The organism is Paracoccus sp. pheM1, from assembly GCF_018499825.1.
GTDB classification, from domain to species: Bacteria; Pseudomonadota; Alphaproteobacteria; order Rhodobacterales; family Rhodobacteraceae; genus Paracoccus; species Paracoccus versutus.
This window is the reverse complement of the sequence record NZ_JAGXCX010000001.1, coordinates 2436040-2537500: the sequence shown is the minus strand read 5'-3', so window position 1 is coordinate 2537500 and position 101461 is coordinate 2436040. Positions and strand designations below refer to the sequence as shown.

Genomic DNA, 101461 nt, shown 5'->3' with positions numbered 1-101461 from the left:
CGCCGTTCTGGTTGGGCAGCACGCGCCCGTAAAGCCCGGTCGCCAGGATAGTCAGCGGGTGCATGGCCTCGTCCAGCCGCAGCCCCTCGCGATAGGGCCAGTCAAGGATACGGGCACGCTGGCCGGGCATCTGCTCGGGGTCGTGGAGGGTGCGGAAGGCGACGAATTTCGCGCCGGGCTGCACGCCCACCTTGTCCAGCACCGCCGCCAGCGGCACGCCCAGCCAGGGGATGACCATGGACCAGGCCTCGACGCAGCGCAGGCGATAGATGCGCTCTTCCAGCGCCGATTCCGGGGCCAGATCCTCGACGCCGTAGCTGCCGGGCCGGTCCACCATGCCGTCGACCGCCACCGACCAGGGCGAGGTCTTCAGGCTGCCGGAATATTGCGCCGGATCGCTCTTGCCGGTGCCGAATTCGTAGAAGTTGTTGTAATGCGCGATATCCTCCAGGCTGTTCGGCGTCTCGTCGGTCGAGAAGGCCGAAGGCCGCCCCTGCAGCCCCAGGGCGGGCGTCGCCAGCGCCGCGATGCCCGCGGCCAGAAAGGCGCGGCGGTTCAGGTAATCCGCCTCGGGCGTCACATCGGACCATTTCAGCTTCATGGCGCTTCTCTCCCTGTCGCCCGCATATCATGCCACCCGGCGCGCAGGATGCCGATGAAACTCGGCGTGATTTCCGCGCGAGCGCCGGGCAGGAAAAAAGGGCGGATGCCGCGCATCCGCCCCTTTCGCGTCTCAGTGCAGCGGCACCCGCGGCCCGCTTTCATCCGCCGAGCCCAGATGGGCCGAGGAGACGCGGTTGCCGACGACCAGCCCCTCGGGCCCGGCGGTGACATGGACGGTATGGCCGTCCAGAACCTCGCCGGCCAGGATCATCTCGGCCAGGGGGTTCTGCAGGCTGCGCTGCATCACCCGCTTCAGCGGCCGGGCGCCGAAGACCGGGTCATAGCCTTCGTCGGCCAGCCATTTCAGCGCCGCCTCGTCCAGGTCCAGCCCGATCTTGTGCTGGGCCAGCCGACCCTCCAGCTGCGCAAGCTGGATGCGGACGATGGCGTCCATGTTCTCGCGCGTCAGCCGGTGGAAGATGACGATCTCGTCCAGCCGGTTCAGGAACTCGGGCCGGAAATGCGCCCGGACCGCGTCCATCACCTGCGTCCGCGCCTGGCCCGAATCGGCCCCTTCCGGCAGGGCCGACAGCGCCTGCGCCCCGAGGTTCGAGGTCAGCACGATCAGCGTCTGCTTGAAGTCCACCGTCCGGCCCTGGCCGTCGGTCAGCTGGCCGTCGTCCAGAACCTGCAGCAGCACGTTGAACACGTCCGGGTGCGCCTTTTCGACCTCGTCGAACAGGATCACCTGATAGGGGCGGCGCCGCACCGCCTCGGTCAGCACGCCGCCCTCGTCATAGCCGACATAGCCGGGGGGCGCGCCGATCAGCCGCGCGACCGAATGCTTCTCCATGAACTCGGACATGTCGATGCGGACCATGGCCGAGTCGTCGTCGAACAGGTATTCGGCGATGGCCTTGGTCAGCTCGGTCTTGCCGACGCCGGTCGGGCCGAGGAAGAGGAAGCTGCCCAGGGGCCGCTTGGGGTCGTTCAGCCCCGCCCGCGCCCGCCGCACGGCGTTCGACACGGCCGTCACCGCCTCGGACTGGCCGATGACGCGGCGGCCCAGCACGTCCTCCATCTTCAACAGCTTCTCGCGCTCGCCCTCCAGCATCTTGCTGGTGGGGATGCCGGTCCAGCGTTCCACCACCTCGGCGATCTGCTCGGGGCGGACGGTCTCCTCGACCAGCAGGCCGTCGTTATGGCCCTCTGCCTCGGCCAGCTGCCGCTCGAGTCCGGGGATGATGCCATAGCTCAGCTCGCCGGCGCGGGCCAGGTTGCCCTCGCGCTTGGCCTGGTCCAGTTCGGCGCGGGCGCGGTCAAGCTGCTCCTTCAGCGTGCGCGAGCCTTCCAGCTTGTCGCGTTCGGCCTGCCAGCGGGCGGTCAGCGAGGCGGATTTCTCCTGCAATTCCGACAGCTGCTTTTCCAGCTTCTCCAGCCGGTCCTTGGAGGCGGCGTCGTCTTCCTTCTTCAGCGCCTCGGCCTCGATCTGCATCTGCAGGATCTGCCGGTCCAGCTGGTCCAGCTCTTCGGGCTTGCTGTCCACCTCCATGCGCAGCCGGCTCGCGGCCTCGTCCACCAGGTCGATGGCCTTGTCGGGCAGGAAGCGGTCGGTGATGTAGCGATGCGACAGCGTCGCGGCAGCCACCAGCGCAGCGTCCGAGATACGGACGCCGTGGTGCAGCTCATATTTCTCCTTGATGCCGCGCAGGATGCTGATGGTGTCCTCGACCGTCGGCTCCTCGATCATGACCGGCTGGAAGCGCCGGGCCAGGGCCGCATCCTTTTCGATATACTTGCGGTATTCGTCCAGCGTGGTCGCGCCGACGCAATGCAACTCGCCCCGCGCCAGCGCCGGCTTGATCAGGTTCGCGGCATCCATGGCGCCGTCGGTCTTGCCGGCGCCGACCAGAACGTGCAGCTCGTCGATGAACAGCACGACCTCGCCGGCGGCGTTCTCGATCTCCTTCAGGACGGATTTCAGCCGCTCCTCGAACTCGCCGCGGTATTTCGCGCCGGCGATCAGCGCGCCCATGTCCAGCGCCCAAAGCTGCTTGTTGCGCAGCGATTCGGGCACGTCGCCATCGACGATGCGCAGCGCCAGCCCCTCGGCGATGGCGGTCTTGCCGACGCCGGGCTCGCCGATCAGCACCGGGTTGTTCTTGGTGCGCCGCGACAGCACCTGCATGGCGCGGCGGATTTCCTCGTCCCGGCCGATGATCGGGTCGATCTTGCCCTCGGCCGCGGCCTCGGTCAGGTTGCGGGCGTATTTCGACAGCGCCTCGTAGCTGTCCTCGGCGCTGGCGGTGTCGGCCGTGCGCCCCTTGCGGATGTCGTTGATCGCCGAATTCAGCCCCTGGGCCGTCACCTTGCCGGCTGCCAGCGCGTCGCGCGCATTGGTGTTGACGACGGCCAGCGCGGTCAGCACCCGCTCGGCCGGGACGAAACTGTCGCCGGCCTTCTTGGCCAGCTTCTCGGCCTCGTCCAGCACGCGCACCAGCGAGGGGTCGACATAGACCTGCCCCTGCCCGCCGCTGACCTTGGGCTGTTTCGCCACCGCCTGGTCGACGGCCTGGCGCACGGCCTGGGCATCGCCCCCGGCCCGCGCGATCAGGTTGCTGGCAAAGCCCTGTTCGTCGTCCATCAGCGCCTTGAGCAGATGCTCGGGCATCACGCGCTGGTTTTCCTCGCGGATGGCGATGGTCTGCGCCGCTTGCAGGAAGCCCCGCGACCGTTCCGTGAACTTTTCCATATCCATATGAAAATCCTTTCCTCAGCCCCCGCTTTGGATCGCCCGCATTGGCACGATCAGGCTCGGGTCTTGCCAGTCACATGGGCAGGAACAAACGGGGTTTCAAGACAGAGGGTTCCCGCCTATAAGCGGCCCGTTTGTCGCAGGGGCCGAGGGAAAACATGGACGACCGTCTGATCGTGGCGCTGGACGTGCCGAACGCGCTGGCCGGGCTGGAACTGGCCGAAAGGATCGGCGATGCCGCCAGCTTCTACAAGATCGGCCTGGGCATGCTGACCGGCGGCGGCCTCGCGCTCGCCAACGAGCTGAAGCAGGAACACGGCAAGCGCATCTTCCTGGACATGAAGTTCTTCGACATCGGCGCCACGGTCGAGGCGGCGGTGAAAGGCATCGCGCAATACGACCTGGATTTCCTGACCGTGCATGGCGACCCGCATGTGGTCAGGGCGGCGAAACAGGGGGCAAGCGGCTCGGGGCTGAAGATCCTGGCCGTGACCATCCTGACCTCGCTGGACCGCGCCGACCTGGATGCCGGGCTGATCGTGCCGGGCGACGTGGCCGAGATCGTGGCGACCCGCGCCGCCCGCGCCTTCGAGGCCGGGGCGGACGGCGTCATCGCCAGCCCGCGCGAGGCAGCGCTGATCCGCGCCCTGCCAGAGGCGGCGGGCCGGCTGATCGTCACCCCCGGCGTGCGCCCGGCCGGCAGCGATGCCGGCGACCAGAAGCGGATCGAGACGCCGGCCACCGCCATCGCCCAAGGCGCGGACCATATCGTCGTCGGCCGGCCGATCTGGCAGGCGGCCGACCCGCGCGCCGCGGCGCAGGCGATCCAGGCGGAACTGGCCGGGGCGTAATCAGCCGAAATTGCGCTGCATGACCGGCGCCAGATCCTCCCGCGCCGCCGTGGCGCGGGCGATGGACCAGACCTTGGGCGCATGGCGCTCGAACCATTCCGGGCCGGGCTTCCAGTTGGTCATCACCGCCAGGTAGATGTCCAGCGCCGAGAACCGGTCGCCCAGAAACCAGGGCGCGCCCACCACGCCCTCCACCGCGGTCCAAAGCTCCTGCAACCGCGCCGTGGTGGCCTCGCCCAGCTCCTTCTGCGCCGCCGGGTCGGTCAGGAACCGCGCCGGATCGTCGCCAAAGGTGAAGCAGGGATAGACCTGCGCCACCAGGAAGATCAGCCAGCGCAGGAAGCGCGGCCGCTCGGCGGCCCCGGCCTCGGGCACCAGGTCGTCCCGTTCGGTCATGTCGGCCAGGTGCAGCGTGATCGCCGCGCTTTCCGACATGACACGGCCGTCGGGCAGGATCAGCACCGGGATCTGCCCTGCCGGGCTGATCCGCATCAGTTCGCGCCTGGCGGCCGGGTCCAGGAACAGGTCCGCGACCTCGATCCCCTCGGCCTTCAGCCCGTAATGCGCCAGCTGGGCCTCGACGATGGCCGAACCCCAGCCGTTGCGACGATAAAGCTGCATGCGGGACATGGATGCCTCCTTGCTGCGATGGGCCGATCATGCACGCCGCGGGGCGATTCTCAAATCCCGCAGCCCGCGCCGGCAAGGACCAGCCGCACGCGGTCGCGAAAATGCGGCACGGCGCGCGGATGGGCGACGAATTCGGCAACCGGCATCATGCGCCATTCCTGCCCCTCGTCGCCAAAGCGGATCGCCGCGATCTCGGCCGCGGTGATGGTGCCGCGAAACAGCCAGGACAGGCGGCCAGGGTCCAGGACCGAGGGAAAGGCCTGCCCCGCCAGCCGCCCTGCCGGCAGACGCAGCCCGAATTCCTCGTCCAGTTCGCGCAGGGCGCATTCGACCGGCGTCTCGCCCGGCTCGGCCCCGCCGCCGGGCAGGTCCCAATGCGCCGGAAAGGGGATCCAGTCGTAATCGTCGCGCAGGCAGGTCAAAAGGCCCGCGCCATGGGTCAGCACCAGCTTGGCGCCGGCAAAGCCTAGTTGTCGTTGATGTCGCGGGTCCAGCGCCGCACCTCGCCCCGCTTGGCGCCGAAGATGCGCCGCAACGCCAGCCAGATCACGCCGGTCAGCACCGCCGCGACCACCAGCGCCATCGGCAACCCGCCCGGCCACAGGCCCAGAAGCAGCGCCAGCCCCATCAGCAGCACCGCGCCGGCCAGGCCCAGGAAGAACCAGCCCGGCAGCGCCAGCTCCACCGCCGCCAGGATCAGCGCCGCGATGATCCAGATCCAGCCGTTCGCCCAGCTCATTTGCCACCCCGCAGCATGCGGAAGGCATCGCCAAGCGCCTCGACGGCCGAGGCCGGGACGATCACCGTCTGCTTGCCCTGGCCCTTGCCGACCTCGGCCAGCACCTCGACCTGGCGCATGGCGACCTGGTATTGCGCCGCCTCGATCCCGCCCTCGCGGATCGCGGTGGCGATGGCCGCGGTGGCATAGGCCTCGGCATCGGCCAGCATGCGCTTGGCCTTGGCCTGCTGCTCGGCGGCGTAAAGGTCGCCGTCGGCCGCCAGTTCCACCGCACGGCGGCGGCCCTCGGCCTCGGTCACCTGGGCGCGGCGGGCGCGTTCGGCGTTCAGCTGTTGCAGCATGGCGGCCCGCGTCGCCTCGTCCAGGTTGACGTCCAGGATCTCGGCCCGCGTCACCTCGATACCCCAGTCGTCGACGATATTGGCCAGCGATTCGCGGATGCGCTCGATCAGGGGGGCGCGGTTCGACTGCACCTGGTCCAGTTCCATCGTGCCGATTTCCGAGCGCACGATCCCCGCCACCGTGGTGGTGATCGCCGCATCCACGTCGCGGATGCGATAGACGGTCTTTTCCGGCTCGATGATGCGATAGAAGACGCTGGTTTCCACCTGCACCAGCACGTTGTCCGCCGTGATCGCATCCTGGCGCGAGGTCGGCAGCTGGCGCTCCAGGACGGAGATCCGATGCGCCACCCGGTCAAGGAAGGGGACGATGAAATTGATCCCCGGCCCCAGCACCGCATGCAGCCGGCCGAAGCGCTCGACGACGTATTTCTCGGATTGGGGAACGATGCGGACGGCGCGGCTGACGGCGAACAGGATCACCAGCGCCAGCACGATCAGGGCGATGTTCTGGCCGATCATCTCGGCGATTTCGGGCGGCATCGCATTTCCTTTCCTTGGTCACTCGGCGGCGAAGGCCGCGTCGCTGGCATCCGGGCGCAGCCGCGCCAGCCGGGCGACGACGCGGGCGAAACGGGCGCGGAACAGCTCGAAGTCCGGGCGCGGCTCGATCCGGCCCTCGTCCATGTAGAGCGAGCGGTCCAGTTCCAGCTGCACGACATGGACATTGTTGCGCGGCCGGCCATAGGTCTGGGTGATATAGGCGCCGGAAAAGGGCGAGTTGCGCCGCAGCCGGAAACCCTCGGCCGCCACCGCCTCGGCCACGCCGGCGCTGATCCGCGGCGCGGCCGAGACCCCGTTGCGGTCGCCCAGCACCATGTCCGGGCGCGGGCGCGGCAGGTGGGTCAGCGCATCGCGCGGCATGGAATGCATGTCGATCAGGACGGCGCCGCCGAACTGCGCCACCGCCTCGCCGATCAGCGCCGAAAGCGCGCGGTGATAGGGATGCCAAAGCCGGGTGATGCGGCTTTCGGCCTCGGCCCGCGGGATCGGCCGGTCGTGGATGGCGCGCCCCTGCGAGACGACGCGGGGAATCACCCCCAGCCCCGCCATGATGCGCGGATTGCTGACCGCCGGCGTGGCACCAGAGACCACCAGCGGGTCGATTTCCTCGGGGCCGCGGTTCAGGTCCACCACGCAGCGCGGCACCCGCGCGGTCAGCACCACGGCGCCATGGTCCAGCGCCGGCTGGATCAGCCGGTCCACGAAGGCATCCTCGGACGAGCGCAGCTGCTGCGGGTCCAGGCGCGATTCGGCCAGGAACCAGTCGGGATAGGCGCGGCCCGAATGCGGCGAGGCAAAGATCACCCCGCCCAGCCACGATTGCGGCCGCATCAGATCGAAAGTCGGCTCTTCCCTGGTCATCCTGGCTTTCCCCGGCGGCGCAGAGGGCGCCATTCTGGACGGTCGAGACAGGAAGATTTATAAACCATGTTCGAGGAAGGCCAATAGCCGTCGATTGAGGGCTTGAAACCCCTGGGCGAGGTGGCTATAGACACGCCGATCCAGGCGATCTGGCGGCGCAGGCCGGCAGAATCACCTGACGGGGGGCGGTTAGCTCAGCGGTAGAGCACTACGTTGACATCGTAGTGGCCACTGGTTCGATCCCAGTACCGCCCACCATTCATTTCGCGCCCCCGAGGCTTTTTCGGGGGTATTTCGTTTTCAAGGCGCGACCTAGCGATGCGCCGCGATAGGAGAAGACCGATGAAGGTTCGCAATTCGCTCCGCTCGCTCAAGAGCCGCCACCGTGACTGCCAAGTCGTGCGCCGCAAGGGCCGCATCTACATCATCAACAAGACCAACCCGCGCTTCAAGGCCCGCCAGGGCTGAGAACCGGCGGTCAGCCGAGTTGAGGAACGCCCGCAGGCCCCGTGCCGCGGGCGTTTTCGCATTGCGCGGTTGGTGCGCAGCAGGTGGGGGCCGACTGCCCCCACACCCCCGTGGATATTTCCACACGAAAGAAAATCGGAAGCGCGTCAGGGCCGCGCGGCGAGGATTCGGGCGAGATCCTTGGGCGGCCGAAGCGGCCCGGCAGGATCGCCGCAGCGGCCTGGCCCAGGGCGAGCCCGCAAATCGCGGCCGGGGTGCCGGGGCGCGGCAGGCTTCAAGCCATGGTCCAGGGAAGGCGGCATGTGTGTCGCGCGCCCAGCCGAGCGAGGCGGCATGCGCAAGGGCGCGGCCCTGGCCGATGGCGGCGGCCGAGGGCACAAGCAGCACGAAAGAACCCGAAAGGGATCATCGCTGCCAGCGCGCTTGGCACGCGTTGAGAGGCGTCTGCATCGCGATGCAGACCCCGCCGGCATGACGAAGAGGACGCCGAGACGTCGTCCCGCCGGGGCTAGCGCAGGACATCCGCCAGCAGGCCCGAGACCGTCTGCCGGGTGACATAGCCGGTGACGCGCAGGTTGCGCGCCGCCTGGTAGCGGCGCAGCGCCGCGCGGGTTTCCTCGGTGAATTCGCCGTCGGCCGGGCCCGGCTGCATGCCGGCGATGCGCAGCCGCTCTTCGATCAGGCGGCGGGTCGAGGGGGCCAGGCCGAGTCCCGCCTCTTCGCGCCGCGCCGCCTCGATGCCGGCGCGCAGGGTGGCCAGGCGGTCGCGCGCGGCAGGCGCGTGGGTGCCGGCCGGGAAGCGTTCCAGATAGGTCTCGTAGGCCGCCGCCGAGCCCTGTCGGCGGGCCCAGCGCCAAGTCGCCTCGTCGCCCTGGGGGGTGTCGCGGCCGGCGCCAGCCTTGGCCAGTTGGCGCCGGGCCGCTTCGGCGTGGATGCCCTGGGGATAGCGGTCGAGATAGGCGCGCAGCCCCTCGGCCTCGCCGGCCGCGCCGCTTTGCTGCCAGAAGGCGCGGTCCTGGGCGGCGGTATCGGTCGCGCTGCCTTCCGCCTGGGCGGCGATCATCCGCACCTGCGGCCCGGTCAGGTGCCCGGTCGCCGTCAGCCCGTTGGCGCGCTGCCAAGCCGCGATCGCCAGACGCGTGCGCGGGCCGAAGACGCCGTCGGCCGGGCCCGGCTGCCGGCCGAGCCGCGACAGCTGGCGCTGGATGGCGGCGCGCCCGGCCGGGCCGAGCGAAAGGACCTGTTCGGCCGCCACCGCCGGCGAGGGTTGCGATGCGGGCCTTGCCGGCGGGGCGGGGCGCAATTCGGTCAGCCGCTTGCGCGCCGCTCCGGCATGGCGTCCGACGGGAAACTCTTTCAGATAGGTCGCATAGGCTGCGGCCGTATCGGCCGCGACGGCCTGGCTCCAGGCGGCACGGTCGGCATAGCGCACACCCGGCGCGCGGCCGATCTGCGCCAGCCGTTGGCGCGCATCCGCGGCATAGATCCCTTGCGGATAGCGCGCCAGATAGTCGCGGTAGGCCGGGGCGCCGTCCGCCACCGCGGCTTCGGCCCAGGCATCGCGGTCGTCGGCCAGCGCATCGGCGGTATTGCGGGATGGCACCGGGCGCAGGTTGCCCGCATCCTCGGGCAGCAGGGCAAGTGCCCGGCCAGCGGTGGCCTGGGCCAGCGTCGCCCCGCCGAGCAGCCCGGCCAGGGCGCGGGCCCCGGCCTCGGGCGGGCCGGTGACGACCGAGACCCCGGCCGGCGGCCGAAGCGCGCCGATGCCGTTTTCCAGCCCCGGCCGGTGCGGCATCTGCTGCGCATCGGTGCCCAGGATCAGCACCGATCCCGGCTCGCCCCCCGCCATCAGCCGCATCACCAGCGACAACGGCACGCCCTGCACCCCGGCCGCCGCCGGGCCGGGCGCATCGGCATCGGTGCCCATGAACCAGGTCTCGTCCGCGTCATGCAGGAAGCGGCCGTTCAGCGCCACGATGTGCGCGCCGGGATCGGCATCGGCACGGGCCAGCGCCTCGAGCAGCCGGCGCAGCGGCCGCGCCTCCAGGTCGACGCCCTGCTGGGTGGTGAAGCCCGCCTCGCGCAGCGCCTTCGCCAGGGCCATGGTGTCCGAGCCGGCCAGGTCGGGGGCGCTGCGATAATCGGCATTGCCGATGATGACGGCGCGATTCTCGGCCCAGGCGGGCACGGCCCCGACCAGGGCGGCAAGCAGGACGGCGGCGATGCGCATCGGGCGACCTCATTCCGGGGGGCCGGAATCAGTCGTAGCTGCGTCGGTCCTCGATCACCTTGCCGTCGTTCGGCAGCGAGCCCGGCGCAACCAGTTCCACCCGGCCGCGAAGTTTCAGTGTATCCAACACCGTTCCTTCGTATCTTGCCGCATCCTCGGCCCCGGTTTCCAGCAGCACCGTCATCACATCCATGTCCCCGGACCGGTCCGCGACAACACGAGCGCGTGAGATTTCCGGGTGGCGGGCGACCAGCGCCGCCACCTGCTCGGGGCGCACGAACATGCCCTTGATCTTGGTGGTCTGGTCGGCGCGGCCCATCCAGCCCTTGATGCGCATGTTGGTGCGCCCGCAGGGGCTGGTTCCCGGCAACACCGCGGAAAGATCCCCGGTGGCAAAGCGCAGCAGCGGATAGTCCGGGTTCAGCGTGGTGACGACGACCTCGCCCACTTCGCCATCCGGGACCGGGGTGCCGGTGCCGGGACGGACGATCTCGACGATCACCCGCTCGTCCACGATCATCCCCTCCATGGCGGGGGATTCATAGGCGATCAGGCCCAGGTCGGCGGTGGCATAGCATTGCGTCGTGGCGATGCCGCGATCCGCATAGGCCTGGCGCAGGCTGGGAAACAGCGCCCCGCCCGAGACGGCGGCGCGGGTGAAGCGCAACCGCTCGCCCAGTTCCCCGGCCTTGTCGAGCATGATCTTCAGGTAATCCGGCGTCCCGGCATAGACGGTGGTGCCGATATCGACGGCAGCGCGGACCTGCAATTCGGTCTGGCCGGTGCCGGCCGGCAGGGTCGCGGCACCGACCGCGCGGGCGGCGCTTTCGAACATCATCCCCGCCGGGGTCAGGTGATAGCCAAAGCAATTGTGGACGATGTCGCCCCGCCCCACGCCCGCCGCATGCAGGAAGCGGCCCAGCCGCCACCAGTCGTCGCCGCGCCGGCCCGGCTCATAGATCGGGCCGGGGCTCTGGAAGACGTTCTCGAAATCCGGCGCCGGCCGGGTGGTGAAACCGCCGAAGGGCGGAGACGCCTTCTGCGCAGCCGAGAGTTCGGACTTGCGGATCACCGGCAGCCGGGCCAGCGCCTCGCGCGTGGCGATCCGCTCGGGCTCGACATCGCCCAGAAGGCGCGCCAGCCCCGGCGCCGTGCGGGCGCGGGCGACCGCGGCGGGCAATTCGGCCGCCAGCCACGAGGCCCGCTCGTCGGCGCTGCGGGTTTCAAGCTTGTCATAGAATGTCATGGGGGTGCCTTTCTGCCCTCAGGCCAGCCAGCGCTTGCGCCGGCGATAGGACCGCACGTCGCGAAAGCTCTTGCGGCCCTGGTCGGACATGCCGAGATAGAATTCCTTGACGTCCGGGTTCTCGCGCAGCGCATCCGCCGGCCCGTCCATCACCACCCGGCCGCTTTCCAGGATATAGCCGTAATGGGCATAGCGCAGCGCGACATTGGTGTTCTGCTCGGCCAAGAGGAAGGTCACGCCCTCGCCCTCGTTCACCGCCTTGACGATCTCGAAGATCTGCTCGACCAGCTGCGGCGCCAGGCCCATCGAGGGCTCGTCCAGCAGGATCATCTCGGGGCGCGACATCAGCGCGCGGCCCATGGCGCACATCTGCTGCTCGCCGCCCGAAGTATAGCCGGCCTGGCTTTTCCGGCGCTCCTTGAGGCGGGGGAAATAGGAATAGACCATCTCGAGGTCGCGGGCGATGGCGGCGCGCCCGTCGCCGCGGGTATAGGCGCCGGTCAGCAGGTTCTCTTCGATGGTCAGGTGCTCGAAGCAATGGCGCCCCTCCATCACCTGGATCACGCCCTTCTTGACCAGGCTGGCCGGGTCCAGCTCCTGCACCCGCTCGCCGCGATAGCTGATCGCGCCCTTGGTGACTTCGCCGCGCTCGGAATGCAGCAGGTTCGAGATCGCCTTCAGCGTCGTGGTCTTACCCGCGCCATTGCCGCCCAGAAGCGCGGTGATGCCGCCCTTGGGCACCGACAGGCTGACGCCCTTCAGCACCAGGATGACGTGATTGTAGATCACCTCGATATTGTTGACCTCGAGCAGGGTCTCGCGTTGCGGCGCGGCGTCGAACATGGACTTTCCCTCCAGGCGCGGGTGAAAGGCCCCCGGCGGCGGACCGCCGGGGAAAGGGGCTCAGCAGCGCGGCGAGATGCCGGCTTCCTTGGCATAGGCCTCGCTGTCCTCGAGGATCAGCGGGTCCAGCACTTCCTGGTCCGGCTCGGTGAAATCGGTGATCAGGCTCCACTTGCCGGCCGAGGCATCCCATTGCTGCAGGCGCGCCATGCCGCTGCCGCCATGGTTGTCGCAGGTCATCTTGATCTCGGGGCCGAAGTCCGGCAGGCCCAGCTCGGCCAGCCGTTCAGGCGTGATGTCCAGCGCCTCGAACCCGTCGCGCAGCTGCGTAGCGTTGATCTGCGCCGTGCCGGCCAGCTCCTGCGCCTTCGCGATCGCCTCGGCGATCACCACCGCCGCATACATGCCGCGCGAATACAGCACCGAGCCGACATATTGCCCGCCCTGCGAGGCCTTGCCCGGATCGATGACATGTTTCTTCATGTCCTCGTAGATCGGATAGTCCATGCCCACGCCGTGGAAGGTCAGCGCCTTGTAGCCGTTGGCGCCGGCGCCCACCGGCTTCACGTCCACTTCCGAGCCCGACCAGTAGGTGCCGATGAAATTCTCCATCGGGAAGCGGATGTTGGCGGCCTCCTGGATGGCGGTCTGGTTCATCACGCCCCAGCCCCACATCAGCACGTAGTCGGGCTTGTCGCGGCGGATCTGCAGCCACTGGCTTTTCTGTTCCTGGCCGGGCGGGTCGACCGGCAGTTCGGTCAGGGTGAAGCCGTGCTTCTTGGACAGTTCCTGCAAGGTGCGGATCGGCTCCTTGCCATAGGCCGAGTTATGATAGACTAGCGCGATCTTCTTGCCGTTCAGGTCGCCGCCGTTCTGGTCCAGCAGATACTTGATGGCGACGCTGGCGCCGTCCCAATAGTTCGCCGGCGCGTTGAACACCCATTCGAAGACCTTGCCGTTCTTGGCCGAGGTCCGGCCGTAGCCGGGGGTATAAAGCGGGATCTTGTCGGCCGAGACCTTGGGGATCAGCTGATAGGTGATGCCGGTGGACAGCGGGTTGTAGACCAGCGCGCCCGAGCCCTTGGTCGCCTCGTAGCACTCGACGCCCTTCTCGGTGTTGTAGGCGGTCTCGCATTCCGGGGTCTGGATCTTCTCGCCGCCGATGCCGCCGTCGCGTTCGTTGAGCAGCGTGAAGTAATCGTTGAACCCATCGGCATATTGCGTGCCGTTCGCACCATAAGGCCCGGTGCGATAGCTGAGGTTGGGCACCACCAGGTCGGCCATGGCCGGCGCCGCCGCCATGACGGCGCCCAGTGCGACAGTTGCAAGCTTCAGTTTCATCTTGGTCTCCTCCCCAAGGTTTTGATTGTGCCGGTTGTCCGGTCGTTAATGCGGGAACGGCCAGAGCCGCAGTTTTTCCTTCGTCAGCGCCCAGAGCCGCGCCAGCCCATGCGGCTCGACGATCAGGAAGAACACGATCAGCGCGCCGACGATCATCAGCTCGATGTGGGCGGCCAGGTCGGTGGGCCACCCGAACTGCGCCACCAGCACGTTCTTCAGCAGCACCGGCAGCAGCACCAGGAAGGCGGCGCCGGCAAAGCTGCCGAAGATGCTGCCAAGCCCGCCGATGATGATCATGAACAGCACCAGGAAGCTCTTGTTGATGCCGAAGGCCTCGCTGGCCTCGGCCGCACCCAGGTAGACCGAGAACAGCAGCGCCCCCGCGATGCCGACGAAGAAGCTGGAGACGGCGAAGGCCGACAGCTTGGCGGTCAGCGGATTCACCCCGATGATCTCGGCCGCGATGTCCATGTCGCGGATCGCCATCCACTTGCGCCCCACGCTGCCGCGGGTCAGGTTGCGCGCGACCCAGGCCAGCACGACGGCAAAGACGAGGCAGATCAGGTATTTCGCCGAGGCCGTGGTGGCGGGCCCGGTCACCGCCCAACCCAGGATGGTGCGCTCGGGCGCGTTGATCTGGCCCGAGGCGGAATAGTTGTAGAACCACGGCACCTTGTTGAAGAGCCAGACCAGGAAGAACTGCGCGGCCAGCGTCGCCACGGCCAGGTAGAAGCCCTTGATGCGCAGGCTGGGCAGGCCGAAAAGCACGCCGACGACGGCGGTGATCGCCCCGGCCAGGACGATATGGACGACGATCGGCACGCCCGGAAAGCTCGTCATCAGCTTGTAGACCGCATAGGCGCCCACCGCCATGAAACCGCCGGTGCCCAGGCTGACCTGGCCGGCATAGCCGGTCAGGATGTTCAGCCCGATGGCGGCGATGGCATAGATCAGGAAGGGCACCAGAACCGCATTGGCCCAGTAGCTGTCGATGACGAAGGGCACGACCAGGAAGGCCACCGCCAGGATCGCGTAATAGCCCCAGCGATCCAGCCGGATCGGAAAGGTCTGGCCATCGTCGCGATAGCTCGTCTTGAAATCACCCGCCTCGCGGTAAAACATCCGTTCCTCCCAGCGTCACGCCTTGCCCGTGGGGGCTTCGCGCCCCCACACCCCCGCGGGATATTTCTCCACGGAAGAACGCAAGATTCCGCGCTTCTTTCGTGTCCAAATATCCCCGCCGGAGGCATAGAATCTTTTCATCCTCAGACCCGCTCGATGATGCGCTCGCCGAACAGCCCCTGCGGCCGGAAGACGAGGAAGATCAGCGCCAGCACATAGGCGAACCAGTTCTCGGTCGCCCCGCCGACCATGGAGCCGACGAAATATTCGAACAGCTTCTCGCCCATGCCGATGATCAGCCCGCCGACGATGGCGCCGGGGATCGAGGTGAAGCCTCCGAGCATCAGCACCGGCAGCGCCTTGAGCGCGATCAGCGAGAGCGAGAACTGCACCCCCGATTTCGTGCCCCACATGATGCCCGCGACCAGCGCCACGAAGCCGGCGATCGACCAGACCATGATCCAGATGAACTGCAGGCTGATGCCCACCGACAGCGCCGCCTGGTGGTCGTCAGCCACGGCGCGCATCGCCCTGCCCTGCTTGGTATATTGCGAGAACCCGACCAGGGCCGCGACCAGCGCCGCCGCGATCACCGCTGCCCAGATGTCCAGCCGGTCGATGAAGAAGCCGTAGCCCAGCCAGTCGTTCGTCATCGTCTCGACCGTCTCGGAAATGCCTTGCGGCAGGCCCACGTCCAGCACCTTCACGTCGGCGCCCCACATCACGTCGCCAAGCCCTTCCAGGAACCAGGCAAGGCCGATGGTGGCCATGAACAGGATGATCGGTTCCTGCCCGACCAGGTGCTTGAGCACCAGCTTTTCGATGGCGATGGCCAGGCCGACCATGATCAGCGCGGTAAGCAGGATGGCGAACAGTCCCGGCACCGTCCAGCCGAAGCTCGACACATGCACGCCGAAGGCCGCGTTGATCAGATGGGCGAAGGGCACGCGGCCCTCCATGATGCCGACCAGCGTCATGGCGGCGAAGAGCGCCATCACCCCCTGGGCATAGTTGAAGACGCCCGAGGCCTTGTAGATCAGCACGAAGCCCAGCGCGACCAGCGAATACATCACCCCGGCCATCAGGCCGTTCGCCAGGACTTCGCTTGCGTAGAGAAATTCCATCGCCGCCCCCTTACTCGTGCGCCACGCCAAGATAGGCGCTGATGACCTCGGGATTGCTGCGCACCTCGTCGGGGGTGCCGTCGCCGATCTTGCGGCCGTAATCCATCACCACCACCCGGTCCGACAGGTCCATGACCACGCCCATGTCATGTTCGATCAGGGCGATGGTCGTGCCGAATTCGTCGTTCACGTCCAGGATGAAGCGGCACATGTCCTCCTTCTCCTCGACGTTCATGCCGGCCATCGGCTCGTCCAGCAGCAGGATCCGCGGCTCGGCCGCCAGCGCGCGGGCCAGTTCGACGCGTTTCTTCAAGCCGTAAGGCAGCCGGCCGACCGGCGTCTTGCGGATGTTCTGGATTTCCAGGAAGTCGATGATCTTCTCGACCTGCTCGCGGTTCTCGACCTCTTCGCGCTCGGCGCGGCCCCACCACAGCGCCTGGCTCCAGATCGGCGCCTTCATCATGTTCAGCCGCCCGGTCATGATGTTGTCCAGCACCGACATGCCGTCGAACAGCGCGATGTTCTGGAAGGTGCGGGCCAGCCCCAGCCGCGCCACCTCATAGGGTTTCATCGGCGGGCGACGCTTGCCCTCGAACCAGATCTCGCCCTCTTGCGGGACATAGAAGCCCGAGATCACGTTCAGCATCGAGGATTTCCCGGCGCCGTTCGGGCCGATGATGGCGCGGATCTCGCCCTCGCGGATGTCGAAGCTGATGTCCTTGATCGCCGTCACGCCGCCGAAGCGCAGGGTGATGTTGCGAAGATCCATCAGCACCCCGCCGATCTGGCGGCCGTCGGCGGTGGTATAGCCTTCTTGCATGGTCATTCCGCGGCCACCTTCTGCATGGTCTGGGTCGGGAAAGTCCGGGCGTCCTCGATCTTCAGCGTGGCGCGGATCTCGCCCTTGCGGCCGTCCTCGTAGGTCACCTCGGTGCGGGTGCTGACCGTGTCGCGGCCGTCATAGAGCGCCTCGATCAGGTCGGCATATTTCTCGGCGATGATGTTGCGGCGCACCTTGCGGGTGCGCGTCATCTCGCCGTCGTCGGGGTCGAGTTCCTTGTGCAGCACCAGGAAGCGGCTGATCTGGCAGCCCGAGAGCATCGGGTCGGCGGCGACGGATTCGTTCACCGCTTCGACATGCTGCTTGATCGTCGCATAGACCTGCGGATGGCCGGCAAGCTCCTGGTAGCTGGCATAGGCGATGTTGTTGCGCTCGGCCCAGTTGCCGACCGCCGTCAGGTCGATGTTGATGAAGGCCGTACACATGTCGCGGCCGGCGCCGAAGACCACCGCCTCCAGGATGTTCGGATAGAACTTCAGCTTGTTCTCGACATATTTCGGCGCGAACATCCGGCCATCGGCCATGCGGCCCACGTCCTTGGCGCGGTCGATGATGCGCAGGTGCCCGCTCGCCTCCTCGAAGAAGCCGGCGTCGCCGGTCGCCACCCAGCCCTCGGCATCCTTGGTCGAGGCGGTGCTGTCGGGGTTGTTGTAATATTCGACGAAGGTGCCGGGCGAGCGATAGAAGACCTCGCCGCTTTCGGCGATCTTCAGCTCGACGCCGGGCGAGGGCACGCCGACCGTATCCGAGCGCACCTGACCGTCCGGCTGCTGGGTGATGAAGACGCTGGCCTCGGTCTGGCCGTAGAGCTGTTTCAGGTTGATGCCCAGCGAACGGTAGAAATCGAAGATCTCGGGCCCGATCGCCTCGCCCGCGGTATAGCCGACGCGGATGCGGGAATAGCCCAGCGTGTTCTTCAGCGGCCCATAGACCAGCAGGTTGCCCAGGCCGTAGCGCAGCCGGTCCAGCGCGCCGACCGGCTTGCCGTCCAGAAGCGCCGGGCCGACGCGGCGGGCGATCTCCATGTAATGCCGGAACAGCCCGCGCTTGAAGCGGCCGGCATCCTCCATGCGGATCATCACCGAGGTCAGCTGGCCTTCGAAGACGCGGGGCGGGGCGAAGAAATAGGTCGGCCCGATCTCGCGCAGGTCGGTCATCATCGTATGCGCGCCCTCGGGGCAGTTCACGGTGAAGCCGGCCCAATAGGCCTGCCCGACCGAAAAGATGAAGTCGCCGACCCAGGCCATGGGCAGATAGGCCAGCACTTCCTCGCGCGCGGTCAGGTGGTCGAAGGAGGCGGTGTTCTTGCCGGTCTCGATGATGTTGCGATTGGACAGCACCACGCCCTTGGGCTTGCCGGTGGTGCCCGAGGTATACAGCATCACGCAGGTATCGTCATAGCCCAGTTCGGCGATGCGCGCGTCCAGTTCGTGCCCCAGTCGCTGCTGGGCGGCGCGGCCCTCGGCCTGGACATCGGCCAGCGCGTTCATGCGGGAATGGTCGTATTTCCGCATCCCGCGCTTGTCGGTATAGACCACATGCTCGACCGAGGGGGCGCGGGCGCCGACCTCCAGCACCTTGTCCACCTGTTCCTGGTCGCCGCAGACGACGAAGCGGGCGCCGCAATGGTCCAGCACATAGGCCATCTCCTCGGCCACCGCGTCCTGATACAGCGGCACCGGCACCGCGCCGCACATCTGCGCCGCGACCATGGCCCAGTAATGCGCCGGGCGGTTGCGGCCGATGATGGCGACATGATCGCCGCGGTTCAGCCCCAGCACCAGGAAGCCCAGCGCCAGGGCGCGGATCTCGTCCGCGGCCTCGGCCCAGGTCCAGCTTTGCCAGATCCCGAATTCCTTTTCCCGATAGGCGGGCCGGTTGCCGAAGCGTTCGGCATTGCGCGCCAGCAACGCTGGAATCGACTGCAAACCGGCCTGGGCCGCCTCAGCGTTCTGCATGGTTCCTCCCCTTGCCGTCAGGGCTCCTCTTCCCTCTGGCAATCGCAGCTTACTGCGGCAATTCTTGCGTCAGTTTTTCCTGAATCCTACGAATTGTTACAGGGACCGCGCAATGCCAGGAATGGTCATGCCCACGAACGACCGGCACGCCGAACTGACCCGCTCGGGGCTGAACCTGATCCAGCAGGCGATCTCGATCTTCGACGCCGACCTGCGGCTGGCGGTCTGCAACCGCCCCTATCAGGCGATGTTCGGCCTGCCGGACGAGCTGACCCGCACCGGCGCCACCTTCCAGGATACGATCCGCTACCTGGTCCACCGCGGCGAATACGGCCCCCAGGACGACCCCGAGGCCGCGATTCGCGAGCGCGTCGACCAGGCCCGCACCTTCCAGCCGCATTACATGGAACGAAAGCGCGCCGACGGCCGCTGGATCTCGGTCGAGGGGGCGCCGCTCAGCCAGGGCGGCTGGATCGCGGTCTATACCGACATCACCCATATCAAGCGGCAGGAGGCGCTGCTGCGCGCCCGGTCCGAGGAACTCTCGGAACTGGTGCTGGAGAATGCCGAGCGGCTGTCGGCCGCGAACCGCGCCCTGGCCGCGACCAATGCCGCGCTGGAGGAAGCCAAGCGCATCCTGACCGAATCCGAGGCCCGCACCCGCCATGTCACCGCCATGGTCCCGGCCCATATCGCGCATATGGACCGCGACTATCGCTATACCTTCTCGAACAACCAGATCTCGATGGTGTTTCCCGGCGCGAATCGCTCGATCATCGGCTGCCAATGCGAAACCGTGCTGGGCGACGAGACCTTCGCCCGCATCCGCCCGCACCTGGACCGCGCCATCGCCGGCCAGCCGCAGGTGTTCGAGATCACGCACCCGCCCTCGGGGCGGCGCATCCGCATCGCGCTGACCCCGGACCAGAACGGGCGCGGGGTCTATATCCTGTCCACCGACGTCACCGCCGAGGTGCAGGCGCGCGAGGCGCTGACCCATGCCGCCAAGCGCGCGGTGGCGGCGCAGATGACCTCGGGGCTGGCGCATGACTTCGGCAACCTGCTGACCATCATCCTGGGCCTTCAGGGCCGGCTGGCCCGCGCCGGCCTTCCTCCCGAACAAGCCGAGGACGCGCAGGCCACGCTGGCCGCCGCCCGGCGCGGGGTGCGGCTGCTCGACGGCATCTCGGCGCTGACCGGCCGGCGCGAACACCAGCCGCAGCCGGTCGGGCTGCGCGCCATGCTGGACGACCTGGCGGCGATGACCCGGCCGACGCTGGGCGCGGGCGTCACGCTGGACACCCGCATCGGCGATCTGCCGGCGCGGGTGATGCTGGACCCCGGCGTGCTTCAGGACGTGCTGCTCAACCTGATCCTGAACGCGCGCGACGCCATGCGGGGCCGCGGGCGCATCGGCGTCACCGTCCGGCCCGCCGGCCGCTGGCTGGAGATCGCGGTCGCCGATACCGGCCCCGGCTTTTCCGACGAGGCGCTGGCGCGCGCGACCGAGCCCTTCTTCACCACCAAGGGCAGCCAGGGCACCGGCCTCGGCCTGTCGATGGTCTATGACCAGATCAAGCTGGCGGGCGGCACCCTGCGGCTGGGCAATGCCGAGGGTGGCGGCGCGCAAGTGACCATCCGCCTGCCGCTGCGCGCCGCCCGCCCGCAACTGGTGCTGCTGGTCGAGGATGACGACGCCATCCGCGCCCATATCCGCGAGATGCTGACCGCCCAGGGCCATTCGGTGATCGAGGCCGGCTCGCTGGCCGAGGCGCGCGGGTTGACCGACCTGGCCGGGCTGACCATGATCCTCTCCGACCTGCAACTGGGCGACGGTTCGGGGGCGGATCTGCGGGGCCGCGGCCTGCCGCTGGTGCTGATGACGGCGCTGCCGCCGGGCGATCCGCGCAGATCGGGGCTTGACTGCCCGGTCCTGACCAAGCCCTTTGGCGACACCGAACTGGCCGTGGCCATGGCAGAGACAGATGACTGACGCCCCCCTGATCGCCATTCTCGACGACGAGCCCGAAATCCGCCGCCTGCTGTCCTCGGCGCTGGAGGAGGCGGGCTTTCGCACCATAGGCTTCGCCCGCGCCACCGAGTTCGAGGCGGCGCTGCGCCGCATCCAGCCCGATGCCTGCCTGATCGACCTGGGCCTGCCCGACCGCGACGGGCTGGCGCTGGTCCACCGGCTGGCCAGCGAATCCGGCGCGGCGATCATCATCATCTCGGGCCGGGCGCAGGTGCAGGACCGCGTGACCGGGCTGGAGCTTGGCGCCGACGACTACATCATCAAGCCCTTCGAGCCGGCCGAGGTCGTGGCCCGCATCCGCGCCCGGCTGCGCAAGCCCCAGCGCGAGACCGGGCCCGGCCGCCAGCAGGTCCGCTTTGCCGGCTGGTCGGCCGATTTCGACCGCTACACGCTCATCTCGCCCGAAGGCGCCGAGACCCCGATCAGCCATGCCGAGGCCGAGGTCTTGCGCCTGTTCCTGGACAACCCGCGCCGGCTGATCTCGCGCGCGCAGATGCTGGAAACGCTGGGCGGCACGGCGGGGGAAAGCTTCGACCGGGCGATGGACGTGCGCATCTCGCGCCTGCGCACCAAGCTGGGCGAGGATCCCAAGAACCCGCGCCTGATCAAGACGATCTACGGCGCGGGCTATATCTTTCTGGCCGAACTGGGCTAGATTGCCCCCGATCTGCCGGAGAACGCCATGCCCACCGTCTATGTCCTGAACGGCCCGAACCTGAACCTTCTGGGCCAGCGCCAGCCCGAGATCTATGGCAGCACCACGCTGGCCGACGTGGAACGCGACTGCCGGGCGCTGGGGGCCGAGCTGGGGCTGGAGATCGCCTTCCACCAGTCGAACCACGAGGGCGCGATCATCGACCTGATCCACGAGGCGCGGCTCAAGGCCCAGGCCATCGTCATCAACCCGGCGGCCTTCACCCACACCTCGGTCGCGATCCTGGATGCGCTGAACACCTTCGACGGTCCGGTGATCGAGGTGCATATCTCGAACGTCCACAAGCGCGAGAGCTTCCGGCACCATTCCTATGTCAGCCTGCGCGCCGAGGGCGTGATCGCCGGCCTGGGCATCCACGGCTACCTGCTGGCGCTGCGCCACGTGGCGAAGCTGGTGGGATAGGCGGGCTGGGGCGGTGGGTTTGAGCCCGAAGCGGACGGCCGAACCGTAGCCGCACTACCTAGGGTCAGGATTCATAACCAATAAATGACGGTTGCCGCGAGCGCGATGGCCGAGAGGAAGACCTTCGGGCATCTGTCGTATCGGGTTGCCACGCGCCGCCAGTCCTTGAGCCTGCCAAACATGATCTCGATGCGGTTGCGCCGCTTGTATCGGCGCTTGTCGTATTTGACCGGTGTCTTGCGCTGCTTTCGGCCGGGGATGCAGGCTCGTATCCCCTTGTCCTGCAAGGCTTCCCGGAACCAGTCGGCGTCATAGCCGCGATCCCCGAGCAGCCAATCGACCTTTGGGAGGCTGCTGAGCAACGCCCGCGCCCCGATGTAGTCGCTGACCTGCCCTGCGGTGACGAACAGGTCGAGCGGTCGGCCCTGGCTGTCACAGATGGCATGCAGCTTCGTGTTCATGCCGCCCTTGGTCCGGCCGACGAGGCGTCCACGCCCCCCTTTTTCACGGCCAAGCTGGTCGCGGTGCGGTGCGCTTTCAGATAGGTCGCGTCGATCATCACGGTCTTTTCCTCGCCGTGGTCGGCGGCCAGCCCGATCATCATCCTGGCGAAAATGCCTTTCTCGCTCCAACGCTTCCACCGGCTGTAGAGCGTCTTGTGCGGCCCATACTCCCTGGGGGCATCTCGCCAGCGCAAACCATTGCGATTGATGAAGATAATCCCGCTTAGAACACGCTTGTCATCGACGCGTGGCTTGCCGTGCGACTTCGGGAAGAAAGGGGCAAGCTTGGTCATCTGCTCGTCGGTCAGCCAGTACAGGTCGCTCATGTCACCGCTCCGTTTTCCGAGCCGTGAATCACGTAGCACACTGAAAATCAATGCATCCTGACCCTAGACGCACGTTCAACCTCCTGGAATTCAAAGCGTTGTTTGCGACTCACGAGGAAAACGCAGCAATCTGTATCGTGAACCCATTCAGAACATTTGAGGCGTGAATATGTATCACCCGCTGACCCGGAAGCACTTGTACAGCGCAACAAGGGTTTCTATGTATTTTGACGAATACGGTAACGAGAAGTCTGCTTCCGGTACGGCATTTTTCCTAAGGACAAGCGCCGGAAAGTTGTATCTTGTATCAAACAGGCATGTCTTCGATGCAAGCTACAGTGACCCCCGCAAGAAAAATTGGGCTTTGAGAAAGGTAGTCGCTGCGGGATATTGTGACGGAAATCTGCTGCCGTTTGATTTTTCCTTTAGCCCACCACAGATTCTGTTTCCAAAAAATGAGAAGGAAGATGTTGCCGCGGTTGATCTGAGCAATGTCAGAATTGACGGAGCGTTGCCAGGCAGCGTGGTACCGATTGAGGAAAGCTACTTAGCGGCAGACGCCGACTTTTCCGAGGTAGATATCTCCGACATTGTGGCTTTCCCAGTGTATCATGGAGCGTCTAATCAGCCGGTAATGCGAACCGGGTGGGTGGCAAGTGATCCATCGCAGAATTTTATCGGGCATGGTCTCAGCGGCGACGCAAGGCGCATTGCAATTGAGGGATTCTCATGGGGCGGCTATTCTGGCTCACCTGTTTTTACTTTAGATAGAGGACTTCAGTCTGGCGCCGGCATTACTTACGGCGGCGGATTTCGAGGAAGTAAAATGATTGGCGTGAATGCTGGCCACATAAAGGTTGCGGATGGGTCGGGCGCACATGCTGGACTATCGTATCTTATTAAAAGCAGTGTTTTAATTGAGTTGCTTTCTTAAATGCCAACGTGAGGTCTTTGCTGATAGATTTCTCCTGCTCATGCAGGCTGCGAATGACCGCTCCGGTCCCGCAAAGCGGACTAGCCGCCCCCTCAAAACACCCCGCGCCGCGCCAGATCCTCGCCCAGCGCCTCGGCGCTGGTAAAGCGGATCGCGTCGATGCCCAGCGCGCGGGCGCCCTCGACATTGGCCGGGCTGTCGTCGATGAAGATGCAGTCCTCGGGGCGCAGCCCGTTGCGATCCATCAGCAGCCGAAAGATCGCGGGCTCGGGCTTCAGCGCGCCGACCTGGCCCGAGACCAGGATGTCGGCGAACAGCCCGCCCAGCCGGGGATGCAGCTCCAGCGCATGGGGCCAGGTCTCGGCCGACCAGTTGGTCAGCGCATAAAGCGGCACCCCGCGGGCCAGCAGCGCCTCGGCCACCGCCCAGCTGCCCGGCACGGTCTTTTCGATGGTGACGGGGAACGCCGCCAGATAGCCGGCCAGGTGGCGCGCCTCGTCGCCATGGGCGGCGCGGGCGGCGGCAAGCCCCTCGGCAAAGCCGCGCCCGCCGTCCTGCATCCGGTTCCAGCCGGGAAAGTCGATGCGGGCCATCCAGGCCTCGGCCTCGGACCGGCTGGTGAACACATCCGCAAAGGCCAGCGCCGGATCCCAGTCGATCAGCACCCCGCCCAGGTCGAAGATCACGCTTTTCATCGCATCCTTCCGCATTTCGCCGCGCCCAGATCGGCCGGAAATCCCGGCGCTGTAAAGCCCGAAAACCGCGCCGCGCGCCCTGCCATGCTGCCGGCAAGGCCGACGGATCCGCGACAGCGAGGGGCCGGCCGCGCGCGGCCCTTGCAATGCGGGGCGCCGGGGCCTAGTGTCGCGCGGAAGACTCATACACTTGGGGAGCCCCGCACGGGGCTGAGAGGTGCCGGGCACCGACCCATCGAACCTGATCCGGGTCATGCCGGCGTAGGGAAGGGTAGAGTGACGCGGCCCGCAATCCCAGGCCGCCACCCATCCGCCCAGCGTCCGCGTGCCCGGCCGAAACGAAAGGCGGGCCATGTCGGGATTGCAGCCCCATCCCATCGCACTGACCATCGCCGGCTCGGACAGCGGCGGCGGTGCCGGAATCCAGGCCGATCTGAAAAGCTTTTCGGCGCTGGGCGTCTATGGCGCCTCGGTCATCACCGCGATCACCGCGCAGAACACCCGCACCGTCGCCGCGGTCGAACCTGTCAGCCCCGCCATGATCGCCGCCCAGATCGACGCGGTCTTCGGCGACCTGGACGTGCGCGCGGTCAAGATCGGCATGGTCGGCGGCGTGGATGCGATCACGGTCGTCGCCGGCCGGCTGGCGGCGCTGCTGGCGGACAACCTGGTCCCGGTGGTGCTGGACCCGGTGATGGTGGCGAAATCCGGCGACGCGCTTTTGCCGGACGAGGCCGTCTCGGCGCTGCGCGAGCAGCTGATCCCGCTGGCGACCGTGCTGACCCCCAACCTGCCCGAGGCCGCGCGCCTGCTGGACCTTGCCCCCGCCGCGACCCCCGAGGAAATGCGCCAGCAGGGCGAGGCGCTGCGCGCCCTGGGCGCCGCCAACGTGCTGATGAAGGGCGGCCACGCAACCGAGGACAGCTGCACCGACCTGCTGATCGGTCCCGAGCCGCTGGTCCTGACCGCGCCGCGGCAGCAGACGCCCAACACCCATGGCACCGGCTGTTCGCTTTCCTCGGCCATCGCGGCCGGGCTGGCGCAGGGCATGACGGTGGCGCAGGCCGTGACCCGCGCCCATGGCTGGCTGCAGGCCGCCATCGCCCGCGCCGACGAATTGTCGGTCGGGCTGGGCCACGGCCCGGTGCATCATTTCCACGCGCTCTGGAGACAGGCATGAACCAGATCACCATCCTTGGCGCCGGGGTGATGGGGCTTTGCATCGCCACCGAACTGGCCCAGCGCGGCACCCTGCCGCGCATCATCGACCCGGCCGGCAAGCCCGGATCGCAGGCTTGCAGCTGGCGCGCGGGCGGGATGCTCGCCCCCTATTGCGAGGCCGAAAGCGCCGAGCCGGTGGTGCTGCGCCTGGGCGTCGATGCCGCCGACTGGTGGCAGGCGAACGGGGCCGAGGTCATCCGCCGCGGCACGCTGGTGCTGGCGCCCTCGCGCGACCGGGCGGAACTCGACCGTTTCGCCCGGCTGACCGAGGCGCATCAGCCGGTGAGCGGCGACGAGATCGCGGCGCTGGAGCCGGAACTGTCCGGCCGCTTCCCGCGCGGGCTGCATTTCGCGACCGAGGCGCACCTGAACCCGCGCGCCGCCCTGCTGGCGCTGCGCGACCGGCTGGAGGAACGCGGCATCCAGATCGAGACCGAGGGGACGCCCACCGGCCTTGTGGTGGACGCGCGCGGCTTGGCGGCCAAGGACGAACTGGCCGACCTGCGCGGCGTGCGCGGCGAAATGCTGGTGATCCGCTGCCCGGAAGTGACCCTGACCCGCACCATCCGCCTGCTGCATCCGCGCATCCCGCTGTACCTCGTGCCGCGCGGCGATGGCGTCTACATGATCGGCGCCACCATGCTGGAGACCGGCGGCAAGTATCGCGTCACCGCCCGTTCGGCGGTCGAGATGCTGTCGGCCGCCTATGCCCTGCATCCCGGCTTTGCCGAGGCCGAGATCCTGGAGCTTGGCTCGGATGCGCGCCCGGCCTTCCCGGACAACCTGCCCCGCCTGCGCCGGCGCGGCGGCACGCTTTACGCAAACGGCCTTTACCGCCACGGCTATCTTCTGGCCCCCGCCGTGGCCCGCATGGCCGCCGATTACCTTCTCGAGGGCCGGAAACCGGAGTTCATGGATGAAGATCACCCTTAACGGAGAGGCGCGCGACCTGAACGGCCCGTCCGTGCAGGACGCGCTGGCCGAGATCGGACTGGGCGCGGCCAAGGTGGCGACGGCGCTGAACGGCGCCTTCCTGCCCGCCGCCGCGCGGGCCGAAACCACGCTGAAGGATGGCGACGCGCTGGAAGTCGTGGCGCCGATGCAGGGGGGCTGAGATGCCGGTCTTTTACGGAACCGCGGTCGAAAGCCCGCTGATGCTGGGGACGGCGCAATACCCCTCGCCCGCGATCATGGCGCAGGCGTTCCGCGCATCCCGCGCCGGCATCGCCACCGTCAGCCTGCGGCGCGAAGGCGGCGCCGGCCAGGATTTCCACAACCTCATCAAGGATCTGGGCATCCCGGTCCTGCCCAATACCGCCGGCTGCCATTCGGTGCGCGAGGCGGTGACGACCGCGCAGATGGCGCGCGAACTGTTCGAGACGCCCTGGATCAAGCTGGAGGTGATCCGCGACGACGACACGCTCTGCCCCGACGTGATCGCGCTGGTCGAGGCGGCGCGCATCCTGTCCGACGACGGCTTTCAGGTCTTTCCCTATTGCACAGAGGATCTGTCGGTCTGCGGCCGGCTGCTGGACGCGGGCTGCCAGGTGCTGATGCCCTGGGGGGCGCCCATCGGCTCGGGCCGGGGGCTGAACAACCCCTACGGCTTGCGCAGCCTGCGGGCGCATTTCCCGGACGTGCCGCTGGTGGTCGATGCCGGCATCGGCCTGCCCAGCCACGCCGCCCAGGCGATGGAGCTGGGCTATGACGCCGTGCTGCTGAACACCGCCGTCGCCAAGGCCGGCGATCCGGTGGCCATGGCCCGCGCCATGGCGCTGGCGATCGAGGCGGGCCAGCTGGCCCATGCCGCCGGCGCGATCGAGGCGCGGGACATGGCCGCGCCCTCGACCCCGCTCTTCGGAATGGCGGTGCTGGGATGAAACTGCCGCGCTTCTATCCGATCTTCGACAACAGCGACTGGCTGCGCCGCGCCCTGCCCTTGGGCGTGAAGCTGGTGCAGATCCGCATCAAGGACCAGCCGCCCGCCCGGCTGCTGGGCGAACTGGCGCTGTGCCAGGAGCTTTGCCGCGAACATGGCGCCACGCTGGTCGTCAACGACCACTGGCAGGCCGCCATCGACCTGGGCTGCGACTTCATCCACCTGGGGCAAGAGGATCTGGACACCGCCGACATTCCCGCGATCCGCAAGGCGGGGCTGCGGCTGGGCCTCTCGACCCACGACCATGCCGAGCTGGACCGGGCGCTGGCGCTCAGGCCCGATTACGTCGCGCTGGGTCCGGTCTGGCCGACGATCCTGAAGAAGATGAAATGGGAACAGCAGGGGCTGGACCGGGTCCGCGAATGGCGCCGGCTGGTCGGCGCGACGCCCCTGGTCGCCATCGGCGGCGTGACCCCGGACCGCGCGCGCGAGGCTTTCGCCGCTGGCGCCGACGTGGCCTCGGCCGTGACCGACATCACGCTGAACCCCGACCCCGAGGGCCGCATCCGCGAATGGCTACGGGTGACGGCATGAACCGCTATGCCCGCCAGATGGTCCTGCCCGAGGTCGGCGCCCAGGGGCAGGACCGCATCGGTGCCGCCCATGCGCTGGTGGTCGGGGCGGGCGCGCTTGGCGTGCCGGTGCTGCAATACCTGGCAGGCAGCGGCATCGGCCGCATCACCCTGATCGACCCCGACACGGTCGAGGAATCGAACCTGCACCGCCAGCCGCTTTACCGCATGGCGGATCTGGGCCAGCCCAAGGTCCGCGCCGCGGCGCAGGCCCTGGCCGGGCTGAACCCCTCGGTCCGGGTCGAGACGCTGGAGGAGCGCCTGACCCCGCTGAACGCGCCCGCGCTGGTCGCGGCGGCGGATGTGGTGCTGGACTGCGCCGACAGCTATGCCGCCAGCTACACGCTGTCCGACGCCTGCCTGGCGGCGGGCAAGCCGCTGATCTCGGCCTCGGCGCTGGGGCTTGCGGGCTATGTCGGCGGCTTCTGCGGGCGCGCGCCCAGCCTGCGCGCGCTGTTCCCCGACCCACCCGACAGCGGCCAGACCTGCGCCACCGCCGGCGTGCTGGGCCCGGTAGTGGGCATGCTCGGCTGCATCCAGGCGCAGATGGCGCTGCGGCTGCTGCTGGGCTTGGCCCCTTCGCCCTTGGGCGAGTTTATCCGCTTCGACAATGGCCGCTTCACCCAGTTCCGCTTCGACGCCGCGCCCGAGGCGACTGGCCCGCGCTTCATCGCCCCCGAGGAAATCCGCCCGGCCGACCTGGTCATCGACCTGCGCCCCGAGGACGAGGCCCCGCGCAAGGCCACCCCGGACGCGCTGCGCCTGCCCGATTACGGCGCGACCGGCCCCCTGCCCGACCCCGGCGGCCGCGTGGTGCTGGCCTGCCGTTCCGGCCTGCGCTCCTGGCGCGCCGCCGACGCCCTTGCCCGCCGCTGGAGCGGCGAGATCACCCTTCTGGCCCTTGGAGACGACGACCGATGAAACATTTCACCCTTGCCGCCGCCCTCGCGATCCTGGCCCAGCCGGCGCTGGCCCAGGACAAGGTCACGCTGATCCTGGACTGGTTCGTGAACCCCGACCACGGCCCGATCATCGTCGCCCAGGAAAAGGGCTTCTTCGCCGAGGAAGCGCTGGAGGTCGAGGTCGTCGCCCCCGCCGATCCCTCGGACCCGCCCAAGCTGGTCGCCGCCGGCAAGGCCGATTACGCCATCAGCTACCAGCCGCAACTGCACCTGCAAGTGCATGAGGGCCTGCCGCTGAAGCGCGTGGGCACCTTGGTCGCGACGCCCTTGAACTGCCTGATGGTCAAGGCCGACGGCCCGGTGCAAGAGATCGCCGACCTCAAGGGCAAGAAGATCGGCTATTCCGTCTCGGGCGTCGAGGAGGCGCTGGTCGGCCAGATCCTCGGGACCGCCGGGCTGACCATGGACGACATCGAGATGGTGAACGTGAACTGGTCGCTTTCGCCCGCGCTGATCGCCGGCCAGGTCGATGCCACCATCGGCGCCTATCGCAATTTCGAGCTGACGCAGATGCGGCTGGAAGGCGCCGAGGGCAAATGCTTCTTCGTCGAGGAACAGGGCGTGCCGACCTATGACGAGCTGATCTTCGTCGCCAACCCGGCCAACCTGGACCTGGACCGCACCCGCCGCCTGCTGCACGCGGTCGAACGCGGCGCGCAATACATGATCAACCACCCCGACGAGGCATGGGAGCTGTTCTCGGCCACCGCCCCCGACCTTCGCGACGAGCTGAACGCCGAGGCGTGGAAGGACACGCTGCCGCGCTTCTCGCAATCGCCGGCGGCGCTGGACCAGGGCCGCTATGCGCGGTTCGAGGCCTTCCTGCACGAGGCCGGGCTGGTGGACGGCGTGCTGCCGGTCTCGGACCTGGCCTTGGACGTGGGGGCGGCACAATGAACCGCTACGGAGACGCCTTCGCCGCCTGGCGCGCCGACGCGCAGCCGGAATGGGACGCCTATACCCGCCACGCCTTCGTCGAGGGGTTGCGCGACGGCACGCTGCCGCAATCCTGCTTCCTGACCTACCTGGTGCAGGACTACCTGTTCCTGAAGAATTTCTCGCGCGCCTGGGCGCTGGCGGTGGTCAAGGCCGGCGACCTCGACGAGATGCGGGCCTGTTCGGCAACGGTCCACACCCTGCTCGATCACGAAATGGGCCTGCATGTCCAGACCTGCGCCCGCGCCGGCATGGGCCCCGAGGTGCTGGCCAATGCGCAAGAGGCGGTGACCAACATCGCCTATACCCGCTATGTGCTCGAGGCGGGCTATTCGGGCGATTTCCTCGACCTGCTGGCGGCGCTGATGCCCTGCGTGCTGGGCTATGGCGAAATCGGGCTGCGGCTCCAGGCCGAGGCGGCGCCCGACACCCCCTATCGCGAATGGATCGACACCTATGCCGGCGCCGAATATCAGGCCGCCTGCATCTCGGCCGGCGAATTGCTGGACAGCGCCATCCGCAAGCGGCTGGGCGCGGCGCCCCAGGAAAGCCCGCGCTGGACGGCGCTGTCGCAGCGCTTCGCCACCGCCACCCGGCTCGAGGTCGCCTTCTGGGAGCTTGGCCGCGCATGACCGCCGCAGCGTCGGTCCGCGGCCGCGCCTGGGTCGGCGAGGCGCCGCTGTTCGCGCCGGTGGAGCTGGTGCTGGAACTCGGTGGCTGGACCTGCCTGCTCGGCCCCTCGGGCGTCGGCAAATCGACCATCCTGCGCCTGATCGCCGGGCTGGAAACCGGCGCGCGCTTCGAGGGCGAGGTGGTGCGCAACTGCCCGGTCGCCCTGATGGCGCAGGATCCCGGCCTGATCCCCTGGCTCGACGTGACCGGCAATGTCACCCTGGGCGCCCGGTTGCGCGGCAGCCTGGGGGCTTCTTCCGTGTCCAAATATCCTGGGGGACGCCGGAGCGACCCCATCGAGGGGCCGCTCCGGCGGGGGGCAAAGCCCCCGGCCGCCCCCGCAGCCCGCGCGGCCCATCTGATCGAGGCCGTGGGCCTGGCAGACCGCGCCCATCACCTGCCCGCAAACCTGTCCGGCGGCCAGCGCCAGCGCACCGCCCTGGCCCGCACGCTTTTCGAGGACCGGCCGCTGGTGCTGCTCGACGAGCCCTTCTCGGCGCTCGACGCGCGCACGCGGGCGCAGATGCAGGATCTGGCGGCGCGCCTGCTCGACGACCGCACGGTGCTGCTGGTCACGCATGACCCGGCCGAGGCGGCACGGCTGGGCGACCGCATCCTGCTGTTGCGGGAAACGGGGCTGACCGAATGGCCCCGGCCCGACCCGCGCCCGAAAGGCGCCGCCCGACCCTATGACGCGCCCGAGATGCTGGCCCTGCAGGCCGAGCTGATGCGGGGGATGATGGCATGAGAACCGTCGCGGCCCTGGTCGTCACCATCCTGGCCCTCTGGCAGGGGGTCATCTGGCTGGCCGGCATGCCGCCCTTCCTGCTGCCCTCGCCCTTGGCCGTGGCCGACGCGCTGTGGATCAACCGGGCCGAGATCGCCCGCCATGCCGGCTTCACCCTGGCCGAGGTGGTGCTGGGCTTCACCCTCGGCTCGGCCCTGGGCGCGGCGCTGGCGGTGGCGATGGGGTTTTCGCAGAAACTGACCGGCGTGCTGCGGCCGATCCTGACCTTCAGCCAGACCATCCCGGTCTTTGCCCTGGCGCCGATCCTGACCTTGTGGCTGGGCTTCGGCATGGCGCCCAAGATCGCCATGACCGTGCTGATCGTGTTCTTCCCGGTCGCCAGCGCCTTCCTGGACGGGCTGATGCGCACGCCGCAGGCGGCGCTGGACCTGGCGCAGGTGATGGGCGCCGGCCGCACCCGCATCATGCGCCACCTGCGCATCCCCGCCGCGCTGCCGAGCCTCGCCACCGGGCTGCGGCTGGCGGCGGTCTATGCGCCCATCGGCGCGGTGATCGGCGAATGGGTGGGCGGGGCCCGCGGCCTTGGCGCGCTGATGATCCATGCCAACGGCCGGATGAAGACCGACCTGGTCTTTGCCGCCCTGCTGGTGCTGTCGGTGATGACGGTGATCTTCGCCCGGCTCGTCGCCATCGCGCTGCACCGGCTGCTGCGCCGCTACGGCGTCTAGCAGGCTGCTGAAAAAGTCCTTGCGACAGGACAGCGTGGGCGGGGAACCGGGAAATCCGCTTCAAATTTGCCGAAAACACCCCATTTTCGGGCCGATATCAGCTGGATCCAGAACGATTTCCGCTGCGTCGCCCTCTCAAAATCCTTTTTCAGCAACCTGCTAGACCAGGCGCGCGGCGCGGGCCAGATCCTCGGGCGTGTTCAGGTTCAGGAACGGATCCAGCGGGCGGCTGTCGAACACCGCCCGTCCCGGATCATGCGCAGCCGCGAACTGGCCGATCCGGTGCAGCCCGGATTCCAGCGCCTCGTGCAACTCGCCGCGCAGCGACACCGGCCAGAGCGCGCAGGTCGGATGGTCGCGCAGCTGCCCGCTGTCGTCCGGACTGGCGGCGATGGCCACGCCCGAGCGGCCGGCCGCCTCGCGCAGCCGATGCACCAGATCCTCGGGCAGGAAGGGCGTATCGACGCTGACGCTGACGACGCTGTCGGCCCCCTCGGCCGCCGCCCATTCCATGCCGGCCAGAACCCCGGCCAGCGGCCCGGCAAAGCCGCCGATGCCGTCGGCGATCACCGGCAGCCCGTATTCCGCGAACTGCTCGGGCTCGCCATTGGCATTGATCGCCAGCCGCCCGCATTGCGGCGAAAGCCGCGCGATCACCCGCGACAGCAGCGTCTCGCCCGCCAGCATCCGCAAGGCCTTGTTGCCCCCGCCCATGCGCGTGGACAGGCCCCCGGCCAGGATGACGGCGGGCAGCGCGCTCATTCCAGCCCCGCGGCGATGGCGCGGGCCAGCGCAAAGACCCGCTGTTCGAGGATCACCGGCGTCTCGCAGACATAGGTCAGCGCGTGCTGGCGGTCCTGGAAAATGCGCATGTCCCAGTCGAGCCGTTCCTCCTCGGCGTCGATCGCGTCGAAATCGGGTTGTTCAGCCTTTTGCAACTCTTCCATCCTGGCGCGGTGGGCGTCGATCCTTTGTGCCAGATCGACCTGCTTGTGGCCATAGCGCGCGATGCCGGCGATCAGCGCGGTGCGATGCGGCTCGATCCGGTCGAAGATCGCCACCATCAGCGCGGTCAGCTGCCGGTCGTCGGCGCCCTCGGCAAATGCGGCGATCTCGGCCTCGGCCTCGGGCAGCGGCAGGCGGCGCTGCTCCAGCCGGTCGGCCAGGGCGGCGATCTCGGGCGTGCGGGCCAGGTCGCGCACGGCCTCGTCCGGCTCGGGCCCGGACCACATCTGGCCCAGCGACAGGTGCGGCTGCTTGCGCTGCACGCAGGGCCAGTCGGGATCGGTGCCGCTTTCCGCCTGCGCCGCGCCTGCGCCCGCGGCAAGGCAAAGCGCCAGAACCAGGTATCTCATGCTCCCCCCTTTCGCCGGGCCCAGAGCCCCTTGGCCGGATCATACATGATCACGGCCCCTGCAAAGAACAGGATCAGGCAACCCGACACCACCAAGAAGGACAGAAGATCGAAGCGCGCGTAAAGGGCAAAGCGGATCAACTCAACCGCATGGGTGAAGGGATTGGCCGCGCAGATGTCATGCAGCAGCGGCGAGCTTTCGTTCATCCGCCACAGCGGGTAAAGCGCGCTGGAGGCGAAGAACATCGGGAAGATGACGAAATTCATCACCCCGGCAAAGTTTTCCAGCTGGCGGATGGCCGAGGACAGGAACAGCCCCATCGCCCCCAGCATCAGCCCCGACAGGAACAGCGCCGGCAGCACCGCCAGATAGCCGATGGCGGGCGGCTGCACGTCCCAGAACCAGGCGATGGCGAGGAAAGCATAGACCTGGATGATCGACACGATCACCCCCGCGACCAGCTTGGCCGCCAGCAGGAACCAGCGCGGGAACGGGCTGACCAGCAGGGTGCGCATCGCCCCCGTCTCGCGGTCATGCACCATCGAGAGCGAGCTTTGCATGCCGTTGAACAGCTGGATCATCGCGCAAAGGCCGGGCGTCACATAGACTTCGTAAAGCACATAGGTCTGGTAGGGCGGCGTGATCGACAGGCCCAGAACGGCGCGGAACCCGGCGGCAAAGATGAACAGCCAGACCAGCGGCCGCACCAGCGCCGCCAGGAAGCGGCCGCGCTGGTTGACGAAGCGCAGCGTCTCGCGCCGGGCGATGCCCAGGAATGCGGTCAGCCACATGCGCGGGGTCAGGCGATGGCTCATGCCGCCTCCCCCGTCAGGCGCAGGAAGGTGGCGGTCAGGTCGTCGCCGCCGATGGCGCCGGCATTGCCGCAGGCCAACACCTCGCCCCGGTGCAGGATGACCAGCCCGTCCTCGGGGCGGATCTCGTCCAGGATATGCGTGGCCCAAAGCGCTGAAACCCCGCCCCGCACCAGCGCGCGGGTCAGCGCCACCACCTCGGCGCGAGATTTCACGTCCAGCCCCACCGTGGGCTCGTCCAGCAACAGGATCTCGGGGCGGTGGATCAGGGCGCGGGCGATCTCGGCCCGGCGCTGCTGGCCGCCGGACAGGGCCGAGACCCTGGCATGCAGCCGGTCCGACAGCTCGACCTGCGCCAGCACCTCGAGGCTGCGCGCCCGCGCCTCGCGCCGCGGGATGCCGTGCAGCGCGGCGTGGTATTCCAGGTTCTGCGCCACGGTCAGGTCGGCATCCAGCGCGCGGGACTGGAACACCACCCCCAGCCGCGCCAGCGCCGCGCCGGGCTGGCGGCGCAGGTCGTGCCCCGCCACCTCGATCCGGCCCGAGCGGTTGTCGTAAAGCCGGGTAATCAGCGAGAAGAGCGTGGTCTTGCCGGCGCCGTTCACGCCGAGAAGCGCGGTGAAGCCGCCGCGCGGCACGGTCAGCGACACGTCCTTCAGCGCCTGAAAGCGGCCGAAGCTGTGGCTGACATGCTGGATGGAAAGCGCGTCCTGCGGCATCTGGCAAAGGGGCGGGGCGCGCACGGCCCCCGCCCGCCTGGCTTACTGGATGTTGAACACCGCCTGCTGGGTTTCGCCCTGCGAGCCGGGGATCGACAGCGTATAGCGGCCCGGCACGATGGCGATGAAGCTGATCGTCGCGGTGCCGGCATCGTCGAACTCCAGCGAATGCACGCCCATCGGCCGGATCTCGATGTCGTTGATGACGATCTCGTTCACCCAGATCGCGCGGAAGAAGTCACCGCCCGACAGCGCCAGCTCCTGGCTGCCATCCGCATTGATGTCGAGGCGATAGAAGCCGCCCGACTTCAGCTTGTATTCCGCCGTCGCCACCGGCTTGCCCGAGGCCAGCGTCAGCGGCGCCAGGTCGGTGCGGTTGTCGCGCGCCATGATCCCCGAGAAGCCGAAGTCGAACTTGGAGCCGGCCTCATGCACGCCCTCGGCGCCGCCTGCCTCTGCGGCATCGTCGTCGTCGTCATCATCGTCGTCCTGTTCGGCGGCGGGGGCGCCATCGGTGGCGGCGCCGGCCTCGGGGCTGGCTTCGGGCGCGGCCTCCTGCGCCGTGGCGGGCAAGGCCAGCCCGGCCATGATCAGCAGGACGGTCAGCAAACGGGTCATGGTTCTTCCTCCCTCTTGAACTCTCATCAGTTGGGCGCGACGACCACGCCCCAGGGCTGCTGGCCCACGGGCACGGATTTGACGACCTTCAGCGTCGCCACGTCGATCACCGAGACATCGTTGGAATTGCCGTTGGTGGTGAACAGGTATTTCTCGTCCGGGGTAAAGGCCATCTGCCAGACCCGCTGGCCGACCAGCAGATAGTCCTGGACCTCGTCCGTCTCGCCGTCGATCACCGCCACCCGGTTGGCGGGGCCCAGGGCGACAAAGACCTTGCTGCCGTCGCCGGTCACGCGCACGCCGACCGGCTGGATCGCCTCGGGCAGGACGCCGGGGATCTGGAAGCTGATCTTCCTGGTGATCGCCTGGGTCGCCGGGTCGATCACGCTGACCGTGCCGCCGATTTCCGAGCTGACGTAAAGCTTGGTCCCGGCATCGTTGAACTGGGCAAAGCGCGGCCGCGAATCCACCAGCACGTTGGCGAAGATCTCGAAGCTTTCGCTGTCGATGAAATGCGCCATGTTGGTGGTTTCCGAGGTGTTGATGACCACCTTGCCGTCGGGGCTGACGCCCATGCCCTCGGGCTCGACGCCGACCGGGATCTCGGCCAGCACCTTGTGGGTCTGGGTATCGACCACGGTCACGAGGTTGTCGTCCTCGTTGGCGATGTAAAGCGGGTTGCCCGAGTGATGCAGCACGAACAGCTCGGGGTCGGGCCCGGAAGGCAGGGTGTGCATTTCCTCCATCGTCTCGGGGTTGAAGACCCGCACCAGGTCGTCGTCCGAGGCGCAGACGTAAAGCTCCTTGCCGTCGGGGCTGATGGTGATGCCGCGCGGGCGGGCGCCGACCGGATAGGTGCCGATCACCTCCAGCGTCTCGCTGTCCAGCACGGTGACGTCATTGCCCTTTTCGTTGCTGACGAAGACCCGGTTGGCGGCGGCGGGCAGGGCGAAACCCAGGCACAGGGCCGAGGTCAGGATGGCGGTTGCAGCTTTCATCTTTGGCCTCAGAACTTGCATTCGGTTTCGGGACGGTCGAAGCCCAGCGTGTCCAGCGCCGAGCTTTGGTGCAGATACTGGTCCTGCGGGCTGACCGAGGCGGTGACGGAATCGGTGGCCAGCAGGATCGGCTGGCGCAGCTGGTGGTCCCAGTCGCGCAGGGTCAGCTTTTGCCCCTTGAAGCCCGCGACCTCGAAATTCTCGGACAGCATGAACTCTTTCAGCGCGACGGGGTCGGTGCTTTGCGTGCGCGTCGCCGCCTCGCCGATCATGCGCAGCGCGATCCAGGTCTGGTAATCCTCCTCGCGGATCGGGCGGCCGGCGAGCTTTTCGAAACGGTTCTGGAACTGCGTCGCCCCCCAGGCCTCGAGCGAGGGCGCCCAGCTGCGCGGCACCAGCCCGGCCGAGCCGGCGACCGGGCGCGGATCCCAGGTCGCATAGGGCAGCCAGTCGGCAAAGACGCCGTTCTCGTCCGCCGCGATCAGCACGTCATGGGCCGGCGCGCGCTGGGTAAAGACCGGCATCTGCTGCTGGACCTGCACATGGCCGCTGTCGCTGCGCCGGCTGCCGCCGGTATCCTCATAGGTGCGGGCCTCGACGATCTTGGCGCCGAACTTGGTCGCGGCGCGGCGATAGGCGTCGGCCAGCGCCACGTCCTCGGGATGGCTGCCGGCGATCAGGAACCAGTTCGGCCATTGCTTCCACATCAGGAATTGCGCCAGCGCATCGGCCAGCATGGCGTGGCTGGGCGCGGCATGGATCACGTTGAAGCGGCAGTCCTTGCCGCGCAGGCCGTCGCCGCGCGCCCGCGCATTCAGCACCAGCGCCCGGTCGCCGGCCTGGTCGGCCAGGGCCAGCGTCTGCGCATCATCGGCCAGCGTGACGATGAAGGGGATGCCCTGGGCCAGCAGCTTGTCCATCTCGGCCGGGGCGGATTCGGGCGTGGCGGTGATCTCCAGCGCCTCGAAATCCTGGTTCATGAAGCGGCCGGTGGTGTCGTTGTCCTCGATCGCCAGCCGCGCGCCGGCAAAGCCCAGATCCTCGGGCGGCGCGTCCAGCCGCGAGATGGGCGGCAGGCTGGGCACGTCCACCCGCAGCACGGCGGCGCGCACGGTCTGCGAGGCTGCGGCATCTTGCGCAAGGGCTGGATTTGCCATGGACAAACCAGCCAAAAGTATGATGATTCTGCCTTTCATGGCCGTCCTCCCCCCTGCATCATGCCGGGTCAATCCGCCTGCGCCAACCCGGCAGATGCCCCGGTTCCAGCCGGGTGAAATCCCCTGATACCTAAGTCTTAGGGACTTTCGTCCTATGGACGCACGCGGGGGTCGAAGGCATGGTTTTGCGCATGGGATTCCCGCGGCTCATCCTGATTGCCTGCGCCGTCGTCCTGGCCGGATCCGGCGCCGGGGCGGACCAGCCGGCACGCGGATCGCCGCCGCCGCCCGACAGCGCCGCCTGGTTCGGCCTGCATTTCATCGACACCTCGACCGAAGGCGCGATCAACGGCGTGCGGGCGGACGAGACCCGCCGCATCGAGATGGCCGAGGCGGTCATCGCCGAGGATCTGCGCAACCGCGGCTTCACCCTGCTGGAGCCGCCGGCCGAGCAGGTGGCCGGGATCAAGAACCCCACGCAATCGAATGGCAGCGACAGCCGCATCGCGCGCGAGCTGGGCGCGCATTACGCGATCTCGGGCGAGGTGCAGAAGGTCTCGAACCTGATCCTGTCGCTGAACCTTTACGTCCGCGATGCCGCCAGCGGCGACACGGTGCGCGCCGGCGTGGTCGACATTCGCGGCAATACCGACGAAAGCTTTCGCCGCGGCTATCTCTACCTGTTGAAAAACATCATCTTTCGGGAGGAATGACGGATGATCCGACTGCTGGCCCTGTCGATCGGTGCGGCCCTGGCCCTGGCCCCCGCGGCCGAGGCGCATGGCCCGCCGCGGCTGAAGCTGGAGATGCAGCAAAAGCTGGATGCCACCCCGGACGAGGTCTGGGCCGCGATCGGCCGGTTCGACGACATGAGCTGGCACCCGGCCATCGCCAGCCTGGAGCTGACCGGCGACGGCTCGGCCGACCAGCCCGAGACATCCACCCGCGTGCTGCATCTGAAAGCCGACGCGGACGATCCGACCATCACCGAGGTTCTTTCGAAATGGCAGCCCGAAAAGCGTTGCTATGCCTATCGCATCACCGAGGTCGAGGTGACGGTGCTGCCGGTGACGAACTATGCCGCGACGCTTTGCGTCCGGGACGAGGGCGGCAAGGCGCTGGTCAACTGGAAGGGCGGCTTCTATCGCGGCTATCCCAACAACGAGCCGCCGCCGGAACTGAACGACGAGGCAGCGATCCAGGCCGTGACCGGCGTCTACCGCGCCGGGCTCGATGCGCTGGCGGAACGGTTCGGCAAGGCCGAATAGCGGGGTCGCTTACGGGGTGGCGGGGCTGACCGGCTCCAGCCCGCCACCCTGTTCCTGCCAGCCCTCGATCCCGTCGGGAAACCAGATCACGCCGCGATAGCCCAGCGCCACGGCGCGCTTGGCGGCGTTCCAGCTCATCCAGCAGTCGCGCTTGCAAAAGATCACCAAGGGCGCCGCCTTGTCGCCGCCCGACAGGCGCGCCAGCCCCTCGGCCAGCCGCGCCTGTTCCACGGGGGAGAGCCGCTCGTAGCCGGTGCCGTGCAGCCAGGTCGCGCCCGGAATGGACAGGTGCGGCGGCGCGTTCCACAGCGTGCCTTCGGGCAGGCCCTCGGGGCGGGCGGTGCGCGGCAGCACGTCGACGAAGGGCACGCCGCGGGCATGCAGTTCCATCGCCTCGGCCGCGCCGATCACCCGCGCGCCGGCCAGGGTGACCGGGGTTTCAGACCGATAGGGCTCGCCATGGAAACCCTGCGGCTCGGGCACCTGAGCCTGGGCCTGGACCGCGCCGGCCACAACGACCGCCAGCGCCGCCCAGGCCTGTCTCATGGTTTCAAGCCCTTGCCGTAATCGTCCAGCAGCGGCACGCCGGCATCGCGCAGGATGGCGTCGATCTCGTCCTGGTGGCGGCGGATCAGGCTGTTCAGCTGCCGCTTCCATTCCTGCTCGTCCAGCCGCACGCCCATGGTGATGCGATAGAACATGCGCGGCCCGCCGGCTTCCTTGAGCAGGGGCGTGAATTGCAGTTCGGGATCGTGCTTGACCAGCGGACCGGCCAGCGGGCCCCAGATCACCGCCGCCGCCAGCGCGCCCGATTTCACCTGGGCCAGCATCTCGCCCGCCGGATCCTCGACCCGGCGATCCACGAACAGATCCCAGCCGCGCATGTCCTTGGCCAGCCCCGCCCGCGCCAGGTTGGTCGCCGGCGGCGTGCCCGCCACCACGCCGATCGGATGGCCCTGAAGCGCCGGATCCTCCAACACCTCGACCGAGGCCAGCGGGCTGTCCCGGCGCGTCACGATGCCGTAGGCCGAGGTATAGTAATGGTTGGTGTTCTGCACCATCTCGTCGCCCTGGGCATAGCCGATGACGACATCGCAAAGCCCGGCGCGCAGGGTCTTGCGGATGAAGCCCGGCCCCTGCGGGAACCAGGTATAGGCCACCGGCAGGCCCAGCTTGTCGGCGAAAAGCCGGGCGATGCGGTTCTCGAAACCCTGCTCGTCCTGGGACGACATCGGCACCGCGGCGGGATCGGCGCAGACCCGGAACTCGGTCTTGGACCGCAGGTCGGCGACCTGCGCCGGCGCGGGCAGCGCGGCGCAGGCCAGCAGGGCGGCAAGGGCAAGCGCGCGTCTCATCCGCTCATGCAGGAATCTTCCTGCGCGACAAATTCCTCGGACTTGTCCTCTCTCTTGGCGGGGCGGCCGCGCGGCAGCTCGCCCACCCCCCGCGCCAGCAGATAGGCATAGATGTCGTCGATATAGCACCAGACGTTCTTGTTGGTGCCAAAGGCCGGCATGACCAGGTTGGCGGCCGTGTTGACCTCTTGCTTGCCCGAGGCGGCGATTTCCAGGAAATCGTAATAGCCGAGATTCAGCACCGAGTTCTTCAGCGCCGGCGCATAGCTCGAGCCCTCGCCGTCCGGGCCGTGGCAGACATGGCATTCCGCCGAATAGCGGCGATAGCCCGAGAAGGTCGCCCAATCCACCGTGCCGTCCTCGGCGATCTTGAAGGTGGGGATGTCCTCGGCCGTATACCAGCGGCCGTTCTCCATGTGGTCGGGGGTGATGTCCTGGCCGTTCGGCAGCGCCTGCTTGCCGCCGGCCTCCTGCCCGGCGGCTGCCTCGGCGGCCGGTTGCTGTTGTTGCCCTCCATCGCCCGAGACGGCGGCGGCAGCGCCTGCCCCGGCCTGGGCCGGGGGCGTGTCGGCGGATTGCGCAAGGGCCGTTCCGGTAAGTGCGCCGATCATGCAGGCGACACCGATCGCCATCAGGCTGGCGGTCGTCTTGCTGGTCATGAATTTCCTCCCTGGCTGTCACCCGAAGATGATGGCTCGCCCCAAGGTTATCCCTGGGGCGGCCAGTTTCGAGTCACAGTTTGCTTTCCGGCACCAAAGTATTAGCCCGGCAGTTCGAACACGGTCAGCTGGCCGCCCAGCTCGGTGTATTGCGACAGCGAGGCATAGCCGCCCACCGCGCCAAGCCCGTCGTTGGGATTGGTCAGGCCCGCCGCAAGGCCGATGCCGGCCCAGCCGCCGACACCCGACAGGATGCCGATATACTGCTTGCCGCCATGTTCGTAGGTCATCACGTTGCCGATGATGCCAGATGGGGTCTTGAACTTGTAAAGCTCTTCGCCCGTCTGTGCGTCCACCGCCTTCAGATAGCCTTCCAGCGTGCCGTAGAAGACCACGTCGCCCGCCGTCGCCAGGGCGCCCGACCAGACCGAGAACTGTTCCGGGATGGACCACTTGATCTCGCCCGTGGTGTTGTCCCAGGCGATGAAATTGCCCATGCCGCCATGGCTGTTCGGCGCAGGATACATGGACAGCGTGGCGCCGACATAGGGCTGGCCGGCGGTATAGGCCACCCGGAAGGGCTCGTAATCCATGCAGACATGGTTCGTCGGGACATAGAACAGGTTGGTCTTGGGCGAGAAGGCCGCCGGCTGCTGGTCCTTGGTCCCCAGCGCCGCCGGGCAGACGCCGGTGGTGTTCTCGTCCTCGCCGTTCTGGGCGGTCGAGTATTCGGGCACCACGGCCGGGCGGCCATAGGTCTCCGAATTGGGGTCCATGTCGACGCCGGTGGTCCAGTTCACCACCGGGTCGTATTTCTCGGCCACCAGCAGCTCGCCCGTCTCGCGGTCGAGCGTATAGGCCAGGCCGTTGCGGTCGAAATGCGTCAGCAGCTTGCGTTCCTGCCCGTCGATGGTCTGGTTGGTCAGGATCATCTCGTTGACGCCGTCGTAGTCCCATTCGTCATGCGGCGTCATCTGGTAGAACCACTTGGCCATGCCGGTGTCGGCATCCCGCGCCATGATGGTCATCGACCACTTGTTGTCGCCCGGCCGCTGCGAGGGGTTCCAGGTCGAGGGGTTGCCGGTGCCGTAATAGACCAGGTTCAGGTCCGGGTCATACGAGAACCAGCCCCAGATCGTGCCGCCGCCGATCTTCCACTGGTCGCCCTCCCAGCTGCTGAGCGAGCTGTCGGCGCCGATGGGCTTGCCCAGATGGGTGGTGGTTTCGGGATCGACCAGCAGCTCCTCGTCGGGGCCGGTGGACCAGGCTTTCCACGCCTCGGACCCGTCGGCCAGGTTCAGCGCGGTCATGCGGCCGCGCACGCCGTATTCGCCGCCCGAGACGCCGACCAGGACCTTGTCCTTGACCGGCACCACCGTCGCGGTCAGCGTCTCGCCTATGGCGGGGTCGCCGATCTTGGTCGACCATTTCGCCTCGCCGGTCTTGGCGTCCAGCGCCACCACCGTCGTATCGGCCTGGCCCAGCAGGATCATGCCGTCGGCATAGGAAAGGCCGCGATAGACCGTGTCGCAGCACATCACCGCGATGACGTTCGGATCCTGCTGCGGCTCATAGCGCCACAGGATCTTGCCGTTGTCGTTCAGGTCCAGCGCAAAGACCTTGTTCGGAAAGGGGGTGTGGACATACATCACGTCGCCGATCACCAGGGGCGAGCCCTCGTGCCCGCGCAGCACCCCGGTCGAGAAGGTCCAGGCGACGCGCAAATCCTTGACGTTGTCCTTGTTGATCTGATCCAGGGTCGAATATCGCGTGTTCGCGTAATCGCCCATCTGGATCGCCCATTGCTGGGGCTTGGCGATCTCGGCCAGCACACTGTCATTGGCCAGCACCGCCGTGCCGGACATGAGCAGCGCAAGGCAGGCGCCGTTCATCAGGGTTTTCATGAATTTTCCTCCGCATGCCGGTGATCGCGCTGCTCCTCCTGCGCAAGCACCTTCTGCTGGAAGGTTCGGACCCGGCCGCATTTGCGTCAACGCGGCCGGCAGGCTCACAAGACCAAAGTATTAGGGAAATTCGGCAATAGGTATGGGGTCAATCCCCCCGCCGCCCCTTTCGACAGCTAGCCCAGCCGTTCGGCATGCCAGCGGATGTGGTCCGCCATGAAGGTCTGCACGAAGAAATAGCTGTGGTCGTAGCCCGGTTGCATGCGGAAGGTGCCGGGCTGGCGGCGCTCGGCCATGGCATGGGCCAGCGCCTCGGGCTTCAGCAGGTCCAGGAACTGGTCGCTGGCGCCCTGGTCGATCAGCACCTCGCCGGGATAGCCGCGCTGGCGCATCAGCAGGGTCGAATCGTGCCGTTCCCAGGCGCTGCGGTCCTCGCCCAGATAGGCGGCGAACTGCTTGCGCCCCCAGTCGGATTCGCTGGGATGGGCGATCGGCGAAAAGGCCGAGACGGACTTGTAGCGCTCGGGCAGGGTCATGGCGATGGTCAACGCGCCATGGCCGCCCATGGAATGCCCGGTGATGCCCTGCGCCTCGCGGTCCAGGGGAAAGTTGCCGAAGACCAGTTCCGGCAGTTCGTGGGTGATATAGTGCCACATGCGGAAATGCGGCGCCCAGGGGGCTTGGGTCGCATCGACATAGAAGCCGGCGCCCTGCCCCAGGTCGTAGGCCTCGTCATTGGCCACGCCCTCGCCGCGCGGCGAGGTGTCGGGAAAGATCACCGCGATGCCGTATTCCGCCGCCCATTCCTGTGCGCCGGCCTTGGTCATGGCGTTCTCATGCGTGCAGGTCAGGCCCGACAGATACCACAGCACCGGCACCTTGCCGTATTCGGCCTGCGGCGGCAGGTAGACGGCAAAGGTCATCGGCGTGCCGGTCGCCTGCGACTGGTGGCGATAGACGCCCTGGATGCCGCCGAAGCTGCGGTTTTCCGATACGGTTTCATAGGCCAGACTCATGGCTCAATCCCTCTTGTCAGGTCGTGGAACATGGCCGGTGCATCGGCACGGGCCATGCCGGGGCCGAAGAAACGCGGCGGGCAGCCGGCCGGCAATATCGAAACCGGCTTTCTGCCACGAATGAACGGTGCCGGCAGGGCCGCGACGGCGAAATCGCGGCCGGCGCGGGCGCAATTCCGACAGCAGCCCGTCGCCACGTTGCCGGATGTCGGCGGCGACCCGGCTGGCCGCCTGGGCTTGCGCATGGCCGGGTTCGTGGACCGCGATGGTGAAATCCATCCGGTCGCGCAGGGCGTGCCGCCAGCCCGGCGCCGTGGCGAAAGCCCCGCGCGGACGGCCGGCCAGGCTGGCCTGGGCGACAGGCGGGACGGACCAGCATGCCTGTCCCGCCCCCGCCATCAACGCGGGCCCGTCACTTCAGCTCGTCCACCGAGCGGATGACCTTGCCCAGAAGGCCATAGTCCAGCGCCTCTTGCGTGTTCAGCCAGAAGTCGCGCTGGGTGTCCTTTTCGATCCGCTCGACGGTCTGGCCGGTCGCCTCGGCAAAGATCTGGTTCAGCCGGTCGCGCATCAGCCGCACCTGCTCGGCCTGGATCATCATGTCGGTCGAGGTGCCGCCGATCCCGCCCGAGGGCTGGTGGATCAGGAAGCGGGTGTTGGGCAGGCAGAAGCGGTTTGCCTTCTCCGCGCCGACGAAGATCAGCGCCCCGGCCGAGGCCACCCAGCCCGAGCCGATGGTGCGCACGGTCGGGCGGATGAACTTGATCACGTCATGGATCATGTCGCCCGATTCGACATGGCCGCCGGGGGACGAGATCAGCATGTTGATCGGGTCTTCGCTGTCCTCGGCCAGGGCCAGCAGATGCGCGACGGTGCGCTGCGCCAGCTTGTCGGTGATCGGCCCGGCGACGATGACCGTGCGCGACTTGAAATAGAGCTTGCCGATCTTGTCGCCCTCGGGCAGGCCGAGGCCCTCGTCCTTCGAGCCCTCCTGGCGGCGCTCGTCTTCGTCGTCGTCATCGTCGTCCAGGCGGATGTGCTGTGCCATGATCGGTCCTTTCATGTTGACGGCGGGGCCGGTCGCCCGCCCCCGCCGTCCTTTTACCTAAGCAGCCCTTGACGATCAGTAAAGCACGACCGAGCGGATCGACTCGCCCGCATGCATCAGGTCGAAGCCCTTGTTGATGTCGTCCAGCGACAGGGTGTGGGTGATCATCGGGTCGATCTCGATCTTGCCGTTCATGTACCAGTCGACGATCTGCGGCACGTCGGTGCGGCCGCGGGCGCCGCCGAAGGCCGTGCCCTTCCAGACCCGGCCGGTGACCAGCTGGAACGGGCGGGTGCTGATTTCCGCCCCCGCCGGCGCCACGCCGATGATGATCGACTGGCCCCAGCCGCGATGTGTGCATTCCAGCGCGTCGCGCATCACCTTGACGTTGCCGGTGCAGTCGAAGCTGTAGTCGGCGCCGCCGATCTGGTCGAAGGGCGTCTTGGTCAGGTTGACGATCTCCTGCACCACGTTGTCGCAATTCTTCGGGTTGATGAAATGCGTCATGCCGAAATGCTCGGCCATCGGCTTCTTGTCGTCGTTCAGGTCGACGCCAATGATCATGTCCGCGCCGGCCAGCCGCAGGCCCTGGAGCACGTTCAGACCGATGCCGCCCAGGCCAAAGACTACCGCCTTGGCGCCGATTTCCACCTTGGCGGTGTTGATCACCGCGCCGATGCCGGTGGTGACGCCGCAGCCGATATAGCAGATCTTGTCGAAGGGCGCGTCCTCGCGCACCTTGGCCACCGCGATTTCCGGCAGCACGGTGTAGTTCGAAAAGGTCGAGCAGCCCATGTAGTGAAAGATCGGCGTACCGTCGAGCATGCTGAACCGGCTGGTTCCGTCCGGCATCAGGCCCTGACCCTGGGTAGCGCGAATGGCGGTGCAAAGGTTGGTCTTGCCCGACAGGCAGGACGCGCATTGCCGGCACTCGGGCGTGTAGAGCGGGATGACATGATCGCCCGGCTTGACCGAGGTGACGCCGGGGCCGACCTCGACCACGACGCCCGCGCCCTCATGGCCCAGGATCGAGGGGAAGAGCCCCTCGGGATCGGCGCCCGACAGGGTGAATTCGTCGGTGTGGCAGATGCCGGTGGCCTTGATCTCGACCATCACCTCGCCGGCCTTGGGGCCTTCCAGGTTGACCTCCATGACCTCCAGCGGCTTGCCGGCTTCCAGCGCGACGGCGGCACGGGTTCTCATGTCTTCTTCTCCTTCGGTGACGGCCCTTGGCCTGCGGTTTTCTCATGGTTTCGGGGGCCGGTAAACCGACCCCCGCAATTGTCGCGGCCAAGCCGGCGCTCAGGCCGCAAGCGCGCCGGACCGCTTGGCGATATGGGTGGCGATCGCATCCATCAGCGGCGGCGAAAGCGCGTCATAGGGTTCCAGCCCCAATTCGCGCAGCCGGGCGCGGATCGCCTCCATCCGGCTGGGATCGACGCCCGATTCGATGATCGAGCTGACGAAGGCGGCAAATTCCGGCGCCGCCCAGCCATCCTCGTCCGAAAGCTCGGTATGGACGAAATCCAGCCCGTAGAAGGGATGGTCGCGGTTCTCGATCCGGCCATACATATGCACGCCGCAATCGCGGCAGCGATGGCGCTGGATCGGCGCCTCGGCATTGACGATCTCCAGCTTCTCGGCGCCCTCCAGCACCTCGACCGCATCGCGGCCGACCACGGCCACCTGGGAAAAGATCGCGCCCTCGGGCTTCCAGCACTTGGTGCAGCCGCAGACATGGTTATGCGCGGTCTGCGCCCGGATCGCGACCCGGACCGGGTTGGTGCTGCATTTGCAATGCAGCGTGCCGCCCGAGAAGCCGGGCTGCGCGGGCTTGATGCCATTGTCGACTGCGGGGTGGATCTTCACCCCCGATATGTCCACCATGTTCCAGTTCCTCCCCTCAGAGCCATGCGCCGAAGTTTGCGCCGTGGCCGCGCAGGAACAAGTGGGCAAAAGGTTGTATTGCCTCGCGGCTCAAAGCTCGGGGCGGGTGACAAGCCAGGCGGCGATGGCGGTGCAGGCCAGCACCTGGACGGCGATGAAGCGCATGTCCAGCCCCAGCCAGACCGCCCAGGCGACCCCGGCGGTCATGCCGGCCACCGCCCAGATCTTGGCGTTGCGGCCGATGACGCCGCGCTTGCGCCAGGCGCGGATCGGCGGGCCGAATCGGGGATGGCGCATGATGCGGGCGCCCAGCCGCGGCGAGGAACGCGCAAAGGCCCAGACCGCGAGCAGCAGGAAGGGCACCGTGGGCAGGACCGGCAGGAAAATCCCGATTGTTCCCAGCGTCAGGGTCAGCCAGCCCATCGAGAGCCACAGGTATCGCATCTTACTCCGCCAGTTCACGCAGGATCGCATTCAGGACAGGCCGTCCCGCCGCCGTCGCCGCCAGCCGGTCGCCCCGCAGCGAGATAAGGCCCAGTTCGGCCAGATTCATCAGCCGTCCCTGCGGCAATTCGGCGCCATGGGCAAGATAGCGCGGAATTTCCAGCCCCTCGACCAGCCGCATGGCCATCAGCAGATATTCCAGCGCCCGGCCCGGTAAGTCCAGCAATTCGCGCTGGCTTTCGCCGTCGCCGCGCGCCTCGACCGCCTCCAGCCATTCGCCCGGCGCCCTGTGCGCCTCGGTCGCCCAGCGGCCCGAGGGCAGCGTCAGGCGGCCGTGCGCGCCCGGCCCCACGGCGGCCCAGTCGCCCTGGCGCCAATAGATCAGGTTGTGCCGGCTTTCCGCGCCCGGCCGGGCGTGGTTCGAGATTTCATAGGCCGGCATCCCGGCCGCCGCGCAGATCTCCTGCGTGTCCAGATACATGTCGGCGGAAAGATCCTCGTCCGGCAGGCCCCTGAGCCCGCCTTTCGCATGGCGGGCGCCGAAGGCGGTGCCCGGCTCGATGGTCAGCTGATAGGCCGAGAGGTGATCGACCGCCATGCCGAGCGCCTGGGTCAGTTCGCGCCGCCAATGCGCGCGGTCCTGGTCCTGGCGGGCATAGATCAGGTCGAAGCTGACCCGCGTGAAACAATCCCGCGCGATGTCGAAGGCGGCGCGGGCCTCGGCTGCCGAATGCATCCGGCCCAGCCGGCGCAGGTCGTCGTCGTTGAGCGCCTGCACCCCCATCGAGACGCGGTTGACGCCGCCGTCGGCATAGGCGCGAAAACGGCCCGTCTCGACGCTGGTCGGGTTGGCTTCCAGCGTAATCTCGATGTCATTGGCAAAGGGCCATTCGGCGCGCGCGGCCTCGATCACCCCGGCCACGGTCTCGGGCGTCATCAGGCTGGGGGTGCCGCCGCCGAAGAAGATGCTGTTCAGCACCCGACCCGGTGTTTCCCGGCCCAGTCGGGCCAGTTCGCGACGATAGGCGGCCAGCCAGCGGCCCTGGTCGATCACGGCCGCGACATGGCTGTTGAAATCGCAATAGGGGCATTTTGCGGCGCAAAAGGGCCAATGCACGTAAAGCCCGAAGCCGCCCGCCCGCCAGTCTTCGGCAAGGGCCTGGGCGGGCGCGGTGCTGGCGGCAGGGGCTGGCATGGGCTGGGTCACTCCCGAAAGGCTGTCACTTCGATCTCGACCTTCATTTCGGGTCTGATGAGCCCGGCGACAACCATGGTCGCAGCGGGTAACGCATCCTTCATCGCCTCGCCCAGGACCGGCGCGATCTCGTCCAGGATCGCCGGGTCGGTGATGGTGTATTGCACGCGCACGATGTCGGTGGGCGTGAAACCCGCCTCGGCCAGGGTGGCGAAGATGGTGGCAAAGGCGTTCTGCGCCTGGTCGGCAGCGCTGTCGGGCATGGCCATGGCCGCGTAATCGTAACCCGTGGTGCCCGAGACGAAGCACCACGGCCCCTTCACCACCGCGCGGCTGTAACCCAGCGCCGTTTCGAAGGGCGAGCCGGTCGAGATCCTATGCAAACAGCGTCTCCAGCTTGCGAAAGGCGCGGGCGCGGTGGCTGATGGCGTTCTTCTGCTCGGGCGGCATCTCGGCATAGGTCGCGTCATGGCCGTCGGGCACGAAGATCGGGTCGTAGCCATGGCCCTGCTGCCCGCGCGGCGGCCAGACCAGGCGACCGGGCGCGACGCCCTCGAAGATCTCTTCGTGACCATCGGGCCAAAGCAGGACCAGCGTGGCGCGGAACTGGGCGGTGCGCGGCTCGGGGACGCCGCGCTCGTCCAGCTCGCGCCAGGTGCGGGTCATGGCCTGCATGAAGTCGCGGCCCTGCGGGGTCTCGGCCCAGTCGGCGGTATAGACGCCGGGCGCGCCGTCCAGCCCGTCCACGGTGATGCCGCTGTCGTCGGCCAGCACCGGCAGGCCGGTCGCCTGCATGGCGGCGCGGGCCTTGATGCGGGCATTGCCGATGAAACTGTCCTCGGTCTCGGCCGGCTCGGGCAGGCCCATCTCGCCGGCCGACGTCACCTCGATGCCGTGCGGGGCCATCATGGCGCGGATCTCGTCCAGCTTGCCCCGGTTGTGGGTGGCGACCAGCAGCTTCCTTTCGGTCAGCCGGCGCATTGGACGGCCTCGGTCTGGGCGCGGACCAGCGCGGCGACGCCGGCTTCGGCCAGGTCGAGCAGCTGGTTCATCTCGGGGCGCGAGAAGGTCGCGCCCTCGGCCGACATCTGCACCTCGATCAGCCGCCCTGCCCCGGTCATGATGAAATTGCCGTCGGTTCCGGCCTCGCTGTCCTCGGCATAGTCCAGGTCCAGGATCGCCTGCCCGGCATAGATGCCGCAGGACACCGCGGCGACATGGTCCATGATCGGGTCGGTGGTGACGATCCCGGCCTTCAACAGCCGGTTCATCGCCAGACGCAGCGCCACCCAGCCGCCGGTGATCGCGGCGCAGCGGGTGCCGCCATCGGCCTGGATCACGTCGCAGTCGATGACGATCTGCCGTTCCCCCAGCGCGCGCCGGTCCACTCCGGCACGCAGCGCGCGGCCGATCAGGCGCTGGATTTCCTGCGTGCGGCCGGACTGCTTGCCCGCCGCCGCCTCGCGCCGGTTGCGGCTGTTGGTGGCCCGCGGCAGCATGCCGTATTCCGCCGTCACCCAGCCCTGCCCCGAGCCCTTGAGGAAGGGCGGCGCCTTCTCCTCGATCGTGGCCGAGCAGAGCACGCGGGTATCGCCGCAAGAGATCATGCAGGAACCCTCGGCATGGCGCATGATGCCCGTTTCGATTGAAATCGGGCGCATATCACTTAAATTCCGGCCAGAGGGACGCATCTTTCATTCCTTTCGGGGGTTTTGCCGTTCAGATACAGGTCCGAGGCCCCCGACCGCAACCCGAGAACGTCCTGACAGGATGCCGATGCCTGAAACCGCGCTGCTTTCCGATCTCAACGACCGCTCGCGCGAAGTCTTTCGCCGGGTCGTCGAAGCCTATCTTGCCACCGGCGAGCCGGTCGGCTCGCGCACGCTGACCCGCGAGATGTCCGAAAGGGTCAGCGCCGCGACGATTCGCAACGTGATGCAGGACCTGGAACTGCTGGGCCTGCTGGACCACCCACATATCTCGGCCGGGCGCATGCCCACGCAGCTGGGACTGCGGCTGTTCGTGGACGGGCTGATGGAGGCCGGGCCGGTCGCCGCCAGCGACCGCGAGATGATTGATGAGACGCTGGGCGACGACAGCGGCAATACCGGCGTCATGCTGGACCGGATCAGCACCGCGCTGTCGGCGCTGACCCAGGGCGCCTCGCTGGTGCTGATGCCCAAGCAGGAAGCGCCGGTCCGGCACATCGAATTCGTCAGCCTTGCCCCGGACCGGGCGCTGGTGGTGCTGGTCTTTGCCGATGGCCGGGTCGAGAACCGGGTCTTTGCTCCCCCGCCCGGCCATACCGCCAGCTCCATGCGCGAGGCGGCAAATTTCCTGAATGCCGTGGCGGAAGGTCGCACCCTGGCCGAGCTGCGCCGCAGCATCGCGCAGGAAATCCAGGCCAGCCGGCAAAAGCTCGACAGCATTGCCGCGGCGCTGGTTTCCTCGGGCCTGGCGCTGTGGGAGGGCGAAAGCAGCGATCCGCGGCTGATCGTGCGCGGCCGTGCCAATCTTCTGGCGCATGAACTGGCCGACCTGGACCGGATCCGCAGCCTGTTCGACGACCTGGAACGCAAGCGCGACATCGCCGAATTCCTGGAACTGGCCGAACAGGGCGAGGGCGTGCGCATTTTCATCGGCTCGGAGAACAAGCTTTTTTCACTTTCCGGTTCCTCTCTCGTCGTTTCGCCCTATATGAATGCCGACCGAAAGATTGTTGGCGCGGTCGGCGTCATCGGTCCGACGCGGCTGAACTATGGCCGCATCGTGCCGATCGTGGATTATACTGCGCAGCTTGTCGGCCGGTTGATTTCGGGCCGGAAAGGATGATGAGGACATGACGAAGGAAAACCCGAACGGCAGCCCGCTGGATGAGGAGATCATCGACCCCCCGGCGGATGACGAACCCTCGGCCGGGGTCGAGGCGCTGATCGCCGAGCGGGACGAATACCGCGACCGCTTCATGCGCGCGCTGGCCGATGCCGAAAACGCCCGCAAGCGGGCCGAGAAGGATCGCCGCGACGCCGAGCAATACGGCGGCTCGCGCCTGGCGCGCGACCTGCTGCCGGTGCATGACGCCCTGACCCGCGCGCTGGATACCGCCGGCGACGAGCAGCGCGCCGCAGCGGCAGCCCTGATCGAAGGCGTCGAGCTGACCCTGCGCGAGCTGAACAACGTCTTCGCCAAGCATGGCATCAAGGTCATCACCCCGGCCCTGGGCGAGAAATTCGATCCCCAGCAGCACGAAGCCATGTTCGAGGCCCCGGTTCCGGGCACCATGGCCGGGAACATCATCCAGGTCATGGACAACGGCTTCATGCTGCATGACCGCCTGCTGCGCCCGGCCAAGGTGGGCGTCAGCTCCACCCCCGCAAGCTGAACCGATTGCGCTGAAAAACGCGAAACCCCGGAGTCGCCTCCGGGGTTTTTTTCTTGGCTTTATAGCAAGTCTAGGGGGCTTATTGCCGCCCTATACCAGATATTGTGGTCAGTTGCCCGCAAGGATCTGGCAAATCCGGTCAAGCTGATCCAGGTCGCGATAGGTGATGACGATCTGGCCGCCATCGACTCCGGCATGGTTGATCGCCACCTTCATTTTCAGATGCGCGGTCAGATCGCCTTCCAGCGCGCGGGTGTCAGCGTCCTTTTCCTGCTTGGAGCCCTTGGGCTTCTGCGCCTTGGTGCCTTCGGCCTGGCGACGGACCAGATCCTCGGTCTCGCGCACCGACAAGTTCCTTTCGATCACTTTCCGCGCCAGTTCGACCGGGTTCGCGGCGGTGATCAGGGCTCGGGCATGCCCGGCCGTCAGCTTGCCTTCCTTGAGCCAGGCCTGCACCTGTTCTGGCAGGTTCAGCAAGCGCAGCAGGTTGGCGATATGGCTGCGGCTTTTGTTCAGCGCCTCGGCCAGCTTTTCCTGGGTATGGCCGAACCGGTCCATCAGTTGACGATAGGACGCCGCCTCTTCGATCGCATTCAGGTCGGCGCGCTGGATATTCTCGACGATGGCGACTTCCAGCACCTCGGTATCGTCCAGTTCGCGGACGATGACGGGAACTTCGTGAAGCTGGGCGATCTGCGCGGCGCGCCAGCGGCGCTCGCCGGCGACGATCTGGTAAAGGCCGCGATCCGACGGATGCGGGCGGACGATCAGCGGCTGCAACATGCCGCGCGTCCTCAGCGAATCGGCCAGTTCCTGCAAGGCCTCGGGGGCAAAGCTGCGGCGGGGCTGGTCCGGGTTCGGGGTCAGCTGCTCGACCGGAAGGATCTGCCGCGGCGCGGGACGTTCGGACGGAATCAGGTCGACATCGGCCATCAGGGCCGAAAGACCACGACCCAGACCGCGCTTTTCAAGCTTGTTCTCTGCCATGATTCCTCCTCAGGCGGTCGCGAGTTGACGGGACAGGAACTCGGTCGCCAATTCGCGATAAGCGTGGCTTCCCTTGGAGTTCGGATCGTATTGCAGCACCGGCATGGCATGGGACGGCGCCTCGGACAGCCGGACGTTGCGCGGAATCACCGTGCGATAGACCAGACCGGAAAGCGTATTGCGCGCATCCGCCTCGACCTGCTGCGACAGGTTGTTGCGATTGTCCGCCATGGTCAGCAACACGCCCTCGATCCGCAAGTCGGGATTGGCGGTCTGGCGCACCTCGCGCACGGTCATCAGCAGCTGCGACAAGCCTTCGAGCGCATAGAATTCGGCTTGCAGCGGCACCAGCACGCTGTCCGAAGCCACCATGGCATTGACGGTAAGAAGGCCAAGCGCGGGCGGGCAATCGATCAGGATATAGTCCAGCTCAGAAGGAACCGTCAGCTTGCGCCGCAACAGCTGGGTCCGTCCGGGACGATTGGACAGCTCGAAATCAGCCGACGCCAGGTCGCGATTGGACGGCACAAGGCGAAGATTGGCGATGGTGGTGTCGCGCAGCGTCTCGTCCAACCCCTGCTCGCCGGTCAGCAGGTCGTAAGAGGTCAGAACCCGATCTTCCAGCGCCACGCCCAGCCCGGTCGAAGCGTTTCCCTGCGGATCAAGGTCTATGATCGCGACCCGCTGGCCCTGCTCGGCCAGGGCGGCGCCAAGATTGATCGCCGTGGTGGTCTTTCCCACCCCGCCCTTCTGGTTTGCAACGGCAATGATGCGTGTGTCATGCATGGCGAATTTCCGTGATTTCCAGAATGGCCGCGTCAGGATCGGTCGCGCTTTGGTGGGGCTTTAGTTCGAATTTCCAATCGGTTCGCGCCTGAGCGACCTCATCTTGCCAGTTTCGGCCTTTCATCAGCCATGCCGTTCCCGATGCGCTCAGGTGCCGGTCTACATATGCCATGAGCAGCGGAAGCGGGGCAAGGGCCCTTGCGCTGATATTGGCGGCATCAAGCCTATCCACCGCCTCGATGCGCTTGCAAATCACCTGCGCGCGGGGCAGCGCCAATTCGCGCACCACGTTACGTAGGAAAGCAGCCTTGCGCTGATCGCTTTCGACCAGGGTCAGATCCAGGTCAGGCCGCATGATCGCCATGACGATACCGGGAAAACCGCCGCCGCTGCCAAGGTCGACCCAATTCCCCGACACATTTCTGGTGATTTCGGCCAGTTGCAGGCTGTCTGCGATATGCCTCGTCTCGATCTGGTCCAATGTGGACGGCGCAATCAGGTTGATTGCCGGGTTCCACTTTCGCAGCAATTCCGCATAGGTGGCGAGGCGCTCTGTTTCACGTGAAACACTCATCAAGCCGTTTTCCGCTCGCCGGTTCGGATCACGGCAAGGATGAGCGTCAGCGCCGCGGGCGTCATGCCCTCGATGCATGCCGCCGCTGCTAGGGTTGCGGGGCGATATTTGTTCAGCTTGGACTTGAGCTCGTTGGAGAGGCCGGAAAGTGCGTCATAGTCGAACCCGGCCGGAATCGCGACCGATTCCTCCTTGCGCAGCAGTTCGGCATCCTTGCCCTGGCGGTCCATGTATTGATGATACAGCGCATCTGCCGCCAGCTGTGCAATGGTAGCCTGGTCGTGCGACAAAAGCTCATCGTCCAGCGCAAGGACCTGATTCTGCGGTATTTCCTGCTGGGCAAGCAGCGCGAACAGACTGCGCCGAGCGCCGTCTTGCCGCACTTCGATCCCGGCGCGGGAAAGCTCCGTGGGCGTGAAACTGACGGATTCCGCCCGACAGCGAGCTGCCGAATAGCGACGCATCTTTTCAGAGAACACTTCCTGGCGGGCCTGACCCACGCAACCGGTCCCGATCCCCAGCGGGGTCAGGCGCTGATCGGCATTGTCAGCCCGCAAGGACAGGCGAAACTCGGCGCGAGAGGTGAACATGCGGTAAGGTTCGCTGACCCCGCGCGTGGTAAGGTCATCGATCATCACGCCGATATAGCTTTGGGACCGGCTGAAATGCAGGCTCTCCCGCCCCTGCGCCTTCAATGCGGCGTTAAGGCCAGCCACCAATCCCTGTGCTGCCGCCTCCTCATAGCCGGTCGTCCCGTTGATTTGCCCGGCAAGAAACAGCCCCGACAGGGCCTTGGCCTCCAGCGCCGGCGTCAGCGCACGCGGATCGACATAGTCATATTCCACAGCATAGCCCGGTTGCACGATCTTCGCCGCTTCCAAGCCGCGGATCGAGCGGACATAGGCAAGCTGCACCTCTTCCGGCAGAGAGGTCGAAATGCCGTTCGGATAGACCAGGTCGCTGTCCAGGCCCTCGGGTTCCAGGAAGATCTGGTGCGAATTCTTGTCGGCAAACCGAACGATCTTATCTTCGATCGAGGGGCAATAGCGTGGCCCCACCCCATCGATCCGGCCGCCATACATGGCCGACCGAGCAAGATTGTCACGGATGATCTCGTGGGTGTCCGGGTTCGTATGGGTGATCGCGCAGCTGATCTGCTCCACCTCCGGGCCGGAGGACAGGTATGAAAACATCACCGGATCGTCGTCACCCGGCTGCTGATCCAGGCTTTCCCAGTCGATGCTGCTGCGGAGAACCCGCGGAGGCGTGCCCGTTTTCAGCCTGCCCAGCGGCAGGTTGAGCGGGCGAAGCGACGCCGCGAGCCGCACCGATGCCGACCCGCCCCAGCGGCCGGCCGGGCGGGTAATCTCGCCTATATGAATCAACCCGTTAAGGAAGGTTCCCGTGGTCAGGATGACCTGCCGTGCCTGCAGTTCCGTGCCATCGGCCAACCGCAAACCATAAACCGCAGCCCGCTCATGCAGCAGTTCGGCCGCTTCGCCAAGCACCAGCGTCAAGCGGGCTTGCTCGGCCACCGCCTGCGCCGCAGCCGCTCGATAAAGCTTGCGATCGGCCTGCGCGCGCGGTCCCTGGACGGCAGGCCCCTTGCGCCTGTTCAGCAAGCGGAACTGAATGCCTGCAGCATCGACCAGCCTTCCCATGACCCCGTCGAGCGCGTCGATTTCCCGCACCAGATGGCCTTTGCCCAGCCCGCCGATTGCAGGATTGCAGGACATCGTTCCGATATCGTCCTGATTCAGCGTTATCAGCGCGGTTTCGGCGCCCATGCGTGCGGCCGCCATGGCCGCTTCCACGCCGGCATGACCCCCGCCAATCACGATTACGTCGAATTGTTTCACGTGAAACCTTACTTTCCGATGCAGAAGGAACTGAAGATCTCGTCAAGATAATCCTCTGCCCCCACACGTCCAACCATCATCGCCAATGCCTGCGCCGCCTGGCGCAAGGCTTCGGCAAGAAACTCCGGCGCCATGTCGTGATCGACCTCCAGGGCCGACAGGGCGCGCTGCAAGGCTTCCGCCTGTCTTTTATGCCCGACCAGCCCGGTATCCGCCGCTCTGACTCGCAAGCGATCATAAACCAGATCCAGAAGCTCCGCGACCCCTTCCCCGGTCAGCCCGGAGATCGAGATCCCCTCGGCCCGGCCCAGATCCGCCTTGGCACGGACGACGATGTCGCCCGCCGTCGCCGCATCGGCAATCCCGTCGACCGTAAGGTGGATACGCAAGTCGGCCTCGGCCGCTCTCTGCAATCCCCGCGCAACCCCCATGGCCTCGACCGGATCGCTGCTTTCACGCAACCCAGCCGTATCCAGGAAGGTCACCGGCAAGCCGCTCAGATCGGTATGGAGTTCCAGGATATCGCGGGTCGTCCCCGCGACCTCGGACACCAAGGCGATGTCGCGCTGGCCGATCCGGTTCAGCAGCGTCGATTTCCCGGCATTCGGCGGCCCGACGATCGCCACCACATAGCCCTGTCGCAAGCGTTCGGTGGCAGGATAGCCTGCCAGCATCAGCCGAATATCGGCACGAACCGCTGCGATCAGCTCCAGCGCCTCGGCCGGAACCTCTTCGGGCACTTCTTCATCCGCGAAATCGATGCTGGCTTCGATCAGGGCTCCGGCGCGAACCAGCTTGGCGCGCAATTCGTCGGCTTTGCGCCCCAACTCGCCTTCTGTCGCCCGCATCGCCAGCTTGCGCTGCGCTTCCGTCTCGGCGGACAGCAGATCGGCCAACCCCTCGGCTTCAGCCAGGTCCATGCGGCCGTTGAGAAAAGCACGCTTGCTGAACTCGCCCGCCTCGGCCCTTCGCAGCCCTCGCGACAGAAGCGCCTGCGCCAGCCGGTTGGCAATGACCGGGGCACCGTGCAGGTGCAACTCGGCCACTTCCTCGCCGGTAAAGCTGTGGCCTTCCTCGAACCAGAGGACCAGGGCGCGGTCGATCAGATCCTCTCCGTCCCGCAGCGCCCGCAAGGCCGCCAGGCGCGGCGTCGCCACCGGCCCGGCCAGGGATTCCAGGGTCGCACGCGCCTTCGGTCCGCTCAGGCGGACGACGGAAACCCCCCCTCGGCCGGGCGGGGTCGCCTCGGCAAAGATCGTATCCACCGCATCCTCCGCGCCGTCAGGCGTTCATCGAATCGAAGAATTCGCTGTTGGTCTTGGTCTGCTTCAGCTTCGAGATCAGGAATTCGATCGCATCGGTGGTGCCCATCGGATTCAGGATGCGCCGCAGCAGATAGGTCTTTTGCAGATCCTTGGCATCGACCAGCAGCTCTTCCTTGCGGGTGCCGGATTTCAGGATATCCATGGCCGGGAACACGCGCTTGTCGGCCACCTTGCGGTCCAGCACGATCTCGCTGTTGCCGGTGCCCTTGAATTCCTCGAAGATCACCTCGTCCATGCGCGAGCCGGTGTCGATCAGCGCCGTGGCGATGATGGTCAGCGAGCCGCCTTCCTCGATGTTGCGCGCCGCGCCGAAGAACCGCTTCGGCCGCTGCAAGGCATTCGCATCGACGCCGCCGGTCAGAACCTTGCCCGAACTGGGCACAACGGTGTTGAAGGCCCTACCAAGTCTTGTGATCGAGTCCAAAAGGATCACAACATCTCGTTTATGTTCGACCAGGCGCTTGGCTTTTTCGATCACCATTTCCGAAACGGCGACATGGCGGCTGGCCGGTTCGTCGAAGGTCGAGGAAATCACCTCGCCCTTGACGGAACGCTGCATGTCCGTCACCTCTTCCGGCCGCTCGTCGATCAGCAGCACGATCAGGTAGCATTCGGGATGGTTCTTCTCGATCGAATGGGCGATGTTTTGCAACAGCACCGTCTTGCCGGTACGCGGCGGCGCCACGATCAGCGAACGCTGGCCCTTGCCGATCGGCGCCACCAGGTCGATGATCCGGGCGGAGCGGTCCTTGATGGTCGGATCCTCGATTTCCATCTTCAGCCGCTCGTTCGGGTAAAGCGGCGTCAGGTTGTCGAAGGCGACCTTGTGGCGGGCCTTCTCGGGGTTCTCGAAATTGATCTTCTCGACCTTGGTCAGGGCGAAATAGCGCTCGTTCTCGCCGGGCGCGCGGATCACGCCCTCGACCGTGTCGCCGGTGCGCAGGCTGTGCTGGCGGATCATGTCGGGGCTGACGTAGATGTCGTCGGGACCGGGCAGGTAGTTCGCCTCGGGCGAGCGCAGGAAGCCGAAGCCGTCCTGGACCACCTCCAGGACGCCGTCGCCGCCGATTTCGAAGCCTTCCTCGGCATGTTCCTTGAGGATCGAGAACATCATCTCGCCCTTGCGCATGGTCGAGGCGTTCTCGATCTCCCATTCCTCGGCCATGGCCAGCAGGTCGGCCGGGCTCTTGGCCTTGAGATCGGACAGGTTGAGGCGTTCTTCGGTCATGTCTAGCCTATGGGCACGCGCTGTCCGACGCATGATCGGCCCGCGCAGAAACTGTGTCAGGAAAAATCCGCCGGACGGCGGATGCGGGTCACATAGGCATTATCGGCGCGCGAGTCAATTCTTCTAGAATTTCACGATCACCGACAGCACGATGACAACCATCAGCAACGTCGGCACCTCGTTCATCATCCGGTAGCGCCGGCCGCCCAGCCCCTGGCCCAGTAGCAGCGCCTTGCGCTGGCCGGCCAGCCACATGTGAAACCAGGTCATCCCCAGCACGCCGGCCGCCTTGGTCCAGGGCCAGATCATCGTCCAGTCCACGATGCCCGGCGTCAGCACCAGCGCCAGGCCCGCGATCCAGGTCACGATCATCGCCGGATTCATGATCATCCGCAGCAGCTTGTCCTCCATGATCTGGAAGGACTGCACCGGTTCTTGCCCGATATGGCCACGCTCGGCGTGATAGACGAACAGCCGCGGCAGATAGAACAGCCCTGCCATCCAGGAAAGCACCGCCATGACATGCAGGGCTTTGATCCAGGGGTAAGCAAGGGGCAGGAAATCGTTCATGGCACACCTCCGGTGCCATCTCTCTATCAAAATTAAAGGAAGATAAAGAAAGGATGATGTTGTGGTTGGGGCTGTGGATGACTGGAAATCTTCGCTCCGCGCCGACATTCCCCAACTCACGCCGCTTGGGGAAAAAAACATCATTAACGATTTGTTAACGAAAAAACCAAATATAAACAGCGTGATAGGAAAAAACCGACTGTGGATAAGTTTGTGAAAATTTTTCTTTTCCACAACTTGTGGGTGGTTTCCGCCCGGTTATCGACATGTGGAGAAGCCGCATCCGTTCTCGCTCTGTCCCGCGGGGTCATCCACGGGCGGAAAAAGGCCGCGCAATCTCCACAGATTCGACCCCCCGAGTCGCCGCGGCTTATCCCCAGGCTTATGCCCACGCCTTGCACGCATCGCGGTCCTGCCCCCGCCCGCGCCGCTTTGGGCCGGACAGGAGGTCGTGCAAAGCCGTCCGAGGTTCGTTTGCGTCATCCGCACGTCGCATTTGGCAAGTTACGGCGGGGAAAACGGGTGCAATGCTTTGCGAAGGATGCCCCTTTGTGACGGAATCAAGCCATGCTGAACACAGCTGAAATCCTGGACCAGCTCGCCAACCGGCGGAAGAACTTCTCGCTCAGCCGCGACCTTTACTGCGACGAGGGCGCCTATCACGCCGACCTGGAGAATCTGTGGTATCGCGAATGGCTCTTTGCCATTCCGACCTGCGACATCCCCAAGACCGGCAACCACGCCACCCTGCAGATCGGCGAATATCCGGTGGTGATCGTGCGCGGCGCCGACGGGCAGATCCGCGCCTTCCACAACGTCTGCCGCCACCGCGGCCAGCGGCTGTGCCCCAAGCAGAACGGCACCTCGCCCAAGCTGGTCTGCCCCTATCACCAATGGACCTACGACCTCGACGGCAGGCTTCTGTTCGCCCGCGACATGGGCCCCGACTTCGATCCGTCGCAATTCAGCCTCAAGCCGGTGCATTGCCGGGTCGAGGGCGGTATGGTCTTCATCTGCCTGGCCGACAATCCGCCGGATTTCGAACGGCTGGGGGGCTTCCTGCGCGACTATGTCGGCGCCAGCGACCTGTCGAACGCCAAGGTCGCCTTCACCTCGACCATCGTCGAGAAGGGCAACTGGAAGCTGGTGATCGAGAACAACCGCGAGTGCTACCATTGCGGCGGCAGCCACCCCTCGCTGTGCCGGACCTATTCCGACAACCCGCTGATGACGGTGATGGAGGGGCCGAACGCCGCCTCGCCCGAGATCCTGTCGCATTGGGACCGCTGCGACAAGGCCGGCCTGCCCGCGCGCTTCGTGAACGATCCGGGGATGCAATGGCGCTTTGCCCGCGTGCCGCTGCTGAACAATGCCGAAAGCTTCACCATGTCCACCAAGGCGGCGGTGAACCGGCGCATGGGCATGATCCCGTGGAACGACGCCGGCAGCCTGATGTTCTATCACTTCCCGTCGAGCTGGAACCACTTCCTGCCCGACCATGCCATCGTCTTCCGCCTGCTGCCGATCTCTCCGACCGAGACCGAGGTGACGTCGAAATGGCTGGTCCACAAGGACGCGGTCGAGGGCGTGGACTACGACCTGCAAAAGCTGACCGAAGTGTGGCTGGCGACCAATGACGAGGACCGCCGCGTGGTCGAGGAGAACCAGAAGGGCATCCTGTCCCCGGCCTACGAGCCCGGCCCCTATTCCCCCAGCCAGGAGGAGGGCGTGATCCATTTCGTCGACTGGTATGTGCGGCAGATGATGGACCGCCTGTCCCCGCGTCCGGCGATGGCGGCCGAATAATGGCGGTCCTGGTCAAGGCATTCGGCGACCGCCCGTGGAAGGACGACGAGCCGCTGGAATGCGCGATGGTGGTGCCCGAGACCTCGGACACCGCCACCTTCACCTTCCGCGCGCCCTCGGGTTCCTGGTTCGACTACCAGCCCGGACAGTTCGTCACGCTGGACCTGCCGGTGCCGGGCGGCAACGTGCAGCGGACCTATACCATCAGCTCCAGCCCGTCGCGGCCGCTGTCCATCTCGGTCACGGTCAAGGCGCAGCCGGGCAGCGTCGGCGGGCGCTGGATGATCGACCACCTGCGGCCGGGGATGCGGCTCAAGGCCTTTGGCCCGGCGGGGATTTTTTCCTTCGTCCGGCACGAGGCGCCGAAATACCTGTTCATCTCGGCCGGCTCGGGCATCACGCCGATGATGTCGATGACGACCTGGGCCTGGGATTCGGGCGAGATGCCGGACATCGTCTTCGTCCATGCCGCCCGCGCGCCCGCCGACATCATCTTTCGCCAGCGGCTGGAAGGCATGGCCGACCGCGTGCCCGGCTTGCAGCTGCGCTTCACCGTCGAGGAGGCCGATCCGTTCCGCACCTGGCACGGCTATCGCGGCCGGCTGAACCAGATCATGCTGGGCCTGATGGCGCCGGATTACCTGGAGCGCGAGGTGTTCTGCTGCGGACCCGAGCCCTTCATGCAGGCGGTGCGCGACATGCTGATCGCGCTGGGCTTCGACATGGAGCGCTATCACCAGGAAAGCTTCGGCGCGCCCATCCGCAACGAGGCCGAGGCCCCGGTGCTGGACGACGTGGTCCCGGACGAGGAAAGCGCCGCCCAGATCACCTTCGAAAGCTCGGGCGTGGTGGCGAAATGCGCCGAGACCGACACCGTGCTGGCGGTGGCCAAGGCCAACGGGCTGAACATCCCCTCGGGCTGCACCTTCGGCCTGTGCGGCACCTGCAAGATCAGAAAGACCGCGGGCGAGGTGCATATGGTCCATAACGGCGGCATCACCGACGAGGACATCGAGGAGGGCTATATCCTGGCCTGCTGCTCGCATCCGATCGGTGCGGTCTCGGTCGAGGTCTGAACTTTCGTTATGCAAGTATAAACATAACGAAATAACAAGAGCTTGGGGGCGCGGCCATGGCCGCGCCTTTTTCGTGCCAAGCTTGACAGAACTACCATACCGCGCGATCCTGACCCCGTACCTATCTCTTCGACAGGCAAAAGGAGGGCACGATGAATATCGACCTCTCGCGGCGCGGTTTCCTGAAACTGGCGGGTGCGGGTGTCGCGGCGACATCGCTGGGGGCCATGGGCTTCGGCGGGGCGGAGGCGGCGGAACAGGCGCATGTGCGTGCCTTCAAGCTGGCCTCGACGACCGAGACGCGCAACACCTGTCCCTATTGCTCGGTCGCCTGCGGCGTCATCATCTATTCCGACGGCGACCTGAAGGCCGGCGAAGAGGCCAGGGTCGTCCATATCGAGGGCGATGCCGACCATCCGACCAACCGCGGCACGCTTTGCCCGAAGGGCGCGGCGCTGAAGGATTTCGTCAATGCCGAGACGCGGCTGACCACGCCGCGCATCCGCCGCCCCGGTGCCGCCAGCTTCGAGGAGATTTCCTGGGAAGAGGCGCTGGACAAGATCGCCCGCGCGCTCAAGGACGACCGCGACGCCAACATGGTGCTGGCCAACGACGACGGGGTGCCCGTCAACCGCTGGACGACCACCGGCTATCTGGCGGCCTCGGCCACCACCAATGAAACCGCATGGCTGACCTACAAGACGGTCCGCGCCATGGGGATCGTCGGCTTCGACAACCAGGCGCGCGTTTGACACGGCCCCACGGTGTCCAGTTTGGGCCCGACATTTGGCCGTGGAGCGATGACCAACTCCTGGACCGACATCAAGAACACCGACCTCGTGGTCGTCATGGGCGGCAATGCTGCCGAAGCCCATCCCTGCGGCTTCAAATGGGTGACGGAGGCCAAGGCCAATCGCGGCGCCAGGCTGATCGTGGTGGACCCGCGCTTTACCCGCACGGCCTCGGTGGCGGACTACTATGCGCCGATCCGTCCCGGCTCGGACATCGCCTTCCTGATGGGCCTGATCAACTGGATGATCCAGAACGACAAGGTGCAATGGGACTATGTGAAAGCCTTCACCAACGCCGCCTTCATCGTGAAGGACGAGTTCGGCTGGAGCGACGGGCTGTTCACCGGCTACGACCCGGAAAAGCGCGACTATGACAAGTCGAGCTGGGATTATGTCATCGGCGAGGACGGCTTTGCCCAGGTGGACATGACGCTAGAGCATCCGCGCTGCGTCTGGAACCTGCTCCGGGAACATGTCTCGCGCTACACGCCCGAACTGGTCGAGCAGGTCTGCGGCACGCCCAGCGACCGCTTCCTGAAGATCGCCGAGATGATCGGCGAATGCTCGGCCCCCGACAAGACCATGACCTCGATGTATGCGCTGGGCTGGACCCAGCACGCCAAGGGCTCGCAGAACATCCGCGGCATGGCGATGTTGCAGCTGATCCTGGGCAATATCGGCGTCCGGGGCGGCGGGATGAACGCGTTGCGCGGCCATTCCAACATCCAGGGGCTGACCGACATCGGCCTGATGTCGAACCTGATTCCCGGCTACCTGAACATCCCGACCGAGAAGGAGCCGGACTGGCAGACCTACATGTCCAGCCGCAGCTTTACCCCGCTGCGGCCGGGGCAGACCAGCTATTGGCAGAACTATCCCAAGTTCATGGTCAGCTTCATGAAGGCCATGTGGGGCGACGCGGCCACGGCCGAGAACGACTGGGCCTATCACTACCTGCCCAAGCTGGACGTGCCGACCTATGACATCCTGCGCATGTTCGAGCTGATGGATGCCGGCCAGGTCAACATCTATTTCTGCCAGGGCTTCAACCCGCTGCTGTCCTTCCCGAACCGGGCCAAGCTGACCTCGGCGCTGAGCAAGCTGAAGCTCTTGGTGGTCATGGACCCGCTGGCGACCGAAACCGCGCATTTCTGGGAAAACCACGGCGAACACAACGACGTGGACACCGCCTCGATCCAGACCGAGGTGCTGGAACTGCCCTCGTCCTGCTTTGCCGAGGACGACGGCGCGCTGGTCAACTCGGGCCGCTGGCTGCAATGGCACTGGTCGGCGGCGACCCCGCCCGGCCAGGCCAGGCACGACACCTGGATCATGGCGCAGATCTTCCTGCGGGTGAAAAAGCTCTACCAGGACGAAGGCGGGGTGTTCCCCGACCCGATCCTGAACCTGACCTGGGACTATGCCGACCCCGACGAGCCGACGCCCGAGGAACTGGCCAAGGAGCTGAACGGCCGCGCGCTGGAGGATGTGCGCGACCCCGCCGACCCGGCCAAGGTGCTGACCGCCAAGGGCAAGCAACTGCTGAACTTCAGCCAGTATCGCGACGATGGCACCACCATGGGCGCCTGCTGGATTTATTCCGGCTGCTGGAACGAGGACGGCAACAACATGGCCCGCCGGGACAATGCCGATCCCGACGAGACCGGCGCCTATCCCAACTGGACCTTTTCCTGGCCGCTGAACCGGCGGATCCTCTACAACCGGGCCTCGGCGGATCTGCAGGGCCGGCCCTGGGATCCCTCGCGCAAGCTGCTGGAATGGGACGGCGAGAAATGGACCGGCTATGACGTGCCCGACATCGCCCCCACGGCGAAGCCCGGCGACGTCGGCCCCTTCATCATGAACCAGGAAGGCGTCTCGCGCCTGTTCAGCCGGGGCATGATGCGCGACGGGCCGTTCCCGACGCATATGGAGCCCTTCGAATCACCCCTTGCCAACGTGTTCAACCCGCAGATGCGCGGCAATCCGGTGGCGCGGGTCTTTGTCGGCGACGCCGAGCAATTCGCCACCAGCGAAGAGTTCCCGATCGCCGCGACCTCGTATCGCCTGACCGAGCATTTCCACTACTGGACCAAGCACAACCGCATCAATGCCGCGCTTCAGCCCGAGTTCTTCGTCGAGATCAGCGAGGAACTGGCGGCTGAGAAAGGCATCCGGCGCGGCGGCTGGGTCCGGGTCTGGTCCAAGCGCGGCGAGGTCAAGGCCAAGGCGCTGGTGACGGGGCGACTGAAGCCGATGCAATGCGGCGACAAGCTGGTGCATGTCATCGGCATCCCGCTGCACTGGGGCTTCATGGGCGCGGCGCGCAAGGGCTTCGGCCCGAACAGCCTGACGCCATTCGTCGGCGACGCCAACGTGGAAACGCCTGAATTCAAGGCGTTCCTGGTCAATATCGAACCCGCGACAGGGGAGGCGGTGTCATGACGACCGATCCGAACCTCGACAGCCCGCGCACCGCGGTCTCGAACCCGCCGGTGCAGCCGATGCAGGCCAACCTGGGGCCGGGCGACGTCGTCCGCGCCTCGGCCACGCCCGACCTGCCGCCGCCGACGCGCGAATTGACGCCGGTGGCCAAGCTGATCGACGTGTCGAAATGCATCGGCTGCAAGGCGTGCCAGTCGGCCTGCGCCGAATGGAACGACACCTATCCCGAGATCGAGCAGAACGTCGGCCTCTACGAGAACCCGCACGACCTGACGCCCGACATGTTCACCCTGATGCGGTTTTCGGAATACGAGAACCCGCAGACCGGCGATTTCGAATGGCTGATCCGCAAGGACGGCTGCATGCATTGCGCCGATCCGGGCTGCCTGAAGGCCTGCCCCGCCCCCGGCGCCATCGTGCAATATTCGAACGGCATCGTGGATTTCATCCACGAGAACTGCATCGGCTGCGGCTATTGCGTGACCGGCTGTCCCTTCAACATCCCGCGCATCAGCCAGAAAACCCATGTCAGCTACAAATGCACGCTCTGCTCGGACCGGGTGGCGGTGGGCCAGGGGCCGGCCTGCGCCAAGGCCTGTCCGACCCAGGCCATCGTCTTCGGCACCAAGGAGGACATGCTGGCCCATGCCGAGGCGCGGGTCGACGACCTGAAGTCGCGCGGCTACGACAATGCCGGCATCTACGACCCGCAGGGGGTGGGCGGCACGCATGTCTTCTATGTGCTGCACCATGCCGACCAGCCCTCGCTTTACTCCGACCTGCCGGAAGAGCCGCGCATCTCTCCGGTGGTCGAGGGCTGGAAGGGCGTGACCAAGACGCTGGGCCTGGCCGCGATCGGCGCCGCGGCCATCGGCTCGGTCCTGCACGGGCTGATGACGCGCGCCAACAAGGTCTCGGCCGAGGATGAAACCCATGCCGAGCAACTGGTCGAGGGGCGTGAACCCCCGGTTCCGCCGGGAAGGGAGGTGCTGTGATGGCCAAGCGCATGTTCTCCGAAGCGGGCGACCATATCGAAAGCCGCCGTCCGGTGACGGTCAGCCGCTATCGCGGCATCACCCGGCTGAACCATTGGGTGACGGCCGCCAGCCTGATCGCGCTGCTGCTGTCCGGCCTGGCGCTGTTCCACCCCTCGCTCTACTTCCTGACCGGGCTGTTCGGCGGCGGGCAGATGACGCGCTGGCTGCATCCCTTCGTGGGCGTGCTGCTGTTCTTCAGCTTCCTTCTGCTGTTCCTGCAGATGTGGCGGCTGAACCTGCCCCGCCCCGAGGACCGCACCTGGGTCAGCCGTATCGGCGAGGTCGTCCGCGGCGAAGAGGAAAAGCTGCCCGAGCTTGGCAAATACAATGCCGGGCAGAAATTCGTCTTCTGGGCCATGTCGGTGCTGATCGTGGTGCTGATCGTCTCGGGCGTGATGATCTGGCAGGAATATTTCCCGCATCTGGTCTCGATCCCGGTGCGGCGCTGGGCGGTGCTGGTGCATGCGGTGGCGGCGGTCGCGATCATCCTGACCTTCATCCTGCATGTCTATGCGGCGATCTGGACCCGCGGCACCATCCGCGCCATGACCCGCGGCACCGTGACCGGTGGCTGGGCCTGGCGGCACCATCGCAAATGGCTGCGCGAAGTCGCTGGACGCGAGGGCGGCGGCCCGGCAGAGTAGGCGCAAGCGACCCGAAAGGAAGCCATGTCCACCGCCCTGAAACCCGATCCCGCGATGATCGGCGGCGTCGCCAAGGTTCCCCTGGCGCGCCTGCCCGATTCCGCGGCGCTGTTCTCGACCCGCGCCGAGCGGTTCGATTTCCTGGCCGGCCATAGCCCGAACCTTGCGCCCTACCTGCGCTTCCTGGCCGGGCTTTGCCGGGCGCAGGCCGATCTGGCGGGCGAATTGCCGCCGCCCCCGCCGCTGCCGCCCGAGCGGATCGAACTGGCCCGCGCCAGCCGCATGCCGCCGCTGGACCGCAACGCCATGCGCGAGGGGCTGGCGCAGGCGCTGCCCTTGCTGCTTGGGCGGCTGGCGGCGCTGGACATGCCCGAGCCTGCGCGGCTGGCGCTGGCGGCCTTGCAGGCGGCCGAGCCCGCGGATCGCGACTGGGTCATGGACAATGTGCTGGCCGACACCATCCCCGAGGACAGCGTGGCCCCGCATCTGTTCGCCGCCGCCGCCCTGCAGGTCCATGCCGCGATGCAGGCGGCGGCGCTGGACGCCGAGAAGCTGGTGCCGATCCGCACCGGCATCTGCCCGGCCTGCGGCGGCCGCCCGGCGACCAGCCTGGTGACCGAAAGCATCGGCGCCGAGGGCGCGCGCTATTGTTCCTGCGCCACCTGCCAGACCCTGTGGAACGAGGTGCGGGTAAAATGCCTCTGCTGCGGCTCGACCAAGGGTATCAGCTACCGCTCGGTCGAAACCGGCGAGGCCACGGTCAAGGCCGAGGTCTGTCGCGAATGCGACCATTGGGTCAAGATCCTGTATCAGAACCGCAACCCCTCGCTGGAGCCCATCGCCGACGACGTGGCCAGCCTTGGCCTCGACCTGATGATGCGGGACACCGAATGGAAGCGGGGCGGCTTCAACCCCTTCCTGGCCGGTTATTGACGGCGGTGCGGCGCGGGCGATGATCGTCGGCACGGCAGGGCATATCGACCATGGCAAAAGCGCGCTGGTTCGGGCGCTGACCGGCATCGAGACCGACCGGCTGGCCGAGGAAAAGGCCCGCGGCATCACCATCGAGCTGGGCTTCGCCTATGCCGACCTGGGCGGCGGCGCCGTCACCGGCTTCGTCGACGTGCCGGGGCACGAGAAATTCGTCCACACCATGCTGGCCGGGGCCGGCGGCATCGACCTGGCCCTGCTGGTCGTCGCCGCCGATGACGGCATCATGCCGCAGACGCGCGAGCATCTGGCGATCCTCGACCTGCTGGGCATCAGCCGCGGCATGGTCGCGCTGACCAAGTCCGATCTTGCGCCCCCTGCCCGCATTGCCGCCCTGAGTGCCCAGATCGCGGAACTGCTGGCCCCGACCGGGCTGGCCGGGGCGCCGGTCTTTCCGGTCTCGTCCCTGACCGGGGCGGGCATCGACGCCCTGCGCGCCGCGCTGGTGCGGGCCGAGGCGCAGACCGCCGCCCGCGCTGCCGAGGCACGGTTTCGCATGGCCATCGACCGCAGCTTTACCCTGGCCGGGACGGGCACCGTCGTCACCGGCACGGTTCTGTCGGGCCGGGTCGCGCCGGGCGACCAGATCGCCATCAGCCCCACGGGACTGCCGGCCCGCGTGCGCGCCGTCCATGCCCAGAACCGCAAGGCCGAGGCTGGGCTCGCGGGCCAGCGCTGCGCCCTGAACCTGGCCGGCGAGGGCGTGACGCGCGATGCGATCCATCGCGGCGACGTGGCGCTGGACCCGGCGCTGCACGCGCCGACCCAGCGCATCGACGTCAGCCTGCGCGTGCTGGGAACCGAGCCCAAGCCGCTGGCCACCTGGTTTCCCGCCCGCCTGCATCTGGGCGCGGCGGAAACCGGCGCCCGCATCGTGCCGCTGCAAGGGCCGCTGGCACCGGGCGAGGAGGGGCTGGCGCAGCTCGTCCTCGACCGTTCCCTGGCCGCGACGCTGGGCGAACGCTTCATCCTGCGCGACGTCTCGGCCCGGCGCACAATCGGCGGCGGGCGGCTGATCGACCTGCGCGCCCCCGCCCGCCACCGCGCCCGGCCCGAGCGCCTGGCGGTGCTGCGCGCCATGGCCCTGCCCGACCCGGCCGATGCGCTGACCGCGCTGGCAGGCGCGGCGCTGATCGACCTGGACGGCTTTGCCCGCGACCGCGCGCTGGCCCCGGCCCAGCTTGACCGCGCCATCGCCGCCTCGGGCATCGCCATCGTCCCCGGCACGCGGCAGGCGCTTGGCCCCGACCGGCTGGCGGCGCTGCGCCGGCAGATGCAGGCGGAACTGGCCGCCTTTCACGCCGAGAATGCCGATCTCCAGGGGCTCGGGCGGGAAAAGCTGCGGCTCATGCTGGACCCGCGCCTGCCCAAGCCCGATTTCGCCGCCTTCCTGCGCGCCGAGGCGGCGGCGGGCCGCATCGCGCTGGACGGCGCCTTCATCCGCCTGCCCGGCCACCTGCCCCGCCTTGCGCCCGAGGACGAGGCGCTGCTGGAGCGCATCCTGCCGCAGCTTGCCGGCGAGGACCGTTTTCGCCCGCCCCGCGTGCGCGACTTTGCCCATGCGTTCGGCGCCGAGGAACCCGAGGTCCGCCGCATCCTGCGCATGGCCGCGCGCCAGGGCCGCATCGACCAGATCGCGCATGATCATTTCTTTGCCCGCGCCACCACGGTCGAGATGGTCGGCATCATCCGCGACCTCGCCGCCGCCAGCGCCGACGGCTGGTTCACCGCCCCGGCCTTTCGCGACCGGGTGCGGAACGGGCGCAAGGTGGCGATCCAGATCCTTGACTTCTTCGACCGTCTCGGTCTGACCTTGCGTCGGGGCGATCTTCGTCGCATCAACCCGCACCGGGTCGACCTGTTCACGCCGGACGGGTCGGACGAGCGGGAATAAGGGAAGAGAAGCGTCCCCGGTGGGGCGGCCGGACTTCAAATCCGGTTGGGGCAGTGAGCCTGTCTCGGGTGGGTTCGACTCCCACTCTCTTCCGCCAGATGCGACGAAAGGACGGCAATGGACAGCACGGTGCTTGGCAGCAGCAAGGTTCGGGTCAGCGCGGTCTGCCTGGGCACGATGACCTTCGGCAACCAGACGGGCGCGGACCAGGCCCATGCCCAGATGGACCGCGCGCTGGCCGCCGGCATCACCTTCCTCGACACGGCCGAGCTTTACCCGGTGAACCCGGTGCGGTGCGAGACCGTGGGCCGGACCGAGGAAATCGTCGGCGACTGGCTGTCCGCGCGCGGCGGCCGCGACCGGGTGCAGATCGCCACCAAGGCCGCCGGCCCCGGCGACAAGGTGCGGGCCGAGGGCTTCGACGGCGCCATCCTGCGCCGCACCATCGACGCCTCGCTCCGGCGGCTCAGGACCGATTACATCGATCTTTACCAGCTGCACTGGCCGGTGCGCGGCAGCTATGCCTTTCGCCAGAACTGGCGCTACGACCCCTCGAAACAGGACCGCGCCGCGACGCTGGCGCATATGCAGGACGTGCTGGGCGCCTTGGACGAGGCGGTGCGCGCCGGCAAGGTCCGTGCCATCGGCCTGTCGAACGAATCGGCCTGGGGCACGGCGCGCTGGATCGACACGGCCGAGCGCATGGGCGCGCCGCGCATGGCCAGCATCCAGAACGAATATTCGCTGCTCTATCGCGCCTTCGACACCGACCTGGCTGAACTGGCGGTGAACGAAGGGGTGACGCTGCTGGCCTATTCGCCGCTGGCGGCGGGGCTGCTGACCGGGAAATACCAAGGCGGGGCCGAGCCCGCCGGCAGCCGCGCGGCCACCGATCGCGCCAGCGGGGGGCCGGGCGACCTGGGCGGGCGGCGCACCGCCCGCGCCGATGCCGCCGTCGCCGCCTGGCACGGGCTGGCGGCCGAACTGGGGCTGGACCCGGTCCACATGGCCATCGCCTTCACCCGCCAGCGCCCGTTCCACGCGATCCCGATCATCGGCGCGACCGATCTTTTGCAGCTCGACCATCTTCTGGCCGGGCTGGACCTGCGGCTGCCGGCAGAGGCGCTCAAGCGCATCGACAAGCTGCACCGCAGCCACCCGCTGCCCTACTGAAGCGCCCCCGCGACGCCACGGCAGGGTTGGCAGCATGGCGCGGCGCGGGCAATCTGCCCGCGTCACCTGCCCCACGAGGATTTCATGCTGCCCCCGATCCTGTCGCACCTGCGCATCCCCGTCGTCGCCTCGCCCATGTTCATCGTCTCGGGGCCCGAACTGGTGATCGCACAATGCAAGGCCGGGATCGTCGGCAGCTTTCCGGCGCTCAACGCCCGCGAAAAGGACGGCGAGCCGGTGCTGCTTGACGCCTGGCTGACCCGCATCGCCGAGGAACTGGACCGCCACAACCAGGCCAATCCCGACAACCCGGCCGCCCCCTTCGCGGTGAACCAGATCGTGCATCGCTCGAACGCGCGGCTGGAACGCGACATCGAGATCTGCCACCGCCACCGGGTGCCGATCTGGATCACCAGCCTCGGCGCCCGCCCCGAGGTGAACGCGGCCGCCCATGACTGCGGCGGCATCGCCCTGCATGACGTCATCAACAACCGCTTTGCCAAGAAGGCGATCGAAAAGGGCGCCGATGGCCTCATCGCGGTTGCGGCGGGCGCCGGCGGCCATGCCGGGCCGCAATCGCCCTTTGCCCTGGTGCAGGAGATCCGCGAATGGTTCGACGGCCCGCTGCTTCTGTCGGGCGCCATCGCCACCGGGCGCGCGGTGCTGGCGGCGCAGGCCATGGGCGCGGACCTGGCCTATGTCGGCAGCCCCTTCATCGCCACCCAGGAAGCCAACGCCCAGCCCGAATACAAGCGCATGATCGTGGATTGCGGGGCCGAGGACGTCGTCACCTCCTCGCTCTTCACCGGGGTGTCGGGGAATTACCTCGCGCCCTCGATCCGCGCCGCCGGGCTCGATCCGGCCAGCCTGGAGCGCGGCGACGTGTCGGACATGAACTTCGCCGAAGCCTCGTCGCGGCCCAAGGCCTGGAGCCAGGTCTGGGGCTCGGGCCAGGGCATCGGCGCGGTGCGCGAAATCCTGCCCGCCGCCCGGCTGATCGACCGCCTGGCCCGCGAACATGCCGAAGCCCGCGCCGCCCTCTGCGCCTGACCCCCGGCTTCTTCGTTCCCTAAATACTCCTGCAACGGCGCGGCGGGGCGCCAAGGCCCGCGCCTTTCACCGTCTGCCAAACACTCCTCCCCACCGCGCCAGCCGGCGCGGCGGCGGTGCGTCAGGACACCGCCAGCCCCTCGGTCGAGGCGAAGAACATCGCCTGGCTGACGGCCGAGCGCACCTGCTCCTCGGAATAGGGCTTGGAAATCAGGAAGGCCGGCTCGGGCCGGTCGCCGGTCAGCAGCCGCTCGGGGAAGGCGGTGATGAAGATCACCGGGATGTCGCCCATGCTGGCAAGCAGCTCGTTCACCGCCTCGATCCCCGACGAGCCGTCGGCCAGCTGGATATCGGCCAGGATCAGGTCCGGGCGGCTTTGATGCGCCAGGTCGACGGCGGCGGCATGGGTGCGGGCGATGCCGGTGACATCGTGGCCCATGGCCTGCACGATGCCCTTCAGGTCCATGGCGATGATGGTCTCGTCCTCGATCACCATGATTTTGCCGGTCAGCGACTGGCCCATCTCGTTCAGGGCGATCTGCACCAGCTCCTCGGCCTCGGGCTGCGGGCATTGCATGATCTGCGCGATCTGGTCGTAGCGCAGTTCCTCGATGGTGCGCAAAAGCAGCGCCTCGCGGGAATTGGGGGTCAGGCCGCGCAGATGCGCCTGGGCGCGGGCCTCGCGCGGGGTCTGCGCCTCCAACTCGACCGGCTGGCCCGAGCTTTGCCAGATGGCGTGGAAGGTGCGGAACAGCCCGATGCGGGTGTCCTCGCCATCCATCAGGCTGCGATCGGTCAGGATCGCCTCCAGCGTGGCGGCGGCGTAATTGTCGCCGGCGGTCTGGCTGCCGGTCAGCGCGCGCGCATAGCGACGCAGATAGGGCAGTTCCCGGCTGATGGACTGGGCAAGATCCGCTGCGGTCATGTCTACCTCGAAAAAAGCGTCGTGTGTCGGAACCTGATCGGATAGGTAACGGTTAGGCAAGGTGCGCACAAGATTACCGGGAATAACTAAAAAATGAATACCAGGCGTGAGGAACGCAGGCGAGCAGCCATAGAAAAGCAGATCGACGAGAATCTGCGCCGCGTCTATGAGCAGGACGCGACGCAGCAGATACCCGACAGGTTCCTGCAACTGCTCGACAAATTGCGCGAGCAGGAGTGAACCGGATGACCGATCGAAAACCGGCGCGGACGACCCGTTCCCAGGACCATGGCGATCCTCGGGACGAACTGGTCGATCACCTGCCCGCGCTGCGCGCATTCGCGCTGTCGCTGACCCGCGAGGGGGCCTCGGCCGACGACCTGGTGCAGGACACCATCGTCAAGGCCTGGACGCATATCGACAAGTTCCAGCCCGGCACCAACCTGCGCGCCTGGCTGTTCACCATCCTGCGCAACACCTTCTATTCCGCCCGCCGCAAGACCAAGCGCGAGGTCAGCGATTCCGACGGCATCCATGCCGCGCGCCAGGCCACCCGCCCCGAACACGACGGCCGCCTTGCGCTGAACGATTTCCGCGCCGCCTTCGAGCAATTGCCCGACGAACAGCGCGAGGCGCTGATCCTGGTGGGCGCCTCGGGCTTTTCCTACGAGGAAGCGGCGGCGATGACCGGCGTGGCCGTCGGCACCGTCAAGTCGCGCGCCAATCGCGGCCGGCGCAAGCTGGCCGAGCTTCTGCATCTGGAAGAGGGCGAGGAGCTGGAGATGACCGACCGGGCCACGCTGGCGGTGATGGCGCAGAACACGCCGATCCTGCGCTGAGATGGCGTCGTGCTGCGGCGGCTGTTGGACAAGCTGGAATTCACCAAGGGCCTCGGCTTTCGGCTGGGCGGGCTCTTGTCGGTGGCGATCCTGCCCATCGGCCTGATCTCGGTCATCCAGACGCTGCACCTGTCGCGCGAATACCAGCGATCCTCGGAAATCGCGCTTCTGGGCCGCACCGCCACCGCCGCCGCCGGGGAAAGGGCGCTGTTGCAAAGCGCGCTCGGCACCGCCGACGCGCTGGGCCCGGCGGTGCTGGAGACGATGGACCGGCCGCAGGCCTGTTCCGATATCATGCGCGGCCTGGTCCAGCGCACGGTGAACTTCGTCTATGCCGGCTTCACCCGGCTCGACGGGGTGACGGAATGTTCCTCGGTGCGCGGCGTGCACGACCTTTCCGGCGAATCCGCCTTTCGCCAGTTCAGCGAAAGCCCCGGCACGCTGGTCACGACCAGCGCCGACGGGCCGGTCACGGGCAAGGCGGTGGTGGTGGTGATCCAGCCGCTTTACCGCGGGGTCGAGCTGCTGGGCTTCATCGCCGTCTCGATGTCGCATGACCTGCTGCGCTCGACCCATGTCTCGGGGCTGGGGACCGAGGGGGCGCGCATCCTGACCTTCAACAACCAGGGCGAGGTGATCTCGTCGGACCGCGAGGGCACGGGCGACATCACCGAGGTGCTGCCGCGCGGCAAGTCGCTGCCCTCGCTTCTGTCGCGCAGCGAGACGACCTTCCGCGACATTTCCAACTCGGGCGAGCGGCGGGTGTTCAGCGTCGTGCCGGTGGTGCCCGGCCTCGTCTATGCGCTGGGGTCGTGGAACCGCGCCGAATCCGGCATCACCGGCATCGACATCACCCGGCGCACGGCGCTGATCCTGCCGCTGATCCTGTGGGCCGCCTCGCTGGCCGTGGCCTATTTCGCGGTCTATCGCCTGGTGCTGCGCCATATCCGCGAGCTGCGCAGCCAGATGCGCCGCTTTGCCATCGGCGACCGCTCGGCCCCGCCGCCGGTGCTGGCCGACGCGCCCGCCGAGATCGAGGACATGAGCCAGACCTTCCACAACATGGCGCGCATCCTGATCCGCGACGAAGAGGCGATGGAGGCCGCGGTCAACGAAAAGACCGTGCTGCTGAAAGAGGTGCATCACCGGGTCAAGAACAACCTGCAATTGATCGCCTCGATCATCAACATGCAGATCCGGGTGATCGAGCATGACGATGCCCGGCGCGTGCTGCGTTCGGTGCAGGACCGGGTGGCGTCGCTGGCGACGATCTATCGCAACCTCTACCAGGCCGAGCATCTGGATTCGGTCCAGGCCGACCGGCTGATCCGCGACATCATCAACCAGATGACCAATGCCTCGGTCGGCCCCGGCGCCGGGCTGCGCATAGACACCCGGCTGGAGCCCCTGGTGCTGATGCCCGACCAGGCGGTGCCGCTGAGCCTGCTGGCGACCGAGGCTTTCACCAATGCGCTGAAATATTCCGGCGTTTCCGACCCCGATGCCGAGCCCTGGGTGCGCGTCTCGCTGCGCGCGGACGGGCCGGGCCATGCGGTGCTGGAGGTCGAGAACTCGATCGGCGCCAGCAGCCTGGCCGAGGGCACCGGCCTTGGCAGCCAGCTGATCGAGGCCTTCGCCACCCAGCTGGAAGGCGAGGCCGAGCAGGAGATGGGCGAGGGCCGCTTCCTTCTGCGCCTGCGCTTCCAGGTCGAGAACCTGCACAAGCGCGAAGGGGCCGAGATGCCGCAGGTGGTGCTGACCTCGGCCGCGCGGCCGGGCTCGCGGCATTAGCGGGCTTCTGAAAAAGTCCTTGCGACAGGACAGCGCGGGCGGGGAACCGGGAAATCCGCTTCAAATTTGCCGAAAACACCCCATTTTCGGGCCGATATCAGCTGGATCCAGAACGATTTCCGCTGCGTCCCTCTCAAAATCCCTTTTCAGCAGCCTGTTAGAAGAGGCGGTTCGCTTCCCGGTGGCATCGGTCCGACCGGCGAAAGCTGGAGGGGCGGCTTTCCCCGGCGCAAAGCGCTGCGCCGGAACCGCGCGGGCGGCAAAGCCTGCCTGCCGACGCTCGGCGTTGCTGCGCGGCCTGCCGGCTGCTAGCGTCATGGCTGCGGCGCAGTCGGCCGATTGCGGCGCCTTGCCATCCGCGAAGGAAACGCCATGCCCGATCCTGTGAACCTGCTGGCCTTTGCCGCCATCTCGCTGGGCATGGTGCTGACGCCCGGTCCCAACATGATCTATCTCGTCTCGCGCTCGATCTGCCAGGGGCCGCTGGCGGGGCTGATCTCGCTGGGGGGCGTCGCGCTGGGCTTCGTGTTCTACATGCTCTGCGCGGCTTTCGGGATCACGGCCCTGGTCATGGCCGTGCCCTATGCCTATGACGCCCTGCGGCTCGCCGGGGCTGCCTATCTGCTTTACCTGGCCTGGCAGGCGGTCAGGCCGGGCGGGCGCTCGGCCTTTCAGGTCCGCGACCTGCCCAGGGACAGCGCCCGCAGGCTTTTCGCCATGGGGTTCGTGACCAACCTGCTGAACCCCAAGATCGCGGTCATGTACCTGTCCTTGCTGCCGCAGTTCGTGACGCCCGGCCAGGGCAGCGTGCTGGCGCAGTCGCTGGCCCTGGGGGCCACGCAGATCGCCGTCAGCGTCAGCGTGAACGCGCTCATCGCGCTTGCGGCGGGCAGCATCGCGGTCTTCCTGGCCGGCCGGCCGTTCTGGCTGGTCGTGCAGCGCTGGCTGATGGGGACGGTCCTGGCCGGGCTTGCGCTGCGGATGATGGCCGAGACCCGGCGCTGACTCCTCTAGTCCTCGCAGCGGCCAGGGCCGTCCCGATCCCGCTCGTATCGCCGGGCAAGCGGAAATGGCGGCAGCCAGGATTCGCGGCGGATGGTCCACAGCTCATAGGTCGGGACCAGCTGGTCCGGGGCATCCAGCGATCCCAGGTTCACCTCGACCTCATCCCCGCTGCGGGCAAAGACGGACGAGCCGCAGCGGGGGCAGAAGAACCGCCCGGCGTAGTCGCGGGTCTCGCCCTCGATCGTCACCGCGTCCTGCGGAAACACCGCCGAGGCGTGGAAAAGCGCCCCGTGATGCTTGCGGCAGTCCAGGCAATGGCACAGGCCGACCCGCCAGGGGCGCCCGGATGCGGTGATTCTGACCTGGCCGCACAGGCAGCCGCCGGTGAAACGGTCCATGCCGCGCCTCCTTCAGGATCGGGCGGGCGGGCGGTTCACGATGCCTTGCCCGCGTCCTTTCGCGTCGCCTGCCGCAGCTTCTTGGCGGCGATGAAGCGGCGGCGGCGGGACAGTTCCACGTTGATCAGCGCCCCCAGCATGACGGTGAAGCCGCCCAGGTAGAACCACATCAGCAGCGCGATCACCGCGCCGATCGAGCCATAGATGCGGTTGTAGCTGTTGAAGCTGGCCAGGTAGGCCGAAAAGCCATAGGAGGCCGCCGCCCAGGCCAGCGCCGCAAAGACCGAGCCCCAGGTGAAGATCGCCGTGCGCGGCGTCTTCACGTTCGGCCCATAGCGATAGAGGATGCCGATCACCACCAGCACGATGAAGAAGATCGCCATCCAGGGCAGGGCGCCGATCAGCCAGTTGCGCAGGGGCACGTCGGGCAGGAAGTTGAAGGCGATGGGCACCACGACGATGGTAAGCAGCCCCAGCGCGATCACCAGCACGATGACCAGCGTCAGCACATAGGCCAGCAGGAAGCCCATGACCGTGGAATGCGAGCGCACGCCATAGGCCGCGTTCAGCCCGCGGATCAGCCCGTCCACCCCCGCCCGCGCCGAGACGGTGGCGATGATGAAGGAAATCGCCGTGGTCCAGCCCAGCTGCGTGCGCCCCGCCGCCACCAGCGCGCTGATCTGGCCATAGATGATGTCCGCGGCGCTTTGCGGGATGAAGCCGTCCGTCGTATGGACATATTGCTCGATCACCTCGGGGTCGTTCCACAGCCCCCACAGCGCAAACAGCGCCGCCATTCCGGGAAAGACAGCGAACATGGCATAGAAGGCCACGCCGGCGGCGATCAGGCTCATGTGGATCTTGTCCATCCGCTCGAAGATCGCCAGGACGAACTGCCACCAATCCCTGATCAAGGTTCCCGTCCTTTTCCGTTTCGGTCGCCGGCCCTGCGGGGAAACCCGCTTCCCCGCGGGAAAGGTTCCGGCCCCTCTAGTGGTTCACGTCCCCATAGCGCAGCCAGACCGCCTTTTCGCCCAGTTTCGCGACGAAGGCGGCATGGGCCTGGGCCTCGGCCTCGGTGATGCGGGGGGCAAGCGGGCGCGGCCTTTGCCCCCTGGGGGCGGCGGCGCCCTGCGCCCCCGTGCCCGGACCCGAGGCGCCGTGCAGCGGCCCCGTCTCCAGCACCAGCCCCGGCTGGCGACCGCCGCGCAGCGCCAGGTAGACTTCGGCCAAAAGCTCGCTGTCCAGCAGCGCGCCGTGCAGCGTGCGGTTCGAGTTGTCGATGCGGAAGCGCCGGCACAGCGCATCGAGCGAGTTCTGCGCGCCGGGGAACTGGCTGCGCGCCAGTTCCAGCGTATCGACCGCGCGGCTGAAGGGCATGACCGGAAAGCCGCAAAGCCGCAGCTCGGCGTTCAGGAATTTCATGTCGAAGCTGGCGTTGTGGATCACCAGCCGGGTGTCCTGGCCGATGAAGGCGGCGAAATCCGCCGCGATCTCGGCGAATTTCGGCTTGTCGCGCAGGAAGTCGTCGCCGAGGCCATGCACCTCGAACGCCTCCTGCGGCATCGGGCGCTCGGGGTTGATATAGACGTGGAAGGTGCGCCCGGTGGGCAGGTGGTTCATCAGCTCGATCGCGCCGATCTCGACGATGCGGTCGCCGGTATCGGGGTCGAAGCCCGTGGTTTCGGTGTCGAGGACGATCTCACGCATGGGGCCGTTCTGCCATGATCCGGGCGCAGATGTCCATGATCGCCGCCCGCGCGCCGTCCAGCGTGTCCGAGGGGATCAGGAAATTCGCCCGCTTGCGCTTTTCCGCATCCGGCATCTGCCGCGACAGGATCATCCGGAAATCCGCCTCGGTCATGCCGGGCCGGGCCAGCACCCGCGCCCGCTGCACCTCGGCCGGGGCCGAGACCACCGCCACCCCGTCCATCTGGCGCTGGGACCCGCCCTCGAACAGCAGGGGGATGTCCAGCACCACGATGGGCGCGTCCTTGTGCGCGGCGATGAAGCCGGCGCGGTCCTCGGCCACCAGCGGATGCACGATGGCCTCCAGCCGGGCAAAGCCCGAGGGGTCGGCGGCCAGCGCCTCGCGCAGCGCGGCGCGGTCGATGCCGCCCTCCCGCAGCACGCCGGGAAAGGCGGCGGCCACCGGCGCGACGGCCGCGCCGCCGGGCGCGTAAAGCCGATGCACCGCCGCATCCGCGTCCCAGACCGGATGGCCCAGGTCGCGAAACATCTGCGCGGCGGTGGATTTCCCCATGCCGATGCCGCCGGTCAGGCCCAGCCGGTAGCTCATGCCAGCACGATCCGGCGCAATTCGTCGTCGACCTCGGGGCGCTGGCCGAACCAGCGCTCGAAGCCGGGCGTGGCCTGGTGCAGCAGCATGCCCAGCCCGTCCACGATCTCGCAGCCGCGCGCCTGCGCCTCGGCCAGGAACGGCGTCGTCAGCGGCGTATAGACCAGGTCGGTGACCAGCGTGCCCGGCGACAGCGCGTCCAATGGCACCCGCAGCGGCGGCTTGCCCTCCATGCCCATCGAGGTGGCGTTGACCACGGTCATCGCGCCTTCCAGCATGTTGCCGGCCTGCGCCCAGTCATAGACCACGACCTTGGCGCCGAACTCGGACCGGATCTGCTCGGCCCGGATGCGGGTGCGGTTGGCGATGCGCAGTTCGGGCACCCCGCTTTCCAGCAGCGAGGCGACCACGGCCCGCGCCGCGCCGCCCGCGCCGATCACCGCCGCGGGGCCTAGTCCGGGGATCCAGTCCGGCGCGTGCTGGCGGATATTGGCGATGAAGCCGTAGCCGTCGGTATTGTCGGCGTGGATCTTGCCGTCGGCCCGGAAGATCAGCGTGTTCGCCGCCCCGATCAGCGCGGCGCGGTCGGTGACGACATCGGCCAGCGCCAGCACGCTTTCCTTGTGCGGGATGGTGACGTTGGCGCCGACGAAGCCCATGTGCGGCATGGCGCGCAGCACCTCGGCCAGATGCTCGGGCATCACCGGCAGCGGCACGTAATGGCCGGCGATGCCATAGCGCTGCAGCCAGTGCCCGTGCAGCCGGGGCGAGCGGGAATGCGCGATGGGCCAGCCGATGACCCCGGCAAGGGGCGCATGCTTGGGGGCGGGCAAACTGTCAACCATGGCAGACCTGCGGTGCTTTCTCGGGGGCGTCGCCCCGGCATCGGGATGGATCGAATGTCATGTCACAACTGCTATCGGGCTGCCCTGGGGTCAAGCCGTATCGCCCTTCGCGGCCTGGGCCATGGCAAGAATGCAACCCGGCCGGGCGTCGCGTTCAGACCACGCTCATCTCGGGCAGGCCGCCCTCGGCCACCAGATCCTCCAGCGTCAGCGATTCGATCAGCAGCAGATAGGACCAGAACACCTGGCCGAACATGCGGCGCAGCCGGCAGGTCGCCTCGTCCGTGCAATCCTCGCAGCGCTGATAGGACCGGCGCGACAGGCAGGGCAGCGGCGCGATGGGCCCGTCCACCTGGCGCAGCAATTCGCCGATGGAAATCTCGTTCGGGCGCTTGATCAGCACATAGCCGCCAGCCCGGCCGCGGCGCGAGCCGACATAGCCGGCATTGCGCAGCTCCAGCATGATATGTTCCAGAAAACGCTTGGGCGCGCCGGAACGCTGCGCGATCTCTTCGATCGTCAGGGCATTGCCGCCGGCGGCGACCTCATCTGCCAGGGCCATCAGCGCCTTGATGGCATATTTCGTTTTCTGCGAGATCATAGGGGAATCCTTAGTGTTCGCCGTCCCGTCATGCAATGATTTCGGCAAGAAATTGCAGGGCGCCCCGCCTTCTGTTCAGGAACCATCGCCAAAGCGTCATCGTTTTGTCACATTGACCGCGCATTTCTGCGGGGCAACATCAAGGAGTAGCTCATGCGCATCGCAGTTCTTGGCGGCGACGGGTTCGTCGGCTGGCCGACCGCCCTGCACCTGTCCAATCTGGGCCATGACATTCACATCCTGGACAACCTGTCGCGGCGCTGGATCGACACCGAGCTGGGCGTGCAGTCGCTGACGCCGATGGATTCGATCCAGGAACGCTGCCGGATCTGGCACCAGGAGACGGGACGGCGGATCCATTTCCACCTGCTGAACCTGGCCACGGAATACGAGCGGCTGAAAGCCTGGCTGGCCGAGCATCGCCCCGACGCGGTGATCCATTTCGCCGAACAGCGCGCCGCGCCCTATTCGATGAAGACCGACCGCCACAAGGTCTATACGGTCAACAACAACATCAACGCCACGCACAACCTGCTGGCGGCGCTGGTGGAAACCGGCATCGACGCGCATCTGGTGCATCTGGGCACCATGGGGGTCTATGGCTATTCCACCATCGGCGCCCCGATCCCGGAAGGCTATCTGGACGTCTCCATCGAGACGCCCGCCGGGCCGCGGGCGCAGCAGATCCTGTATCCGACCCGGCCCGGCTCGGTCTATCATATGACCAAGAGCCTCGATCAGATCCTGTTCCAGTTCTATGCCCAGAACGACGGGCTGCGCATCACCGACCTGCATCAGGGCATCGTCTGGGGCACCCATACCGACCAGACCCGCCGGCACGAGCAGCTGATCAACCGCTTCGACTATGACGGCGACTATGGCACGGTGCTGAACCGCTTCCTGATCCAGGCCGCCATCGGCCATCCGCTGACCGTGCATGGCACCGGCGGCCAGACCCGCGCCTTCATCCATATCCAGGATTCGGTGCGCTGCATCGAGCTGGCGCTGCGGGACGCCCCGCCGGCCGGCGAGCGGGTGCGCATCTTCAACCAGATGACCGAGACGCATCGCGTCCGCGACCTGGCCGAGCTGGTCGCCCGCATGACCGGGGCCGAGGTCGCCTATCTGCCCAACCCCCGCAAGGAGGCCGACGAGAACGAGCTGGTGGTCAAGAACGACCAGTTCCTGGCGCTGGGCCTCAAGCCCATCACCCTGGCCGAGGGGCTGCTTTCCGAGGTGGTCGACGTGGCGCGCAGATATGCCCATCGCATCGACCGCTCGCGCGTGCCCGCCGTCTCGGCCTGGACCCGCGACATCGCCCAGCGGGTCGAGCATGATCCCGAAGGCAAGAGGCTGCGTTCGGTATCGTGACCCCCGAAGGCATTCACCCCCAGGGCAAGGCGCGGTCCGGCCGCGCCTTTGTCACGCTGGCGACCAATCCCGACTATGCGACCGGGGCGGCGGCGCTGTTCCGGTCGCTGCGCCGGACCGGGACCAGCGCCGACCTGGTCCTGCTTTACACCGACCTGCCCCCCGACGCGGTCGAGGCGCTGCGGGCGCTGGACGTGCGCCCGGTGCGGGTGGACCTGCTGCCCACCTCCGAGGGGTTCAACGCCCTGCACGCCCGCGACCGGCTGCACGGCGCCGCGCCCTTCACCAAGGGCGAAAAGCCGCCCTTCCACACGCCCTTGGACAATTTCGCCAAGCTGCGGCTGTGGCAGCTGGATTACGACCGCGTGGTGTTCATCGACGCCGATGCCATCGTGCTGCAGAATATCGACCGGCTGTTCGACTACCCGGAATTTTCCGCCGCGCCGAATGTCTATGAAAGCCTGGCCGATTTCCACCGCCTGAACTCGGGCGTCTTCACCGCCCGGCCCTCGGCACGGACCTTCCGCGCCATGCTGGCCCGGCTGGACCAGCCCGGCCGGTTCTGGCGCCGCACCGACCAGACCTTTCTGGAAAGCTATTTCCCGGACTGGCACGGGCTGCCGGTCTTTGACAACATGCTGCAATATGTCTGGCTGAACCTGCCGCAGCTGTGGCGCTGGCAGGACATCCGCGTGCTGCATTACCAATATGAAAAGCCCTGGCAGGACCACGCCAAGGCCGAGGCCCTGCGCCCGCTGGTCGATCTGTGGCGCGCCCATGCCGGCAACGGGCCGGTGCCCGATCCGCGCGACCTGCCGCCCCCGCCCGGCTGCGCATCCGGTGTGGCATGAGGATCGCGCTGACCGGCGCCTCGGGCCTTGTCGGGCGCTGGATCCACCGCGCCGCGGAGCAGGCGGGACATGAGGTTGCCACCCTGCCCGGCTGGCGCCTGGGCGACCCGGCCGAGCTGGGCGGCTGCGACGCGCTGGTCCATGCCGCCTTCCAGCACGCCCCCGGCCGCTATCGCGGCGGCGAGGGCGAAGATCCGCAGGGCTTCGTCCGCGCCAACCTGGACGGCTCGCTGATGCTGTTCCGGGCGGCGCGGGACCGGGGCGTCGGGCGGGTGGTCTTCCTGTCCTCGCGCGCCGTGCATGACGGCCATCCCCAGGGCATGGCGTTGCCCGACGCGCTTTCCCCGGCCCCGACCAGCCTCTACGGCCAGGTCAAGGCCGAGGCCGAGGCCGCGCTGGCCGCCATGGCCGGCGCGGATTTCGCGACCGCCAGCCTGCGCCCGACCGGGGTCTATGGTCCGGGCGCGCCGCAGAAATGGGCCAGGCTGATCGGGGATTTCCTGCGCGGCACCACCCCGCCCCCCCGCGTCGCGACCGAGCTGCATGGCGCCGACCTGGCCCGCGCCGTGCTGCTGGTGCTGGAGGATCCGGCCATGGCCGGCAGCTACAATGCCAGCGACCTGGTGCTGGACCGCCGCGACCTGCTGGCCGAGGTCGCCCGCCTGACCGGCTGCGCCACGCCCCTGCCCGCGCGCGCCGATGCCGCCGCGCTGCGCCGCCCGCTTTGCGCGCGGTTGCAGGTGCTGGGCTGGCAGCCGGGCGGCATGGCGCTGCTGCGCCGGGATCTGCCGGCGATCCTGGACGACCTGCAACCATAGCAGAATTTCCCAGACCCGATTCCCGCCGGTTGCGGCAAGATGCGCCTTTGCGCCAATCCGCGGCCTGTTCTGGTTGGTCTGCCCCATGCGCATCCTTTCCATCCCGTGCGGCCTGTCCTTTGCGGTGATGGCCGGTTGCTTCCTTGCCCGCTCGGTCCTGGTCATGCCTGGTGACATGCCCCTGCGAGCCGTCGGCTTCGTCCCGCTGTCCTTGGGCGGTTCTGGTGCAGGTGATCGGCTGTGGCATCTTTCTGACCTACTGGCGGGGGGCCGGCGATACCCCGCCGGGGTGCTGCTGGTGCGGCCCCGCAGCTATAGGCGCGTGCCCGGCTGAGAAGGCAGCCCCGTGACAGGACCGCCGCGCCGGGCTAGTCTGGCGCCATGCCCGATTACGACGACCTTGCCGCCCGCATCCGCGCCCTGACCCATGGCGAGACCGACGAGGTCGCGCTGATGGCGACGCTGGCCTGCGAAATCCACCACTCGGACGCGCGCTTCGACTGGACCGGCTTCTATCGCGTCACCGCGCCCGAGATGCTGAAGATCGGCCCCTACCAGGGCGGCCACGGCTGCCTGGTGATCCCGTTCTCGCGCGGGGTCTGCGGTGCCGCGGCGCGGACGCGGCAGGTCCAGCTGGTGCCCGATGTCGAGGCGTTTCCCGGCCATATCGCCTGCGCCAGCTCGACCCGCTCGGAACTGGTGATTCCGGTGGTGGGCAAGGGCGAGCGGCTGATCGGCGTGCTTGACATCGACAGCGACCGCCCGGACGCTTTCACGCAGGACGATGCCGACCGCTTGCAGGAGATCCTGGATGACACATTCGGACGTGACCGCGTTTACCGGCCATTGCCTTTGCGGCGCGATCCGGTTCCGCGGCACCCATGACGCCACGAACGACCTGAAGGCCTGCCATTGCAGCCAGTGCCGGCGCTGGTCGGGGCATTACTGGGCGGCGATCCTGCCCAGCTCGCTGGAGATCGAGGGCGAGCCCAGATGGTATCGCGCCTCGGACTTCGCCCGGCGCGGCTTTTGCCCGGACTGCGGCAGTTCGCTGTTCTGGCAGCGCGACGGCTCGGACATCATCGACGTGGCGGCGGGCGCCATCGACAGCCCGACCGGGCTGCGGCTGCTGGGCCATATCTTCGTCGCCGACAAGGGCGACTATTACGACATCGCCGACGGGCTGCCGCAAGACCCGCGCGAATAGTTGACGCGCCGCGCCGCCCGGCCTAGGCGGCAGGAAAAGGGGGCGCGCGATGATCTGGGACACCTTGGCGAATTTTCCGCTGCAACAGCTGCTGGCCTTCATGGCCGGGGCATTGGTGCTGAATCTGGCGCCGGGGCAGGACGTGTTCTTCGCCAGCGCCTGCGGCATCCAGAACGGGCCGCGTGCGGGCGCGCTGGCCGGTTTCGGCGTCGGGCTGGGCGTGATCTGCCATGTGGCGATGGCGACCGTGGGCCTTGGCGCGCTGGTCGCCGCCCATCCCGGCGCGCTGGTCGCGATCAAATATGTCGGCGCCGCCTATCTGCTGTTCCTGGCCTGGAAAAGCTGGAACGCGGGCGAGGTCGATCCCCGCGCCCGTGCCGCCAGCCGGTCCTGGAACATCATCCGCCGCGGTGCGCTGTCGAACCTGCTCAACCCCAAGCCGGTGCTGTTCCTGCTGGCCTTCCTGCCGCAATTCACCAAGCCGGAATACGGCCCGGTCTGGCAGCAGATCCTGGGGCTGGGGCTGATGTTCACCCTGTCGGGCACGCTGGTGACGATAGGTTACGGCGTGGTCGGGGGCTTGGCCGGCCATGTGATCGGCAAGCGGCTGGGCATCGTGAACCGCATCGCCGCGGTGATGTTCGCGGGCCTTGCCCTGCGGCTGGTCTGGAAATGAGCTTCCTCTACCAGCCCACCGACGAACAGCCGCGCGTGATCCATGCCGATCACGAGATCCTGGTGGTCGAGAAGCCGGCGGGCCTGCTTTCGGTCCCCGGCCGCGGCGAGGATCGCGCCGATTGCCTGATCGAGCGGCTGCGCGCCGCCTTCCCGACCGTGTTGCTGGTGCATCGGCTGGACATGGACACCTCGGGCGTCATGGTCTTTGCCCTGACGCCGCATGCGCAGCGCCACCTGTCCAAGCAATTCGAGGACCGGCGGACGAAAAAGACCTATGTCGCGCGGCTCTGGGGCCGGCTCGAGCCGAAGACCGGCACGGTGGACCTGCCGCTGATCGTCGACTGGCCGAACCGCCCGCGGCAAAAGGTCGATCACGAACAGGGCCGGCCGGCGCAGACCGAATGGCGGGTGGTCAAGGCCAGCGATGCCGAGACGCGGGTGCGGCTGATGCCCGTCACCGGCCGCAGCCACCAGCTGCGCGTGCATATGGCCGCGCTGGGCCATCCGATCCTGGGCGATCCGCTTTATGCGACCGGCGCGGCGGCGGATTTCCCGCGGCTGATGCTGCATGCCGAAAGCCTGCGCTTCAAGCATCCCGAAACCGGGGTGATGCAAGGCTTTACCGCGCCCGCCCCGTTCTAGTTCACGCAGGTTTCATGCCTGAACCCGCCGCCCTCGCGTAAGCTTGCAAAAGAACCAACGAGGAGGGAGAGATGTTCAGGACCGATATGACCCGCCGCGGTGCCATGATGCTGGGCGGCGCCCTGCCCATGGCGCTGGTGCTGCCGGCCCATGCCCAGACCGCCCCCGCCCAGCCTGCGGGCGAGGCGCCGGCCTTTCCGGGCCGGGCCCACACCATCCAGCTGGGCGGCTTCGAGGTGACGACGCTGCTGGGCGGCGGCGGCATGAGCGACAATCCGATCGAGACCTTCGGCCTGAATGCCGAGCCGGCCGAGTTCGAAAGCCTCAGTGCCGAGAATTTCATTCCCGCCGACCGCAGCGGCGGCTCCTATACCATGACGCTGGTGCGCACCGCCGATGCGCTGGTGCTGTTCGACGCGGGCATGGTTCCCGCGAACAACGCCGCCTCGCTGGCGCAGGCCGGCGTCAAGCCCGAGGACGTGACCCATGTCGTGCTGACCCATATGCATGGCGACCATGTCAGCGGGCTGATGGATGGCGACAGCCCGGCCTTTCCCAACGCCCAGCTGATCCTGCCCCGCCCCGAGAACGACTATTGGGCGGCCAATCCCAGCGAGGCCTATACCGCCAAGGTAGTGCCGCTGCTCGACAAGGCGCAGCAGATCGAGGGGACCGAGGAAATCCTGCCCGGCATCAAGGCCGAGCAGGCGCATGGCCACACCCCCGGCCATACCACCTATCTGCTGGAAAGCGACGGGCAGCGGCTGCTGATCACCGGCGACAGCTTCAACCACTATGTCTATTCGGTGCAGCGCCCGGCCTGGCATGTGCGCTTCGACGTGGACAAGGACCAGGGCGCGGCCACGCGCCAGGCGGTGCTGGCCCGGCTGGCCGAAGAGAGGATCCCCTTCATCGGCTATCACATGCCCTTCCCGGCGCTGGGTTTCATCGCCCCGAACGGCGAGGGTTCCTATCGCTTCGTGCCCGCGACCTATCAATTCGCCGGCTGACGGCCTTCGCGCCACGGCAGGCTCCGTGGCGCGACAGGGGCCGAGAAAATCGTTCACAATTTGTTCCGTCCTGCTAGGCTCATGCGTGGAGTTCTTGCAGGAGAGGCGCGATGCCGGATCAACAGGCCAGGTTCGAGGCGCTGAAGGCGCTGCACCAGGGGGATGGCGCCTTCGTCATGCCCAACCCCTGGGATGCCGGCTCGGCGCGGCTGCTGGCGAGCCTGGGGTTCCAGGCGCTGGCCACGACCAGCGCCGGCTATGCCTTTTCCAGGGGCAAGCTGGATTCCATCGCAGACCTGGGGCGCGACGAGATCCTGGACAACGCCGCCGAGATCGTGCGCGCGACCAAGCTGCCGGTCTCGGCCGATCTTCAGGACGGTTTCGGCGCCGCGCCAGAGACCTGCGCCGAAACCATCCGGCTGGCTTGCGAAGTCGGGCTGGTCGGCGGCTCGATCGAGGATGCGACGGGCGATGCCGCCAATCCGATCCACGACCTGTCCCTGGCGGTCGAGCGGGTCCAGGCCGCGGCAGAGGCGGCGCGGGGCCTGCCCTTCCTGCTGACGGCGCGGGCCGAGAACTTCCTTTGGGACCGTCCCGACCTGGGCGACACGATCCGGCGACTGCAAGCCTTTTCCGCCGCTGGGGCGGATGTGCTTTATGCGCCGGGGCTGCCGGACCTGCAGGCGATCCGCACGGTCTGCGCCGCCGTGGACAAGCCCGTCAACGTGGTCATGGGGCTGAACGGCCCGACCTGGTCGGTGGCCGAGCTGGCGCAGGCCGGGGTGCGGCGGATCAGCGTCGGCGGCTCTTTCGCGCGGGCGGCGCTGGGTGCGCTGATGCGTGCCGCCCAGGAGGTCCGATCCGCCGGCACCTTCACCTATGCCGCCGAGGCCCTGCCCGGCGCGACGGTCGCCCGGATCATGGCGCCGGGCGACGGGGGGATCTAGCCCAGGTTGAACACGCGCGAGGGCTGCACCTCGCCGCCCATGTAGCGGCCGATGCAGAGCGCGCGGCCGTTGCGGCTGACCCAGACCTCCTCGCCGAATTCGGCATGGCCCAGCACCTGGCCGGGATTGCCGTTCAGGATGCGGGTGGCGCCGATCTCGGTCGCCTGCATCTCGGGCAGGTCGGCCAGCGCGGCTTGCAGGGGCAGCAGCGCCGCCTCGATCTCGGCCTGGTTGGCGCGGTCGATGCGGTCGAAGGCGATGCCGTCATCGGCCTCGAACGGCCCCGACCAGATGCGGCGCAGCTGCGCGACATGGCCCAGGCAGCCCAGCTTGCGGCCCAGGTCGCGGGCGATGCTGCGCACATAGCCGCCCTTGCCGCAGACCATGCGCAGCGCGGCGCTGTCGCGGGTCGCGCCCAGCAGCTCCAGCGATTCCACCCAGAGCGGCCGGGCGGCAAGCTCCACCACCTCGCCCTCGCGCGCCAGGTCATAGGCCCGCGCGCCATCGACGCGCACGGCCGAGACGACGGGGGGAACCTGCATGATCTCGCCGGTGAAATCCGGCAGCGCGGCGTGGATCGCCGCCTCGTCCGGGCGCGCGTCGCTGGTTTTGACCACCTGGCCCGAGGCGTCGTCACTCGTGGTCTCGGCGCCCCAGGCCACGGTGAAGTCATAGGCCTTCAGCGCCTCGGCCAGGATCGGCACGGTCTTGGTCGCCTCTCCCAGCGCCACGGCCAGCACGCCGGTCGCATCCGGGTCCAGCGTCCCGGCATGGCCGGCCTTCTTCGCGTCCAGCGCCCAGCGGACCTTGCTGACCACATCGGTCGAGCCGATGCCCGCCGGCTTGTCCACGATCAGCCAACCGTGGATCTCGCGTCCCTTTTTTCGCGCCATTCTAGTTCTGTCCTACATATCCGATGATCGGCCCCAGCCGCCGCCCGAAATCGGCGCGGCCCAGGCTCGGGGCGTATAGCCGCGAAATCGAGCCGTCGAAATACAGCGCATCCCGCGCCCCCAGCCCGTCGCGGAACAGCCGGCCGAATTCGTGGAACGTCACCGCCCGGTCCGAGATGGCGAACCACGCCGTCTGCCCGTCCGGCGAGACGCCGACGCCGTTCCTGACATAGCGGCTGTCGCTGTCCACCAGGAAACGCGGATGCAGCGCGCCGTCGATGACCAGCATCGGCCCCGATTGCGTGGCGATGCGGCAGTCCGGGGCGGCCCTGGCAAAGGCCCGGCTCTCGATCACCTGATAGGGTCGCGCGCCGCCGGTGCAGAAGACGCCGTTCGGCAGCATGCCGAAATTGCCGCCGCCGCCGGCCGTCACCAGTTCGTGCTGGCTGACGCCGTCGCTGACGTAAAGCCCGACCGGGGTGAAATCCGGGTGATACATGCCGGCATTCATGGCAAAGCCCAGCACTTCGCCCTCGGCCAGCGTGCGGCGGACGGCGGTGAAATCGCCCAAGACCCGGCCGTCGGGGCCGTTCAGCCACAGCCGCAGCCCCGGCTCCTGCCCGGCCGTCAGCGTGCAGATCACATAGCCCTGCCCGTCGAAGTCGCGCTTTTCGCAGATCCCGGCCATGGCGGGCAGGGTCATGGCGATCAGCGCACCAAGGGCCAGGCCCAGCCGGCGCTTGAGGTCAATCTTCATCGTCTTCCGGGTGCGATTCGACGTCGCGGCGCACCCGGTCCTCGGACAAGAGCCGGCGGGTGTCGTCCATGCGGTCGAAGGTCTCGTCGAGGACAAAGCGCAGCTGCGGCGCGTATTTCAGCGTCATCGCCTTGGCGACCAGGTGGCGCAGCTCGCCCGCGTTGCGGCGCAGCGCGGCCAGCGCCTCTTCGGCGCCCTGCCCGCCCAGGGGCAGCACATAGGCCGTCGCGACCTTGAGGTCGGGCGAGGTCCGCACCTCTCCGACCGTGATCGAATGCCGGTTCAGGTCGGGATCGTGGACATCCCCCCGCAGGAGGACGTCGGAAAGCGTGCGGCGGATCAGCTCGCCCACGCGAAGCTGGCGCTGCGAGGGGCCGGTGCCGGAATGAAAGCGGTTCTGTGCCATGCGCGCAGATGTAGGGGGTCGCGGCCCGCGCCGCAACGGGATAGACATGCCGCAAACGGGGGATCGAGCATGGAAAAACCGGGAATCGTCATCACGGGCGCGTCGGGCCGCATGGGGCAGATGCTGGTGCGCACCATTCTGGGGTCGGATCAGGCCCGCCTTGTCGGTGCCATCGAACGCGAGGGCAACCCCTGGGTCGGCCGCGACCTGGGCGAGGCGATGGGCGGGGCGGCGCTGGGAATCACCGTCACCGACGACGCGGTCGAGGCCATCGCCAAGGCGCAGGCGGTGATCGACTTCACCGCCCCGGCGGCGACGGTGGCTTTTGCCGAGCTGACCGCGCAGGCCCGCGCCGTGCATGTGATCGGCACCACGGGATTCGAGCCCGCGGACCTGGACAAGCTGCGTGCCGCCGCCCGTCACGCGCCGATCATCCGCGCCGGCAACATGAGCCTGGGCGTGAACCTGCTGGTCGGCCTGACCCGCAAGGTCGCCGCCGCGCTCGGCGAGGATTGGGACGTCGAGGTGGTCGAGGCGCATCACAACCGCAAGGTCGATGCGCCCTCGGGCACCGCCCTGATGCTGGGCGAGGCCGCCGCCGCCGGGCGCGGCCACAGCCTGGACGAACTGCGCACCCCGGCGCGCGAAGGCATCACCGGCGCCCGTGCGCCCGGCTCCATCGGCTTTTCCGCTATCCGCGGCGGCGACATCGTGGGCGAGCATGACGTGATCTTCGCCACGACGGGCGAGCGGGTGGTGCTGCGCCATGTCGCCACCGACCGCGCCATCTTTGCCCGCGGCGCGCTGCGTGCGGCGCTTTGGGGCCAGGACAAGGGGCCGGGCGAATACGACATGGCGGATGTGCTTGGTCTTTGAGGCTCCAGCGTCTAGGTTCACGCCATGACCCTGCTTGCGACGCTTGACGATGCCGATGCCGACCTGACCGCCTGCCTGGCGCGGGTGATGGCGGCTGTCCTGAAACCGGGCGACGTGGTGGCGTTGCAGGGGCCGGTCGGCGCCGGCAAGACCCATTTCGCCCGCGCCTTCATCCGCGCCCGCCAGGGCGAGGCGGCCGAAGAGGTGCCCAGCCCCACCTTCACCCTGGTCCAGACCTATGCCGACCCGATGGGGACCGAGATCTGGCATGCCGATCTCTACCGCCTGACCCATCCCGAGGAACTGGCCGAGCTTGGCCTCGACGAGGCCATGCGCGAGGCCATCGTGCTGGTCGAATGGCCCGAGCATGGCAGCCCGCTGGAGGGCGCGCTGACCGTGGGGCTGGAGCCCCTGGCAGACGCGCCCGACCTGCGCCGCATCACCCTGGCGGGCTCCGAGCCGCATTGGGGCCTGATGACCCGCCTGCCCGCCATCGCCCGGCTGATCCACCGCGCCGGCTGGTCCGGGGCGCGGCTCCGGCCGTTGGCGGGCGATGCTTCGTCGCGGCGCTATTTCCGGCTGGTCGAGGATGGCGGGCGCAGCGCGGTCCTGATGGATGCCTCGCCCGGCGTGACCGCGCCCTATGTCGCCATGACGCAATGGCTGCGGGCGCTGGACCTGCACGCGCCCGAGATCCTGGCCACCGACCAGGCGCAGGGCCTGCTGCTGATCGAGGATCTGGGCGACGACCTGGTCGCCCGCGTGCTGGAACAGCGGCCCGAGCTTGCGCCCCGCATCTATGACCGCATGACCGACCTGCTGGTGCAGCTGCATGGCCACGAGCCGCCGGATTTCGTGCCGCGCCTCGACGGGCCGGAACTGGCGCATCAGGTCGGGCTTTTCGCCGAATACTACCCCCCCGCCGCCGGCGCGCCCGGCAAGGGCGCCGAGGTCGCCGCGGTGATCGAGCACCTGCATGCCGAACTGGCCGCCGACATGCCGCCGGTGCTGGGCCTGCGCGATTTCCATGCCGAGAACGTGGTCTGGCGGGCCGATGCGCCGCTGGGCCTGTTGGATTTCCAGGACGCGGTGGCGGTGCATCCGGCCTATGATCTGGTCTCGGCCCTGCAGGACGCGCGCCGGGACGTCGCCCCCGAGATCGAGGCGGCGCAGATCGCCCGCTACATCGCCGCGACCGGGGTGGACGAGGCACGGTTTCGCGCCGCCTATGCGCTCTTGGGCGCGCAGCGCAACCTGCGCATCATGGGCATCTTCACCCGGCTGGCGCAGCGCGAAGGCAAGCGGCGCTACCTGGCGATGATGCCGCGCGTCTGGGCGGCGATCCAGCGCGACCTGGCCCATCCGGCCCTGGCGCCGCTGGCCGAGGCGCTGGAGGGCATCCCGGCCCCGACCCCCGAGGTGATCGAGGGCATCGCCGGATGACCTTGCCGCTGATGATCTTTGCCGCGGGCAAGGGCACCCGCATGGCACCGCTGACCGACAGGGTGCCGAAACCCCTGATCGCGGTCGGTGGCCAGACGCTGCTGGATCGCGCGCTGGCCTTGGGGCGGCAGGCGGGCGTCGGGCCGGTGGCGGTGAACATCCACCACCTGGGCCAGCAGATCCGCGATCACGTCGCCGGGCGGGACATCGCCGTCTCGGACGAAGCCGACCTGCTGCTGGAGACCGGGGGCGGCTTGCGCAAGGCGCTGCCGCTGCTTGGCTACGGTCCCGTGATCACGATGAACCCGGATGTGGTCTGGACCGGCCCGAACCCGGTCCGCGCCCTGCTGGACGGCTGGCGCGAGGACATGGACGCGCTTCTGATGCTGGTGCCGCTGGACCGGGCGCATGGCCGGCAGGGCGGCGGCGATTTCAGCCTTGGCTCTGCCGGCCGGCTGATCCGCAAGGGCGACCTGGTCTATGGCGGCGTGCAGATCATCCGCCCCGAGCGGCTGGCCGAGATCCCCGAGCAGGTGTTCTCGCTCAACCGGCTCTGGGATCTGATGATCGCCGAGGGCCGCGCTTACGGCCAGGTCCATCCCGGCGCATGGTGCGACGTGGGCCGGCCCGATTGCATCCCGCTGGCCGAGAGCCTGCTCGATGCCTGACTGGCAGAACGGCGTCTTCGCCCTGCCCTGCGGCGCCGATTTTGCCGGCGGCCTGGCCGAGGGGCTGGTCCGGCGCATGGCGGACCGTCCGCCGCAGGACATGGCGCGGGTCACGGTCTATGCCAACTCCGGCCAGTCGCTGACGGCGCTGCGCCAGGCCTTCATCCGGCGCGGGCCGCTGCTTTTGCCGCGGCTGCGGCTGATCGCCGACCTGGGCGGCGGCGCGGCCACGGCGCCGCTGGCGCGCCGGCTGGAGCTGGGCCGCCTGATCGATGCCGCGCTGCGGGCCGATCCCGACCTGGCGCAGGGGCAATCGGTGCCGGAACTGGCCGCCTCGCTGGCGGCGCTGATGGCCGAGATGCAGCTTGAGGGGCTGGACGCGCAGGCGCTGGACCGCATCGACGCCAGCGAACATGCCCAGCATTGGGGCCGCGCGCTGGCCTTCCTCAAGATCGCCGCTGGCTATTACCTGTCCGACCCGCCGCAGGACCGCGAGGCCCGCCAGCGCGCCGCGGCCCAGGCGCTGGCCGCAGCCTGGGCGCGGGGCGAGGATCTGCCGCAGGGCCCGGTGGTCGTCGCTGGCTCGACCGGCTCGCATGGCGCGACGCGGGATTTCATGCGCGCCGTCGCCCGGCTGCCGATGGGCGCGGTGGTGCTGCCGGGGTTCGATGCCGACCTGCCGCAGGCGGTCTGGGACGGGCTCGACGCGCTGTCCGAGGATCACCCGCAGGCGCGCTATGCGCCGCTGCTGGCCGAGTTCGGCCCGCCCGGCGAATGGTTGCCCGGCACCGCCCCCGACCCGGCGCGCAACCGGCTGATCTCGCTGGCGCTGCGCCCGGCGCCTGTCACCGACCAATGGATCGAGGAAGGCCCGCGCCTTGGTCCGCTGGTCCCCGCGACCGAACGCCTGACCCTGATCGAGGCCGAGCAGCCGGGGCAAGAGGCCGAGGCCGTGGCGCTGATCATCCGCGAGGCGGTCGAGCGCGGCCAGCCGGTGACGCTGATCGCCGCCGACCGCATGCTGACGCGCCGCGTGCAATCGGCGCTGGACCGCTGGGGCATCATCCCCGACGATTCCGCCGGCCAGCCCTTGCCGCTGACCGCGCCCGGCCTGTTTTTGCGCCATGTCGCCGACCTGTTCGGGGCCGAGATGATGCTGGACGCGCTGCTGGTGCTGCTCAAGCACCCGGTGACGGCGACGGGCCTTGGCCCCGACTACCGGCGCGACCACAACCGCCATGCCCGCGACCTGGAACTGCACCTGCGCCGCAACGGCCCCGCCTTTCCCGACGGCGCTGCGCTGCGGGCCTGGGCGGACCGGGGCGACGGCTCCAGCAAGCCCTGGGCGCTATGGCTGGCCGAGTTGCTGGACCGCATCGTGCCGCTGGCGCAGGATCGGGCGCCGCGGCCCCTGGCGGATCGGCTGCGCGATCTGCGCGCCTTGGCCGAGGATCTGGCCGCCGGTCCCGGCGGCAGCGCCGATGCCTCCGAGCTTTGGGCCAAGGCCTCGGGCGGGCTGGCGCGGTCGGTGCTGGACCACCTGGCCGCCCATGCGCATCTGGGCCACGACCTGCGGCCGGGCGAGTTCTGCGACCTGCTTTACGACGAATTGCAGGGACAGGCGGTGCGGCAGGACGTGGCCGCCCATCCGCTGGTCCGCTTTCGCGGCCCGCGCGAGTCCCGCACCGAGGCGGTGGACGAGGCCGCCGGCTTGGTGATCCTGTCGGGGCTGAACGAGGGCGGCTGGCCGCAGGCCCTGCCCCCCGATCCGTGGCTGTCGCGGCCGATGCGGCTGGCCGCCGGACTGACCCTGCCCGAACGCCAGGTGGGCCTGGCCGCGCATGACTTCCAGCAGGCCGTTGGCGCGGGCCGGGTGGTGCTGACCCGCGCCCGCCGCGATGCCGAGGCCGAGACCATCCCCTCGCGCTGGCTGAACCGGCTGGTGAATCTGCTGGGCGGGCTGCCCGATCAGCAGGGGCCGCAGGCGCTGGCGGCGATGCGGGATCGCGGCCGCCATTGGCTGGACCTGGCCGCGTTGCAGGCCCGGCCGCGGATGCGGCTGGCGCCGGCGCATCGCCCCTCGCCCATCCCGCCGCCGCCGGCGCTGCGCGAACTGTCCGTGACCGAGGTCAGGACGCTGATCCGCGACCCCTATGCCGTCTATGCCCGCCGCGTGCTGGGCCTGCGCGCGCTGGACCCCTTGCGCCCCGAACCCGACGCGGCCGAACGCGGCAACGTGCTGCATCACATCATGGACCGTTTCCTGCGCGGCCTGCCCGACCTGCCCGAGGCGCCGCAGGTCATGGCGGCGCGGCTGCTTTCCATCACTGATGCGGTGCTGGAGGCCGAGGTGCCCTGGCCCTCGGCCCGGCTGTTCTGGCGCGCGCGCATCGCCGGCATCGCCGAGCGGCTGATGGCGGACGAGGCCGCAAGGCTGGCGCGCGGCCGGCCGATCCTGGTCGAGGAATATGGCGAACAGGGCGTCCCCGGCCTGGATTTCCGCCTGATCGCCCGGCCCGACCGGCTGGACCTGCTGCAGGATGGCCGGGTGCATGTCTATGACTACAAGTCCGGCAAGCCGCCCTCGGACAAGCAGATCGCGCATTTCGACAAGCAATTGCCGCTCGAGGCCGCCATGGTCCGGCACGGCGCCTTCAAGGCGCTGGGACCGGCCGAGGTCGAGGGCATCAGCTATATCCAGCTGGGCGGCGAGGGAAAGACCGAGCCGCGCGAGTTCAGCCCCGGCTTCGCCGAGGAAACCTGGGCCGGCTTCGTCACCCTGATCCGCCGCTATCTGGGCGGCGAGCGCGGCTTTACCGCGCGGCTGGCGATGGAGCGGTCCGACCATGCCAGCGACTACGACCACCTGTCGCGGCATGGCGAATGGGACACGACCGAAATCCCCCAGCCGCAGAGGTTCGCCGATGATGGATGAGGCGACGCTGGCGCAGGTGCGGGCGGCGGACCCGCATCGCTCGACCTGGCTGACGGCCAACGCCGGCTCGGGCAAGACGCGGGTGCTGACCGACCGGGTGGCGCGGCTGCTCTTGGCCGGGACCGCGCCCGAGCGCATCCTGTGCCTGACCTATACCAAGGCCGCGGCGACCGAGATGCAGAACCGCCTGCTGGCGCGGCTGGGCCAATGGGCCATGCTGCCCGAACCGGCGCTGCGCGCGGAACTGGCGCGGCTGGGCGAGGCGGGCGCCCCCGACCTGCCCGCCGCGCGCCGGCTGTTCGCCCGCGCCATCGAGACGCCGGGCGGCCTCAAGGTCCAGACCATCCACAGCTTCTGCGCGGGCGTCCTGCGCCGCTTTCCGATCGAGGCCGGGGTGCCGCACGGCTTCACCGAGCTTGACGACCGCAGCGCCGCGCTGATCCGCGCCGAGATCATCGAGGAAATGGCCCGAGACCATGCGCCCGAGCTGGAAGACCTGCTGGCCTTGCATTCGGGCGAAAAGCTCGACGCCTTCCTCGCCGGTCTGCGGGGGTTCGATGCCCCCGCGGACCGGGACGCGCTCTGGGCGGCCTGCGGGCTGGCGCTGGGCGAGGACATGCGGGCGCTCCTGGCGGAATGCTTCGCCGATGGCGCCACGGTTGTCGCCGCGCTGGTCCCGCATCTGCTGAAAGGCAGCACCACCGACCAGAAGGCGGCGGCGAAGCTTGGCCCCGGCAACTGGACGCAGCCGGGCCTGGCGGAACTGGCGATCCTCGAATCCGTGCTGCTGACCGGCGCCGGCGCCAGGGAGCCCTTTACCGCGAAATACGACAGCTTCCCGACCAAGGCGCTGCGCAGCGGCCCCTGCGCCGACCTGCTCGACGACCTGGCGATCCTGATGGAACGGGTCGAATCCGCCCGCCCCCGCCGCATCGCCTTGGCCCATGCCGAGCGCACGCTGGCGCTGCACCGTTTCGGCCATGGCTTCCTGACCCGCTACCGGGCGCAGAAGGCGGCGCATGGCCACCTGGATTTCGACGACCTGATCGACCGCACCGCGCGGCTTCTGTCGGAAAACAGCATGGCGCAATGGGTGCTGTTCCGGCTGGACGGCGGCATCGACCATATCCTGGTCGACGAGGCGCAGGACACCAGCCCGGCGCAATGGCAGGTGATCGAGCGGCTGACGGACGAGTTCACCGCCGGCCAGGGCGCGCGGCCCGGCAGCCGCAGCCTGTTCGTGGTGGGCGACCCCAAGCAGTCGATCTACAGCTTCCAGGGCGCCGACATCGCGGTGTTCGAGGCCCGCCGCACCGGCTTTGCGCAAGCCTTCCAGGCGGTGCAGAACCCGATGCAGGTTCTGGAGCTGCGGCATTCCTTCCGCAGCTCGACCGCGATCCTGTCGCTGGTCGACCAGGTCTTTGCCGGCGACGCGGCGCGCGGCCTGGGCGATCCGCCGCAGCACCGCGCCTTTCGCACCGGGATGCCGGGCCGGGTGGACCTGTGGCCGGCGATCCCCAAGCCCGACAAGCCCGAGCCCGGCGACTGGACCGACCCGGTGGACCAGCCGGCCGAGAATTCGGAAACCGTGCAATTGGCCCGCGCCATCGCCCGCGCCGTGGACGAGATGCTGGGCCAGCCGATCCTGGACGCCAAGACCGGCCAGCGGCGCCGCATCCGCGCCGGCGACGTGCTGATCCTGGTCCAGCGCCGCTCGGAACTGTTTGCCGAGATCATCGCGGCGCTGAAATCGGCGAACCTGCCCGTCGCCGGCGCCGACCGGCTGAAGCTGGCCGGGGAAATGGCGGTGCAGGACATTCGCGCCCTCTTGTCGGTGCTGGCCACGCCCGAGGACGACCTGTCGCTGGCCGCCTGCCTGCGCTCGCCGCTGTTCGGCCTGACCGAGGAGCAGCTTTATCGCCTCGCCGCCGGGCGCAAGCGTGGCGAATACCTGTGGCGGCGGCTGCGGGAATCGACGCATCGCCATGCGGTGGATGTGCTGGCCGACCTGATGGGCCAGACCGGCTTCATGCGGCCCTATGACTTGGTCCAGCGCCTGCTGATCCGCCATGGCGGGCGCGAGCGGCTGATCACCCGGCTCGGCCCCGAGGCGCAGGACGGCATCGACGAGCTGCTGTCGCAGGCGCTGAGCTATGAAAGCTCGGAGACGCCCTCGCTGACCGGCTTCCTGGTCTGGCTGACCGGCGACGATGTCGAGGTCCGCCGCCAGCCCGGCTCGGCAGGGGATGGCGAGGGGCTGATCCGGGTGATGACCGTGCATGGCTCGAAAGGGCTGGAAAGCCCCATCGTCATCATGCCCGACGCCGCCAAGCGCAAGCCCCCGCGCGAGGCGCCGGTGCTGCCCGGCCCGGACGGGCTGGCGCTGTGGCGCGGCCGCAAGGGCGAGCGGCCCGACCCGGTCGAGGAACTGGCCGCCGCCCAGACCGAGCGGCAATTGCAGGAACGCAAGCGGCTGCTCTATGTCGGCCTGACCCGCGCCGAAAGCTGGCTGATCGTTGCCGCGGCGGGCGAGACCGGCCAGGGCGAGGACAGCTGGCACGCCATGGTCGAGGCCGGGCTGGGCCGCTCCGACCTGGCCCAGGCGCGCCTGCCCGCGCCCTGGGGGGGCGAGATCCGCCGGCTGTCCTTTGGCGACTGGCCCGAGGACGCGCCGGATGCGGTGCCGGCCGAAAGGCCTGTGCTGGCCGAGCCGGACTGGCTGCGCGCGCCCCCGCCGCCCGCGCCCGAAAAGCTGCGCCCCGTCGCCGCGACGGCTCTGGGCGGCGCCAAGGTGATCGGCGCGCCCGGCGAAGGCGATGCCGCGGCGGCGATGCTGTTCGGCACGCGGCTGCATCTGCTGCTGGAGCATCTGCCGGGCCGCGATCCCGCCGAATGGCCCGATCTGGCCCGCGACGTGCTGGCCGATGCCGAGGGCGGCCTGCCGGCGCCTGGGGAACTGGCGGCGCTGCTGGCCGAGGCGCGCGCGGTGATCGAGGCGCCGGACCTGGCGCAGGTCTTTGCGCTTTCCGACGCGGCCGAGGTGATGGCCGAGGTGGCGCTGGCCGCGCCGGTGCCGGGCATCGGCATCCTGACCGGGGCGGTGGACCGGCTGGTGGTCGAGCCCGGCCGCATCCTGGCGGTGGACTACAAGTCGAACCGCGAGGTGCCGGGCACGCCGCAGGCGGTGCCGCTGGGCATCCTGCGACAGATGGCCGCCTATCGCGCGGCTTTGCGGTCGATCTGGCCGCAGGCGCGGGTCGAGGTTGCGGTGCTTTGGACGGCTGCGCGCAGCCTGATGGCGCTGCCCGACGACTTGCTGGATCGGGTGATGGCGGGCCTTGACCCCAACCGCCCCGGTGCCTAGCTGTTGACGGATACGCCCTGCCGGCCCTGCCGGCACATTGCAGGAGAGCCCGATGGCCAACACCCAAGCCGTTTCCGACGCCGAATTCGACAGCGAAGTCCGTCAGTCCCCGACCCCGGTCGTGGTCGATTTCTGGGCCGAATGGTGCGGGCCTTGCCGCCAGATCGGCCCCTCGCTGGAAGAGCTGGCCGCCGAATACGAGGGCCGGGTCAAGATCGTCAAGGTCAACGTGGACGAGAACCCCGAAAGCCCCGCCGCGCTTGGCGTGCGCGGCATCCCGGCGCTGTTCCTGTTCAAGGACGGCCAGGTCGTGTCGAACAAGATCGGCGCCGCGCCCAAGGCCGCGCTGAAGGCCTGGATCGACGAATCCATCTGATTTCAGGTGCCGGGGGCGGTCCCGATCGGCCAGCCGCCCCGGTGCATCGCCGCCAGGATCCGCGCGCCTGCCTCGGGCCGCGTGGCGTTGATGGCTTTTTCCTGAAGAAACCAGAACAGGTAGCGGTCGAAATCCGGCGCATGGGTTTCGGCCTGCGCCAGCGCCTCGGTCGCGCCCAGTTGGGCGACGTTCAGCGCGATGTGGTGGAAGTCGATCTGGGCGAACAGCACCGCCGGCTTGCCCAGCAGGTAGCCGTCGAAGGCCACCGCGCTGTTCTGTGTCGCGACAAAGGCGCAGTCGCGCAAGAGCCGCATGCTGTCGCCGCCGATGGTCAGGTTCGGATGGCGTGCCGCCAGCCCGGCCAGCGCCGCGCGGTCGGCATCGTCGTAGCCTTCCCTTGGGTGCAGCGTGGCGGTGGTGGGGCGGCCGGTGGTGGCGACCGCCTCGAGCATCTCGATGGGGCTCATGGTCTGGAACGAACGGCAGCGGCGGATATGGCCTTGCAGCGGCACCAGCACCGCATCGCCGCGCCGGGGCGGCGGCCCCGGCAGCACGCGGGCGCGCAGCCGGTCGGCGAAGCTGCGCGCGGCCTCGGGGTCGATGGCCGCGGGGTCGTGGCGGCTTTGCGCGACCTGGAAGCGCCAGCGTTGCGGCACCGGCTCGATCTGCCAGAACGGGTAGTGATAGGCGCGGCGAAAGGTCAGGGCGCGCGCATGGGTCGGCGCCTCCATGTGAAACAGCGCGTAGCCGTCGCGCAGGGGCGCGGCCATGCGGGCCGCGGCGCTGGTCTTGTGCCATTCGACGCGCCAGCCCGCGTCCTCGACCGCCCGGCGCAGCACGGTCATGAAGTTGAAGCTGCCCGCCCGCGCCGTTTCCAGCATCGAGCCTTCCAGGTAGACGCGCAGGACGGGGGCGTGGGTCATGGCCGGCACGCTAGCGGCTGGCGCGGCGTGGCGGAAGGGGGCGGGTTGCGAAAGCCCCGGCCGGCCCATATCTGACCCGCAGGCGAGAGATCGGAGAGAGGCATGTCCGAAGACAAATTTCCCGGCTGGCACGGCACCACCATCCTGGCGGTGCGACGCGGCGGCCGCGTGGTCGTCGCCGGGGACGGCCAGGTCAGCGTCGGCCAGACGGTGATGAAGGGCACGGCGCGCAAGGTGCGCCGGCTGAGCCCCGGCGGGCATGACGTGGTGGTGGGCTTTGCCGGCTCGACCGCGGACGCCTTTACCCTGCTCGAACGGCTGGAGAAGAAGCTGGAGGCGGCGCCCGGCCAGTTGGCGCGGGCCTGTGTCGACCTGGCCAAGGACTGGCGCATGGACAAATACCTGCGCAACCTGGAGGCCATGCTGATCGTGACCGACGGGCGCGACATCTTCGTGGTGACGGGGGCCGGCGACGTGCTGGAGCCCGAGCATGACGTGGCCGCCATCGGTTCGGGCGGCAATTTCGCCCTGGCCGCGGCGCGCGGGCTGATGGAGGGCGACCTGGATGCCGAGGCGGTGGCGCGCAAGGCCATGGCGATCGCGGCGGATATCTGCGTCTATACCAACGGCAACCTGACG

105 protein-coding genes, 2 tRNA genes and 1 riboswitch (2 of these 108 running past the window's edge) are annotated in these 101461 nt (G+C 67.9%); of the genes, 51 read left to right on the top strand and 56 right to left on the bottom strand.

Features of this window, described 5'->3' with window-relative positions; translation table 11 throughout:
* Both msrP and clpB read right to left on the bottom strand, forming a co-directional pair.
* On the bottom strand, window positions 1-601 hold the 5' portion of the coding sequence (gene msrP / locus KF941_RS12890) for a protein-methionine-sulfoxide reductase catalytic subunit MsrP (RefSeq protein ID WP_036753549.1). 296 nt of this gene lie to the left of the window's left edge; 601 of the gene's 897 nt are visible here — the first part of the coding sequence; its start codon is at window positions 599-601; its stop codon lies off the left edge, out of view.
* 132 nt (window positions 602-733) lie between these two features.
* Complete coding sequence (gene clpB / locus KF941_RS12885) at window positions 734-3361, bottom strand: ATP-dependent chaperone ClpB (protein WP_072462203.1); 2628 nt, start codon at window positions 3359-3361, stop codon at window positions 734-736.
* Window positions 3362-3516: 155 nt separating this feature from the next.
* On the opposite strand from clpB, the gene pyrF reads away from it, so the two are divergent.
* Window positions 3517-4209: an orotidine-5'-phosphate decarboxylase gene (pyrF, locus tag KF941_RS12880; RefSeq protein WP_116223266.1), complete on the top strand. Its 693-nt coding sequence runs from the start codon at window positions 3517-3519 to the stop codon at window positions 4207-4209.
* On the opposite strand, the gene KF941_RS12875 is transcribed toward pyrF, so the two are convergent.
* The 5 genes from KF941_RS12875 to KF941_RS12860 are packed head-to-tail and all read right to left on the bottom strand — an operon-like array spanning window position 4210 to window position 7344.
* Window positions 4210-4839: a glutathione S-transferase gene (locus KF941_RS12875; RefSeq protein ID WP_214273503.1), complete on the bottom strand. Its 630-nt coding sequence runs from the start codon at window positions 4837-4839 to the stop codon at window positions 4210-4212.
* 50 nt (window positions 4840-4889) lie between these two features.
* Window positions 4890-5285, bottom strand: coding sequence for an NUDIX hydrolase (locus KF941_RS12870; RefSeq protein ID WP_116223265.1), 396 nt, complete (start codon window positions 5283-5285; stop codon window positions 4890-4892).
* A 20-nt stretch (window positions 5286-5305) separates the two neighbouring features.
* Window positions 5306-5578 carry a hypothetical protein gene (locus KF941_RS27990; protein WP_036753560.1) on the bottom strand — a complete coding sequence of 91 codons (273 nt, stop codon included), beginning with the start codon at window positions 5576-5578 and terminating at the stop codon, window positions 5306-5308.
* Window positions 5575-6462: an SPFH domain-containing protein gene (locus KF941_RS12865; RefSeq protein ID WP_214273501.1), complete on the bottom strand. Its 888-nt coding sequence runs from the start codon at window positions 6460-6462 to the stop codon at window positions 5575-5577. The genes KF941_RS27990 and KF941_RS12865 overlap by 4 nt, the downstream gene beginning before the upstream one ends.
* Window positions 6463-6480: 18 nt before the next feature.
* Window positions 6481-7344, bottom strand: coding sequence for an N-formylglutamate amidohydrolase (locus KF941_RS12860; RefSeq protein ID WP_214273500.1), 864 nt, complete (start codon window positions 7342-7344; stop codon window positions 6481-6483).
* 183 nt (window positions 7345-7527) lie between these two features.
* Here KF941_RS12860 and KF941_RS12855 point away from each other — a divergent pair.
* Together KF941_RS12855 and ykgO are read left to right on the top strand one after the other, a co-directional pair.
* Window positions 7528-7602: transfer RNA gene (locus KF941_RS12855), tRNA-Val, on the top strand.
* A gap of 84 nt (window positions 7603-7686) precedes the next feature.
* Window positions 7687-7812, top strand: a complete 126-nt coding sequence (gene ykgO, locus KF941_RS12850; protein WP_024842876.1) for a type B 50S ribosomal protein L36 — start codon at window positions 7687-7689, stop codon at window positions 7810-7812.
* Window positions 7813-8320: 508 nt separating this feature from the next.
* On the opposite strand, the gene KF941_RS12845 is transcribed toward ykgO, so the two are convergent.
* The 8 genes from KF941_RS12845 to KF941_RS12810 form a co-directional block, all read right to left on the bottom strand.
* Window positions 8321-10042 (bottom strand): peptidoglycan-binding protein, encoded by a 1722-nt coding sequence (locus KF941_RS12845; protein ID WP_214273499.1) that lies wholly within the window; start codon window positions 10040-10042, stop codon window positions 8321-8323.
* A 28-nt stretch (window positions 10043-10070) separates the two neighbouring features.
* Window positions 10071-11288 (bottom strand): AMP-binding protein, encoded by a 1218-nt coding sequence (locus tag KF941_RS12840; RefSeq protein WP_116223262.1) that lies wholly within the window; start codon window positions 11286-11288, stop codon window positions 10071-10073.
* A gap of 18 nt (window positions 11289-11306) precedes the next feature.
* The gene (locus tag KF941_RS12835; RefSeq protein ID WP_036753571.1) at window positions 11307-12131 is read right to left on the bottom strand and encodes an ABC transporter ATP-binding protein; all 825 of its coding nucleotides are present in this window, start codon (window positions 12129-12131) and stop codon (window positions 11307-11309) included.
* Between the two features lie 60 nt (window positions 12132-12191).
* Window positions 12192-13472 (bottom strand): ABC transporter substrate-binding protein, encoded by a 1281-nt coding sequence (locus tag KF941_RS12830; RefSeq protein ID WP_036753572.1) that lies wholly within the window; start codon window positions 13470-13472, stop codon window positions 12192-12194.
* A 45-nt stretch (window positions 13473-13517) separates the two neighbouring features.
* Window positions 13518-14594 carry a branched-chain amino acid ABC transporter permease gene (locus tag KF941_RS12825; protein WP_036753573.1) on the bottom strand — a complete coding sequence of 359 codons (1077 nt, stop codon included), beginning with the start codon at window positions 14592-14594 and terminating at the stop codon, window positions 13518-13520.
* A 143-nt stretch (window positions 14595-14737) separates the two neighbouring features.
* Window positions 14738-15718: a branched-chain amino acid ABC transporter permease gene (locus KF941_RS12820; RefSeq protein ID WP_116223261.1), complete on the bottom strand. Its 981-nt coding sequence runs from the start codon at window positions 15716-15718 to the stop codon at window positions 14738-14740.
* A gap of 10 nt (window positions 15719-15728) precedes the next feature.
* The gene (locus KF941_RS12815) at window positions 15729-16538 is read right to left on the bottom strand and encodes an ABC transporter ATP-binding protein (RefSeq protein WP_175562346.1); all 810 of its coding nucleotides are present in this window, start codon (window positions 16536-16538) and stop codon (window positions 15729-15731) included.
* Window positions 16539-16540: 2 nt separating this feature from the next.
* Window positions 16541-18517: a long-chain fatty acid--CoA ligase gene (locus KF941_RS12810; RefSeq protein WP_214273498.1), complete on the bottom strand. Its 1977-nt coding sequence runs from the start codon at window positions 18515-18517 to the stop codon at window positions 16541-16543.
* A gap of 112 nt (window positions 18518-18629) precedes the next feature.
* On the opposite strand from KF941_RS12810, the gene KF941_RS12805 reads away from it, so the two are divergent.
* The 3 genes from KF941_RS12805 to aroQ are packed head-to-tail and all read left to right on the top strand — an operon-like array spanning window position 18630 to window position 21666.
* Window positions 18630-20510 carry a PAS-domain containing protein gene (locus tag KF941_RS12805; protein WP_214273497.1) on the top strand — a complete coding sequence of 627 codons (1881 nt, stop codon included), beginning with the start codon at window positions 18630-18632 and terminating at the stop codon, window positions 20508-20510.
* Window positions 20503-21204: a response regulator transcription factor gene (locus KF941_RS12800; RefSeq protein WP_036753582.1), complete on the top strand. Its 702-nt coding sequence runs from the start codon at window positions 20503-20505 to the stop codon at window positions 21202-21204. Before KF941_RS12805 ends, KF941_RS12800 begins: the two co-directional genes overlap by 8 nt.
* A gap of 27 nt (window positions 21205-21231) precedes the next feature.
* Entirely contained in the window at window positions 21232-21666 is a 435-nt protein-coding gene (gene aroQ, locus KF941_RS12795; protein ID WP_214273496.1) for a type II 3-dehydroquinate dehydratase, read from the top strand.
* Window positions 21667-21737: 71 nt separating this feature from the next.
* Here aroQ and KF941_RS12790 read toward each other — a convergent pair.
* Window positions 21738-22495 (bottom strand): IS5-like element IS1248A family transposase gene (locus KF941_RS12790; RefSeq protein WP_114669439.1). Its coding sequence is split into 2 segments (ribosomal slippage): window positions 21738-22174 and window positions 22174-22495, totalling 759 coding nucleotides; the frame shifts between segments, so codons are not numbered across the junction.
* A 169-nt stretch (window positions 22496-22664) separates the two neighbouring features.
* On the opposite strand from KF941_RS12790, the gene KF941_RS12785 reads away from it, so the two are divergent.
* Window positions 22665-23429, top strand: a complete 765-nt coding sequence (locus KF941_RS12785) for a hypothetical protein (RefSeq protein WP_214273495.1) — start codon at window positions 22665-22667, stop codon at window positions 23427-23429.
* A 92-nt stretch (window positions 23430-23521) separates the two neighbouring features.
* Here KF941_RS12785 and KF941_RS12780 read toward each other — a convergent pair whose 3' ends face one another.
* Complete coding sequence (locus KF941_RS12780; protein WP_214273494.1) at window positions 23522-24124, bottom strand: HAD family phosphatase; 603 nt, start codon at window positions 24122-24124, stop codon at window positions 23522-23524.
* Window positions 24125-24305: 181 nt separating this feature from the next.
* Window positions 24306-24409, top strand: a riboswitch (TPP riboswitch).
* Between the two features lie 67 nt (window positions 24410-24476).
* Here KF941_RS12780 and thiD point away from each other — a divergent pair.
* Genes thiD through KF941_RS12730 form a run of 10 tightly spaced genes read left to right on the top strand, consistent with a single transcriptional unit; the run spans window position 24477 to window position 31902 of the window.
* Window positions 24477-25304, top strand: coding sequence for a bifunctional hydroxymethylpyrimidine kinase/phosphomethylpyrimidine kinase (thiD, locus tag KF941_RS12775; RefSeq protein WP_214273493.1), 828 nt, complete (start codon window positions 24477-24479; stop codon window positions 25302-25304).
* Entirely contained in the window at window positions 25301-26278 is a 978-nt protein-coding gene (locus tag KF941_RS12770; RefSeq protein ID WP_036753588.1) for an FAD-dependent oxidoreductase, read from the top strand. The genes thiD and KF941_RS12770 overlap by 4 nt, the downstream gene beginning before the upstream one ends.
* The gene (gene thiS, locus KF941_RS12765; protein ID WP_036753591.1) at window positions 26262-26459 is read left to right on the top strand and encodes a sulfur carrier protein ThiS; all 198 of its coding nucleotides are present in this window, start codon (window positions 26262-26264) and stop codon (window positions 26457-26459) included. The genes KF941_RS12770 and thiS overlap by 17 nt, the downstream gene beginning before the upstream one ends.
* Window position 26460: 1 nt before the next feature.
* On the top strand, window positions 26461-27225 hold the full coding sequence (locus tag KF941_RS12760) for a thiazole synthase (RefSeq protein WP_114536085.1): 765 nt from the start codon (window positions 26461-26463) through the stop codon (window positions 27223-27225).
* A complete protein-coding gene (locus tag KF941_RS12755) occupies window positions 27222-27818 on the top strand; it encodes a thiamine phosphate synthase (protein WP_036753596.1) in 597 nt (198 codons plus the stop codon). Before KF941_RS12760 ends, KF941_RS12755 begins: the two co-directional genes overlap by 4 nt.
* Window positions 27797-28777, top strand: coding sequence for a HesA/MoeB/ThiF family protein (locus KF941_RS12750; RefSeq protein ID WP_084197003.1), 981 nt, complete (start codon window positions 27797-27799; stop codon window positions 28775-28777). The genes KF941_RS12755 and KF941_RS12750 overlap by 22 nt, the downstream gene beginning before the upstream one ends.
* Window positions 28774-29715 carry an ABC transporter substrate-binding protein gene (locus tag KF941_RS12745; RefSeq protein WP_214273492.1) on the top strand — a complete coding sequence of 314 codons (942 nt, stop codon included), beginning with the start codon at window positions 28774-28776 and terminating at the stop codon, window positions 29713-29715. Before KF941_RS12750 ends, KF941_RS12745 begins: the two co-directional genes overlap by 4 nt.
* Window positions 29712-30386 (top strand): thiaminase II, encoded by a 675-nt coding sequence (gene tenA / locus KF941_RS12740; protein ID WP_036753605.1) that lies wholly within the window; start codon window positions 29712-29714, stop codon window positions 30384-30386. Before KF941_RS12745 ends, tenA begins: the two co-directional genes overlap by 4 nt.
* Complete coding sequence (locus KF941_RS12735; RefSeq protein WP_214273491.1) at window positions 30383-31174, top strand: ATP-binding cassette domain-containing protein; 792 nt, start codon at window positions 30383-30385, stop codon at window positions 31172-31174. The genes tenA and KF941_RS12735 overlap by 4 nt, the downstream gene beginning before the upstream one ends.
* On the top strand, window positions 31171-31902 hold the full coding sequence (locus KF941_RS12730; RefSeq protein WP_036753610.1) for an ABC transporter permease: 732 nt from the start codon (window positions 31171-31173) through the stop codon (window positions 31900-31902). Before KF941_RS12735 ends, KF941_RS12730 begins: the two co-directional genes overlap by 4 nt.
* 159 nt (window positions 31903-32061) lie before the next feature.
* On the opposite strand, the gene mobA is transcribed toward KF941_RS12730, so the two are convergent.
* From mobA to KF941_RS12695, 7 genes are read right to left on the bottom strand one after another with little or no spacing between them, the layout of a single operon-like run.
* Entirely contained in the window at window positions 32062-32664 is a 603-nt protein-coding gene (gene mobA / locus KF941_RS12725; protein ID WP_036753613.1) for a molybdenum cofactor guanylyltransferase MobA, read from the bottom strand.
* A complete protein-coding gene (locus KF941_RS12720; protein WP_036753619.1) occupies window positions 32661-33257 on the bottom strand; it encodes a hypothetical protein in 597 nt (198 codons plus the stop codon). The genes mobA and KF941_RS12720 overlap by 4 nt, the downstream gene beginning before the upstream one ends.
* Window positions 33254-34072 carry an ABC transporter permease gene (locus tag KF941_RS12715; protein ID WP_036753623.1) on the bottom strand — a complete coding sequence of 273 codons (819 nt, stop codon included), beginning with the start codon at window positions 34070-34072 and terminating at the stop codon, window positions 33254-33256. The genes KF941_RS12720 and KF941_RS12715 overlap by 4 nt, the downstream gene beginning before the upstream one ends.
* The gene (locus KF941_RS12710) at window positions 34069-34788 is read right to left on the bottom strand and encodes an ABC transporter ATP-binding protein (protein ID WP_036753804.1); all 720 of its coding nucleotides are present in this window, start codon (window positions 34786-34788) and stop codon (window positions 34069-34071) included. Before KF941_RS12710 ends, KF941_RS12715 begins: the two co-directional genes overlap by 4 nt.
* Window positions 34789-34830: 42 nt before the next feature.
* The gene (locus KF941_RS12705; RefSeq protein WP_036753626.1) at window positions 34831-35406 is read right to left on the bottom strand and encodes a hypothetical protein; all 576 of its coding nucleotides are present in this window, start codon (window positions 35404-35406) and stop codon (window positions 34831-34833) included.
* Between the two features lie 26 nt (window positions 35407-35432).
* Window positions 35433-36404: a YVTN family beta-propeller repeat protein gene (locus KF941_RS12700; protein ID WP_214273490.1), complete on the bottom strand. Its 972-nt coding sequence runs from the start codon at window positions 36402-36404 to the stop codon at window positions 35433-35435.
* Window positions 36405-36412: 8 nt separating this feature from the next.
* A complete protein-coding gene (locus tag KF941_RS12695; RefSeq protein WP_240540293.1) occupies window positions 36413-37561 on the bottom strand; it encodes an ABC transporter substrate-binding protein in 1149 nt (382 codons plus the stop codon).
* Window positions 37562-37752: 191 nt separating this feature from the next.
* Here KF941_RS12695 and KF941_RS12690 point away from each other — a divergent pair, with 191 nt between their 5' ends.
* The gene (locus KF941_RS12690) at window positions 37753-38274 is read left to right on the top strand and encodes a DUF3280 domain-containing protein (RefSeq protein ID WP_214273488.1); all 522 of its coding nucleotides are present in this window, start codon (window positions 37753-37755) and stop codon (window positions 38272-38274) included.
* Window positions 38275-38277: 3 nt separating this feature from the next.
* Window positions 38278-38829: an SRPBCC family protein gene (locus KF941_RS12685; protein WP_214273487.1), complete on the top strand. Its 552-nt coding sequence runs from the start codon at window positions 38278-38280 to the stop codon at window positions 38827-38829.
* Between the two features lie 9 nt (window positions 38830-38838).
* On the opposite strand, the gene KF941_RS12680 is transcribed toward KF941_RS12685, so the two are convergent.
* The 14 genes from KF941_RS12680 to rph all read right to left on the bottom strand — a co-directional run bounded on the left by KF941_RS12680 (window position 38839) and on the right by rph (window position 50028).
* Complete coding sequence (locus KF941_RS12680; protein WP_214273486.1) at window positions 38839-39375, bottom strand: PQQ-dependent catabolism-associated CXXCW motif protein; 537 nt, start codon at window positions 39373-39375, stop codon at window positions 38839-38841.
* On the bottom strand, window positions 39372-40184 hold the full coding sequence (locus KF941_RS12675; protein WP_036753642.1) for a substrate-binding domain-containing protein: 813 nt from the start codon (window positions 40182-40184) through the stop codon (window positions 39372-39374). Before KF941_RS12675 ends, KF941_RS12680 begins: the two co-directional genes overlap by 4 nt.
* A complete protein-coding gene (locus KF941_RS12670; protein WP_214273485.1) occupies window positions 40181-40843 on the bottom strand; it encodes a c-type cytochrome, methanol metabolism-related in 663 nt (220 codons plus the stop codon). Before KF941_RS12670 ends, KF941_RS12675 begins: the two co-directional genes overlap by 4 nt.
* 101 nt (window positions 40844-40944) lie before the next feature.
* Window positions 40945-42747, bottom strand: a complete 1803-nt coding sequence (locus tag KF941_RS12665; protein WP_072462173.1) for a methanol/ethanol family PQQ-dependent dehydrogenase — start codon at window positions 42745-42747, stop codon at window positions 40945-40947.
* Window positions 42748-42923: 176 nt separating this feature from the next.
* On the bottom strand, window positions 42924-43763 hold the full coding sequence (gene fghA, locus KF941_RS12660; protein ID WP_214273484.1) for an S-formylglutathione hydrolase: 840 nt from the start codon (window positions 43761-43763) through the stop codon (window positions 42924-42926).
* Window positions 43764-43766: 3 nt separating this feature from the next.
* Entirely contained in the window at window positions 43767-44042 is a 276-nt protein-coding gene (locus tag KF941_RS27985; RefSeq protein ID WP_240540292.1) for a hypothetical protein, read from the bottom strand.
* Window positions 44043-44175: 133 nt separating this feature from the next.
* Window positions 44176-44811 (bottom strand): ATP-dependent Clp protease proteolytic subunit, encoded by a 636-nt coding sequence (locus KF941_RS12650; RefSeq protein ID WP_214273483.1) that lies wholly within the window; start codon window positions 44809-44811, stop codon window positions 44176-44178.
* Window positions 44812-44886: 75 nt separating this feature from the next.
* Window positions 44887-46014 carry an S-(hydroxymethyl)glutathione dehydrogenase/class III alcohol dehydrogenase gene (locus KF941_RS12645; RefSeq protein ID WP_036753653.1) on the bottom strand — a complete coding sequence of 376 codons (1128 nt, stop codon included), beginning with the start codon at window positions 46012-46014 and terminating at the stop codon, window positions 44887-44889.
* 99 nt (window positions 46015-46113) lie between these two features.
* Window positions 46114-46698, bottom strand: coding sequence for an S-(hydroxymethyl)glutathione synthase (gene gfa / locus KF941_RS12640; protein WP_036753657.1), 585 nt, complete (start codon window positions 46696-46698; stop codon window positions 46114-46116).
* Window positions 46699-46788: 90 nt separating this feature from the next.
* Window positions 46789-47142, bottom strand: a complete 354-nt coding sequence (locus tag KF941_RS12635; protein WP_036753660.1) for a YbaN family protein — start codon at window positions 47140-47142, stop codon at window positions 46789-46791.
* A 1-nt stretch (window position 47143) separates the two neighbouring features.
* Window positions 47144-48337, bottom strand: coding sequence for a radical SAM family heme chaperone HemW (gene hemW / locus KF941_RS12630; RefSeq protein ID WP_214273482.1), 1194 nt, complete (start codon window positions 48335-48337; stop codon window positions 47144-47146).
* 8 nt (window positions 48338-48345) lie between these two features.
* Entirely contained in the window at window positions 48346-48720 is a 375-nt protein-coding gene (locus KF941_RS12625) for a RidA family protein (RefSeq protein ID WP_214273481.1), read from the bottom strand.
* A complete protein-coding gene (gene rdgB, locus KF941_RS12620; RefSeq protein WP_036753669.1) occupies window positions 48713-49318 on the bottom strand; it encodes an RdgB/HAM1 family non-canonical purine NTP pyrophosphatase in 606 nt (201 codons plus the stop codon). The genes KF941_RS12625 and rdgB overlap by 8 nt, the downstream gene beginning before the upstream one ends.
* Window positions 49306-50028, bottom strand: a complete 723-nt coding sequence (rph, locus tag KF941_RS12615; RefSeq protein ID WP_036753672.1) for a ribonuclease PH — start codon at window positions 50026-50028, stop codon at window positions 49306-49308. The genes rdgB and rph overlap by 13 nt, the downstream gene beginning before the upstream one ends.
* A gap of 85 nt (window positions 50029-50113) precedes the next feature.
* Here rph and hrcA point away from each other — a divergent pair, with 85 nt between their 5' ends.
* Window positions 50114-51169, top strand: a complete 1056-nt coding sequence (gene hrcA, locus KF941_RS12610) for a heat-inducible transcriptional repressor HrcA (protein WP_036753675.1) — start codon at window positions 50114-50116, stop codon at window positions 51167-51169.
* Between the two features lie 7 nt (window positions 51170-51176).
* Window positions 51177-51719 carry a nucleotide exchange factor GrpE gene (locus KF941_RS12605; RefSeq protein WP_036753678.1) on the top strand — a complete coding sequence of 181 codons (543 nt, stop codon included), beginning with the start codon at window positions 51177-51179 and terminating at the stop codon, window positions 51717-51719.
* A gap of 108 nt (window positions 51720-51827) precedes the next feature.
* On the opposite strand, the gene KF941_RS12600 is transcribed toward KF941_RS12605, so the two are convergent.
* From KF941_RS12600 to KF941_RS12570, 7 genes are all read right to left on the bottom strand, one after another.
* Window positions 51828-52706 (bottom strand): ParB/RepB/Spo0J family partition protein, encoded by an 879-nt coding sequence (locus tag KF941_RS12600; RefSeq protein WP_214273480.1) that lies wholly within the window; start codon window positions 52704-52706, stop codon window positions 51828-51830.
* 9 nt (window positions 52707-52715) lie between these two features.
* Window positions 52716-53492: an AAA family ATPase gene (locus KF941_RS12595; protein ID WP_214273479.1), complete on the bottom strand. Its 777-nt coding sequence runs from the start codon at window positions 53490-53492 to the stop codon at window positions 52716-52718.
* A complete protein-coding gene (gene rsmG / locus KF941_RS12590) occupies window positions 53485-54066 on the bottom strand; it encodes a 16S rRNA (guanine(527)-N(7))-methyltransferase RsmG (protein ID WP_214273478.1) in 582 nt (193 codons plus the stop codon). Before rsmG ends, KF941_RS12595 begins: the two co-directional genes overlap by 8 nt.
* On the bottom strand, window positions 54066-55925 hold the full coding sequence (gene mnmG, locus KF941_RS12585; protein ID WP_214273477.1) for a tRNA uridine-5-carboxymethylaminomethyl(34) synthesis enzyme MnmG: 1860 nt from the start codon (window positions 55923-55925) through the stop codon (window positions 54066-54068). Before mnmG ends, rsmG begins: the two co-directional genes overlap by 1 nt.
* 8 nt (window positions 55926-55933) lie before the next feature.
* Window positions 55934-57190 (bottom strand): tRNA uridine-5-carboxymethylaminomethyl(34) synthesis GTPase MnmE, encoded by a 1257-nt coding sequence (gene mnmE / locus KF941_RS12580; protein ID WP_214273476.1) that lies wholly within the window; start codon window positions 57188-57190, stop codon window positions 55934-55936.
* A 16-nt stretch (window positions 57191-57206) separates the two neighbouring features.
* Window positions 57207-58478, bottom strand: coding sequence for a transcription termination factor Rho (gene rho / locus KF941_RS12575; RefSeq protein ID WP_024842822.1), 1272 nt, complete (start codon window positions 58476-58478; stop codon window positions 57207-57209).
* Window positions 58479-58601: 123 nt separating this feature from the next.
* Window positions 58602-59048 carry a CopD family protein gene (locus tag KF941_RS12570; RefSeq protein WP_036753695.1) on the bottom strand — a complete coding sequence of 149 codons (447 nt, stop codon included), beginning with the start codon at window positions 59046-59048 and terminating at the stop codon, window positions 58602-58604.
* A gap of 567 nt (window positions 59049-59615) precedes the next feature.
* Here KF941_RS12570 and KF941_RS12565 point away from each other — a divergent pair.
* The 10 genes from KF941_RS12565 (at window position 59616) to KF941_RS12515 (ending at window position 71954) form a co-directional block, all read left to right on the top strand.
* On the top strand, window positions 59616-60854 hold the full coding sequence (locus KF941_RS12565; protein ID WP_036753699.1) for an aromatic ring-hydroxylating dioxygenase subunit alpha: 1239 nt from the start codon (window positions 59616-59618) through the stop codon (window positions 60852-60854).
* The gene (locus KF941_RS12560; RefSeq protein ID WP_072462161.1) at window positions 60854-61930 is read left to right on the top strand and encodes a hybrid-cluster NAD(P)-dependent oxidoreductase; all 1077 of its coding nucleotides are present in this window, start codon (window positions 60854-60856) and stop codon (window positions 61928-61930) included. Before KF941_RS12565 ends, KF941_RS12560 begins: the two co-directional genes overlap by 1 nt.
* Window positions 61931-62082: 152 nt before the next feature.
* On the top strand, window positions 62083-65166 hold the full coding sequence (gene fdnG / locus KF941_RS12550; protein ID WP_276241781.1) for a formate dehydrogenase-N subunit alpha: 3084 nt from the start codon (window positions 62083-62085) through the stop codon (window positions 65164-65166).
* The gene (gene fdxH, locus KF941_RS12545; protein ID WP_114536061.1) at window positions 65163-66161 is read left to right on the top strand and encodes a formate dehydrogenase subunit beta; all 999 of its coding nucleotides are present in this window, start codon (window positions 65163-65165) and stop codon (window positions 66159-66161) included. The genes fdnG and fdxH overlap by 4 nt, the downstream gene beginning before the upstream one ends.
* Window positions 66161-66847 (top strand): formate dehydrogenase subunit gamma, encoded by a 687-nt coding sequence (locus tag KF941_RS12540; protein ID WP_114536060.1) that lies wholly within the window; start codon window positions 66161-66163, stop codon window positions 66845-66847. Before fdxH ends, KF941_RS12540 begins: the two co-directional genes overlap by 1 nt.
* 24 nt (window positions 66848-66871) lie before the next feature.
* Window positions 66872-67780 (top strand): formate dehydrogenase accessory protein FdhE, encoded by a 909-nt coding sequence (fdhE, locus tag KF941_RS12535; RefSeq protein WP_214273475.1) that lies wholly within the window; start codon window positions 66872-66874, stop codon window positions 67778-67780.
* A 19-nt stretch (window positions 67781-67799) separates the two neighbouring features.
* Window positions 67800-69731 carry a selenocysteine-specific translation elongation factor gene (selB, locus tag KF941_RS12530; protein WP_214273474.1) on the top strand — a complete coding sequence of 644 codons (1932 nt, stop codon included), beginning with the start codon at window positions 67800-67802 and terminating at the stop codon, window positions 69729-69731.
* Window position 69732: 1 nt separating this feature from the next.
* Window positions 69733-69828: transfer RNA gene (locus tag KF941_RS12525), tRNA-Sec, on the top strand.
* Window positions 69829-69848: 20 nt separating this feature from the next.
* The gene (locus KF941_RS12520; RefSeq protein WP_214273473.1) at window positions 69849-70904 is read left to right on the top strand and encodes an aldo/keto reductase; all 1056 of its coding nucleotides are present in this window, start codon (window positions 69849-69851) and stop codon (window positions 70902-70904) included.
* 84 nt (window positions 70905-70988) lie between these two features.
* A complete protein-coding gene (locus KF941_RS12515) occupies window positions 70989-71954 on the top strand; it encodes a nitronate monooxygenase family protein (RefSeq protein ID WP_036753719.1) in 966 nt (321 codons plus the stop codon).
* Between the two features lie 121 nt (window positions 71955-72075).
* Here the strand turns inward: KF941_RS12515 and KF941_RS12510 are convergent, their stop codons facing one another.
* Window positions 72076-72879: a response regulator gene (locus tag KF941_RS12510; RefSeq protein ID WP_072462154.1), complete on the bottom strand. Its 804-nt coding sequence runs from the start codon at window positions 72877-72879 to the stop codon at window positions 72076-72078.
* A 93-nt stretch (window positions 72880-72972) separates the two neighbouring features.
* Between KF941_RS12510 and KF941_RS12505 the strand changes: the two genes are divergently transcribed.
* From KF941_RS12505 to KF941_RS12490, 4 genes are all read left to right on the top strand, one after another.
* The gene (locus KF941_RS12505) at window positions 72973-73119 is read left to right on the top strand and encodes a NepR family anti-sigma factor (RefSeq protein WP_019352327.1); all 147 of its coding nucleotides are present in this window, start codon (window positions 72973-72975) and stop codon (window positions 73117-73119) included.
* Window positions 73120-73124: 5 nt separating this feature from the next.
* Window positions 73125-73718 carry an RNA polymerase sigma factor gene (locus tag KF941_RS12500; protein WP_036753724.1) on the top strand — a complete coding sequence of 198 codons (594 nt, stop codon included), beginning with the start codon at window positions 73125-73127 and terminating at the stop codon, window positions 73716-73718.
* A gap of 9 nt (window positions 73719-73727) precedes the next feature.
* Window positions 73728-75509: a histidine kinase dimerization/phosphoacceptor domain -containing protein gene (locus tag KF941_RS12495; protein WP_214273472.1), complete on the top strand. Its 1782-nt coding sequence runs from the start codon at window positions 73728-73730 to the stop codon at window positions 75507-75509.
* 372 nt (window positions 75510-75881) lie between these two features.
* A complete protein-coding gene (locus KF941_RS12490) occupies window positions 75882-76514 on the top strand; it encodes a LysE family translocator (RefSeq protein WP_072462152.1) in 633 nt (210 codons plus the stop codon).
* Window positions 76515-76519: 5 nt separating this feature from the next.
* On the opposite strand, the gene KF941_RS12485 is transcribed toward KF941_RS12490, so the two are convergent.
* The 6 genes from KF941_RS12485 to KF941_RS12460 all read right to left on the bottom strand — a co-directional run bounded on the left by KF941_RS12485 (window position 76520) and on the right by KF941_RS12460 (window position 80657).
* Complete coding sequence (locus KF941_RS12485; RefSeq protein ID WP_214273471.1) at window positions 76520-76912, bottom strand: GFA family protein; 393 nt, start codon at window positions 76910-76912, stop codon at window positions 76520-76522.
* Window positions 76913-76947: 35 nt separating this feature from the next.
* Window positions 76948-77826 carry a YihY/virulence factor BrkB family protein gene (locus KF941_RS12480; protein ID WP_036753735.1) on the bottom strand — a complete coding sequence of 293 codons (879 nt, stop codon included), beginning with the start codon at window positions 77824-77826 and terminating at the stop codon, window positions 76948-76950.
* 76 nt (window positions 77827-77902) lie between these two features.
* The gene (dnaQ, locus tag KF941_RS12475) at window positions 77903-78622 is read right to left on the bottom strand and encodes a DNA polymerase III subunit epsilon (protein ID WP_214273470.1); all 720 of its coding nucleotides are present in this window, start codon (window positions 78620-78622) and stop codon (window positions 77903-77905) included.
* The gene (gene coaE, locus KF941_RS12470) at window positions 78615-79211 is read right to left on the bottom strand and encodes a dephospho-CoA kinase (RefSeq protein WP_214273469.1); all 597 of its coding nucleotides are present in this window, start codon (window positions 79209-79211) and stop codon (window positions 78615-78617) included. Before coaE ends, dnaQ begins: the two co-directional genes overlap by 8 nt.
* Complete coding sequence (locus tag KF941_RS12465; protein WP_214273468.1) at window positions 79208-80056, bottom strand: shikimate dehydrogenase; 849 nt, start codon at window positions 80054-80056, stop codon at window positions 79208-79210. Before KF941_RS12465 ends, coaE begins: the two co-directional genes overlap by 4 nt.
* A gap of 154 nt (window positions 80057-80210) precedes the next feature.
* The gene (locus KF941_RS12460) at window positions 80211-80657 is read right to left on the bottom strand and encodes an Rrf2 family transcriptional regulator (protein WP_024842801.1); all 447 of its coding nucleotides are present in this window, start codon (window positions 80655-80657) and stop codon (window positions 80211-80213) included.
* A 153-nt stretch (window positions 80658-80810) separates the two neighbouring features.
* Here KF941_RS12460 and KF941_RS12455 point away from each other — a divergent pair, with 153 nt between their 5' ends.
* From KF941_RS12455 to KF941_RS12415, 9 genes are all read left to right on the top strand, one after another.
* The gene (locus KF941_RS12455; RefSeq protein WP_036753747.1) at window positions 80811-82028 is read left to right on the top strand and encodes an NAD-dependent epimerase/dehydratase family protein; all 1218 of its coding nucleotides are present in this window, start codon (window positions 80811-80813) and stop codon (window positions 82026-82028) included.
* Window positions 82025-82879 (top strand): glycosyltransferase, encoded by an 855-nt coding sequence (locus KF941_RS12450; RefSeq protein WP_214273467.1) that lies wholly within the window; start codon window positions 82025-82027, stop codon window positions 82877-82879. The genes KF941_RS12455 and KF941_RS12450 overlap by 4 nt, the downstream gene beginning before the upstream one ends.
* On the top strand, window positions 82876-83697 hold the full coding sequence (locus tag KF941_RS12445; RefSeq protein ID WP_214273466.1) for an NAD(P)-dependent oxidoreductase: 822 nt from the start codon (window positions 82876-82878) through the stop codon (window positions 83695-83697). Before KF941_RS12450 ends, KF941_RS12445 begins: the two co-directional genes overlap by 4 nt.
* Before the next feature lie 381 nt (window positions 83698-84078).
* Window positions 84079-84582, top strand: coding sequence for a GAF domain-containing protein (locus KF941_RS12440; RefSeq protein WP_114536050.1), 504 nt, complete (start codon window positions 84079-84081; stop codon window positions 84580-84582).
* On the top strand, window positions 84509-84904 hold the full coding sequence (locus tag KF941_RS12435) for a GFA family protein (RefSeq protein ID WP_036753757.1): 396 nt from the start codon (window positions 84509-84511) through the stop codon (window positions 84902-84904). The genes KF941_RS12440 and KF941_RS12435 overlap by 74 nt, the downstream gene beginning before the upstream one ends.
* Window positions 84905-84953: 49 nt before the next feature.
* Window positions 84954-85580: a LysE family translocator gene (locus tag KF941_RS12430; RefSeq protein WP_214273465.1), complete on the top strand. Its 627-nt coding sequence runs from the start codon at window positions 84954-84956 to the stop codon at window positions 85578-85580.
* Window positions 85577-86224: an RluA family pseudouridine synthase gene (locus KF941_RS12425; RefSeq protein WP_036753763.1), complete on the top strand. Its 648-nt coding sequence runs from the start codon at window positions 85577-85579 to the stop codon at window positions 86222-86224. The genes KF941_RS12430 and KF941_RS12425 overlap by 4 nt, the downstream gene beginning before the upstream one ends.
* A 71-nt stretch (window positions 86225-86295) precedes the next feature.
* Complete coding sequence (locus KF941_RS12420; RefSeq protein ID WP_214273464.1) at window positions 86296-87234, top strand: MBL fold metallo-hydrolase; 939 nt, start codon at window positions 86296-86298, stop codon at window positions 87232-87234.
* Window positions 87235-87344: 110 nt separating this feature from the next.
* Complete coding sequence (locus KF941_RS12415; protein ID WP_214273463.1) at window positions 87345-88181, top strand: isocitrate lyase/phosphoenolpyruvate mutase family protein; 837 nt, start codon at window positions 87345-87347, stop codon at window positions 88179-88181.
* Here the strand turns inward: KF941_RS12415 and truB are convergent.
* Genes truB through rbfA form a run of 3 tightly spaced genes read right to left on the bottom strand, consistent with a single transcriptional unit; the run spans window position 88178 to window position 90237 of the window.
* Complete coding sequence (gene truB / locus KF941_RS12410; protein ID WP_214273462.1) at window positions 88178-89074, bottom strand: tRNA pseudouridine(55) synthase TruB; 897 nt, start codon at window positions 89072-89074, stop codon at window positions 88178-88180. The genes KF941_RS12415 and truB overlap by 4 nt on opposite strands.
* A gap of 1 nt (window position 89075) precedes the next feature.
* Window positions 89076-89831, bottom strand: coding sequence for a phosphodiester glycosidase family protein (locus tag KF941_RS12405; protein WP_214273461.1), 756 nt, complete (start codon window positions 89829-89831; stop codon window positions 89076-89078).
* Complete coding sequence (gene rbfA, locus KF941_RS12400; protein WP_024842789.1) at window positions 89821-90237, bottom strand: 30S ribosome-binding factor RbfA; 417 nt, start codon at window positions 90235-90237, stop codon at window positions 89821-89823. Before rbfA ends, KF941_RS12405 begins: the two co-directional genes overlap by 11 nt.
* A gap of 69 nt (window positions 90238-90306) precedes the next feature.
* Here rbfA and dapB point away from each other — a divergent pair, with 69 nt between their 5' ends.
* From dapB to trxA, 6 genes are read left to right on the top strand one after another with little or no spacing between them, the layout of a single operon-like run.
* Window positions 90307-91113: a 4-hydroxy-tetrahydrodipicolinate reductase gene (gene dapB / locus KF941_RS12395; RefSeq protein ID WP_214273460.1), complete on the top strand. Its 807-nt coding sequence runs from the start codon at window positions 90307-90309 to the stop codon at window positions 91111-91113.
* Window positions 91114-91137: 24 nt separating this feature from the next.
* Window positions 91138-92556, top strand: coding sequence for a tRNA (adenosine(37)-N6)-threonylcarbamoyltransferase complex ATPase subunit type 1 TsaE (gene tsaE, locus KF941_RS12390; RefSeq protein ID WP_114536042.1), 1419 nt, complete (start codon window positions 91138-91140; stop codon window positions 92554-92556).
* Entirely contained in the window at window positions 92553-93224 is a 672-nt protein-coding gene (locus tag KF941_RS12385; protein WP_214273459.1) for a nucleotidyltransferase family protein, read from the top strand. The genes tsaE and KF941_RS12385 overlap by 4 nt, the downstream gene beginning before the upstream one ends.
* Window positions 93217-96159, top strand: coding sequence for a double-strand break repair protein AddB (gene addB, locus KF941_RS12380; RefSeq protein WP_214273458.1), 2943 nt, complete (start codon window positions 93217-93219; stop codon window positions 96157-96159). Before KF941_RS12385 ends, addB begins: the two co-directional genes overlap by 8 nt.
* A complete protein-coding gene (gene addA, locus KF941_RS12375) occupies window positions 96149-99523 on the top strand; it encodes a double-strand break repair helicase AddA (protein WP_214273457.1) in 3375 nt (1124 codons plus the stop codon). The genes addB and addA overlap by 11 nt, the downstream gene beginning before the upstream one ends.
* Window positions 99524-99575: 52 nt before the next feature.
* The gene (gene trxA / locus KF941_RS12370) at window positions 99576-99899 is read left to right on the top strand and encodes a thioredoxin (protein WP_011749068.1); all 324 of its coding nucleotides are present in this window, start codon (window positions 99576-99578) and stop codon (window positions 99897-99899) included.
* Window positions 99900-99901: 2 nt separating this feature from the next.
* On the opposite strand, the gene KF941_RS12365 is transcribed toward trxA, so the two are convergent.
* Window positions 99902-100822: a hypothetical protein gene (locus KF941_RS12365; protein ID WP_214273456.1), complete on the bottom strand. Its 921-nt coding sequence runs from the start codon at window positions 100820-100822 to the stop codon at window positions 99902-99904.
* 102 nt (window positions 100823-100924) lie between these two features.
* On the opposite strand from KF941_RS12365, the gene hslV reads away from it, so the two are divergent.
* Window positions 100925-101461 carry the 5' portion of an ATP-dependent protease subunit HslV gene (gene hslV, locus KF941_RS12360; protein ID WP_214273455.1) on the top strand. It continues 18 nt past the right edge of the window, so the window shows 537 of its 555 coding nt (coding positions 1-537); its start codon is at window positions 100925-100927; its stop codon lies off the right edge, out of view.

Coding starts and splice junctions, on each gene's coding strand:
- addB (WP_214273458.1), top strand. CDS start 93,217: ATGCCTGACTGGCAGAACGGCGTCTTCGCCCTGCCCTGCGGCGCCGAT.
- KF941_RS12440 (WP_114536050.1), top strand. CDS start 84,079: ATGCCCGATTACGACGACCTTGCCGCCCGCATCCGCGCCCTGACCCAT.
- KF941_RS12720 (WP_036753619.1), bottom strand. CDS start 33,257: ATGAGATACCTGGTTCTGGCGCTTTGCCTTGCCGCGGGCGCAGGCGCG.
- rsmG (WP_214273478.1), bottom strand. CDS start 54,066: ATGAGTGTTTCACGTGAAACAGAGCGCCTCGCCACCTATGCGGAATTG.
- KF941_RS12770 (WP_036753588.1), top strand. CDS start 25,301: ATGAACCAGATCACCATCCTTGGCGCCGGGGTGATGGGGCTTTGCATC.
- KF941_RS12875 (WP_214273503.1), bottom strand. CDS start 4,839: ATGTCCCGCATGCAGCTTTATCGTCGCAACGGCTGGGGTTCGGCCATC.
- KF941_RS12420 (WP_214273464.1), top strand. CDS start 86,296: ATGTTCAGGACCGATATGACCCGCCGCGGTGCCATGATGCTGGGCGGC.
- KF941_RS12500 (WP_036753724.1), top strand. CDS start 73,125: ATGACCGATCGAAAACCGGCGCGGACGACCCGTTCCCAGGACCATGGC.
- KF941_RS12565 (WP_036753699.1), top strand. CDS start 59,616: ATGCTGAACACAGCTGAAATCCTGGACCAGCTCGCCAACCGGCGGAAG.
- coaE (WP_214273469.1), bottom strand. CDS start 79,211: ATGAGCTACCGGCTGGGCCTGACCGGCGGCATCGGCATGGGGAAATCC.
- KF941_RS12805 (WP_214273497.1), top strand. CDS start 18,630: ATGCCAGGAATGGTCATGCCCACGAACGACCGGCACGCCGAACTGACC.
- KF941_RS12665 (WP_072462173.1), bottom strand. CDS start 42,747: ATGAAAACCCTGATGAACGGCGCCTGCCTTGCGCTGCTCATGTCCGGC.
- KF941_RS12865 (WP_214273501.1), bottom strand. CDS start 6,462: ATGCCGCCCGAAATCGCCGAGATGATCGGCCAGAACATCGCCCTGATC.
- truB (WP_214273462.1), bottom strand. CDS start 89,074: ATGGCGCGAAAAAAGGGACGCGAGATCCACGGTTGGCTGATCGTGGAC.
- KF941_RS12365 (WP_214273456.1), bottom strand. CDS start 100,822: ATGACCCACGCCCCCGTCCTGCGCGTCTACCTGGAAGGCTCGATGCTG.
- KF941_RS12510 (WP_072462154.1), bottom strand. CDS start 72,879: ATGACCGCAGCGGATCTTGCCCAGTCCATCAGCCGGGAACTGCCCTAT.
- ykgO (WP_024842876.1), top strand. CDS start 7,687: ATGAAGGTTCGCAATTCGCTCCGCTCGCTCAAGAGCCGCCACCGTGAC.
- KF941_RS12425 (WP_036753763.1), top strand. CDS start 85,577: ATGAGCTTCCTCTACCAGCCCACCGACGAACAGCCGCGCGTGATCCAT.
- KF941_RS12780 (WP_214273494.1), bottom strand. CDS start 24,124: ATGAAAAGCGTGATCTTCGACCTGGGCGGGGTGCTGATCGACTGGGAT.
- gfa (WP_036753657.1), bottom strand. CDS start 46,698: ATGGTGGACATATCGGGGGTGAAGATCCACCCCGCAGTCGACAATGGC.
- KF941_RS12635 (WP_036753660.1), bottom strand. CDS start 47,142: ATGCGATACCTGTGGCTCTCGATGGGCTGGCTGACCCTGACGCTGGGA.
- rho (WP_024842822.1), bottom strand. CDS start 58,478: ATGACCGAAGAACGCCTCAACCTGTCCGATCTCAAGGCCAAGAGCCCG.
- rph (WP_036753672.1), bottom strand. CDS start 50,028: ATGCGTCCCTCTGGCCGGAATTTAAGTGATATGCGCCCGATTTCAATC.
- KF941_RS12430 (WP_214273465.1), top strand. CDS start 84,954: ATGATCTGGGACACCTTGGCGAATTTTCCGCTGCAACAGCTGCTGGCC.
- KF941_RS12695 (WP_240540293.1), bottom strand. CDS start 37,561: ATGGCAAATCCAGCCCTTGCGCAAGATGCCGCAGCCTCGCAGACCGTG.
- pyrF (WP_116223266.1), top strand. CDS start 3,517: ATGGACGACCGTCTGATCGTGGCGCTGGACGTGCCGAACGCGCTGGCC.
- KF941_RS12505 (WP_019352327.1), top strand. CDS start 72,973: ATGAATACCAGGCGTGAGGAACGCAGGCGAGCAGCCATAGAAAAGCAG.
- KF941_RS12465 (WP_214273468.1), bottom strand. CDS start 80,056: ATGGTTGACAGTTTGCCCGCCCCCAAGCATGCGCCCCTTGCCGGGGTC.
- rbfA (WP_024842789.1), bottom strand. CDS start 90,237: ATGGCACAGAACCGCTTTCATTCCGGCACCGGCCCCTCGCAGCGCCAG.
- KF941_RS12445 (WP_214273466.1), top strand. CDS start 82,876: ATGAGGATCGCGCTGACCGGCGCCTCGGGCCTTGTCGGGCGCTGGATC.
- KF941_RS12760 (WP_114536085.1), top strand. CDS start 26,461: ATGCCGGTCTTTTACGGAACCGCGGTCGAAAGCCCGCTGATGCTGGGG.
- thiD (WP_214273493.1), top strand. CDS start 24,477: ATGTCGGGATTGCAGCCCCATCCCATCGCACTGACCATCGCCGGCTCG.
- KF941_RS12650 (WP_214273483.1), bottom strand. CDS start 44,811: ATGGCACAGCACATCCGCCTGGACGACGATGACGACGACGAAGACGAG.
- KF941_RS12605 (WP_036753678.1), top strand. CDS start 51,177: ATGACGAAGGAAAACCCGAACGGCAGCCCGCTGGATGAGGAGATCATC.
- KF941_RS27985 (WP_240540292.1), bottom strand. CDS start 44,042: ATGGATTTCACCATCGCGGTCCACGAACCCGGCCATGCGCAAGCCCAG.
- KF941_RS12675 (WP_036753642.1), bottom strand. CDS start 40,184: ATGAGACGCGCGCTTGCCCTTGCCGCCCTGCTGGCCTGCGCCGCGCTG.
- KF941_RS12560 (WP_072462161.1), top strand. CDS start 60,854: ATGGCGGTCCTGGTCAAGGCATTCGGCGACCGCCCGTGGAAGGACGAC.
- dapB (WP_214273460.1), top strand. CDS start 90,307: ATGGAAAAACCGGGAATCGTCATCACGGGCGCGTCGGGCCGCATGGGG.
- fdhE (WP_214273475.1), top strand. CDS start 66,872: ATGTCCACCGCCCTGAAACCCGATCCCGCGATGATCGGCGGCGTCGCC.
- KF941_RS12485 (WP_214273471.1), bottom strand. CDS start 76,912: ATGGACCGTTTCACCGGCGGCTGCCTGTGCGGCCAGGTCAGAATCACC.
- fghA (WP_214273484.1), bottom strand. CDS start 43,763: ATGAGTCTGGCCTATGAAACCGTATCGGAAAACCGCAGCTTCGGCGGC.
- KF941_RS12515 (WP_036753719.1), top strand. CDS start 70,989: ATGCTGCCCCCGATCCTGTCGCACCTGCGCATCCCCGTCGTCGCCTCG.
- KF941_RS12705 (WP_036753626.1), bottom strand. CDS start 35,406: ATGACCCGTTTGCTGACCGTCCTGCTGATCATGGCCGGGCTGGCCTTG.
- clpB (WP_072462203.1), bottom strand. CDS start 3,361: ATGGATATGGAAAAGTTCACGGAACGGTCGCGGGGCTTCCTGCAAGCG.
- KF941_RS12785 (WP_214273495.1), top strand. CDS start 22,665: ATGTATCACCCGCTGACCCGGAAGCACTTGTACAGCGCAACAAGGGTT.
- fdxH (WP_114536061.1), top strand. CDS start 65,163: ATGACGACCGATCCGAACCTCGACAGCCCGCGCACCGCGGTCTCGAAC.
- KF941_RS12845 (WP_214273499.1), bottom strand. CDS start 10,042: ATGCGCATCGCCGCCGTCCTGCTTGCCGCCCTGGTCGGGGCCGTGCCC.
- KF941_RS12800 (WP_036753582.1), top strand. CDS start 20,503: ATGACTGACGCCCCCCTGATCGCCATTCTCGACGACGAGCCCGAAATC.
- KF941_RS12710 (WP_036753804.1), bottom strand. CDS start 34,788: ATGCCGCAGGACGCGCTTTCCATCCAGCATGTCAGCCACAGCTTCGGC.
- KF941_RS12750 (WP_084197003.1), top strand. CDS start 27,797: ATGGCTACGGGTGACGGCATGAACCGCTATGCCCGCCAGATGGTCCTG.
- rdgB (WP_036753669.1), bottom strand. CDS start 49,318: ATGCGCCGGCTGACCGAAAGGAAGCTGCTGGTCGCCACCCACAACCGG.
- KF941_RS12570 (WP_036753695.1), bottom strand. CDS start 59,048: ATGAACGATTTCCTGCCCCTTGCTTACCCCTGGATCAAAGCCCTGCAT.
- aroQ (WP_214273496.1), top strand. CDS start 21,232: ATGCCCACCGTCTATGTCCTGAACGGCCCGAACCTGAACCTTCTGGGC.
- KF941_RS12490 (WP_072462152.1), top strand. CDS start 75,882: ATGCCCGATCCTGTGAACCTGCTGGCCTTTGCCGCCATCTCGCTGGGC.
- KF941_RS12715 (WP_036753623.1), bottom strand. CDS start 34,072: ATGAGCCATCGCCTGACCCCGCGCATGTGGCTGACCGCATTCCTGGGC.
- KF941_RS12460 (WP_024842801.1), bottom strand. CDS start 80,657: ATGATCTCGCAGAAAACGAAATATGCCATCAAGGCGCTGATGGCCCTG.
- KF941_RS12405 (WP_214273461.1), bottom strand. CDS start 89,831: ATGAAGATTGACCTCAAGCGCCGGCTGGGCCTGGCCCTTGGTGCGCTG.
- KF941_RS12435 (WP_036753757.1), top strand. CDS start 84,509: ATGACACATTCGGACGTGACCGCGTTTACCGGCCATTGCCTTTGCGGC.
- KF941_RS12810 (WP_214273498.1), bottom strand. CDS start 18,517: ATGCAGAACGCTGAGGCGGCCCAGGCCGGTTTGCAGTCGATTCCAGCG.
- KF941_RS12680 (WP_214273486.1), bottom strand. CDS start 39,375: ATGAGACAGGCCTGGGCGGCGCTGGCGGTCGTTGTGGCCGGCGCGGTC.
- trxA (WP_011749068.1), top strand. CDS start 99,576: ATGGCCAACACCCAAGCCGTTTCCGACGCCGAATTCGACAGCGAAGTC.
- hemW (WP_214273482.1), bottom strand. CDS start 48,337: ATGCCAGCCCCTGCCGCCAGCACCGCGCCCGCCCAGGCCCTTGCCGAA.
- KF941_RS12755 (WP_036753596.1), top strand. CDS start 27,222: ATGAAACTGCCGCGCTTCTATCCGATCTTCGACAACAGCGACTGGCTG.
- KF941_RS12645 (WP_036753653.1), bottom strand. CDS start 46,014: ATGAGAACCCGTGCCGCCGTCGCGCTGGAAGCCGGCAAGCCGCTGGAG.
- KF941_RS12745 (WP_214273492.1), top strand. CDS start 28,774: ATGAAACATTTCACCCTTGCCGCCGCCCTCGCGATCCTGGCCCAGCCG.
- KF941_RS12540 (WP_114536060.1), top strand. CDS start 66,161: ATGGCCAAGCGCATGTTCTCCGAAGCGGGCGACCATATCGAAAGCCGC.
- KF941_RS12835 (WP_036753571.1), bottom strand. CDS start 12,131: ATGTTCGACGCCGCGCCGCAACGCGAGACCCTGCTCGAGGTCAACAAT.
- KF941_RS12735 (WP_214273491.1), top strand. CDS start 30,383: ATGACCGCCGCAGCGTCGGTCCGCGGCCGCGCCTGGGTCGGCGAGGCG.
- KF941_RS12730 (WP_036753610.1), top strand. CDS start 31,171: ATGAGAACCGTCGCGGCCCTGGTCGTCACCATCCTGGCCCTCTGGCAG.
- KF941_RS12595 (WP_214273479.1), bottom strand. CDS start 53,492: ATGCATGACACACGCATCATTGCCGTTGCAAACCAGAAGGGCGGGGTG.
- KF941_RS12825 (WP_036753573.1), bottom strand. CDS start 14,594: ATGTTTTACCGCGAGGCGGGTGATTTCAAGACGAGCTATCGCGACGAT.
- KF941_RS12600 (WP_214273480.1), bottom strand. CDS start 52,706: ATGGCAGAGAACAAGCTTGAAAAGCGCGGTCTGGGTCGTGGTCTTTCG.
- KF941_RS12830 (WP_036753572.1), bottom strand. CDS start 13,472: ATGAAACTGAAGCTTGCAACTGTCGCACTGGGCGCCGTCATGGCGGCG.
- KF941_RS12685 (WP_214273487.1), top strand. CDS start 38,278: ATGATCCGACTGCTGGCCCTGTCGATCGGTGCGGCCCTGGCCCTGGCC.
- KF941_RS12860 (WP_214273500.1), bottom strand. CDS start 7,344: ATGACCAGGGAAGAGCCGACTTTCGATCTGATGCGGCCGCAATCGTGG.
- dnaQ (WP_214273470.1), bottom strand. CDS start 78,622: ATGCGTGAGATCGTCCTCGACACCGAAACCACGGGCTTCGACCCCGAT.
- KF941_RS12690 (WP_214273488.1), top strand. CDS start 37,753: ATGGGATTCCCGCGGCTCATCCTGATTGCCTGCGCCGTCGTCCTGGCC.
- KF941_RS27990 (WP_036753560.1), bottom strand. CDS start 5,578: ATGAGCTGGGCGAACGGCTGGATCTGGATCATCGCGGCGCTGATCCTG.
- tsaE (WP_114536042.1), top strand. CDS start 91,138: ATGACCCTGCTTGCGACGCTTGACGATGCCGATGCCGACCTGACCGCC.
- KF941_RS12520 (WP_214273473.1), top strand. CDS start 69,849: ATGGACAGCACGGTGCTTGGCAGCAGCAAGGTTCGGGTCAGCGCGGTC.
- KF941_RS12415 (WP_214273463.1), top strand. CDS start 87,345: ATGCCGGATCAACAGGCCAGGTTCGAGGCGCTGAAGGCGCTGCACCAG.
- thiS (WP_036753591.1), top strand. CDS start 26,262: ATGAAGATCACCCTTAACGGAGAGGCGCGCGACCTGAACGGCCCGTCC.
- KF941_RS12820 (WP_116223261.1), bottom strand. CDS start 15,718: ATGGAATTTCTCTACGCAAGCGAAGTCCTGGCGAACGGCCTGATGGCC.
- addA (WP_214273457.1), top strand. CDS start 96,149: ATGATGGATGAGGCGACGCTGGCGCAGGTGCGGGCGGCGGACCCGCAT.
- tenA (WP_036753605.1), top strand. CDS start 29,712: ATGAACCGCTACGGAGACGCCTTCGCCGCCTGGCGCGCCGACGCGCAG.
- hrcA (WP_036753675.1), top strand. CDS start 50,114: ATGCCTGAAACCGCGCTGCTTTCCGATCTCAACGACCGCTCGCGCGAA.
- selB (WP_214273474.1), top strand. CDS start 67,800: ATGATCGTCGGCACGGCAGGGCATATCGACCATGGCAAAAGCGCGCTG.
- KF941_RS12840 (WP_116223262.1), bottom strand. CDS start 11,288: ATGACATTCTATGACAAGCTTGAAACCCGCAGCGCCGACGAGCGGGCC.
- KF941_RS12385 (WP_214273459.1), top strand. CDS start 92,553: ATGACCTTGCCGCTGATGATCTTTGCCGCGGGCAAGGGCACCCGCATG.
- KF941_RS12700 (WP_214273490.1), bottom strand. CDS start 36,404: ATGAAAGCTGCAACCGCCATCCTGACCTCGGCCCTGTGCCTGGGTTTC.
- KF941_RS12815 (WP_175562346.1), bottom strand. CDS start 16,538: ATGCAAGAAGGCTATACCACCGCCGACGGCCGCCAGATCGGCGGGGTG.
- mobA (WP_036753613.1), bottom strand. CDS start 32,664: ATGAGCGCGCTGCCCGCCGTCATCCTGGCCGGGGGCCTGTCCACGCGC.
- KF941_RS12455 (WP_036753747.1), top strand. CDS start 80,811: ATGCGCATCGCAGTTCTTGGCGGCGACGGGTTCGTCGGCTGGCCGACC.
- KF941_RS12670 (WP_214273485.1), bottom strand. CDS start 40,843: ATGACCAGCAAGACGACCGCCAGCCTGATGGCGATCGGTGTCGCCTGC.